The 115,343-nt window shown below is 42.6% G+C and carries 108 protein-coding genes and 1 pseudogene (1 of these 109 only partly in view); 55 read left to right on the top strand and 54 right to left on the bottom strand.

The genetic code is table 11. From position 1 onward, the window contains the following. The 6 genes from J8Z24_RS06355 to ccoN all read right to left on the bottom strand — a co-directional run. Positions 1 to 306 carry the beginning of a heavy metal translocating P-type ATPase gene (locus tag J8Z24_RS06355; RefSeq protein WP_147389263.1) on the bottom strand. 2,070 nt of this gene lie to the left of the window's left edge, so 306 of the gene's 2,376 nt are visible here — the first part of the coding sequence; the start codon lies at positions 304 to 306; the stop codon falls past the left edge of the window. Between the two features lie 6 nt (positions 307 to 312). Further along, entirely contained in the window at positions 313 to 804 is a 492-nt protein-coding gene (locus tag J8Z24_RS06360; protein ID WP_125253865.1) for a FixH family protein, read from the bottom strand. Between the two features lie 119 nt (positions 805 to 923). Beyond that, positions 924 to 1,889, bottom strand: a complete 966-nt coding sequence (ccoP, locus tag J8Z24_RS06365) for a cytochrome-c oxidase, cbb3-type subunit III (protein WP_125253866.1) — start codon at positions 1,887 to 1,889, stop codon at positions 924 to 926. Next, a complete protein-coding gene (locus J8Z24_RS06370) occupies positions 1,886 to 2,071 on the bottom strand; it encodes a cbb3-type cytochrome oxidase subunit 3 (RefSeq protein ID WP_125253867.1) in 186 nt (61 codons plus the stop codon). Before J8Z24_RS06370 ends, ccoP begins: the two co-directional genes overlap by 4 nt. Before the next feature lie 5 nt (positions 2,072 to 2,076). Further along, complete coding sequence (ccoO, locus tag J8Z24_RS06375; protein ID WP_125253868.1) at positions 2,077 to 2,751, bottom strand: cytochrome-c oxidase, cbb3-type subunit II; 675 nt, start codon at positions 2,749 to 2,751, stop codon at positions 2,077 to 2,079. Positions 2,752 to 2,763: 12 nt separating this feature from the next. Then, positions 2,764 to 4,197 (bottom strand): cytochrome-c oxidase, cbb3-type subunit I, encoded by a 1,434-nt coding sequence (ccoN, locus tag J8Z24_RS06380; RefSeq protein WP_099028745.1) that lies wholly within the window; start codon positions 4,195 to 4,197, stop codon positions 2,764 to 2,766. Between the two features lie 350 nt (positions 4,198 to 4,547). Between ccoN and J8Z24_RS06385 the strand changes: the two genes are divergently transcribed. Both J8Z24_RS06385 and J8Z24_RS06390 read left to right on the top strand, forming a co-directional pair. Further along, positions 4,548 to 4,937, top strand: coding sequence for a hypothetical protein (locus J8Z24_RS06385; protein WP_252095479.1), 390 nt, complete (start codon positions 4,548 to 4,550; stop codon positions 4,935 to 4,937). Then, positions 4,934 to 5,410, top strand: a complete 477-nt coding sequence (locus J8Z24_RS06390; RefSeq protein ID WP_125253870.1) for a transcription elongation factor GreAB — start codon at positions 4,934 to 4,936, stop codon at positions 5,408 to 5,410. The genes J8Z24_RS06385 and J8Z24_RS06390 overlap by 4 nt, the downstream gene beginning before the upstream one ends. Before the next feature lie 17 nt (positions 5,411 to 5,427). On the opposite strand, the gene J8Z24_RS06395 is transcribed toward J8Z24_RS06390, so the two are convergent. Continuing rightward, positions 5,428 to 6,420 (bottom strand): GlxA family transcriptional regulator, encoded by a 993-nt coding sequence (locus tag J8Z24_RS06395; protein ID WP_128729914.1) that lies wholly within the window; start codon positions 6,418 to 6,420, stop codon positions 5,428 to 5,430. Between the two features lie 117 nt (positions 6,421 to 6,537). On the opposite strand from J8Z24_RS06395, the gene J8Z24_RS06400 reads away from it, so the two are divergent. Further along, positions 6,538 to 8,439: a beta-ketoacyl synthase gene (locus J8Z24_RS06400; protein WP_128729915.1), complete on the top strand. Its 1,902-nt coding sequence runs from the start codon at positions 6,538 to 6,540 to the stop codon at positions 8,437 to 8,439. A 148-nt stretch (positions 8,440 to 8,587) separates the two neighbouring features. Further along, a complete protein-coding gene (locus tag J8Z24_RS06405) occupies positions 8,588 to 9,916 on the top strand; it encodes a serine hydrolase domain-containing protein (protein WP_252095480.1) in 1,329 nt (442 codons plus the stop codon). Positions 9,917 to 10,204: 288 nt separating this feature from the next. Here the strand turns inward: J8Z24_RS06405 and fghA are convergent, their stop codons facing one another. Together fghA and J8Z24_RS06415 are read right to left on the bottom strand one after the other, a co-directional pair. Continuing rightward, positions 10,205 to 11,056: an S-formylglutathione hydrolase gene (fghA, locus tag J8Z24_RS06410; protein WP_252095481.1), complete on the bottom strand. Its 852-nt coding sequence runs from the start codon at positions 11,054 to 11,056 to the stop codon at positions 10,205 to 10,207. A gap of 55 nt (positions 11,057 to 11,111) precedes the next feature. After that, positions 11,112 to 12,233 carry an S-(hydroxymethyl)glutathione dehydrogenase/class III alcohol dehydrogenase gene (locus tag J8Z24_RS06415; RefSeq protein WP_217704566.1) on the bottom strand — a complete coding sequence of 374 codons (1,122 nt, stop codon included), beginning with the start codon at positions 12,231 to 12,233 and terminating at the stop codon, positions 11,112 to 11,114. Positions 12,234 to 12,330: 97 nt separating this feature from the next. Here J8Z24_RS06415 and J8Z24_RS06420 point away from each other — a divergent pair, with 97 nt between their 5' ends. Beyond that, positions 12,331 to 13,206, top strand: a complete 876-nt coding sequence (locus J8Z24_RS06420) for a LysR substrate-binding domain-containing protein (protein ID WP_125253877.1) — start codon at positions 12,331 to 12,333, stop codon at positions 13,204 to 13,206. Here J8Z24_RS06420 and J8Z24_RS06425 read toward each other — a convergent pair. Both J8Z24_RS06425 and rne read right to left on the bottom strand, forming a co-directional pair. Continuing rightward, complete coding sequence (locus J8Z24_RS06425) at positions 13,193 to 14,851, bottom strand: SulP family inorganic anion transporter (protein ID WP_125253878.1); 1,659 nt, start codon at positions 14,849 to 14,851, stop codon at positions 13,193 to 13,195. The genes J8Z24_RS06420 and J8Z24_RS06425 overlap by 14 nt on opposite strands. A gap of 291 nt (positions 14,852 to 15,142) precedes the next feature. After that, positions 15,143 to 18,514 (bottom strand): ribonuclease E, encoded by a 3,372-nt coding sequence (rne, locus tag J8Z24_RS06430; RefSeq protein WP_252095482.1) that lies wholly within the window; start codon positions 18,512 to 18,514, stop codon positions 15,143 to 15,145. 602 nt (positions 18,515 to 19,116) lie between these two features. Here rne and rluC point away from each other — a divergent pair. Further along, entirely contained in the window at positions 19,117 to 20,067 is a 951-nt protein-coding gene (rluC, locus tag J8Z24_RS06435) for a 23S rRNA pseudouridine(955/2504/2580) synthase RluC (RefSeq protein ID WP_252095483.1), read from the top strand. A 1-nt stretch (position 20,068) separates the two neighbouring features. Then, positions 20,069 to 20,713: an HAD family hydrolase gene (locus tag J8Z24_RS06440; protein ID WP_147389586.1), complete on the top strand. Its 645-nt coding sequence runs from the start codon at positions 20,069 to 20,071 to the stop codon at positions 20,711 to 20,713. On the opposite strand, the gene J8Z24_RS06445 is transcribed toward J8Z24_RS06440, so the two are convergent. Further along, the gene (locus J8Z24_RS06445) at positions 20,702 to 21,301 is read right to left on the bottom strand and encodes a Maf family protein (protein WP_252095484.1); all 600 of its coding nucleotides are present in this window, start codon (positions 21,299 to 21,301) and stop codon (positions 20,702 to 20,704) included. The genes J8Z24_RS06440 and J8Z24_RS06445 overlap by 12 nt on opposite strands. A 119-nt stretch (positions 21,302 to 21,420) precedes the next feature. On the opposite strand from J8Z24_RS06445, the gene yceD reads away from it, so the two are divergent. The 9 genes from yceD (at position 21,421) to mltG (ending at position 28,567) form a co-directional block, all read left to right on the top strand. Beyond that, a complete protein-coding gene (yceD, locus tag J8Z24_RS06450; RefSeq protein WP_125253884.1) occupies positions 21,421 to 21,945 on the top strand; it encodes a 23S rRNA accumulation protein YceD in 525 nt (174 codons plus the stop codon). Between the two features lie 10 nt (positions 21,946 to 21,955). After that, on the top strand, positions 21,956 to 22,126 hold the full coding sequence (gene rpmF / locus J8Z24_RS06455; RefSeq protein ID WP_070985127.1) for a 50S ribosomal protein L32: 171 nt from the start codon (positions 21,956 to 21,958) through the stop codon (positions 22,124 to 22,126). Between the two features lie 11 nt (positions 22,127 to 22,137). After that, positions 22,138 to 23,184, top strand: coding sequence for a phosphate acyltransferase PlsX (plsX, locus tag J8Z24_RS06460; RefSeq protein ID WP_125253010.1), 1,047 nt, complete (start codon positions 22,138 to 22,140; stop codon positions 23,182 to 23,184). Between the two features lie 53 nt (positions 23,185 to 23,237). Beyond that, positions 23,238 to 24,164, top strand: coding sequence for an ACP S-malonyltransferase (gene fabD / locus J8Z24_RS06465; protein WP_128731018.1), 927 nt, complete (start codon positions 23,238 to 23,240; stop codon positions 24,162 to 24,164). A gap of 13 nt (positions 24,165 to 24,177) precedes the next feature. Then, on the top strand, positions 24,178 to 24,924 hold the full coding sequence (fabG, locus tag J8Z24_RS06470) for a 3-oxoacyl-ACP reductase FabG (RefSeq protein ID WP_128731017.1): 747 nt from the start codon (positions 24,178 to 24,180) through the stop codon (positions 24,922 to 24,924). Positions 24,925 to 25,140: 216 nt separating this feature from the next. After that, a complete protein-coding gene (acpP, locus tag J8Z24_RS06475; RefSeq protein ID WP_010374019.1) occupies positions 25,141 to 25,377 on the top strand; it encodes an acyl carrier protein in 237 nt (78 codons plus the stop codon). Between the two features lie 85 nt (positions 25,378 to 25,462). After that, the gene (fabF, locus tag J8Z24_RS06480; protein WP_176031839.1) at positions 25,463 to 26,701 is read left to right on the top strand and encodes a beta-ketoacyl-ACP synthase II; all 1,239 of its coding nucleotides are present in this window, start codon (positions 25,463 to 25,465) and stop codon (positions 26,699 to 26,701) included. A 103-nt stretch (positions 26,702 to 26,804) separates the two neighbouring features. Further along, positions 26,805 to 27,584, top strand: a complete 780-nt coding sequence (pabC, locus tag J8Z24_RS06485) for an aminodeoxychorismate lyase (RefSeq protein ID WP_252095485.1) — start codon at positions 26,805 to 26,807, stop codon at positions 27,582 to 27,584. Further along, on the top strand, positions 27,584 to 28,567 hold the full coding sequence (gene mltG, locus J8Z24_RS06490; RefSeq protein ID WP_176031838.1) for an endolytic transglycosylase MltG: 984 nt from the start codon (positions 27,584 to 27,586) through the stop codon (positions 28,565 to 28,567). The genes pabC and mltG overlap by 1 nt, the downstream gene beginning before the upstream one ends. Before the next feature lie 87 nt (positions 28,568 to 28,654). Here the strand turns inward: mltG and J8Z24_RS06495 are convergent, their stop codons facing one another. The 6 genes from J8Z24_RS06495 to J8Z24_RS06520 all read right to left on the bottom strand — a co-directional run bounded on the left by J8Z24_RS06495 (position 28,655) and on the right by J8Z24_RS06520 (position 34,424). Beyond that, the gene (locus J8Z24_RS06495; protein ID WP_128732157.1) at positions 28,655 to 29,032 is read right to left on the bottom strand and encodes a hypothetical protein; all 378 of its coding nucleotides are present in this window, start codon (positions 29,030 to 29,032) and stop codon (positions 28,655 to 28,657) included. Between the two features lie 330 nt (positions 29,033 to 29,362). Then, complete coding sequence (locus J8Z24_RS06500; RefSeq protein ID WP_125252956.1) at positions 29,363 to 30,301, bottom strand: LysR family transcriptional regulator; 939 nt, start codon at positions 30,299 to 30,301, stop codon at positions 29,363 to 29,365. 17 nt (positions 30,302 to 30,318) lie between these two features. Next, positions 30,319 to 32,043, bottom strand: coding sequence for a bifunctional isocitrate dehydrogenase kinase/phosphatase (gene aceK, locus J8Z24_RS06505; RefSeq protein WP_128732158.1), 1,725 nt, complete (start codon positions 32,041 to 32,043; stop codon positions 30,319 to 30,321). A 117-nt stretch (positions 32,044 to 32,160) separates the two neighbouring features. Continuing rightward, complete coding sequence (locus tag J8Z24_RS06510; RefSeq protein ID WP_128732159.1) at positions 32,161 to 32,634, bottom strand: DUF4124 domain-containing protein; 474 nt, start codon at positions 32,632 to 32,634, stop codon at positions 32,161 to 32,163. A 61-nt stretch (positions 32,635 to 32,695) separates the two neighbouring features. After that, positions 32,696 to 34,207, bottom strand: coding sequence for a DUF3413 domain-containing protein (locus J8Z24_RS06515; RefSeq protein ID WP_176031837.1), 1,512 nt, complete (start codon positions 34,205 to 34,207; stop codon positions 32,696 to 32,698). Between the two features lie 4 nt (positions 34,208 to 34,211). Further along, entirely contained in the window at positions 34,212 to 34,424 is a 213-nt protein-coding gene (locus J8Z24_RS06520; protein WP_125252959.1) for a YejL family protein, read from the bottom strand. A 65-nt stretch (positions 34,425 to 34,489) separates the two neighbouring features. On the opposite strand from J8Z24_RS06520, the gene yejK reads away from it, so the two are divergent. The 3 genes from yejK to J8Z24_RS06535 all read left to right on the top strand — a co-directional run bounded on the left by yejK (position 34,490) and on the right by J8Z24_RS06535 (position 37,152). Next, a complete protein-coding gene (yejK, locus tag J8Z24_RS06525) occupies positions 34,490 to 35,503 on the top strand; it encodes a nucleoid-associated protein YejK (protein WP_128732161.1) in 1,014 nt (337 codons plus the stop codon). Between the two features lie 157 nt (positions 35,504 to 35,660). Further along, on the top strand, positions 35,661 to 36,737 hold the full coding sequence (locus tag J8Z24_RS06530) for a porin (protein WP_125252961.1): 1,077 nt from the start codon (positions 35,661 to 35,663) through the stop codon (positions 36,735 to 36,737). Positions 36,738 to 36,747: 10 nt separating this feature from the next. Further along, positions 36,748 to 37,152: a type 2 periplasmic-binding domain-containing protein gene (locus J8Z24_RS06535; protein WP_252095486.1), complete on the top strand. Its 405-nt coding sequence runs from the start codon at positions 36,748 to 36,750 to the stop codon at positions 37,150 to 37,152. A gap of 62 nt (positions 37,153 to 37,214) precedes the next feature. Here J8Z24_RS06535 and J8Z24_RS06540 read toward each other — a convergent pair whose 3' ends face one another. The 3 genes from J8Z24_RS06540 to J8Z24_RS06550 are packed head-to-tail and all read right to left on the bottom strand — an operon-like array spanning position 37,215 to position 40,477. Next, positions 37,215 to 38,213: an LPP20 family lipoprotein gene (locus J8Z24_RS06540; RefSeq protein ID WP_128732163.1), complete on the bottom strand. Its 999-nt coding sequence runs from the start codon at positions 38,211 to 38,213 to the stop codon at positions 37,215 to 37,217. Beyond that, positions 38,203 to 38,820 carry a penicillin-binding protein activator LpoB gene (locus J8Z24_RS06545; RefSeq protein WP_125252964.1) on the bottom strand — a complete coding sequence of 206 codons (618 nt, stop codon included), beginning with the start codon at positions 38,818 to 38,820 and terminating at the stop codon, positions 38,203 to 38,205. Before J8Z24_RS06545 ends, J8Z24_RS06540 begins: the two co-directional genes overlap by 11 nt. 4 nt (positions 38,821 to 38,824) lie before the next feature. Continuing rightward, on the bottom strand, positions 38,825 to 40,477 hold the full coding sequence (locus J8Z24_RS06550; protein ID WP_252095487.1) for a COG3014 family protein: 1,653 nt from the start codon (positions 40,475 to 40,477) through the stop codon (positions 38,825 to 38,827). A gap of 186 nt (positions 40,478 to 40,663) precedes the next feature. Between J8Z24_RS06550 and J8Z24_RS06555 the strand changes: the two genes are divergently transcribed. Together J8Z24_RS06555 and J8Z24_RS06560 are read left to right on the top strand one after the other, a co-directional pair. Then, positions 40,664 to 41,242, top strand: a complete 579-nt coding sequence (locus J8Z24_RS06555; RefSeq protein ID WP_125252966.1) for an LPP20 family lipoprotein — start codon at positions 40,664 to 40,666, stop codon at positions 41,240 to 41,242. A gap of 41 nt (positions 41,243 to 41,283) precedes the next feature. After that, positions 41,284 to 42,642, top strand: coding sequence for a murein transglycosylase domain-containing protein (locus tag J8Z24_RS06560; protein ID WP_252095488.1), 1,359 nt, complete (start codon positions 41,284 to 41,286; stop codon positions 42,640 to 42,642). On the opposite strand, the gene J8Z24_RS06565 is transcribed toward J8Z24_RS06560, so the two are convergent. After that, positions 42,637 to 43,533, bottom strand: a complete 897-nt coding sequence (locus tag J8Z24_RS06565; protein WP_252095489.1) for a TIGR01777 family oxidoreductase — start codon at positions 43,531 to 43,533, stop codon at positions 42,637 to 42,639. The genes J8Z24_RS06560 and J8Z24_RS06565 overlap by 6 nt on opposite strands. 115 nt (positions 43,534 to 43,648) lie before the next feature. On the opposite strand from J8Z24_RS06565, the gene J8Z24_RS06570 reads away from it, so the two are divergent. Then, the gene (locus tag J8Z24_RS06570; protein ID WP_128729752.1) at positions 43,649 to 44,677 is read left to right on the top strand and encodes an AI-2E family transporter; all 1,029 of its coding nucleotides are present in this window, start codon (positions 43,649 to 43,651) and stop codon (positions 44,675 to 44,677) included. Between the two features lie 91 nt (positions 44,678 to 44,768). Here J8Z24_RS06570 and J8Z24_RS06575 read toward each other — a convergent pair whose 3' ends face one another. The 5 genes from J8Z24_RS06575 to J8Z24_RS06595 all read right to left on the bottom strand — a co-directional run bounded on the left by J8Z24_RS06575 (position 44,769) and on the right by J8Z24_RS06595 (position 47,868). Next, a complete protein-coding gene (locus J8Z24_RS06575; RefSeq protein WP_128729751.1) occupies positions 44,769 to 45,206 on the bottom strand; it encodes a hypothetical protein in 438 nt (145 codons plus the stop codon). Then, complete coding sequence (locus J8Z24_RS06580) at positions 45,190 to 46,533, bottom strand: ATP-binding protein (RefSeq protein ID WP_125252971.1); 1,344 nt, start codon at positions 46,531 to 46,533, stop codon at positions 45,190 to 45,192. The genes J8Z24_RS06575 and J8Z24_RS06580 overlap by 17 nt, the downstream gene beginning before the upstream one ends. Further along, entirely contained in the window at positions 46,527 to 47,201 is a 675-nt protein-coding gene (locus J8Z24_RS06585; protein ID WP_252095490.1) for a response regulator transcription factor, read from the bottom strand. The genes J8Z24_RS06580 and J8Z24_RS06585 overlap by 7 nt, the downstream gene beginning before the upstream one ends. Positions 47,202 to 47,203: 2 nt before the next feature. Continuing rightward, on the bottom strand, positions 47,204 to 47,461 hold the full coding sequence (locus J8Z24_RS06590) for a PepSY domain-containing protein (RefSeq protein WP_125252972.1): 258 nt from the start codon (positions 47,459 to 47,461) through the stop codon (positions 47,204 to 47,206). A gap of 107 nt (positions 47,462 to 47,568) precedes the next feature. Then, on the bottom strand, positions 47,569 to 47,868 hold the full coding sequence (locus J8Z24_RS06595; RefSeq protein WP_125252973.1) for a YciI family protein: 300 nt from the start codon (positions 47,866 to 47,868) through the stop codon (positions 47,569 to 47,571). Positions 47,869 to 48,089: 221 nt separating this feature from the next. On the opposite strand from J8Z24_RS06595, the gene J8Z24_RS06600 reads away from it, so the two are divergent. Continuing rightward, positions 48,090 to 49,514, top strand: a complete 1,425-nt coding sequence (locus J8Z24_RS06600; RefSeq protein ID WP_128729749.1) for a sodium-dependent transporter — start codon at positions 48,090 to 48,092, stop codon at positions 49,512 to 49,514. Between the two features lie 99 nt (positions 49,515 to 49,613). On the opposite strand, the gene J8Z24_RS06605 is transcribed toward J8Z24_RS06600, so the two are convergent. After that, positions 49,614 to 50,255 (bottom strand): CPBP family intramembrane glutamic endopeptidase, encoded by a 642-nt coding sequence (locus J8Z24_RS06605; protein WP_125252975.1) that lies wholly within the window; start codon positions 50,253 to 50,255, stop codon positions 49,614 to 49,616. Positions 50,256 to 50,363: 108 nt separating this feature from the next. Continuing rightward, positions 50,364 to 50,933: an inner membrane-spanning protein YciB gene (locus tag J8Z24_RS06610; protein WP_147389570.1), complete on the bottom strand. Its 570-nt coding sequence runs from the start codon at positions 50,931 to 50,933 to the stop codon at positions 50,364 to 50,366. A 122-nt stretch (positions 50,934 to 51,055) separates the two neighbouring features. Here J8Z24_RS06610 and J8Z24_RS06615 point away from each other — a divergent pair, with 122 nt between their 5' ends. From J8Z24_RS06615 to J8Z24_RS06640, 6 genes are all read left to right on the top strand, one after another. Further along, complete coding sequence (locus J8Z24_RS06615) at positions 51,056 to 51,328, top strand: HU family DNA-binding protein (RefSeq protein WP_252095491.1); 273 nt, start codon at positions 51,056 to 51,058, stop codon at positions 51,326 to 51,328. A 246-nt stretch (positions 51,329 to 51,574) separates the two neighbouring features. Continuing rightward, positions 51,575 to 52,240, top strand: coding sequence for a PLP-dependent aminotransferase family protein (locus J8Z24_RS06620; RefSeq protein WP_252095492.1), 666 nt, complete (start codon positions 51,575 to 51,577; stop codon positions 52,238 to 52,240). 71 nt (positions 52,241 to 52,311) lie between these two features. Then, positions 52,312 to 52,749 (top strand): PLP-dependent aminotransferase family protein, encoded by a 438-nt coding sequence (locus J8Z24_RS06625; RefSeq protein WP_252095493.1) that lies wholly within the window; start codon positions 52,312 to 52,314, stop codon positions 52,747 to 52,749. Positions 52,750 to 52,762: 13 nt separating this feature from the next. Beyond that, positions 52,763 to 53,983 (top strand): aminotransferase class I/II-fold pyridoxal phosphate-dependent enzyme, encoded by a 1,221-nt coding sequence (locus J8Z24_RS06630; RefSeq protein WP_252095494.1) that lies wholly within the window; start codon positions 52,763 to 52,765, stop codon positions 53,981 to 53,983. 20 nt (positions 53,984 to 54,003) lie between these two features. After that, positions 54,004 to 56,049, top strand: coding sequence for a GMC oxidoreductase (locus tag J8Z24_RS06635; RefSeq protein WP_252095495.1), 2,046 nt, complete (start codon positions 54,004 to 54,006; stop codon positions 56,047 to 56,049). 11 nt (positions 56,050 to 56,060) lie between these two features. Beyond that, a complete protein-coding gene (locus tag J8Z24_RS06640) occupies positions 56,061 to 56,402 on the top strand; it encodes a chorismate mutase (RefSeq protein ID WP_125252980.1) in 342 nt (113 codons plus the stop codon). A gap of 264 nt (positions 56,403 to 56,666) precedes the next feature. Here the strand turns inward: J8Z24_RS06640 and trpA are convergent, their stop codons facing one another. The 6 genes from trpA to J8Z24_RS06670 are packed head-to-tail and all read right to left on the bottom strand — an operon-like array spanning position 56,667 to position 63,184. Next, a complete protein-coding gene (gene trpA / locus J8Z24_RS06645) occupies positions 56,667 to 57,473 on the bottom strand; it encodes a tryptophan synthase subunit alpha (RefSeq protein ID WP_252095496.1) in 807 nt (268 codons plus the stop codon). Beyond that, positions 57,470 to 58,654 carry a tryptophan synthase subunit beta gene (gene trpB / locus J8Z24_RS06650; RefSeq protein WP_252095497.1) on the bottom strand — a complete coding sequence of 395 codons (1,185 nt, stop codon included), beginning with the start codon at positions 58,652 to 58,654 and terminating at the stop codon, positions 57,470 to 57,472. The genes trpA and trpB overlap by 4 nt, the downstream gene beginning before the upstream one ends. Positions 58,655 to 58,661: 7 nt before the next feature. Next, positions 58,662 to 60,026 (bottom strand): bifunctional indole-3-glycerol-phosphate synthase TrpC/phosphoribosylanthranilate isomerase TrpF, encoded by a 1,365-nt coding sequence (trpCF, locus tag J8Z24_RS06655; protein WP_252095498.1) that lies wholly within the window; start codon positions 60,024 to 60,026, stop codon positions 58,662 to 58,664. Next, the gene (trpD, locus tag J8Z24_RS06660) at positions 60,019 to 61,023 is read right to left on the bottom strand and encodes an anthranilate phosphoribosyltransferase (protein WP_252095499.1); all 1,005 of its coding nucleotides are present in this window, start codon (positions 61,021 to 61,023) and stop codon (positions 60,019 to 60,021) included. Before trpD ends, trpCF begins: the two co-directional genes overlap by 8 nt. A 9-nt stretch (positions 61,024 to 61,032) precedes the next feature. Continuing rightward, entirely contained in the window at positions 61,033 to 61,614 is a 582-nt protein-coding gene (locus J8Z24_RS06665) for an aminodeoxychorismate/anthranilate synthase component II (protein WP_147391110.1), read from the bottom strand. Continuing rightward, entirely contained in the window at positions 61,607 to 63,184 is a 1,578-nt protein-coding gene (locus tag J8Z24_RS06670; protein WP_252095500.1) for an anthranilate synthase component 1, read from the bottom strand. Before J8Z24_RS06670 ends, J8Z24_RS06665 begins: the two co-directional genes overlap by 8 nt. Positions 63,185 to 63,622: 438 nt before the next feature. Here J8Z24_RS06670 and rnm point away from each other — a divergent pair, with 438 nt between their 5' ends. The 5 genes from rnm to rluB are packed head-to-tail and all read left to right on the top strand — an operon-like array spanning position 63,623 to position 67,396. Beyond that, on the top strand, positions 63,623 to 64,468 hold the full coding sequence (rnm, locus tag J8Z24_RS06675) for an RNase RNM (RefSeq protein ID WP_176031828.1): 846 nt from the start codon (positions 63,623 to 63,625) through the stop codon (positions 64,466 to 64,468). Positions 64,469 to 64,472: 4 nt separating this feature from the next. Then, the gene (locus tag J8Z24_RS06680; RefSeq protein WP_128732796.1) at positions 64,473 to 65,093 is read left to right on the top strand and encodes an L-threonylcarbamoyladenylate synthase; all 621 of its coding nucleotides are present in this window, start codon (positions 64,473 to 64,475) and stop codon (positions 65,091 to 65,093) included. Positions 65,094 to 65,104: 11 nt separating this feature from the next. After that, entirely contained in the window at positions 65,105 to 65,899 is a 795-nt protein-coding gene (locus J8Z24_RS06685) for a segregation and condensation protein A (protein WP_176031826.1), read from the top strand. Positions 65,900 to 65,951: 52 nt separating this feature from the next. Continuing rightward, a complete protein-coding gene (gene scpB / locus J8Z24_RS06690) occupies positions 65,952 to 66,539 on the top strand; it encodes an SMC-Scp complex subunit ScpB (RefSeq protein WP_125252990.1) in 588 nt (195 codons plus the stop codon). Continuing rightward, entirely contained in the window at positions 66,536 to 67,396 is an 861-nt protein-coding gene (rluB, locus tag J8Z24_RS06695) for a 23S rRNA pseudouridine(2605) synthase RluB (protein WP_125252991.1), read from the top strand. Before scpB ends, rluB begins: the two co-directional genes overlap by 4 nt. Positions 67,397 to 67,698: 302 nt before the next feature. Here rluB and J8Z24_RS06700 read toward each other — a convergent pair whose 3' ends face one another. Continuing rightward, positions 67,699 to 68,442: a YciK family oxidoreductase gene (locus J8Z24_RS06700; protein WP_125252992.1), complete on the bottom strand. Its 744-nt coding sequence runs from the start codon at positions 68,440 to 68,442 to the stop codon at positions 67,699 to 67,701. A 196-nt stretch (positions 68,443 to 68,638) separates the two neighbouring features. Here J8Z24_RS06700 and J8Z24_RS06705 point away from each other — a divergent pair, with 196 nt between their 5' ends. Continuing rightward, the gene (locus J8Z24_RS06705; protein WP_252095501.1) at positions 68,639 to 71,059 is read left to right on the top strand and encodes a VolA/Pla-1 family phospholipase; all 2,421 of its coding nucleotides are present in this window, start codon (positions 68,639 to 68,641) and stop codon (positions 71,057 to 71,059) included. 103 nt (positions 71,060 to 71,162) lie between these two features. After that, positions 71,163 to 72,188 carry a protease SohB gene (gene sohB, locus J8Z24_RS06710; protein ID WP_252095502.1) on the top strand — a complete coding sequence of 342 codons (1,026 nt, stop codon included), beginning with the start codon at positions 71,163 to 71,165 and terminating at the stop codon, positions 72,186 to 72,188. A gap of 41 nt (positions 72,189 to 72,229) precedes the next feature. Here the strand turns inward: sohB and J8Z24_RS06715 are convergent, their stop codons facing one another. After that, positions 72,230 to 72,646 carry an ATP-binding protein gene (locus J8Z24_RS06715; RefSeq protein ID WP_176031823.1) on the bottom strand — a complete coding sequence of 139 codons (417 nt, stop codon included), beginning with the start codon at positions 72,644 to 72,646 and terminating at the stop codon, positions 72,230 to 72,232. A gap of 110 nt (positions 72,647 to 72,756) precedes the next feature. On the opposite strand from J8Z24_RS06715, the gene J8Z24_RS06720 reads away from it, so the two are divergent. Then, a complete protein-coding gene (locus J8Z24_RS06720; protein ID WP_176031822.1) occupies positions 72,757 to 74,088 on the top strand; it encodes a zinc metalloprotease in 1,332 nt (443 codons plus the stop codon). Positions 74,089 to 74,129: 41 nt separating this feature from the next. Here J8Z24_RS06720 and J8Z24_RS06725 read toward each other — a convergent pair whose 3' ends face one another. From J8Z24_RS06725 to J8Z24_RS06740, 4 genes are all read right to left on the bottom strand, one after another. Then, positions 74,130 to 75,458, bottom strand: coding sequence for a dicarboxylate/amino acid:cation symporter (locus tag J8Z24_RS06725; RefSeq protein WP_176031821.1), 1,329 nt, complete (start codon positions 75,456 to 75,458; stop codon positions 74,130 to 74,132). 456 nt (positions 75,459 to 75,914) lie between these two features. Next, positions 75,915 to 76,808: an ABC transporter ATP-binding protein gene (locus J8Z24_RS06730; RefSeq protein WP_176031820.1), complete on the bottom strand. Its 894-nt coding sequence runs from the start codon at positions 76,806 to 76,808 to the stop codon at positions 75,915 to 75,917. After that, positions 76,805 to 77,611: an ABC transporter permease subunit gene (locus tag J8Z24_RS06735; RefSeq protein ID WP_125253002.1), complete on the bottom strand. Its 807-nt coding sequence runs from the start codon at positions 77,609 to 77,611 to the stop codon at positions 76,805 to 76,807. Before J8Z24_RS06735 ends, J8Z24_RS06730 begins: the two co-directional genes overlap by 4 nt. 173 nt (positions 77,612 to 77,784) lie before the next feature. Then, positions 77,785 to 79,605 (bottom strand): M2 family metallopeptidase, encoded by a 1,821-nt coding sequence (locus J8Z24_RS06740; RefSeq protein WP_176031818.1) that lies wholly within the window; start codon positions 79,603 to 79,605, stop codon positions 77,785 to 77,787. A gap of 328 nt (positions 79,606 to 79,933) precedes the next feature. Between J8Z24_RS06740 and J8Z24_RS06745 the strand changes: the two genes are divergently transcribed. Beyond that, entirely contained in the window at positions 79,934 to 82,207 is a 2,274-nt protein-coding gene (locus tag J8Z24_RS06745) for an acyl-CoA dehydrogenase (RefSeq protein WP_176031817.1), read from the top strand. A gap of 189 nt (positions 82,208 to 82,396) precedes the next feature. On the opposite strand, the gene J8Z24_RS06750 is transcribed toward J8Z24_RS06745, so the two are convergent. Beyond that, positions 82,397 to 82,849, bottom strand: a complete 453-nt coding sequence (locus J8Z24_RS06750; RefSeq protein WP_147390461.1) for a hypothetical protein — start codon at positions 82,847 to 82,849, stop codon at positions 82,397 to 82,399. A 116-nt stretch (positions 82,850 to 82,965) separates the two neighbouring features. On the opposite strand from J8Z24_RS06750, the gene J8Z24_RS06755 reads away from it, so the two are divergent. Beyond that, complete coding sequence (locus J8Z24_RS06755) at positions 82,966 to 83,952, top strand: WD40 repeat domain-containing protein (RefSeq protein WP_147390462.1); 987 nt, start codon at positions 82,966 to 82,968, stop codon at positions 83,950 to 83,952. Positions 83,953 to 84,102: 150 nt separating this feature from the next. Here the strand turns inward: J8Z24_RS06755 and astB are convergent, their stop codons facing one another. Next, on the bottom strand, positions 84,103 to 85,443 hold the full coding sequence (gene astB, locus J8Z24_RS06760; protein WP_252095503.1) for an N-succinylarginine dihydrolase: 1,341 nt from the start codon (positions 85,441 to 85,443) through the stop codon (positions 84,103 to 84,105). A 198-nt stretch (positions 85,444 to 85,641) separates the two neighbouring features. Here astB and J8Z24_RS06765 point away from each other — a divergent pair. Together J8Z24_RS06765 and J8Z24_RS06770 are read left to right on the top strand one after the other, a co-directional pair. Continuing rightward, positions 85,642 to 87,536: pseudogene (locus J8Z24_RS06765) on the top strand (DUF294 nucleotidyltransferase-like domain-containing protein). 10 nt (positions 87,537 to 87,546) lie between these two features. Then, entirely contained in the window at positions 87,547 to 88,248 is a 702-nt protein-coding gene (locus J8Z24_RS06770) for a 3'-5' exonuclease (RefSeq protein ID WP_128732809.1), read from the top strand. Positions 88,249 to 88,309: 61 nt separating this feature from the next. On the opposite strand, the gene J8Z24_RS06775 is transcribed toward J8Z24_RS06770, so the two are convergent. The 9 genes from J8Z24_RS06775 to J8Z24_RS06815 all read right to left on the bottom strand — a co-directional run bounded on the left by J8Z24_RS06775 (position 88,310) and on the right by J8Z24_RS06815 (position 99,459). Beyond that, entirely contained in the window at positions 88,310 to 89,884 is a 1,575-nt protein-coding gene (locus tag J8Z24_RS06775) for a BCCT family transporter (protein ID WP_128732808.1), read from the bottom strand. Positions 89,885 to 91,199: 1,315 nt separating this feature from the next. Then, entirely contained in the window at positions 91,200 to 91,862 is a 663-nt protein-coding gene (locus J8Z24_RS06780; RefSeq protein ID WP_125254337.1) for a CoA transferase subunit B, read from the bottom strand. A gap of 9 nt (positions 91,863 to 91,871) precedes the next feature. Then, a complete protein-coding gene (locus J8Z24_RS06785) occupies positions 91,872 to 92,570 on the bottom strand; it encodes a CoA transferase subunit A (protein WP_125254336.1) in 699 nt (232 codons plus the stop codon). 27 nt (positions 92,571 to 92,597) lie between these two features. Continuing rightward, positions 92,598 to 93,506 (bottom strand): hydroxymethylglutaryl-CoA lyase, encoded by a 909-nt coding sequence (locus tag J8Z24_RS06790; RefSeq protein ID WP_176031815.1) that lies wholly within the window; start codon positions 93,504 to 93,506, stop codon positions 92,598 to 92,600. Continuing rightward, the gene (locus J8Z24_RS06795) at positions 93,506 to 95,449 is read right to left on the bottom strand and encodes an acetyl/propionyl/methylcrotonyl-CoA carboxylase subunit alpha (RefSeq protein WP_176031814.1); all 1,944 of its coding nucleotides are present in this window, start codon (positions 95,447 to 95,449) and stop codon (positions 93,506 to 93,508) included. The genes J8Z24_RS06790 and J8Z24_RS06795 overlap by 1 nt, the downstream gene beginning before the upstream one ends. A gap of 8 nt (positions 95,450 to 95,457) precedes the next feature. After that, positions 95,458 to 96,240, bottom strand: coding sequence for an enoyl-CoA hydratase-related protein (locus tag J8Z24_RS06800; protein WP_125254333.1), 783 nt, complete (start codon positions 96,238 to 96,240; stop codon positions 95,458 to 95,460). A 9-nt stretch (positions 96,241 to 96,249) separates the two neighbouring features. Next, a complete protein-coding gene (locus J8Z24_RS06805; protein WP_176031813.1) occupies positions 96,250 to 97,857 on the bottom strand; it encodes a carboxyl transferase domain-containing protein in 1,608 nt (535 codons plus the stop codon). A 9-nt stretch (positions 97,858 to 97,866) separates the two neighbouring features. Then, positions 97,867 to 99,042 carry an isovaleryl-CoA dehydrogenase gene (locus J8Z24_RS06810; protein ID WP_125254331.1) on the bottom strand — a complete coding sequence of 392 codons (1,176 nt, stop codon included), beginning with the start codon at positions 99,040 to 99,042 and terminating at the stop codon, positions 97,867 to 97,869. A 24-nt stretch (positions 99,043 to 99,066) separates the two neighbouring features. Continuing rightward, entirely contained in the window at positions 99,067 to 99,459 is a 393-nt protein-coding gene (locus tag J8Z24_RS06815; RefSeq protein WP_099643874.1) for a MerR family transcriptional regulator, read from the bottom strand. A gap of 316 nt (positions 99,460 to 99,775) precedes the next feature. Here J8Z24_RS06815 and J8Z24_RS06820 point away from each other — a divergent pair, with 316 nt between their 5' ends. From J8Z24_RS06820 to J8Z24_RS06870, 11 genes are all read left to right on the top strand, one after another. After that, positions 99,776 to 100,954, top strand: coding sequence for an acetyl-CoA C-acyltransferase (locus J8Z24_RS06820; RefSeq protein WP_128729693.1), 1,179 nt, complete (start codon positions 99,776 to 99,778; stop codon positions 100,952 to 100,954). 97 nt (positions 100,955 to 101,051) lie between these two features. Next, the gene (locus J8Z24_RS06825) at positions 101,052 to 102,542 is read left to right on the top strand and encodes a CoA-acylating methylmalonate-semialdehyde dehydrogenase (protein WP_252095504.1); all 1,491 of its coding nucleotides are present in this window, start codon (positions 101,052 to 101,054) and stop codon (positions 102,540 to 102,542) included. 107 nt (positions 102,543 to 102,649) lie between these two features. Continuing rightward, positions 102,650 to 103,807, top strand: coding sequence for an acyl-CoA dehydrogenase family protein (locus J8Z24_RS06830; protein ID WP_252095505.1), 1,158 nt, complete (start codon positions 102,650 to 102,652; stop codon positions 103,805 to 103,807). Between the two features lie 10 nt (positions 103,808 to 103,817). Continuing rightward, complete coding sequence (locus J8Z24_RS06835; protein ID WP_039497662.1) at positions 103,818 to 104,594, top strand: enoyl-CoA hydratase; 777 nt, start codon at positions 103,818 to 103,820, stop codon at positions 104,592 to 104,594. Beyond that, complete coding sequence (locus tag J8Z24_RS06840; RefSeq protein WP_252095506.1) at positions 104,594 to 105,733, top strand: enoyl-CoA hydratase/isomerase family protein; 1,140 nt, start codon at positions 104,594 to 104,596, stop codon at positions 105,731 to 105,733. The genes J8Z24_RS06835 and J8Z24_RS06840 overlap by 1 nt, the downstream gene beginning before the upstream one ends. Before the next feature lie 12 nt (positions 105,734 to 105,745). Then, positions 105,746 to 106,633 (top strand): 3-hydroxyisobutyrate dehydrogenase, encoded by an 888-nt coding sequence (gene mmsB, locus J8Z24_RS06845; RefSeq protein ID WP_176031809.1) that lies wholly within the window; start codon positions 105,746 to 105,748, stop codon positions 106,631 to 106,633. Positions 106,634 to 106,639: 6 nt separating this feature from the next. Beyond that, a complete protein-coding gene (locus J8Z24_RS06850; RefSeq protein ID WP_176031808.1) occupies positions 106,640 to 107,401 on the top strand; it encodes an SDR family oxidoreductase in 762 nt (253 codons plus the stop codon). A gap of 114 nt (positions 107,402 to 107,515) precedes the next feature. Next, on the top strand, positions 107,516 to 107,920 hold the full coding sequence (gene gloA2, locus J8Z24_RS06855; protein WP_176031807.1) for an SMU1112c/YaeR family gloxylase I-like metalloprotein: 405 nt from the start codon (positions 107,516 to 107,518) through the stop codon (positions 107,918 to 107,920). A gap of 384 nt (positions 107,921 to 108,304) precedes the next feature. Further along, on the top strand, positions 108,305 to 109,723 hold the full coding sequence (locus J8Z24_RS06860; RefSeq protein ID WP_147390012.1) for a hypothetical protein: 1,419 nt from the start codon (positions 108,305 to 108,307) through the stop codon (positions 109,721 to 109,723). 402 nt (positions 109,724 to 110,125) lie between these two features. Beyond that, positions 110,126 to 110,665, top strand: a complete 540-nt coding sequence (locus J8Z24_RS06865; protein WP_125254321.1) for a heme NO-binding domain-containing protein — start codon at positions 110,126 to 110,128, stop codon at positions 110,663 to 110,665. Positions 110,666 to 110,669: 4 nt separating this feature from the next. Beyond that, a complete protein-coding gene (locus tag J8Z24_RS06870; RefSeq protein WP_147390013.1) occupies positions 110,670 to 111,629 on the top strand; it encodes a sensor histidine kinase in 960 nt (319 codons plus the stop codon). Positions 111,630 to 111,723: 94 nt separating this feature from the next. Here the strand turns inward: J8Z24_RS06870 and J8Z24_RS06875 are convergent, their stop codons facing one another. Together J8Z24_RS06875 and J8Z24_RS06880 are read right to left on the bottom strand one after the other, a co-directional pair. After that, on the bottom strand, positions 111,724 to 112,473 hold the full coding sequence (locus J8Z24_RS06875; protein WP_176031806.1) for a carboxymuconolactone decarboxylase family protein: 750 nt from the start codon (positions 112,471 to 112,473) through the stop codon (positions 111,724 to 111,726). An 80-nt stretch (positions 112,474 to 112,553) separates the two neighbouring features. Beyond that, positions 112,554 to 113,327 (bottom strand): SDR family NAD(P)-dependent oxidoreductase, encoded by a 774-nt coding sequence (locus J8Z24_RS06880; protein WP_252095507.1) that lies wholly within the window; start codon positions 113,325 to 113,327, stop codon positions 112,554 to 112,556. Between the two features lie 110 nt (positions 113,328 to 113,437). On the opposite strand from J8Z24_RS06880, the gene J8Z24_RS06885 reads away from it, so the two are divergent. From J8Z24_RS06885 to J8Z24_RS06895, 3 genes are all read left to right on the top strand, one after another. Then, on the top strand, positions 113,438 to 113,998 hold the full coding sequence (locus J8Z24_RS06885; protein WP_147390015.1) for a helix-turn-helix domain-containing protein: 561 nt from the start codon (positions 113,438 to 113,440) through the stop codon (positions 113,996 to 113,998). A 181-nt stretch (positions 113,999 to 114,179) separates the two neighbouring features. After that, positions 114,180 to 114,782: an imm11 family protein gene (locus J8Z24_RS06890; RefSeq protein ID WP_176033928.1), complete on the top strand. Its 603-nt coding sequence runs from the start codon at positions 114,180 to 114,182 to the stop codon at positions 114,780 to 114,782. Beyond that, positions 114,782 to 115,168, top strand: a complete 387-nt coding sequence (locus tag J8Z24_RS06895) for a hypothetical protein (protein WP_147390017.1) — start codon at positions 114,782 to 114,784, stop codon at positions 115,166 to 115,168. The genes J8Z24_RS06890 and J8Z24_RS06895 overlap by 1 nt, the downstream gene beginning before the upstream one ends. Positions 115,169 to 115,343 lie beyond the last annotated feature (175 nt).

Below are 115,343 nucleotides of genomic sequence, written 5' to 3' on the forward strand. Positions count from 1 at the left end.
GCAGCTTATGCCTTCAACACTCAATAACACCTCTTTGGTGTCGCCGCTCGTCTCTACGAAATCTTCTTGTATCTCGTCATTATCGTAGCTGAGCAGCATTTTTAGCTGCTCGGGGATCAGCTCTTCGACTTTTCCCGCACTTTCAGTTCGGTAAGTGTAATAATCGCTCATCCCTTGAGAAATAATAGTTTCTGCAACGGCCTGGCAGCCGATACAACACACAGGTTGAGTATTACCCTCAAAGGTAACTGAGCCTACAAATCCCTTGGGAATAGGCTCTAAACAATGAAAACACGAGTTGGCCATGGCAGTTTACTTATACTGAGGAGTAATTGCGATGATGCCATTGTGTGGAAGTTGGATCTTTTCTTTCATTTTCCAACTATTATCCATAGGCTCTATAAATACAGTAAATGCACCTTCATGGGGTTCATCAAATAAACCGGTGAACGCTCCGCTGGCATTTTTAGTAAGGGTGACGTCGAAATCGTATTTTTCTATGGTGCGGTGATAAAAAGAGAGTTTTAGTGCGTGAACTTTTGAAGCGTCGCCTTTGGTGAATTTAAACGTTACTTTTTGTTCTGCAACTTGCAGATCACCATGTAAGTAGAGTGCTTTGGCTTTATCAAACTTACTGAGTTCGAGATTGATCGCTTTACCTTTTTTGTAGTAATCATCAACGACCATATCGGGGCCATTACCGACGGCAAATGTGATGAGAAAAACACAGGCAACGACAGTGACAAGTGGGAAAAACATTAAAAACCAAGGCCAAAAATTCTTATACCAAGGGGTAGGGTTCATAGTTGCTCACATGGCTATAAAACTTGCGGATATTCTACCGTAAGTTACGGTAAATACCTAAAAAAAAGCCTCCAAATAGGAGGCTTTTTTGATCTCAAATAAAGTTCTAAACGAGCTGTTTACTTGTCTTGTGACAGGCTGTAAACATACGCCGTTAACAGGTGAACTTTATCTTCACCTAAGATGTCTTTCCAAGCTGGCATTACACCGGCACGGCCATGACGAAGTGTATCTTCAACTGCACGTTGAGAACCACCATAAAGCCAAATATTATCGGTTAGGTTTGGTGCTCCGAATGGTAGATTATGGGCAACAGAACCTTTACCATCCATACCGTGACATGCTGCACACATCGCAAATTTAGCTTTACCTGCATCCGCATCTTTTTGGTTAACAGTACGTCCAGACAGACTGAGTACATAAGCCGTCATTTCTTTAATACCTTGATCACCAAGTGCATCTTGCCAACCAGGCATTGCGGCAACACGACCGTGAAGTAATGTCGCTTTAATTGCGTCTGGTGTTCCGCCGTATAACCAATCTTTGTCAGTTAGGTTTGGAAAGCCTGTACCGCCACGAGCGTCAGAACCGTGACATTGTGCACAGTTTTGTGCAAATAGACGTTGACCGATCTCAAGTGCTTCTTCGTTTTCAGCTAATGCTAAAACATCTTGCTTAGCAAATTCTTGGAAGATAGGGCCAAAACGGTCTTCTGCTGCTTTCACTTCTTGGTCAAGCTGAACCCACTCGCCATTGGCTTTAGCTTCAGCGATCGCGTTTTTGGACTCTTCCAAAGTAGTAATACCTTGGTTTGAACTCGTCCAGTTCAAAAAGCCCTTAAAGTTACCAAGACCTGGATAGGCTGCAAGATAATAAACAGACCAAACAAAAGTTGCGAAGAACATGTATGTCCACCACTTAGGTAGTGGGTTGTTTAGTTCCTCAATTCCGTCAAACTCATGACCACAGCTCTCGCCTTCTTTGACGCCTACATAGTTTTTTAGGTTCCAAAGCAGCAAGCCGAAAATCAGAGCTAGACATGCAAGGGTTAGTACGATAACCCAAATACTCCAAAAGCTAGTCATTTTTCAGACTCCTTTTCCTCGTTAGAGATAGTGCTATTGTGTTTTTTCTCATCTTCAAAAATGGCATTAGCTGCGTCGTCGAAACGGCGCTTAGAACGCTTGCTATATGCCCACACAACAATCACTAAAAACAGTACCAAAATTACCAGAGTCAAAATGCCTCTGTATGTGCCGTAATCCATAACAATTACTTCAAATGTGTGCCAAGTTGCTGTAAGTAAGCGATTAGTGCTTGCATTTCTGTTGCACCTTCGCCACCGTTCATCGCGTGGATTTCATCAACTTGCGCTTGTAGTTCAGCATCATCACCGTAGCCTTTGCCATTGTAGCGGTCTGACGACTTGTCAATACCAAAAGCATCACGGAACACTTGTAATTTTTTCAGAGTATAAGTGGTATCTACCTTAGTAGTATCAAGCCAAGGGTAGCCAGGCATATTTGACTCAGGCACTACAGAGCGAGGATCCATTAGGTGCGCATAATGCCAATCGTCTGAATAACGTTGACCAACGCGAGCAAGGTCTGGACCTGTACGCTTGGAGCCCCACTGGAATGGGTGATCCCATACCGACTCACCTGCTACAGAGTAGTGACCATAACGCTCTACTTCATCACGGAATGGACGAACCATTTGTGAGTGACAGTTATAACAACCTTCACGCACGTAGATGTCACGACCTTCCATTTCAAGCGCAGTCAGTGGGCGTAGACCCTCTACCGGCTGAGTGGTATCTTTTTGGAACATTAGGGGAGTGATTTCAACTAATGCACCAAAGCTAATCGCGAATACCGTTAAGATAGCCATTAGGCCAACGTTCTTTTCGACGATTTCGTGTTTGTTTGTTGAGTTATTGTTGCTCATACTCGACACCCCTTAAGCCACTTGCGGGTTTGCATCAGTGGCTAATTGACCACTTTTTGCAGTAACCGTACGGAATACGTTGTAAGCCATTACTAGCATACCAACCACGATGAATACACCGCCTAGGAATCGCATAATATAGAAAGGCTTAGAAGCTTCTAGTGACTGAACAAAGCTGTACATTAATGTACCGTCAGCATTAACTGCACGCCACATTAGACCTTGCATAACACCAGAGATCCACATTGCAACGATGTAAAGTACAACACCTACTGTGTGCAGCCAGAAGTGCGTATTAACTAGCTTGATGCTGTACATATTACCGTGACCAAATAGCGCAGGGATTAAGTGGTAAATTGCACCGATAGAAATCATAGCAACCCAACCAAGTGCACCTGAGTGTACGTGACCAACAGTCCAGTCAGTATAGTGAGAAAGTGCATTTACTGACTTGATAGCCATCATCGGACCTTCGAACGTAGACATACCGTAGAAAGATAGAGATACAACTAGGAAGCGCAGCACTGGGTCAGTACGTAGTTTGTGCCAAGCGCCAGATAGCGTCATGATACCGTTGATCATACCACCCCAAGAAGGAACGAATAAGATAACTGACATCACCATACCTAAAGACTGAGTCCAGTCAGGTAGCGCAGTGTAGTGTAAGTGGTGAGGACCTGCCCAAATATAAAGAGAAACAAGCGCCCAGAAGTGAACAACTGATAAACGGTATGAGTATACCGGACGACCAGCTTGTTTTGGTACGAAGTAGTACATCATACCAAGGAAGCCCGCAGTTAATAAGAAACCTACTGCGTTGTGGCCATACCACCATTGAACCATTGCATCTACAGCACCTGCGTAGATTGAATATGATTTAGTTAAAGATACAGGGATAGCCATGCTGTTTACAATGTGAAGCACTGCAACAGTAATGATGAAGCCAGCATAGAACCAGTTTGCTACATAGATGTGTGACACTTTACGCTTGATAAGAGTACCAAAGAATACTACAGCATAAGTAACCCATACTACTGCAATTGCGATATCAATTGGCCACTCTAGTTCAGCATATTCTTTAGAAGAAGTAATACCTAGAGGAAGCGTGATAGCCGCAGCTACGATAATGGCTTGCCAACCCCAAAAGGTAAATGCGGCAAGTTTGTCAGAGAACAGGCGCGTTTGACACGTGCGCTGAACAACATAGTAAGAGGTTGCAAATAGTGCACTTGTACCAAATGCAAAGATTACTGCGTTCGTGTGTAACGGACGAAGTCTAGAGTAAGTTAACCATGGAATGTCGAAGTTTAACGCAGGCCACGCAAGTTGCGCTGCGATAAATACACCTACACCCATGCCAACAATGCCCCAAATCACTGTCATGATAGCGAATTGGCGTACAACTTTATAATTGTACTCAGTTTGTGATGCTACTGTTTGGCTCATTTTCTGGATTCCGCTGCAATTTATTGCGATTAGAAATGAATTACCTGAATTACAGGCCCTAGTTATATTTCCTCAAGCCCGTCATGTTTTAACTCAAAATATGAGTGAAAACCTAACCAGCCCGAGAAACCTTTATTTTTGCGAGGAAATGATAATTTTTTTGCTTATGAAAAGATACCTAAAACGCCTAAAATTATGACATCAATCAAGTTTTCAAACGCTTTTTGTTCGCTTCTTAAGCAACCTAGCAATTCCCCCGAAACTTGCGTACACTGCGCAGGATTCAGAAGTGACGGTAAACCCCTATGGTTGTAAAGCAATTAACAATAGGATTGCTAGGTATTTTCCTCGTGGCCTGTTCAGACCCAAATATCATTATACATGAAAGTTCAGAAAAAAGTGAAAGTTCAGTAACAAGAAATGTCTGTAAATTTTCATCACCATGTAACTTAACACCTCAGGTCTCTATTTATCTGGGCTCTGGGCAGGTAGAACCTGAAACCGAATTTACCATAGGACTCAAAAGTGCGACTAAAGTAGTGGTGCATTCAGCTTGGTTGGAAGGTGAAAACATGAATATGGGCAGAATTCCAGTCTTCTTCGACGCAGACACACTAGAGGCCACGACAATGGTTGGTATGTGTACGGATAAATCAATGCGTTGGGTGTTACGTTTGGAGTTGAGTGTGGACGGAGAACGGCTTTTTGCATCTCATGTTATTGCGGTTAACTATCGATGATTAAAACGGTTTTTATTGAGTATTTAAAATTTGCACTGGAACAAAAGTTGATAGAAGCGACTGCTGCTGCAAACAGTGCTCGTGCAGATGCGACTCATGAACAAAGCGCTGCTGAAACCCAATATGACTCACTCAGCATTGAGTATGGTTATTTGGCTGAAGGGCAAAGCGAGCGCGTTGATGCAATGTATTTGGCAAAGCAACAGATCCTCAATCAGGTGAGTAATCCAGTTAGTAACACGATTACCTATAATGCGTTAGTTGCAATAGATGATGAACAAGGTGACCGCCATTGGTTTTATTTTGCACCAAGTGAAGGTGGTCTAAAAATTCAATATAAAGAGACCCCTGTACTTGTAATCACGTTTGACGCACCACTTGCAAAGCGCTTGCAAGGGCTTACCATCGATGATGATATTTCGTTTTTATTCAATGGTCAGGAACAAACTTTAACGGTGTCGCAAATTCTCTAGAGATTGCTGACAGCTATTTATGAGAACAGCTTTTTGCGTACTACGTCACGATACGTTGAAGGGGACTTGCCGATCAGCTGGCGAAACACACGACTCAATTGACCTTGAGAGTTGAACCCACAGGTCAGGGCAATATCCTGTATGGATAGATTACTACTGGCCAGTAGCTCTTTACACATTTCAACCCTTACTTGCTGTAAGTAGCCGACCGCTGTTTGGCCCGTAGCTTGTTTAAAACGGCGATTGAAGGTGCGATAACTCATATCAAACTGACTTGCTACAGCAGGTAAAGTGATCTCATCAGCGGCATTGTTCTTGAGCCAAAATTGGATTGCGGCGATCTGTTCGTCAGCATGACGATCAACCGCACCTTCTAAATAGCGCTGCTCTTCATATGGTTTTCGGATCTCGTGAGAAAAGTTTTGCTGTACATGATGTGCTGCATCTGTGCCGTATAACAGTTCTATAAGATGAACTATAACGTCTGCCAGCGCATTGAGACTGGCGATGGTGTAAATCCGCTCGGATTGCGTGATAAAGTAATCTGGTTTTAATTCGACATTAGGATAAAGCTGCGAGAATTGCTTGGCAAAATGCCAATGGGTTGTGGCTGAATGGCCGTTTAACAACCCTGAGCTGGCTAAAAAACACACCCCTGTACCAACACCAATTAAGGTGCTGCCTGCTTCCCACGCATCTGCGAGAGATGCGCTCAATTCTTGATTCTGTTTTACTATAGGTCGTGGATTACGCCAAATACTCGGTACGATAATATAGTCATACAAGGGTAATGCGCTAAAATCGCTTTGTGCTTCTAATGTGATGTATTCATCCGCTTTTATTGCCTCACCATGACTACTACAAAGCACAATGTCTAAAGGGGTATAAGCGTCTTTTAGATGTACTTTCGCAAAGGCTTGTCCTGCTTTTAGCATCTCCAATGGTAAAGTAACACTCGTAATGAGCATATGTCGATAAAGAACAATGGCGATTTTTGTACAAGGCTTCATCTGCTCCGACCTCTTTAAGTTGGCGAAAATTGATTTATATATGGCGTATTTTGATAAGAGCTATGTGAAAATGCAATTAAAATCACAGAATTATCTTAGTTCAGAAGTAGAAATAACATGACAGCATTGCCAATTATTGTAGGAATGGGGGGGATTAACGCCGCTGGGCGCACCTCTTTCCATCAAGGCTTTAAACGGATTGTACTTGACAAATTAGAGGCCAAAGACAGACAAGAAACATACTTAGGTCTTGCAAGCTTGATGAACTTAGTCCGTTTTATTGATGGTCAACTTGTAGATAACGACAACCAAGTAATAAGAGAATCTGAAGTTGAATCGCGTTTTGGTGAGCAGATCTTAGCGGGTACGTTAATTCGTAAGATCGAAAAAAACCACTTTGATGTTGATGCTACTCCTTGGCAGCAGAAACTGACAATGAAAACGAATAACGACAGTAAAATTGTATTTAACTGTCGCAAACGCGATTTACCTAATCCCACACCTGAGAGTTGGCAAATACTCGAACTCGATCCGAAAACAGTCGAAGTCACCATTACGGATCAAGTTGAAGTAAAACATGACAGCTACAGAGATAACCCGATTAAAGCTGCTGGACAATTACCAACAGGGTTTGATCCCGCGTTGATGTATAACAGTCGCTATCAGCCCAGAGGTTTGCAGGCTACGATTTTTGCCGCTACGGATGCTATCCGCTCAACTGGTCTAGAGTGGGAAAATGTGATGAACAGTGTACGCCCTGATCAAATAGGTACATATTCAGCGTCTATTGCAGGGCAAATGCACGATGAAGGGCTAGGGGGACTAGTTCGTAGCCGTTTACGTGGTGATAGGGTAAGCACCAAACAGCTAGCGCTCGGACTCAACACGATGTCCACTGATTTTATCAATGCGTATGTGACAGGAAGCGTTGGCACTACATTTACAACAACAGGCGCATGCGCAACCTTCCTATATAATTTACGCGCCGCGGTTAACGATATACAAGCAGGTCGGACTCGCGTAGCAATCGTTGCAAGTGTTGAATGTGCCATTACTCCTGAAATTATAGAGGGGTTTGGTAATATGGGAGCGCTGGCGAACGAAGAGGGGTTACGTAAACTTGATGGCACTGATGAAGTAAACTATCGCAAAACAAGCCGTCCTTTTGGCGAAAATTGCGGCTTCACTATCGGAGAAGGTGCTCAAGTGGCTATCTTAATGGATGATGCTTTAGCACTGGAATTAGGTGCCCATATTATGGGATCTGTAGCAGATGTGTTTGTTAATGCTGATGGGGTAAAGAAATCGATAACCGCCCCAGGTCCTGGCAACTATATTACTATGGCTAAATCAGTTGCACTTGCTCAACAAATTGCCGGTTCAGAGGCGTTAGCAAAACGTAGCTTTATTCTTGCCCATGGCTCAAGTACACCACAAAATCGTGTTACAGAGTCACTGATATATCATAAATTAGCACAAACGTTTTCGATCAATGGCTGGAAAGTTGCGGCGCCAAAAGCGTATGTTGGTCACACCATTGCGCCAGCTTCTGGCGATCAATTAGCAATGGCACTGGGGGTGTTTGAATACAATATCATGCCAGGGATCACAACCATTAGCGGTGTTGCTGATGATGTATATGACGAGCATCTAGATATTCGTACCGAGCACTATCATTGCGACCCTATGGATATAGCGTTTATAAATTCAAAAGGGTTTGGTGGAAATAACGCCACTGCGACTGTGTTTTCTCCTACACTCACTAAAAAGCTGATAAGTAAGCGTTATAGTCAAGAACAACTTACTGAATATGAACAAAAATTAGGACAAACATCACAGCGGCAGGTTGCGTATCAATACGCCGCAGATCATGGTCAATTTGAGATTATTTATCGCTTTGGCGAGGGGATGATTGATGAATCTGCACTGGTGATAAGCGAACATGAACTGTCTATTCCAGGGTTTACACAAAGCATTCAATTGTGCTCACATAACCCCTATGCAGATTTGACCGAATAAATAAGACAAGAAAGATTAATGTTAAGCAAGCAAGGCGTACAGGATGTACGCCTTTTTTCGTCACAGAAATAAAGTTTGCTGAAGTGAGAAGCTGAGATTAAAGTTATAGCAATTGATGTTAATACAATTCCCCGAAAGGAATATCAGCATGCGAAAAATCAAAGGTAGCACTTTATTCTTGCCGCTACTGAGCACTTTACTTCTTATCTCCAGTAGTTACTCGGCTCACAGCAAACCGGCATTGACAGCAGAGCAGTCTGATCCCAAGACTATGGCGTGGATGCAAGGTTTCCCGCCCAAACCAGATAAGCGGATAACGCAACCCGATAGTAACTTTTTTAGTTTTCCTAAATTGCGGTGGTCTGTGTGCAATATGAGAGCGCTCTTGCCAACAGAAAGCATAAAGCGTCAGATTGCTGGTTATCGGCCACTAGAGTTTGATTTACTAGCAGGTATTGACGATGTGACATTTTTACCATCAGGAAGTGACAAGGAGCTTACTTGGGAACAAAGCCTGAAAGCAAATTATACTGATGGCATCATAATTTTGCATCAAGGCAAAGTTGTCTATGAACGATACTTTGGCTGCTTAGATCAAACCCAAAATCATGCTGTTATGTCTATGACAAAATCGGTAACAGGCCTTATTGCTGAAATGCTCATCGCAAGGGGAAGGTTAGATGAGAACCTAATGGTATCCAGTATTATTCCTGAATTAAAAAATTCAGCTTTTGGCGGCGCAACCGTGCGCCAGGTGATGGATATGACAACTGCACTAGAATATAGTGAAAACTATGCAGATCCAAAAGCGGATATATGGCAGTACGCATTTGCAGCAAACCCGCTGCCAAAACCAAAAGGATATGAGGGGCCGCAAGGTTATTTTGAATACCTGCAAACGATTAAAGCAAGCGGTGAACATGGTGAATCGTTTGGGTACAAAACAGTAAATAGTGATGTACTAGGGTGGATTATTTCTCGTGTAACTGGGAAAAAGTACAACGAGGTGGTATCCGAGCTCTTGTGGCAACCCCTAGGCATGCAGCAAGATGCAGACGTTACTGTTGATGGTCTCGGCACTCCTTTTGCTGGAGGCGGGATAAGTGCTAGCTTACGTGATATGGCAAGACTTGGCCTTACGATGTTAAATCAGGGGAAAGTAGCAGGTATACAAGTTATTGACAAAGCTGCTGTCGGTAGCATTGTTGCAGGTGGGTCTACCCAAGCTTTTGAGAAAGCGAGATTTTCCACTTTGCCAAATGGCAGCTACCGGAGTATGTGGTGGCACTTTCATAACCAATATGGCGCGTATGCTGCGCGTGGCGTACATGGGCAAACAATTTATATTGCACCAAAAGCTGAAATGGTTATTGTGCGCTTCGCATCACACCCAAGTGCAGGTAATAGCGTCATTGACCCGACTTCATTGCCTGCATACGCTGCAGTAGCGGAGTATTTGATGTCTAAAAATCAATGAGTGCTTAATACCAATTTGACTTAATACTTGCTCAATTTGAAGGAGTAAATCTGACGCTAACAGCGTTAAAAATTTCTCATTTAGAACAACTAAATAGCAAAATTTTTGCCTTGCCTACACGGATGTAGGTACCTTGGCGATAGCAGGACACGGCAGCGGAGTTATCGACAAGATTTTCTCGCCTCAAAATTGACCACTTAATTAAGAAAATTGGTATAACAAATCACATTATTAGCTATCTACCAAGCTTTCTTATTATTCAAGAGTTCAGTCACTACAAAACATAGTCTAGTCACGGTTTACAAAGTGACGGTGATGAAAGGCTAGGTGCTCATCAATAAAACTTGAGATGAAAAAATAACTATGATCATAGCCGTCGTGAGTGTTCAGTGTGATAGGGTAACTGGCGTTTTCAGCTGCCTCTTTAAATAACCAAGGTTTTAGCTGCGCTTCTAAAAACTGATCCTCAGTGCCTTGCTCTATCAATATCGGTCTTCTTACTGGCTGGTCGTAATTCGTCATTAATACCGTGGCATCATACTGCTGCCAGTGCTGGGGCTCGTCCCCCAAATAACCTGAAAAGGCTTTTTCCCCCCAAGGGCAGTTACTCGGGTTAACGATAGGGCTGAACGCTGAAATGCTGGTATACATATCTGGATTTCTGAGTCCAATGACAAGGGCGCCATGACCACCCATTGAATGACCACTAATGGCTTTTTGATTGCTGACAGGGAAGTGCGCTTCGATAAGCTCTGGTAGTTCTTGTGTCACATAATCATACATCTGATAGTGCTTATTGTATGGTGCTTGTGTGGCATTGACATAAAAGCCGGCACCGAGGCCAAAATCGTAACTAGCATTTTCATCGTCAGCCACATCTTCTCCACGTGGGCTGGTATCCGGTGCTACTATGGCAATACCTAGTTCGTTGGCTTTTTTAAAAGCACCTGCTTTTTGCATGAAGTTTTCATCGCTGCAGGTTAACCCTGAAAGCCAATATAACACAGGCACTTTTTTCCCTTCATTGACAGTTTCAGGTAAAAAAATAGCGAACGTCATATCGCACTGGGTTGTTTGACTCGAGTGCTTATAGCGTTTGTGCCAGCCGTTTGACACTTTGTTGCTGGAAATCAGTTCCATCGAATTCTCCTTTATGAAGCGAGATAGGGCGCGAATGCGCCCTTGAAAAATATTGTTAGTAGTGGATCACTGACCGAATACTCTTGCCTTCGTGCATTAAATCAAAGGCTTCGTTTATGTCTTCAAGCTTCATAGTGTGAGTGATAAAGTCATTGAGCTTGAACTCACCGTCCATGTAGCGCTCGACAATCTCAGGAAGCTCCGAGCGGCCTTTTACACCACCAAAAGCGCTACCACGCCATACTCTGCCTGTGACTAGTTGGAAAGGACGTGTCGATATTTCTTGTCCTGCACCTGCAACGCCGATGATCACAGACTCACCCCAGCCTTTGTGGCAGCACTCAAGTGCACTTCTCATGACATCGACATTACCGATACATTCAAATGAGAAATCTACTCCGCCATCCGTCATTTCAACGATAACTTCTTGGATTGGCTTATCAAAATTCTTAGGGTTGATAAGATCGGTAGCACCAAGTTTTTTCGCAAGCTCGAATTTGTCTTCATTGATATCAACGCCAATAATACGACTCGCACCAGCCATCGTTGCGCCAATGATAGCGGATAAGCCGATACCACCAAGGCCAAAAATAGCGACGGTATCGCCTTTTTGCACTTTAGCAGTATTCATTACTGCACCCATTCCCGTAGTAACACCACAGCCAAGCAAGCAGATCTCTTCAAGAGGCGCTTCCTTATTTACTTTAGCCAAAGAGATCTCTGGTAATACCGTGTACTCAGAAAAGGTTGACGTGCCCATGTAATGGTAAATGGGTTTACCGTCTTTATAAAAGCGAGTTGTGCCATCTGGCATTAAGCCTTTACCTTGGGTTTCACGGATCTGCTGACAAAGGTTCGTTTTACCAGATTTACAGAACTTACATTCGCCACACTCTGGTGTGTACAATGGGATCACGTGGTCGCCAACGGCAACGCTGGTAACGCCTTCACCAACCGCCTCAACGATACCTGCGCCTTCATGACCTAAGATGGCTGGGAATACGCCTTCTGGATCGTCGCCAGACAAAGTGAAAGCATCGGTATGACATACGCCCGTTGCAGTGATTTTTACTAAGACTTCGCCTTTTTTCGGTGGCATTACATCCACTTCTTCAATGCTAAGAGGTTGGCCCGGGCCCCACGCTATAGCGGCTTTAGATTTAATAAATTCAGACATAGTGTTTTCCTTTCTTTAAAACATGATGAAAAGTATAACGGCTTTATAATTTTTGATAATCTATAAAAATAATAAAGACTTTTACGTGAGTGTAATAATGGATAGGTGGGTTGGTATTGATGAATTTGTTGCCGTAGCAAGTTATGGCTCATTCAGTGCAGCGGCAATACAGCTGAATACGTCAGTCGCGCAGGTGAGTCGTCGCGTAAAAATGCTTGAGCAAAGATTAAACGTACAGCTATTAATGCGTACCACAAGAAAGCTTGCCTTGACCCAAGAAGGAGAGGTTTTTCTATCTCATGCAAAACATTTACAGCATGGATTAGATGATGCGACAGCGGCGATAAGACAGCGTGACAGACAGCCGACGGGAAAGTTAAAGCTCACTGCACCAGTTATGTATGGTGAGTCTTATGTTATGCCAGCAGTAGTTGAATTTATGCGTTTATATCCCAAAGTGGAAGTAGAAATGCACCTTACCAATAACCAAGTCGACTTACTTGATAAGGGATTTGATTTGGCGATTCGACTTGGGAAATTACAGGATTCTTCGCTAAGAGCAAAACGCTTAACGACACGTAGTACCATGGTGTGTGGTGCAAACAGCTATTTGAATCAACGGGGTCAGCCGCACACCTTGGATGAGCTTTTGGATCACAACTGCTTAATTGGTAATAGTAGTGAGTGGCGTTTTGTTGAGCATGGCAGGACTAGGCAGATTAAAGTCGGTGGTTCGCTTCGTTGTAATAGTGGCTGGGGACTGGTGGAAGCTGCAAAGCAGGGGTTGGGTTTAGTGCAACTACCACACTATTACGTTAAACCAGCGCTCGATAAAGGCGAGTTGACAGAAGTCTTGACCAATTTTAAGCCCGAGGAAGAGGGAGTCTGGGCGTTATATCCGCCCAGACAATTTGTAGCAACTAGTTTACGTTTGTTATTAGACCATCTAAGCGAATGCTTTAGTCAGCCGTAGCCATTGTTTCTATCGCTTGGCTCAATGCGATTTCGCGGCTAGCACAAAACGCACTGTCCCCTAAACGCTCATGAATATTCAAACGTTTTAGCTTGTCAGTAGTTTCGGTGTTTGGAGAGTAAATAAAGACTCGGCACTGTGCGTCTAATGCGTCTGTAATCGCATTCTCAATAGCCAAGCCGACGGTGACATCTATCATAGCAACGTCGCTTAAATCTAACACCATTGCATTGTACTCACTTATTTTACGGTGTTGTCTTGCGATTGCTTTTGAAACACTGAAAATCATTGGTCCAGATAGATAAAAGAACAGTAGTTTACCGTTGGCTTGATCCAATAACTCACTTTCTTTTTTCGTCAGAGGTACGTCTTCATCACTATCACTATCGCTTATTGCTTTCACGTGGTTTGCCTGCACGCGACTCAAGCGCTCAATTACCATAACGTTAGAAATAAAAACACCAAGCCCTACAGCAACGATAAGGTCTACAAACACAGTCAGTAGCATTACACCATACATAATTGCCATTTGACTCATACTCAGCTTATGAGCGCGCTGTATAAAGCTCCAATCAAGAATGTTAAAGCCAACATACACAGCAATACCCGCAAGTACAGCCATCGGGATAGGCTCTGTTAACCCGCCTGCGATAAATACCACGGCCATTAAAATGAGCGCTCGAAATATGCCTGCTATTGGAGAGCGAGCCCCAACCTGAATATTAACGACGGTTCCCATTGTTGCGCCTGCACCAGGAAGTGCGCCAAATAAACCGGCAATAATGTTAGCTATACCTTGGCCTCTCAGTTCTTTATCTGAGTCATGTTCTGTTCTTGTCAAACTATCGGCAATCACAGCCGTAAGCAGAGTGTCAATACAGCCTAAGGTGCCAAGCACCAGCGCATCGATAAGCATTTCAACGAATAATTCAGGTGTTAAAACAGGAAATACAAGGCTAGGTAGCCCACTTGGTATTTCACCAATCCGGCGGATACTATCGGTATCAAAGATAATGACAGAGAGCAGTGTTACCGCTACTAGGGCAACCAATTGAGCTGGGACATACTGTCGCCACTTGCTTGGCATTTTGAATAAAATAGCCAGAGTAATGACACCCAAAAATAGCTCAGAGAAATGCAGATCCATCAATAAATTTGGGATATTTGATAAGGTGCCGATTACGCCACCTGCCGGAGCTTGGTGGCCAAGTAACGGGGCGAGCTGGAGGATAATGAGAATAACGCCAATCCCAGACATGAAACCTGAGATCACACTGTATGGCATTAGCGTAACGTATTTACCTAGCTTTAGTGTGCCAAGTAGTACTTGGAAGGCACCGGCCATCATCACCACAGTGAAGCCCATCGCAAGGCCATTTTCTGGGTACTTGCTCATCATCGCGGTCAGTACCGCTGTCATAATGACGGTCATAGGACCGGTAGGCTCAGAAATTAGTGAAGTTGAGCCTCCAAATAATGCGGCAAATAACCCAACAAGAATAGCGCCCCACATGCCGGCTTCTGCACCAGCACCGGAGGCTACCCCAAAGGCAAGTGCCAGAGGTAAAGATATAATAGCGGTGGTAACACCACCGAATAGGTCACCTTTGAAAGATGCGTGTTTAAATCTCTTAAATGTGATCATACTTTTGACTATAACGATCAAAGAATTGACGGCATTCTACTGATAAATGATATGCAGTGCTATGAAGGACTGGTACTACCATTTCCATGTTCAGTAGCATTATACCAATCAGTCTTAATACGAGCTCAATTTGAAGGAGTAAACCTGACACTAACTGCGTTAAAAACTTCTTATTCAGAACAACTAAATAAAAATTTTTGCCTTCTCGCCTCAAAATAGACCACTTAATTAAGATAATTGGTATTAGATACAAAAAAGCCAGTCTACATAGACTGGCTTTTTATTTTTTACTTAATCAACCTGAGCTGGCGAGGCCATTTCGGCACTCGCTTTACCCATCGGTGACTTGGAGCCAACACCTAGGCCACTATTTGCAACTACTTCACGAAGCTCATGTGGCATTGCCGGTGGTATCTGTGCAATGACGTCGTCATTAACACCTTGAGCCTTGGTCATTGGCGCTGCGGCGGTTTGGTTAAAGCGAATACGGCTATAGGTCGTATCACCATTCGCATTATGCGGTGGGGTTTCTTTAACCGTTTCAGATGCTATTTCTGCTTGTGGTGCAACTTCTTCAACCGTTTCAGATGCTGCTTCCACCTGCGGTGCAACTTCCTCAGCGGTTTCAGGCGCAGCAGCTTCAGTTTGCGGTGCAACTTCCTCAGCGGTTTCAGGCGCTGCAGCTTCAGTTTGCGGTGTAACTTCCTGAGCGGTTTCAGGCGCTGCAGCTTCAGTTTGCGGTGCAACTTCTTCAGCGGTTTCAGGCGCTGCTTTTGCTTGCGGTGTCACTTCTTCAGCGGTTTCAGGCGCTGTTTTTGCTTGCGGTGTCACTTCTTCAGCGGTTTCAGGTGCTGCTTCAGTTTGCGGTGCCACTTTTTCAGCGGTTTCAGGTGCTGCTTCTGCTTGTGGTGCCACTTCTTCAGCGGTTTCAGGCGCTGCTTCAGTTTGCGGTGTCACTTCTTCAGCGGTTTCAGGCGCTGCTTCAGTTTGCGGTGTCACTTCTTCAGCGGTTTCAGGCGCTGCTTCAGTTTGCGGTGCAACTTCTTCAGCGGTTTCAGGCGCTGCTTCTGCTTGCGGTACCACTTCTTCAACTGACTTCGCTTTTAGCTCAGCCTCATATTCAGCGGCGGCTTGATCGGCAACTGGGATGAAAGCTGCTGACTGACCTTTTTCTGGTGTATCAGGACGGCGGCGACGTTGGCCTGCTGCTCTCAAATGACGAGGTGAACGTCTAGAACGTGTACGACCTTCTTTGTTCTCATCATCATTTTCTTCAGCAAGTTGCGGTGTTGGCGCCTCTGTGTCATTTACCTTGATAACTTCGTCAGCAGAAACTGTGGTATCAATTTCTGGCTGTGTCTCTTTGGCAGTCTCGTATTTTTCAGGCGTAGCGCTTTCGCTCACGACAGCTTCATGTTTTTCTGTTTTTTGTACCGTAGGCTTGGACTTTTTGTGTCTCTGCTTCGGCTCAGGCTTTTGCTCAGATACTGCTTTTTCAGGCTGTTCCAATGGCTTGACTTCAACTTTTACTTCTTCAGTTGGAGTTGGCTCTGCTACATTGCTCTGCTCTGCGTTTGTATCCTGTACACGCACTTTCTTACGCAGATTACGTCTTTGTCTACGAGGTTTAACTTTCGCTTCTTTGACCTGTGTTTCAGTGTTCGCTGTTTCATTTACCGATTCATCAACGGCTGACTTACTTGAACGGTTGGTCTTGTCTTGATCTTGACGCTTTCTGTTATTAGGGCGACGGCGCTTACGATTATCACCTCGTTGCTCGTTGCTGGTGTTTTCATCTTTCGCTTCAACAGCAGTTTCTTTCTGCGGTTCATTACGACGACGATTATTGTTGCGACGACGGTTATTATTACGACGACGATTATCGCGATTGTTCGTGTCACGAGCTGGCTTTTCTTCACTTGGCTTTGTTTCTTCTTGGCTGTCACCAGCAAAGAGATTTTTAATCCACTGGCCAATCTTTGCGAACAAACCGGCGCTGTCCTGAGTAGGTTTGGCTTCAGGCTTGCGTGCTTGTGGTTTTTCAGCTTGAGTTGGAGCTGGAGCCGGTGCATCAGGCATCACAACACCTTTGAGTACAGGCTCTTCTTTTACGTTTGCCTGTGGTTTTGCAACTTCAATAACCTCAGGCTCGGGCGTAATGATCTGCTCGTAGCTTGCAGCTTCGGTCGTTTCATCTTTACGAAGTCGAACTACTTCATAGTGAGGTGTTTCCATGTGCTGATTTGGAATAATAACAACATGACACTCGTGGCGCTTTTCGATGCGTTGGACAGAGCGGCGCTTTTCATTTAGCAGATACGCACCAACAGCAACAGGCACTTGTGCATTTACCTGTGCTGTGTTGTCTTTGATTGCTTCTTCCTCAATAAGACGCAGGATAGATAGAGCAATCGATTCGTTTGAGCGAATAGTACCTTGACCATCACAGCGAGGGCAAGTGTGTTGGCTCGCTTCACCAAGTGATGGACGTAAACGCTGGCGTGACATTTCTAACAGACCAAAACGAGAAATCTTGCCTATTTGCACGCGAGCGCGATCCGTGCGCACCGCTTCTTTCAAACGATTTTCTACTTCACGCTGATGGCGTGGAGGCGTCATGTCGATGAAATCGATAACAATTAAGCCACCAAGATCTCGCAAGCGTAATTGACGAGCAATTTCATCAGCGGCTTCTAAGTTGGTGTTCAGTGCCGTTTCTTCAATGTCGCCACCTTTCGTCGCTTTTGACGAGTTGATGTCGATAGAAGTTAGTGCTTCGGTAGGGTCTATCACAATTGAGCCACCAGAAGGTAAACGTACCTCTCGCTGGAAAGCTGACTCAATTTGACTCTCAATTTGATAGTGCGTAAATAGAGGCACATCGTTTTGATATAGCTTCACACGATTGATAAAGTCAGGACGAAAACGCTCTATGTGGGCTTTTGCTTCCTCAAAAACGCGAGGCTTGTCAATTAGAATTTCACCGATATCGCGACGTAGATAGTCTCGGATTGCACGGAAGATCACGTTACTTTCTTGGTGAATTAAGAAAGGTGCCTTACCGCTGTCTGCTGCATTCTGAATAGCTTCCCAGTGCACTAAAAGCGCTTTCAAGTCGTATTCTAGTTCTTCAAACGACTTTCCAACCCCTGCGGTACGAACAATTAGTCCCATACCTTTTGGTACGTTCAATCGGCTCAAGGCTTCTTTTAGCTCGATACGTTCATCACCCTCTATACGACGTGAAATACCGCCGGCTCTTGGGTTATTTGGCATTAGCACCAAGTAGCTACCAGCTACGCTGATAAAGGTGGTTAAGGCTGCACCTTTTTGGCCACGCTCTTCTTTATCAACTTGAACGATAACTTCTTGGCCTTCGCGGATCACATCTTTGATATTTGGACGACCATTGAATGTGTAACCGTCAGGGAAGTAAGTTTTCGCAATTTCTTTTAAAGGGAGGAATCCGTGACGCTCAGCGCCATAATCAACAAATGCGGCTTCTAGGGAAGGTTCGATACGGGTAATTTTACCCTTGTAAATGTTCGCTTTTTTCTGTTCGTGACCAGGGCTTTCTATATCTAAATCATACAGACGCTGGCCGTCAACCAGTGCTACGCGCATTTCTTCTTGCTGCGTTGCATTGATCAGCATACGTTTCATATTGTAATTCTCTACTCAATTTATTTACAGCGCCTAATACGTTTTCCAGCGACAGCATGTTACGCCTTGGATACTCCGGTTTAATGATGCAGTCTCACGACTGGGGAAAAGGAGTATATTCACAGTTTCCGCTTTAAATCAGGGTAAAATCACTGATTAACTGTTCGCTTCTTCACATTTATTGGTGTCGCTAAGTGGTCATGCACGGGCTAGTCATACTTGGTTTGACAAGTTTGGTCATCGCCATCTTTTGACTCAATTACTTTGCGACATTCACGAGTTGCGGCCTGCTATGCACGGGTATTATTGCAACGGTGGTCAGCGTATCAGACAAATTTTAATTTCTTGCTTTTTGGTTTTTTTCGTGTCCAGTCATTAAACGAAATATTACGCGCTTCGCATTGACTGTTCGCACGTGTTTATCTTAGATGCTCGATAAAAGCTTTGGAAATATTAGCTCTAATCTGTATGATCTGCCATCCAAGATGTGCATCACGATTGTTTTTGCGATAAAAAGCACCTCGCAAAAATTTGCGGGCTGATTATCCCACTAATAACGTCGAGATAGCAACTAAATTATTACTCAAATCAGTGATTAGGCAATGTCAGAAAAACCCGCATTAAAAGTTAGCTTTGTTACCGTGACCGAAGACCAAGAAGGTCAAAGGATTGATAACTTTTTAGTTACGCATTTGAAAGGGGTGCCAAAGAGCGCCGTATACAAGATCCTTCGCAAAGGGGAAGTGCGTGTTAATAAAAAGCGGGTAAAGCCGGTTTATAAGCTGCGGATGAACGATGAGATCCGCATCCCACCTGTACGTGTTGCAGAAAAAACAGAATTTGTACCTAAGAATCTTGATAAAGTGGCAAACCTTGAAGATGCGATTCTATATGAAGATAAGTATCTGATTGTTATAAATAAGCCAGCCGGTATGGCTGTGCATGGTGGTAGTGGACTGAGTTATGGCTTAATTGAAGCACTTCGAGCATTAAGACCACAAGAACAAAGCTTAGAACTGGTTCATCGCTTGGATAGAGATACATCAGGTTGTTTGTTGATTTCCAAACGTCGCGCGGTACTAAAAGGTCTCCATGAGCAATTAAGAGAAAAAACCATGGAGAAGAATTACTTGGCATTAGTTGCTGGGCAATGGGATGCAAAGCATAAAAACGTGACTGAGCCACTTCGTAAAAACACCCTAAAATCAGGTGAGCGTGTGGTGCGCGTTGATCACGAGCAGGGCAAGGCATCACATACACGATTTAGAGTTATAGAACGGTTTGAATCAGCAAGCTTAGTTCAAGCCTCTCCTGTGACAGGTAGAACGCATCAAATTCGCGTCCATACACAGTGTAAAGGCCATCCAATTGCATGTGATGATAAGTACGGTGATCAAGTGTTTGATCCACAGATGCGCGATATTGGTTTGAGCCGACTATTTTTACATGCCAAAGAGCTTAGGTTTATACACCCTAAAACAGAAACCACGCATCATGTTGAAGCGCCTTTGGATGCTGCACTGGAGTCATGTTTACAAAAACTAAGGAAATAGCATGCGCTATAAGTGTGTAATTTTTGATTGGGATGGTACGGTGATGGACTCAGTACCAAAAATTGTCAATACAATTCATTTGGCGGCAAAATCATGTGGTATTGCGCCCGTGAGCGATGAAATGGCAAAAAGTATTATTGGTTTGTCGCTACCTAAGGCCATGCAGGTACTATTTCCTCAGCATCATGAACAGGTAGATTCATTAGTCCAAGCGTATAAATATAGTTATTCAAATGAAGATGAGACGCCGTCACCTATTTTTGCTGGAGTTGAGTCATTATTAAACCAGCTTCGAGATAGAGGTGTGAAAATCGCGGTGGCCACAGGGAAAAGCAGGACGGGGCTGGATAGGTTGATGGCGCAATATGGCCTAACTGAGTATTTTGTTACAACAAGGACTGCATGCGAGGCTGAATCTAAACCCCATCCTGATATGTTGCTGCAAATTTTAGCAGAGCTCGGGGTCGACGCCCAACAGAGCGTTATGATTGGAGATTCAATCATTGATATGGAACTTGCCAAAAACGCCGGTATTGATGCGATTGGAATGACTCTGGGCGTGGCTTCCAAAGAGCAGTTATCGCAAACATCAGCGTGCCATATTTGTGATAACTACCAAGACCTCTCGCAAATATTACTGGCTTGATTGTTCAGCTAACACATCGACGCCAAACTCCAATAGCATTTTAGTTAATTGAATGAGTGGAAGACCGATAAGCGTATTTGGATCTTCCCCTTCTAGCTTGTCAAACAGGCAGATCCCTAGGCCTTCACTTTTAAAACTTCCTGCACAGTTATAGGGGGCTTCTGCATCACAGTAGTTGTTGATCTGCATTTGAGTCAGTTTTCGAAAATAAACGTGAAATGGCACTACGTTAGTAAGTGTTTTACCGCTTTGAATGTCAAAAACCGTCAAACCGGTCAAAAACGTTACGCGATTATTGCTAAACAAGCTTAGTTGCTTCACCGCGTTTTCCTTGTTATAAGGTTTTCCAAGGATCTCACCGTCAAAGAGTGCAACTTGGTCCGAACCAATGACAATACCTTTTTGATACTTTTTAATAGATGCTTGGGCTTTTAATTCACTCAGTCGAGCAACTAGTTGCTCTGCCGATTCATCTTCGCGCGCGCGCTCGTCTATATCTGGAGAAAATGACATAAAAGGCAGCATTAATTTTTTCAAAATTGACTGCCTAAATGGCGAACTAGAAGCTAGAATAAGAGGCGTTTTCATGGAATTTTTATCTCTGTGATAACATTGCCTACAGGATAAAGTGCAATAACGCGAAAAACAAAGGGAAAGTGTATTTTTACTTTGACTAACACAGTAACTATCTATATGATGCAGCCCCTATGCAAAAGGTGAAAATTCCCATCACTCTTGATCCATGCAGAGCAGCGCAACGTCGAGCATCTTATGACGGTGTTGTAACGCTCGAAGAACTTTCTCGATTGCAGCAAGTTGTGCAAGATCAAAGTAGTGAAATAGCGGTAGATATTCATTTCAACATCGACGAACAAGGTCTGGTGGTTGTGCAAGGCAAAGTCCAAGCGCATCTTACACTTGTGTGTCAGCGTTGTAATGATGAATTAGGGTTGGATTTGGAACAAGACTTTGCGTATTCGCCAGTCGGATTAGGTGCAGAGTCGGATGATCTTCCCGAGCGTTATGATGTATTGGAACTTGACGAAGAGGGTGAAGTTAATCTTAGACAACTAGTCGAAGACGAGCTATTACTCGCTATACCGATAGTACCTATGCATGATGAAGCGCAATGCTCTTATTCTGATGAGCCAAAGAGCTTTGGTGAAATTGAAGCAGAAGATAGCAAACCAAATCCATTTGATATTTTGAAACAACTTAAGAAAGATTCTTAGGAGAAGGCTAATGGCGGTACAAAAAAGCAAGAAGTCACGCGCACGTCGTGGTATGCGTCGTTCACACGATGCGATCAGTGGACCAGCTCTAACTGTAGATCAGGTTTCTGGCGAGACTCATCGTCGTCACCACGTGACTGCTGACGGTTACTACAAAGGCGTTAAAGTAATTTCTAACTAAGAGATTGCTTTATGCTGACCGATCTAACCATTGCGTTAGATATGATGGGGGGCGATTACGGCCCCCGTTCATCTATCCCTGCAGCTATCGCTGCCGTTCTTAAGCACCCGAATTTAAACCTCATTTTATGCGGTAATCAACAGGTTATCGAATCTGCACTCGCTAAAGCTAGTATGCTTGACCACCCCAGGTTGACCATTAGGCACTGTAAAGAAGTCGTCACAAATAGCTGTGAACCTGCTTCGGCACTTCGAAATAAAAAACATTCCTCCATGAGAGTAGCATTAGATTTAGTTAAATCTGGTGAAGCACAAGCTTGTGTCAGTTCTGGTAATACAGGTGCATTGTTTTTTATGGCGCACTATGTTTTGAAAATGCTACCAGGTATAAAGCGTCCAGCACTTATCTCTGCAGTTCCTACTGAAAAAAAACACCCTGTCTACTTATTAGACTTGGGGGCAAATGTGCATTGCGATCCAGAGACCTTGTATCAATTTGGCATTATGGGATCAGTGGTGGCAGGCCAGGCACTCAATATTGCAGAACCAAAAGTATGCTTACTTAATATTGGCTCTGAGGAAATTAAAGGTCACGATGGTATTAAGCAAGCTGCAAAATTAATGAAATCCTCTTCTGTTATTAACTACCAAGGCTATTGTGAAGGTAGTGATATGTTTTCAGGCAAGGCTGATGTGATTGTCTGTGAGGGCTTTGTGGGCAATGTCGCGCTAAAAACATGTGAAGGCATAGCCAAACTTATTATGCACAAGTTTAGTAAAGCGTTAAAAAAGCACTTTTTTTATAAAGCGTTGGCATTTTTACTCCGACCCGTTATAAAAAAATTGTACAAAAGGGTGAACCCCGACCAGTATAACGGTGCAAGTCTGGTAGGATTGCGCGGTATTGTTGTGAAAAGTCACGGAAATGCTACCAATAAGGCATTTTTGGCCGCAATTGAAGAAGCTGCACAAGAAGTTCAGCGTAAGATCCCTGAGAAGATCCAAGCGGTATTTGAACAAGTCGACACAGAAAAGCAACCGTCAGGTTCTCATTCTTAACGCTATGCAGTGACATGAGGACGTGGCGATAATAGAGAAGATAAGAGCACAGTATGTCACAAAAAATCGCATTATTTTTCCCCGGCCAAGGCTCGCAAAGCGTGGGTATGTTGTCCGAGTTACTTACATCTTCTGACACAGTTAAAGCAACCTTCGCTGAGGCCTCAGAAGCACTAGGCTATGATTTAGCTGAGTTAGTATTAAACGGCCCTGAGGAAGAATTAAATCAAACTCACCGTACTCAGCCTGCGTTATTAACTGCAAGCGTTGCTATTTTTAGAGCTTGGCAAGACCAAGGTATTGACGCTGAGTTAACACTAGCTGGCCATAGTTTAGGTGAATATTCTGCGTTAGTGTGTGCAGATGTTTTACCTCTTACTGATGCCGTAAAATTAGTGGAAAAGCGTGGTTTATACATGCAGGAAGCTGTTCCAGCAGGTACTGGTTCTATGGCTGCAATTATTGGTTTGGATGATGACGTGATTGCTCAAGTTTGTGTTGAATCTGCACTGGGTGACGTTGTTTCACCGGTAAACTATAACTCCCCAGGGCAAGTAGTTATTGCGGGTCACGTTGAAGCAGTTAATCGCGCATCTGAAGCATGTAAAGAAGCCGGAGCCAAACGAGCGTTACCGCTTGCAGTCAGCGTACCATCTCATTGTGCATTAATGAAACCGGCTGCTGATAAATTAGCAAAAGACTTAGCGTCGCTAACATTCTCTGAACCTAAATTTGCTGTGATCAACAACGTCGATGTTACAGTCGAAAAAGATGCAGCAGCGATAAAAGAGGCGCTGATCCGCCAGCTTTATAGTCCGGTGAGATGGACTGAGACGGTTCAAAAAGTTGCTAAAGAGGGTATTACTACGGCATTTGAGTTTGGCCCAGGCAAAGTGATCACAGGCTTAGTGAAGCGTATAGATCGTTCAGTATCGTGCGCATCGGTAAATGATTTGGCCTCAATTGAAGCCACAAAATAAGAACGAGAACATTATGAGTAATTTATTTTCTTTAGAAGGTAAGGTAGTACTGGTTACAGGTGCAAGCCGAGGTATTGGTAAAGCAATCGCTAATGCTTTGATTGCCCAAGGCGCAAAAGTTGCAGGTACCGCAACTAGCGAGTCTGGTGCCGAGCGCATCTCTGAATACTTAGGTGATAACGGTAAAGGTTATGCGCTGAACGTGACAGATGCCGACTCAATCGCAGCAACTTTATCAGCAATTAAAGAAGATTTGGGCGATATTGATGTATTAGTAAATAATGCTGGTATCACCCGCGATAACTTGTTGATGCGAATGAAAGATCAAGAGTGGGATGATATTATCGACACTAACTTGTCATCTATTTTCCGCTTATCAAAAGCAGTACTTCGCCCAATGATGAAGAAGAAAAACGGCCGCATCATTAACATCGGGTCAGTTGTGGGTACGATGGGGAATGCAGGTCAAGCCAACTATGCTGCAGCAAAAGCCGGCGTAATTGGTTTTACGAAATCATTAGCGCGTGAGGTTGCATCTCGCGGTATTACAGTAAATACTGTAGCGCCTGGTTTTATCCAAACAGACATGACAGATGAGCTAACTGATGAGCAAAAGGCAGCGACCCTAGCAAATGTTCCAGCGGGTCGTTTAGGGCAGCCTGACGAAATTGCCGCAGCTGTCGTTTATTTAGCATCAGACGCAGCAGCTTATGTCTCTGGAGAAACATTGCACGTCAATGGTGCAATGTACATGGTTTAACGAGCTAAGATCACAAATTAATTGAATTTTTTGTGATCTTGTCGACAACTTACTTGAAATCGTCGTGAAAATAGGCGATAAAAAGATTTAAAGCTTTGTAACAGGTTTGACCAGAAAAAAAAGTACGGGTCAATCCTTGAATCCCAGAATGATGCGTCGTAAACTGCGCCGCAATCTGAAAATTAACGCAGTAGCGTTTAAATAAAGGAAAGAAGAATGAGCGACATCCAAGAACGCGTAAAGAAAATTATTGTAGAACAACTAGGTGTTAAAGAAGAAGAAGTAAAATCTGAAGCGTCTTTTGTTGACGATTTAGGTGCTGACTCTCTAGACACAGTTGAGCTTGTAATGGCGCTAGAAGAAGAGTTTGATACTGAGATCCCTGATGAAGAAGCAGAGAAAATTACTACTGTTCAAGCAGCGATCGACTACGTTACTGCTCACGCTGAGTAACTAGCTTTTCTATTAGGGCAGCACTCGCTGCCCTAACTCTTTCTAGACCCCCCTTTACTATAATAATCCCTTTTTGGAGGACACCGTGGCTAAACGTCGAGTCGTAGTAACTGGCTTAGGTATGTTGACGCCGCTGGGTAATGATGTTGAATCTACCTGGCAGGGCTTATTAGAAGGCCGTAGTGGCATTCGCAATATCACGCATTTTGACACAGAAGGTTTCGGAACTAAGTTTGCAGGTTTAGTGAACGACTTTGATGTCACTGAATATATTTCCCCTAAAGATGCTAAAAAAATGGATGTCTTCATCCAGTATGGCATCGCTGCCGGCGTTCAAGCACTAAAAGATTCAGGGCTTGAAGTGAACGATGAAAATGCAGCCAGAGTTGGTGTGGCAATTGGTTCGGGGATCGGCGGGCTAACGTTGATCGAAGAAAACCACAAGAAACTATTAAATAGTGGCCCACGTAAGCTGTCTCCGTTTTATGTACCTTCAACTATCATCAATATGATTTCTGGTCACTTGTCTATCATGCATGGACTGAGAGGCCCTAATATTTCTATTGTGACAGCATGTACTACAGGTCTTCACAATATTGGCCATGCGGCACGTATGATTGCGTACGGTGATGCTGATGCGATGGTTGCAGGTGGAGCTGAAAAAGCATCGACTCCAATTGGAATGGGTGGTTTTAGTGCAGCACGGGCATTGTCTACACGCAATGACGATCCTCAAGGGGCGTCTCGTCCTTGGGACAAAGATCGTGATGGATTTGTGCTTGCCGATGGAGCTGGCGTAATAGTGCTTGAAGAGTATGAGCACGCTAAAGCACGTGGAGCTAAAATTTATGCTGAGTTAGTTGGCTTTGGCATGAGTGGTGATGCTTATCATATGACGTCGCCACCAGAAGACGGTGCCGGGGCTGCTCAAGCGATGGTCAATGCACTAAATGACGCGGGAGTAAACGCATCACAGGTTGGCTATATTAATGCGCATGGCACATCTACCCCAGCAGGCGATATAGCAGAAACACATGCGGTGAAATCTGTGTTTGGGTCGGCTGCAAAAGATGTCATGGTTAGTTCGTCTAAATCAATGATGGGTCACTTGCTAGGAGCAGCTGGCTCTGTAGAGTCAATTATTTCGATCCTGGCGTTGCAAGACCAGAAGGTAACGCCAACCATTAATTTAGATAATCCAGAGGAAGGATGTGATCTAGATTATGTGCCTCACACAGCGCGTGATGCAAAGTTAGAATATACATTATGTAACTCATTTGGTTTCGGTGGTACAAATGGTTCATTGCTTTTTAAAAAGGTATAGATGAACCTTAGTAACTGAATACAAAAAAGGTTATGATAAAAAAGCTCGGCGTTGCCGAGCTTTTTTATGTTTGCGTATTTGGTTTTGTGAAAGGGTACGAAAATTGGAAAATCAGCAGCTTTTTTTTAATAATGACAGAGGGTTAGCATATGGTGATGGTTTTTTCACCACAGCTTTAGTCTGCAATGGTCGTATTGAGCTGTGGCCACTTCATGTAAAGAGGTTAGTGCAATGTCAGCAGCGTTTAGATTTTCCTGAGCTGAACCTCGAAGCACTTGAGCGCTTGGTTTATGAGCGAATAAAAGGTGAAACAAAGGCCGTATTAAAAATTCTCATTACACGAGGATGTGGTGGCCGAGGCTATCAAGCTCCACAATCACCCACGCCCAGTTTTAGCATCCAAGTGCTACCATTTCCAGAGAGTTACAGTAAATGGCAGCAACATGGTATCGAGACCGTGCTAAGTCGAGTTCAGTTGGGGATTCAACCTTTATTAGCAGGCCTCAAAACGTTAAATCGATTAGAGCAAGTGTTGATTAAACAAGATGCGCAAACGCTGGAATGTGATGATGTCATCGTTACTGACATCAATGGCAGCGTTATCGAATCGTCTGCGGCAAATATTATCGTAATTAAAAACAACCGAGTGTACACGCCAAATCTCGCAAATTCAGGTATTAAAGGTGTATTTCTGACATCTCTTGAAAGCCAAGTTGATATTACTGTGGCTGATATAGACCTTGAGTTCTTGCAATTAGCAGATGGTATATTTATCTGTAACAGCTTGATTGAGCTTGTGCCGATAATAAGGTTTGAGCAGCAGTGTTTTGACATAGAGTATTTGTTGACGCTAAAAAAACAGATCTTAGGGATGAGTTCTTAATGAAAAAGTGGTTGTGTATTCTAATATTTGCGATTTTAATGGGGTCGTGGTGGTTCTTAGAAAAAGTAAATCAAGTCAAATTTGAACGGCTCAACATTTCGGATAAGTTTGTAGAGATAAAGCCGGGACAAACCTTTACCCAGTTATGCCACCAATGGCAGAAAAATGGTGCGTTGTCTCATTGTTTACCTTACCAGCTGTATAGCAAATTAATACCAAAGCTGTTTGCGTTACAGTCAGGAGTGTATGCGCTAAAAGGGTTAACGGTACTTGAGGCTGTGGCTAAAGTGAGTCGCGGTGAACAACATCGTTTTAGCTTTACTATTATTGAAGGCACGCCAATCTGGGAAGTTGAGAAAAAGCTTAGTGATGCGCCTTACTTAAATCAAGACATCGATAATTTGAGCAGCCAACTAATGCTGGACTATGGCTCCGTTGAGGGATGGCTCTACCCCGACACATATTACTATCATGGTTTTGATTCTGCTTTGGGGTTACTAAAACGAGCGCGTGATAAAATGCAAGCTGTACTACAACATGAATGGCAAAATAGAGCGAGTGACTTGCCGTTAAAAACGCCTTACGAAGCGTTGATCTTAGCCTCAATTATTGAAAAAGAAACTGGTTTGCACGAAGAGAGAAAGAAAGTTGCATCGGTATTTATCAATCGATTAAAAAAGGGTATGCGTCTACAGACTGATCCCACCATTATTTACGGTATTGGTGAGGGGTTTGATGGCGATATTAAACGTAAGGATATTCGGCAAAAGACGCCCTACAACACCTACCGTATTGATGGCTTACCACCGACGCCAATCGCTATGCCATCGGAAGCTTCAATACATGCAGCATTACATCCTCAAAAGACGGACTATCTTTATTTTGTGGCTACTGGAAATGGCGGTCACTATTTCTCAAAAACACTAGCAGAGCACAATAAAGCGGTACAAAATTATATTTTAAACAAGCAAAATAGCCGTTAATAAATAATGAGTTAGCACTTTTTGTTGCTAACTCTTCCATGTGATTTGCTAGCAATGTCTAGTTGAACGGTATAATTAAGAGAGTTATTAGGCGCGATTGAGTGTTTGAAGCCATGTAATCGCGTCGTTGTAATTTTCAAAGTTTTTAATAGTAAGCCCATGCTTTTCGGCAAACGCCTCGATGAGCCCACTTTTGGTATCAGTAGGAGAGATAACTCTAGCGAGTGCTATATTATCAACAACTTGATTGAGTTTTTGAAGTACATTCAACACGCTCGGATAATCATAAGTAATATGTAATTGTGATACATCAATTACCAAACAGTTTAGTTTGTTGGATTTTAGTGCCAAACCCAGGTTTTTGTACATATTGATAATATTTACTTCAACACATTCACCATAGGCGGCTGCGTGGATTAGCTTCTCTTTATTATCAATTGTTGCCCGGTAAGAGAATTTTGCCATGCTGTATCACACCTTTTATCTATATAAATAAAAGGATAGTTCAATTCGCTTGTGATACCAGCATGGAATGTATGGGATCATAGTTAAATGACCTTGTCCGACGATATTTTTTAGGTCATACCAATTATTTTAATTAAAAGATCTATTTTGAGTCGAAAAACCTTGTTGATAACATCGCTAAAGCGTCGTACTAATGCCGAGGTGCCTACCGCCATGCAGACAAGGCAAAAGTTTTGCTATTTAGTTGTTCTAAATAAGAGATTTTTAACGCAGTTAGCGTTACATTGATACTCTCTCAAATTGAGCGAGTATCAAAAAGGCTAATTGGTATCATATCAATGATTGTGCTACTTCAGCGATTTTTTGTCGCAACCATATATGGCTGGCATCACGATGTAGTAGTGGACTCCAAATCATATCTAGCTCAAATGGTGGGATAGGAAAGGGCGGCTCCAAGACCGATAAAGTTGGATCATCACGATATATGTTGGCTGCTTTTGAAGGCAAAGTAGCAACTAAGTTTTGTTCTTTAGCAAGATGTATCGCGACGTGATAATTACGAGTAAAGGTTGCAATGTTTCGGTGCTTGCCAAAATGGGCAAGAGCTTCATCAACCCACCCAAGCTTTTGTACGTCAGCAGGATCCATCCCAACACCAACGCCAAACCCAGTTTTACTTACCCAAATATGACGTGACTTAAGATACGCATCCAAAGTAAAGTTAGCAATAATTGGATTATCAGATTTTACAAGGCAGCAAAAGCTATCTTTCCAAATTCGTTTATGATGAAACGACTGTGGGAGGTTTTCAAAGCGATTAATTGCCATATCAACTTTCCCATTTTCAACGTCATGGAAGGTAACGTCACTGGGTGTGAGGATGTCTAGTGTAGTGTCTGGCGCCTCTTCATGAAGCTTATTGAGTAGTTTAGGGGCAAGCGTGCTTGCAGCATAGTCGCTCGCCATAATGCGAAATACGCGATTGCTGCTAGCCGCTTCAAACTCTCTGTTAGGTGCTAGCGTTTCTTCCAACGTCATTAAGATACCACGGATAACAGGCTGTAGCTCTAAAGCGCGCTCAGTTGGAACCATTCCTTCACTGGTGCGAACTAAAATTGGGTCATTAAAAAGGTTTCTGAGGCGTTTTAAACCATTACTCATAGCTGGCTGTGTAATGCTAAGTTGGTTTGCTGCACGCGTCACATTACATTCTCGAAGTAGTGTATCGAGATAAACCAGCAAGTTAAGATCAATTTTACTAATGTTCACTCAGGGATTCCTTTATGTTATTTTTCTTTTTTGGCCATTTGTAGGAAGCGATTTTTTTGTGGGTAAGGGTAAATATGCTTTACGGCTTTTTCACGTATATCACGTTGCGCTTGTTGCCAAAATACGACCTCAGCCAAATCAGGGTGATGGTTCAGAAACATTTCTCTTAGTTTAGGATTTGTCAGAACAAATGTACACAGTTGTTCTGGAAAGACATCCTGAGGGGCGCTAGAAATATCCCCAGAGTCGTACATGGTTTCAATGCCCTGTTTGGGTAATGCTCGAAAATTCATCTCGGTTAAGTACTGTACTTCATCATAATCATAAAAAATTACCCTGTGATGTTTACTGACGCCGAAGTTTTTTAACAGCATATCGCCAGGAAAGATATTAACGGCCAGCATTTCTTTGAGTGCATTACCGTAATCTTTAATGACTTGCTCACAGGTTGAATCATCAGCTTGCTGCACAAACAGGTTGAGTGGTGTAATGCGACGCTCGATATATAGGTGCGTGATTACCAAGTTCTCACCTTCGACCCTGATGCTATTAGAGATTGATGTTAACAGCAATTGGTAGAGCTGTGGTGAAAATCGTGCAACTGGTATAACAACGTCAGAATACTCGATGGTATCAGCCATCCGACCCACTCTATCATGACGTTTTACCAACTGGTAACGCTGCAGTACAGTATCTTTGGTAAAGGGCTTACTTTCAGGAAACTTATCTCTGATCACCTTAAATACGTAAGGGAAGCTGGGGAGTGTGAAAACCATCATCACCATACCAGGTGTACCCGCTGCTACTTCAAATAACTCTTCAGAATTGTCTAGGTGTTGTAAAAACTCTCGGTAAAATTCGGTTTTACCTTGCTTGTGAAAGCCAATTGCGTTGTAAAGTTCAGCCTTTGTTTTATTTGGCATTAGCTGATTTAAGAATTTAACCAGTGCAGAGGGGGCATGTGTTTCTACTAGAAAATAAGCGCGTGCGAAGCCAAAAATAACTCGCATCTGTGAACTGTTTGTTAGTAAAGCATCTATCAATAGTTTGCCATTTTCAGTATGTAAAATGGAGATGATAAACGGCTGTACTCCAGATTTAGAGACTACTCTTCCTACGATATAAGCTCCTTTATTACGATAAAAAGGCGCATTTAGGATGTCAAAGCGCATCAGGTGTGCTTGATGATGGGTATTAGGCGCTTGTTTCAAAAATGCTTTTACGAGTAATCGAATGTCACGATCCAAATCTTCAAATTCACAGTGAAAGTCTATTTGCTCAATCATTTTCTTTATCGTTGGTTTCAATCCATTCACAACAGGAAAATAACTACGATACTCGGCTTCAACGGGAAGGGAGGTTGCATTTGCGAGCTGGGTTTCGACAAAAATAAAATCACTGTTGTAATAGCGACGATGGAATAATCTACAAAAAACAGAGTTATAGAAGGTTTCAGCAAGTTCAGGCTGAGGATGAAAAGTTAAGCGTTCGAGATAGGCTTGTTTTACTTGGTACCACAGTGTTTCGTTGAGCTGAGTTGAGCGATAAAGCTGCATGAGTTTGTGTGCGGTTTCATCGACTTTACTGTCGTATTGACTGATCCTTGCTTTACTAATTCTCTCTATTTCCCCCCAGTTTTGCTTAGCAAACGCAAAAGGCGCCAATTTAGTGATTTTTACGAAAGCTTGATAGTGATTTTGAAAGCCGGACAAAATCTGCTCAGCCAATTGCTGTGCTTGCATATACATCCCTCATAAATACGCATTGTGAGATAGCTTCACTTTACAAGGGAATGTATAAAAAGTCATCTGGTAATACCAGTTTTGGCCAAAGTTAATTTAACGAAGTTACAACATTAGTTAGTCTTCGTAGCTCTTTAATCGCTTTTCTAATTTTGAAATTTCTTTCTCTAGGTTTTTTAATGCCTTGGCATGTGACTTATTAATGGCTTTGATTTTCTTGGTGACTTGCCGGACTCGCTCCTTACGTCTATCTTCACTCATCAATTTTGTTAGTTTTTCTTGCTCCTCTCTAACAGCTGTGTCTCGTTTTCTATTTAAAATTGCTCTTTCGTGGTTTTTTGCTCGAAGAGCATGTTTTGTTCTTTTTATGATTTGTGCGCGTTCAATATTATTAAGCGCTTTATAATGTTGCTCAGAGGGCACAGTGGCTTTGGGATCAGTTGTTGTTATGGTATGTTGTGTAGCGTCAACTGAGCAGGGAAACTGGCTGAAAACAGCGCCTTTGCTAGTTGTACATTTAAAGTATTTTACGGTTTCTGCGCGTCCGAATAAGGGCAGAAATAGTAATATAACCTTGATAAGCGATTTCATACGGCATCCCTGCGGTTTAAAAGATAATTTAACCATAGATGACGACAGCATTACTTCAAGATCATTGCGCTTCTGGTGTCGTGAATTTTTTTAATGTCTTGATACTTTGAATTAAAAAAGGGATATCTAAGTTGCCATTTAATACAAAGCCTTCTTTTGCTGACATTTGTTTAAAGTTACCATCTTGATCCACTAATGTAATTTTATCTTTTTTGAAGGCTACGAGCACACCTTGAGTAAAGTTAACGCCCTCTGCATGACTGCGCGTTTTAACATTAGAGCCAAGCATTCCTTGTTGTGCCAAAGGAGCACAGCCAAATACTGAGCTTATAGCGGTGTAGGTAATATCATGAGGTTGCATAAGCCCACTTACTTTCGCGTACAAGTTAATGTTCGTAAACGCCGAACTAGTTAGGATGGTTGAGCGATGCGTGCTCAAGTCGAGTGCGATAAACGGTTTACTTAAATCAATAGGTGTCTTGCTGTTAGCTTCAACTATGGCGAGCTTAGCTTCAGCTTTTGTTGGGATGAACGTAAATTCACCACTAGACTTTACACTCAATAAGTTGTTATTTAACGACCAAATAGGAACTTGTTGTTGTACTAAAATGGACTCTTTGTAGTAGCTTGGAAGTCCATAAATAAGACTAAATAAGGCGTCGCTAGAGTTTCCGGCTCTAAGCACTGAGTCTAATTCAAAGATGCTATGATTATCGCTTTGCAGCGTATTTGATGCTATTTGCTGATATGACTGAGCGTCATTATACGCATAGATAGTCATTGTTTGTTGAGTGTTGGGTTGACACTCAGCAGCGATGATTGGTGCGCTATATTTGGAATGCGCGCTGCCAACATTTAAAGCGTGAGCTTCTTCATACCTTTCTATATCCAACAGGTCATGCCTTGCAAGTAAGCTTTTTGCTGTTGTCGGGTAAGATAGCGGCAGCACGTTATCTTGCTTCGTTATATCAAAAAACGCGTTGGCATCAGCCCAAATGTGAAGGCTATGGCTCAGCGCAAAGCAAGTTACAATTGTACCGGTTGCGTAGCGTGGGAAGGTATATGATTTTAACTCAGCCAAATGTCGCCAGGCATAATTACCTGCCAGTAACTCAAAGGTAAGTATCAAGGCCAAAATTAAAAATGCAATAATGAGGCTGAATGTTGAAGAGCCAACGAGTGTTTCCCATAAGAGCACAAATATGTCTGGTAATGACGAGGGGTTGATATGATACCCCAGCTGCAAGTATACAAATGCGTCAATGGTTAACACGACAATGCCTAACGTGGCAATAAATGCGGCCATCCCCCTTATATGTCGTGGATAAGGAAAAACTAGGCTCAGCGGGAAAATGGTTAATACAAACGCACAAAAGGTGATAAAGCTGGTGTGGCTTATCCACGTGATCAGCATATAAAACCAGCCGACAAACGTACTTGGTGCTTTGTCAGCGAATAAATAAACTGAGCTTATCAGCAAAACCAAGCCAATATTTGCAAAGGTAAACCAATGTCCCCAGCTTAATAATTGACTTGCTTTCGATGAAAAAGGGCTGTGCGGTGTAAGGTTCATTCCGTTACTTTACTGATTGAGTAAGCGCTTTAGCAAAATTTTCAGCAACAGATTGTCTCTTATTCTCTGGAACATGCTCTTTTATAATGTGCGTGATAGAATTACCTAAACACATCAAGCTAAGATCAACTGGTGCGTTTTGCGAGCTTAATACATTAATTAATTGGTCAACAATTTCTTCTACTTGTTTATTGGAATACTTTGATTGGATAGGCATCAGTTGGTTCAATTTATAAAAGCAATAATTTTTACATTTTAACATTAGAGGCGTGAAAAACAAAGATGAGCGTTGAGGTAAAAAAACTAGTTGTTCACTATGTAGACAAACAGGACGAAGATACCGAGATACATCTCCGTGAAGATGAAATGCAAATCAATGATAAAGTAAATGTTTTCATTGAACAATTACATCATGCTTACAACGGCAAACCGGGCAAAGGTTTTTGTGCTTTTAGTGGCGAAAAAAATAGTGTCGTTGCGTCTGCTATGCAAAGCTACAGAAATAACGAGCTTAATTTTTGGCACTTAACTCAAGAGGCCACCAATGTTCTCAAAGAAGAGCTTAATAAATATGCTTTTCACGAAACAGGATATTTAGTGTTTTGTCATTATCAGTATGTTGCCAGCAATTTTATTATGATTGCACTAATAAATATCAAAGAGCACTACACAATCACCTCTGATCTAGATTTATCAGCAGCAAAGCATTTAGATATTTCGCGTATGCAGTTGGCTGCAAGAGTTGATTTAGATGCTTGGGATACCGCAGCGGAAGAAAATCGTTATATTTCGTTTATAAAGGGTAGGGCAGGTCGTAAGGTCGCAGATTTTTTCCTTGATTTTCTTGGCTGTGAAGAGGGGATCGATCCTAAGCAACAATCCCAAACTATGCTGCACGCTGTAGAAGATTACTTATCAGCGCAACAATACGAAAAGTCCGAAAAGGATGATATTCGCAAAGAAGTCTTTGATTATTGCAACGACTGTGTCACGACGGGTGAGGATGCTGATGTCAACACCTTGTCACAAACTTTGTCTAAGTCGGCAGACGTCAAGTTTGAAGACTTTTATAAAGAACAAGGCTATGAGTTGGAAGAGAGTTTCCCTGTAGATAAAAAGACAGTAACGAGCATGGTCAAGTTTTCAGGGCTTGGTGGTGGAGTGAGTGTAGGTTTTGAGCGTAAACATTTGGGCGAGCGCGTTATCTATGATGCTGCGAGCGATACACTAACGATTAAAGGTGTACCACCAAACTTAAAAGATCAAATTGAGCGCTATTACAACGATGAGTCTTAAGTTTTAGAAAGGGCAGCGAAAGCTGCCTTTTTTGTTCCTGTTTTATCCCTTTTTTTGCAAAAAGAACTATCAATTTGCTGCTTTTGCTAGCATTTTTTTAATTTTAACTATACTTGCATTGTAGTACTTGTATAACAAGCAATTGGGATGAATCACAATGAAGACAAAATTAGCTTTAGGCTGTACCCTTTGCCTTGCCTGCTTTGCAGGTCATGCGGAGGTAAACTTTTCTGGATTTGCAAGTATCAATGCGGGCAAAGTGCTCAGTGGTAGCGGTGTTCCACAATTCGGAATAAACGATCCAATCTTTCTCGCAGATTACCCTATCGTCAGTGTGTATGATGAGGATGTTTCGTTTGAACCTGAGACACTGATGGGGCTGCAATTTAGTACAGATCTCACGGAAGGCTTGAGTGTGACAGGACAAATTGTTGCTCGAGGAGCTGATGACTTTGATGCTAAGTTTGAATGGGCATATTTGTCATACGAGATAAATGACAATTGGACTTTCCAAGCTGGTAAGAAGCGCTTACCACTTTTTTACTACTCAGACTTCTATGATGTTGGCTATGCGTATGTGTGGATGCGTGCACCTGCCGACAACTACACATGGCAAATATTCAACTATAACGGTGTGAATATGCTTTATAATGGCAGTATTGGTGATTGGTCATTGAGTGGCAACATCTACGCTGGTAAAGAAGATGACGATGACAACAAACTGCTTAGTGAGTTTTTCTTTCAAGAGCCCACCAGAGAAATCTGGAAAGATATTTTGGGGGGAGTGATCCAAACCAGTAATGACTGGCTTGAGGTTCGTCTTACGCATATGCGCTATACCAATAAACGCTATCGCGCTGGAGAGCCAGTACTGTGGAATGGCAGTGATGAGCGTGATGGTAAGTTCTACGGGTTAGCGGTTAACGCAGATTGGGGCAATTTTTTCATCCTGTCAGAATTAAATAGACTCGACTTAGACGGTGATCTCGATACTAAGATGCTAACACTAGGTTATCGCTTCGATAGTGTCACTCCTTTTGTATCTTACGCTGATTTTGAAGGAGAAGGAGATGATGCAGAAAGTCACGAGACTACTTCTGTTGGGATCCGCTGGGATTTCCATTCTGCTGCAGCATTTAAAATTCAATATGACGAAGTTGAAGACAACTCCGTTGGGCTTGCAGTCGCTGGTGATAGTAAAGCCATCACCATCGGTATCGATATGGTATTTTAAGGAGAGCGTCATGAAAAAACTATTTTTATTTGCGCTACTTTGTAGTTCATATAGCACCTTGGCTGTTGACGTGATTGTTAACCCAGCGAATAACTCCGCCCTTGATGAGAATGAAATTAAACAAATCTTTATCGGCAAAGCGAAGTCTTTTTCAGATGGCTCTAAAGCACTGCCAATTACCCAAGTTGATGGCTCAAGTGTAACGGATGAATTTAATGAAAAAGTACTGAATAAATCTTCTAGTCAGTTAAAAGCCTATTGGTCGAAGCTTGTATTTACTGGTAAGGGGACACCTCCAAAAGAAGCCGCTGATGATGCTGAAGTGATTAAATTAGTTGCGAGCAACCCTAATTTAATTGGTTTTGTGTCATCGGGAGCGGCCGATGGCAGTGTTAAGGTTGTAAAATCGTTCTAATATACAGTCTTAGATTTCATAATAGGGCTCCTGTTTGGAGCCCTATTGTTTATAGGTATCAGCTAGATTTTACTGTCAATAATTAGCATTGTGAGCTTCTTGCTGAGCATCTTCGCTGATTTTTCTTCAGCATTTGCTTTTGCCATATTCTCAAAACTGGAAGCAGCTTTGATCTGTGTAGAAACATGTGCTTTTTCTTTGCTGTTTTCCAATAATATCAAGCTCGAATTAGCAAAAACATAGTAGGTGTTATTTCTCTTAACATCTTGAAAATCGACACTAAAGTCAATTTGAAAGTCTGCTACTTGACTGTCACCGACCACTGTTAGCCCTTGTTTAGTCAAACTTTCAGCAAGCTGGTTACGGATGTTTTCAAGCCCCCATAATTTGGATGAAATACTGAATGTGAGAGACTGAAGAAAATCGTTCAATATTTTATCTTTGTCTTTTACGGACTGTGGTGTAGCAATAGAGCCGCCTCCGAGTTGACGGTGATAATCGTTAGCTTTTCGGCGTTTGGCAATCAAGCGCTTAATTGCCATTGCGTCTTTTAATTTTTCTGAGTTAGTGAGCCCAGAAATGTTTGCCTTGACAATGTCTTCATCAAGTTGATGAATATCTAACTCCGTATGCATCCTTGACTCAACTTTGTTGAACGAGGCTAGGGCATAAGCAGTATTATTTTGCCGGGAATAAAACTCCTCTTCGATTTTTACGCCTTGTAACTTGATACTCGGTACTTGAGAGTACAGTACTTCATCAACTTGGTAAGAAAAATCCCCATTAGATTGGCTTTGTGTTACTTGTGTTATACCTTCAATCTCGACATTGAGCTGCTTTGCAATCGCAAGTCTCGCAGATTCTTGAGCTGCAAGCTGTGCCTCTGTGCGGTTTGCAATATGGCTTGCTGAGCCAACGCCATAGGTCAAATACTCAGAGGTTGGCTGCTGTGTTGTCCATATCGGTTGTGTTTGTTCTTTTGCAATCGCTTCTTTAGTTGACTGACAAGCAGACAAGCTTAAGGCTATACACAAAGGTAAAACGAAACGTTTAGAAGCCATACCCGCTTCTCTCTTGAAGTTTTTGAATTTTCTTCTGTCCATTCCACACCTCACGGTTTGTCGTCATGTCAATTAGTCGAAGATCGACTTGATAGAAGGTAACGCGGCTACCACCTTGCTCATCAACAAATGAGTTAATAGTGCCAGATAACGCATAGTCAGCACCTTGCTCTTGTCCCATTTCGTTACGAGTTTCTAGGCTAGAGTTTAGCTCTTGGTCTCGGCGCTCTTCTCGGATCTCACCTCGTATGTCACGGTTAGCAACAAAGTCTGCTTGCCCACTTCGTAAAATTGCGCGTTTCAAGTCATTTAAGAAAGTGTCGACAGCGATATGCTGATGTGACTTGTTACGAACGGATTGAATAATGATTGCAGGTCTGCTTCCCTCTTTGGCACGGTGCTCGCGCACCCATGGAAAGCCAAGCATATCACTAACCATCGCTTCAGCGACTAATTGTGAGTCTTTGCCATTCCACTTATCAGAAAGTGCAATTTCTTCATTTGTATCAATTCGGCTGACTTTTGTTGTCGAAGAGCAACCTGTCAACGCCGCAGATGAGACGATGAGCATTGGTACAACGAGTTTTACAGCAAATTTTGGCTTCATATCTTCAGTCCATGTTAGTTAATGAGGATAAATAGTTTGGTGTGGCAGCAGCCGTAATACCGGTAAATGTGCGCACATGACTAATTGTTTGAGTTTTTGAATTAATTTGAATATTTTGGTTGATAACTCTGCCACTGCGCAGTGTTGTTTGCAATGTCAACTCGCGAGTATGTTGGGGTAGCTTAACACGAGCCACTCTGATTTCAGCTGGTAGAGACTGCCATTGTCTAATATCAGCCGAAGCCGTCACTGCATTGGTTACTGATGCTGTTAATTGCGCCAATCCCGCAAGTAGTGTTGGCTGCGGTGATGCAAATTGATTAATCGCTTTGTTTGCTGTGACTGCTTTTAATATCTCTCGGGAGATTGCTGTATAGATTTCCATATTGGCATTACTCAAGGCGTCATACAATGTGAGTAAGTTTACCGAATAAAAGGGGTGTAATTCTGTAATTTTTTGTCCGTTGGCAAAAAGGGTAACTTGTTCAATATTATTTTTGTGGGGTTGTAAATACGTGACGGAAATTCTACTGCCATATTTTAACGCATCAATAATTCCCTCATTTACTGCTTTTTGCCAGAGTGATTCGCCCAAAGGTAGTCTTTTTGTCACCGACCCGAGAATGACGTCTCCAAAGTCTCCGGTGGCATAATTCTGAATGAGGTCAAAGAGGCTAGTATCAGAGAACATCAAATTAAACCAAGCAAATTGAGCTTGGCGCTCTTCACGAGTGCCTAGATAAATAGGAGTGATAACAATCGCTTGTGCACTTTCATCAACACTCAAATACAGATTAAACTCTTTTCTTTGTGGGGAAACTCCCAGGCTTTGTACTAAGGTAAAATAATCAGTCGGTTGCTCTGCGACGACTCTAGTTAAGTCTTTTTGAGCTTGCTTTTGTGCGTGTCCTCCTAATTGATATTGTTTACTAAAGCCGTTTTTGTATGCTTTTGCAGCTCGTTCGTATTGTATCCTTGCGCTGTCTAATTCCCCTTGTTGTTCGTATAATATCCCACTTAAATACTGGGCAAACGCATCATCTTTATACTCTAGATCTTCCTTTAAAAAAGGCTGACCAAAAATAGCTTTCAGTATTTTTTCCACATTACCAAGGCTCGTCTGGTTGCCACCATAACCTCCAGTGCTCCTTTTTAACTGCTCCAAATATAGATCTAGTTGTCGCATCTCTGTTAATGCTGAGTCATATAACGCCGTGCTGTTTGCTGCGGATTTGCTTGCCAAAGCGGCATAATTTAGAGCCATGATCGTGTGGATCATAGGACGGTGATATACTTTACCGGTATATTTTTTGTAGCTGGCTCCAGTAAATGCGGAAAATAACTCATCACTGATGCTGACAGTGTATGCAGCTTCAATGATACTTTTAGCATTTTCTAAAAACTGATTACTTTGCATATAATCTTGTTGTAGATGCGATAACATACCTGACTCTAGATAATAAAGTAACTCGTCTCGTGAAGAGCCTTTATAGGCGTTATCTATGTGCTTTTGGGCTGTGATAAAATCACCTTGTTCAGCATATTCAATTGCCAACTTATTCGCACTTGGCGTGAGGTTACAGCCAGCAAGTATTAAAAAGCTGACTAAGAAGAGTAACTTGAAGAATAATTGAAAAAACGTGTTTTGGAATCGCATTCCTTGCATACTTCTACTTATAATGGCAGTGTTGTCTGAGTTCAATCATATAACAATAAATTAAATAGTAAAAAACTGAATTGAAAGTGCTAAATTGTTAAAAATCGTTTTTACAATTTATTACTGTTAAGCAGTTATTTTTTTGATACGTTTTACTCTGTAATCAGGGCAATTAAGGAACCCAATATGAAAGCAAAACAACTACTTTTATCAGTGGCCGTGATAGGGATCTTATCGGCTTGTAGTTCAAGTAAAGATGACGCAGCTTCCAGTCCACGAGTTAATATTCCAGAATGGGTTCTTAATCCGACCATTGAAGATGGTATTGCCGCAGCTGACTGTGTGAAATACTCTGGAAATATTTCAATTGATCAAAAAATGGCGGTTGCTAACGCGCGTCTGGCGCTGGCGCAGCAAATTGAAACCCGAGTAGAGGGATTAGACAAAACTTTTTCAAACCGCACAGACGCAAATGAAGACGTTACCGTCGGAGCAACTTTTAGCTCGGTTTCGAAGCAATTAACAAAGCAAACCTTAAATGGCTCTCGAATTGTAAAGGCAGATGTTATTGATATTTCCGGTAAAGATTACTTTTGTGCGCTTACTACACTATCACCTGAACTGACTAAAGCGCTTTTTAAAGATTTAATTAAAGAAAGCAAACGTAGTGTTGACCCGCAAGATGAAAAGTTTTTATATCAAGAGTTTAAAGCTTACAAAGCTGAGAAAGACCTTGAGAAGGAAATTGCTAGATTGACAAATTAAAGCGTGATTATCACGCTTTAATTTTTTTAAGGAGGGTTGTTGTGCGTAAATCATTGTGTTCGTTTTTAGTTGTCGCTTTGAGTGCGATCCCAAGTGCAGTAGCAAGTCAAGCTCAGTTATTTGAAGAGCTCTCAGAGAAAATGGCGCGTTGGCAAACGTCTACCCCCTCAGATCAAGAGCTGAGTGAGTTTGAACAATATAAGCGCCAACAGTTAACGGCATTTTCTGACTATGTTACCGAACATTTTGAGGAGTTCGACTCATTCCGCGATCAGGTGATCCAGCAATGGGGTGATATTACCGTTTCAGACCAAGCAACCTTTGTTTCTTACAGTGACGACTTATCATCAAGAATGGTGGTGGATTTTGCTGCCAATAAATTGGTCGTTAGTGTAAAACACGCTGCGGATAAGAAGGTCACTGAGGAACAGTTACGCACGCTATATAAAGAGTTTATTGCAAACGATCGTGCTGTCATTGATGTGTTTAATACCCAAAATGCACCTGATTTTACAAAAACCAAAACACAACAGCGCCAAATTGATAATGCTTCCAGAGCGCAAGCTTTAATTGCAGCTAAGAATCAAATAGATAGCCAATTTGAGCAACAACAACGTTATATTGAGCGACAAACAGATCAAGCTATTTTAGATGGTGAAAATGATAAAGTCGCCGAGAAGCAACGTCGAGAACAACAGGAAAAATTAGAGCAACTCAAGCAAAAACGCCTAAAAAAACTAGTAAAAGCGGCAACTAAAACAGGCACAACTGAACAAAAACAGACGACTGTTGTTTCTGAGGTTGTGCTCCAATTGCCAAAGAAAGTTGATGCCAGAAGCAGGGCTCAGCGTTACTTGACTCAAGTGAATTCACAGGCACAGCGCTTTGATATTGCACCGAGTATCATTTTGGCTGTAATGCACACTGAAAGTCACTTTAACCCCATGGCAAAATCACATATTCCAGCATTTGGGCTGATGCAGATAGTGCCTACCAGTGCGGGAGTGGATGTTAACCGTATGCTTTACAATCGTGATGAGCCGATGTCTGCACCATATTTGTATGTTACCGACAACAATATTGAAGCAGGTGCTGCTTATTTGAACATTTTGGACAAACGCTATCTTAGCAAAATACAAGATCCTTTAAGTCGAAAGTACTGTATGATTGCAGCTTACAACACCGGCGCAGGTAATGTGGCTAGAGTATTTAATGCTGATGGCTCGCGCTCTATTACTAAAGCGTCCAAAATCATCAACTCACTGTCACCCGAAAATGTACTTAGTGCTTTGGACAAGGGCTTACCTTATGATGAAACAAAGCACTATCTAGACAAAGTGTTAGCCAGAGAAAAGTTATATTTACCCGAAATAGCGATGGTGACAGCGGGGAATTTATAAGTTGAGAGAGCGTAACGCTTCGTCGATACTGTCGTGGCGAAAACGGTAACCCGTGTCTAATAGTTTTTGTGGTACAACACGCTGTCCAAAAAGCAATAAGTCAGACATCTCGCCGTAAACCAGTTTAAGTACGATAGGGGGAACTGTAAAAATACATGGACGGGACAAGGCTTTTGCAAGTTCCTGTGATAACAGCTTATTTGATACTGGATTGGGTGCTGTGGCATTCACAATGCCCTCAATTTCATCGTGTTTGAGAATAAATAAAATAGCTTGTACCATATCGTCGATGTGGATCCACGACATTACCTGTTCTCCCTTGCCAATTGGACCGCCTAGCCCTAGTCTAAATGGCGGTAGCATTTTGACTAGTGCACCACCTGTTTTTGACAGTACAATACCAGTTCTTAAAATACATACTCGAGTTTGCTCAGACTTCGCTGCGAGCGCCGCATCTTCCCAGTCGCGGCATAGCTGATGAGAGAATTCGTCGTAATGTGCTGTAAAGTCTTCTTTTATTGTTACATCACTAGGTTGGCGCCCATAAACTCCGACAGCACTGCCTGAAATAAGCAATGCCGGAGGGGTGGTTGCTGCACCTATTGCTGAGCTGATTGCGCGTGTGATGTTGATTCTGCTATCACGAATCTCTTGCTTCCTTTGTCTAGTCCAACGACCGTCAGCAATTGGTTCTCCTGCTAAGTTGATGACAGCATCAATATCATTAAAATCTACTTCATCTAGGCTGGTGATAAAGTGAGTACCAGGCGGTAACACTGGAGCGGCTTTCACTGGCGAGCGGGTTAGCGCAATGAGACTATGCTTATGGATTAAAAATTGACATAGCTTGCTACCAATTAACCCTGTAGCACCAGTTATTAATATTTTCATTATATGGTCTCTTTTTTGTTATCTTACAAACCTACGTTTTAGCAAGGAGTTAGATCACTCATTTTCATTATAGGTGGTTTGTTTTAGAATAGGAAAAAAGCAAAAGGAGTGAGTGGTGTCTTCACTTACAGGAATCAATAAAACACTGATAGTTTTAGCATCTCTTTTCATTGTATTAGCAGGTGTTAAACTAGCTTCTGAAATCGTTGTGCCCTTTATATTGGCTGCTTTTATCGCAATCATCTGCAATCCAATGTTGAAATTTTTGGCGCGTTTTAAATTGCCCAAAGGTATTGCCATTCTTGTGATTATAGCTTTAGTTATGTTGATTGGTGCCAGTATTGGTGGCTTGGTAGGGCAATCAGTTAATGACTTTTCTGAGCAGCTCCCAGCTTATAAAGAAACACTCCAAGATAAGTTCGTTTGGCTAGTCACTACCGCTGCCAACTACAATATTTTGCTAGATAAGCAACAGCTAATTAGTATGTTAGATCCAAACCAGTTAATTGATGTTGCGACCAATATGCTTACTGGTTTTGGTGGTGTCATGGCAAATAGCTTCTTAATTCTGCTCATCGTGGTTTTCATGCTTTTTGAAGCGCCATCAATCGGACACAAAGTACATCTTGCGTTAGATGATCCCGAAATGAAAATGCAACAAATTGACCGCTTCTTAGACTCAATCAACAGTTATTTGGCAATTAAGACTGCGGTATCGTTGGCTACAGGCGTAATTGCCGCGACGTTTCTTTGGGCACTTGATGTTGATTATTTTGTACTGTGGGGAGTAGTTGCATTTTTGTTGAATTATATCCCTAATATTGGGTCAATTATTGCTGCACTGCCACCAGTTCTGCTAGCGTTAGTCACACAAGGGCCGCTGGTAAGCGGTATAGTCGCTATCGGCTATATCTGTATCAACACGCTGATGGGAAATATGATTGAGCCTAGGTTTATGGGTAGAGGTCTTGGCCTATCGACGCTGGTGGTATTTTTATCTTTGATCTTTTGGGGGTGGCTGCTTGGTACGGTTGGTATGTTACTTTCAGTACCTTTAACTATGGTTGTAAAAATTGCCTTGGAAACCAGCGAGGAAGGAAAATGGTTGGCAATCCTGTTAAGCGCAGAACAACCAGAAGAGTGATACCAACATCTATTGGATCTGGATAGCTTTTATTTAGAGAATGAGATAAAAGCTATCCAAATTATCAACTAGTATGACCTCATTACTAATATTAATTAGCGTTGACATTATCTTTTAGTATTTTGCTACTTTGAAGCTCTGAAATATGCGCTTTTAGTAGTGTTATTTTACATTGCTTGTATGCCGTTGCCGAACGCGTTGCATTGGGCATATCAAGCAGATAACGCCAGCGACAACTGTCTTCCATGTATTCCTCATGATTGCGTAAAGCGCGTTCCATGATAGGCAAAATTTGCGTGTTTCCCGTATCGGCTTGATACTTTTTTGTATCTAGCAACAGCTTGGTGATCCACGTTTGGCGATGGCGCTCTAGTAAATTGATATTGCTATCCAAACACATTAGAAACTTTTTTGCCTTCTCAGGGTGACTAGACTCGTGTTTGGAGCAATCTTTCAAGGTGATGTCTTCATTTGCAATTACTGATAGTGTAAAGCCAGCTATCAATATACCGCTAGTTATTTTTGTCATTGTTAAACTCTATTATGAACTTTGCGCCGCCATGCTTCGACGTGCCTATTTGCATCAGTCCTTGATAAGATTTAACTAAATCTGAAACGATAGCCATGCCTACGCCATGACCCGCCTCATAGGTATCTAATCTTGTACCTCGTGTCAGTAATTCTGAGCGGCGATGCTCGGGGATCCCTGGGCCATCGTCTTCAATTTCGATTAACAGTAGGCGCTTTTTTGGCGCACTAATATTTATATCGACCAAGTTGTCACATGCTTTACACGCATTATCAATAATATTCCCCAAGATCTCCATAAGGTCAGTTTTATCACCAAGAAAAGCTGCGTTTTCGTCGCATTGTGATGAAAATGAAATATGTTTGTCATGGTATACTTTTGACATCGCATTAAGTATTGAGTCTAGTACAGGTTTTACAGATGTCTGCTTTTTCCATGTGTCTGATGCACCAGTTGCTGCACGCTTTAGTTGATGTTCGATCATCACATTTATTCTGTCGAGCTGCTCTTGAGCATCTGCATCCGTAGCTAATGGGCTTGACTTTATGACTGCCAATGGCGTTTTTAATGCGTGGGCTAGATCACTTAACGAGGCTCTATACCGTTCCTTTTGTCGCTTTTGGGACTCAAGTAATAAATTCAGATCTGATTTGATGGTGAGTAACTCAACTGGATAAGAGCCGGTTATTTTGTCTCTTTCACCGGCCTCAATTTCTTTAATTTCTTTGTCTAGCCTTTGTAAGGGGCGGGCATTCCAAACGAATCCAAATGCCATCAACCCCGCAATCACAATGCCCATAACCAACATCCAGTTTACTAGGGTGTTTCTAAACCCTGACATGAGCGCCATGAGTGCATCATTCTTTTTTAGTAAAACAAATCTTGCCTGTTGAGAGTGGTCAGCGTTACCTAAAATGACAGTTAAACTTAATTGCCAAAATAAAACACCACCATATTCCACTCGCTTAAATTCAGGGGCACCAGCTTGGTTATCTGAAAAGTTAGGTGATATTGACAAGTTAACCGCCGACTCAGAATACCAAACCAGAGATTGTCCCTGATAAACTAGAGCGTAAGTATCTGAGTTGAGGCGACTTAATTCTGGTGCAAGTATACTACGCGGCATTTCAAGTCCATCTGAAACAAACTCAACTTCAGATATCAGCGAGTATAAGTGCGCTTCCAGCGTTTTTTCTGTGGCGTCTACCAAAGACGCGTAATAGGCTCTGCCAACAGAGAAAAACAATGCTGGTAGGGCTATAATTAGCACAAAGACAAGGATAAAACCTTGCCTTATTTTAAGTGAAATCTGTGAACTGTTTACCACTGGTTTTTAAACCTATATCCACGTCCTCTTAAGGTTTCTACAGGATTAAGGGTGCCATCTGGGTCAAGTTTTTTGCGCAGTCGCAATACGAATACTTCGATAACATTAGAGTCCAAATCAAAGTCTTGATCATAAATATGCTCCGTGAGTTCAGACTTTGAGATAACCTTTTGCGGATTAACCATTAGGTATTCCAACACTTTATATTCATAGGCGGTCAGCGATAGTTCATTGTCATTTACCCAAACTTGCTGAGAGCGTGTATGAATTTTGATAGGACCAATACAAATTTCTGGATTTGCTTGACCTGCGCTACGCCTGATAAGTGCATTACAACGCGCAATCAATTCCTCTACATGAAACGGTTTAGTCAGGTAATCATCAGCACCTGCATCTAAGCCTTCAACTTTGTCTTGCCAGCGATCTCGGGCTGTTAAAATTAAAATTGGTATTTTAACTCCGTTAGCTCTGGCTCTTCGAATGATTTCAATACCATCAAGTTTAGGTAGGCCGAGATCAATGACGGTCATGTCTAGTGGGTATTCTTCGAGGTGAAACAAGCCAGATTCGCCGTCGTGACATAAATCAACGCTGTATTTTTCTTTTTCTAATGCATTTCGCAGGTTTTCTGCTAGCTGAATATCGTCTTCAATTACTAAAATACGCATTCTTAGTCCTTATTTACTTCACCTGTCTTCTTGTTTACTTTTATATCAACAATTCGACCATCGGGTTGGAGGATTCTCACGACAAAGAACTGGCTTTCTTGCGAAATCTTAAGTGTTCGCCCCGCATATTTATCCAGCGCTAAAGACACAGCCTCTTTTTTCGTAATTGTTTTTTTATTCTTGTCATTGTGGTCATTTGCGTCTGCTACACTCGAACAGAACGCCAAAATTAACGCTAATAGAGTGAGTTGCAATCGCATATTAAGCTCCACAGTTTCATAGATACTAAGTTTATAAACTTCATAAATCTCAAACAAATTTAGTGCTTTTGTAATTAACCTTTGCTGAATTTAATGAACATGAGCAATTATGGCAGAACACGTTTGTAGGGCTTGACAATACTTTGAGTGTAAACACCCGCTTCAATATAAGGATCTTCGCTTGCCCAAAGCTTCGCATCTTCTAAGTTATCAAATTGTGCGATGACTAAAGAGCCGGTAAAACCAGCTTCACCAGGGTCTTCCGAATCTATAGCTGGTAAAGGACCTGCGGCGAATAATCGTCCTTGTTGTTGTAATATCTCAAGGCGTGCAAGGTGAGCTGGACGTGCTGCAAGGCGGTTTTGTAATGAGCCTTCAGCATCAGTTGAATAAATCATGTAGAGCATAAGTATTAGTTCCCGATAAGTTTCTAGGTTATTATTGTTATTTTCGCGTATTTTGTCGGCTTTTGAGCGACGATTATCAATCTTATGATAAAACGTGGGTTGTGCAAAAGTAAATGTACAGAAAGTTTTTCATTCATTGGTCATTTAAACTTGAAAAGCACTCAACTAGACTGGTAGAGTCCTTCGGATATTTATAGAAAATAATAATAAGGTTGATTGCAATGAGTGCAAACCGAGAGCATTTTAGCTCGCGACTGGGCTTTATCCTTGCTGCAGCAGGTTCTGCTGTTGGTATTGGTAACTTAGTCGGCTTTCCAGTCTCCGCGGCTAAAAATGGTGGCGGTGCGTTTTTACTAATCTATGCACTGTTTGTGGTGTTTATTTGCTTGCCTGTGATGATGGCAGAAATGGCAATGGGTAGAAAAGCACAAAAAGATCCTTTTGGTGCTTACAAACTTTTGTCAAACCATGACAAAAAATGGTCAGTAGCAGGTTTTCTTGCCGTGCTCACGCCGTTTATGATCGCCGTATTCTATATGGTAATCACGGTTTGGATTTTCGGCTTTTTAGCACAGACGGCGATGGGTAATCTTGATGTGTTGGCATCACCTGATTATTTTGGCACATTTATCAACGACACCAATGTGTTTATCTATATGTTGGTTGTGGGCGTGATAGTTAATCTTATTCTGGTTGGCGGGGTAAAGGAAGGGATAGAAAAAGCGGCAAAACTGCTTATGCCAGCATTATTTGTTATGTTACTTGGGTTAGTGGCTTATGTACTAACGCTCGACAATGCAATGGCCGGTGTTCGTTATTATATCGTTCCTAACTTTGAAAAAATGAATGCCAGCGTATTAAATGGCGCGCTGTCACAAGCATTTTTCTCATTGTCTCTAGGGATGGGCATTCTGATCACTTATGCCTCTTACATTTCTAAGAAAGATGACATAGTCGGCAGCTCTAAGATGGTTGCGGTAACAGATTCATTGGTAGCCTTCATCGCTGGATTAATGGTGTTGCCTGCAATTTTTAGTTTTAACCCGAACACAGATCCAAGTAAATTATCAGACTCTTCGGTATCAATGATTTTTGATTATCTACCTAAGCTGCTGTTAGCCCTGCAGTCGGATATTGGGTATGTTGGCGCATCGATTGTTGCTGGTATATTTTTCCTATTGGTATTTTTTGCCGCTATCACTTCCTTAGTCTCTATTGTAGAAGTACCAACAGCAACGTTGATGGAAGAAAAGAATATTTCTCGCAAAAAAGCGTTAATTGTATTGGCATTGACTACAGGTTTACTGACTGTTTTATCTACAATGTCTTTTGGTATGGTAGATTGGCTAACGCAATTTATAAGCTACGGCGATGCCCAAAAGAGCTTCTTCGATTTAGTATATGACGTATTTTACGATACGATTTTGCCACTAAATGGCTTGATGGTGTGTTTATTTGTTACTTACCGATGGAAGCAATCTGGGTTGAGTGAGGAATTGGCACAAGGCTCAGAAGGGTATGTTGGCAGTTTTACGGAGAAATATATTAACTTCTCTTTGAAGACATTTATTCCCGTGATATTACTGGCAATTTTTATCAATACCGTAGCAACTAAGTACTTCGCAGTGAGTATCTTCGGTTTTTAATTTACGCTAGAAGCACTAGTGTGTTAACTAGTGCTTCTAATGCACAACGTGAGAATAAAATCTTCCCATCCGAAGCTCCGTCTGTCATTTAAGCGCCTACTAAAACTTCACTCCAGAATCCAAGTATTGACCAATCCCAATAGTAAACATCCAAAGCCCCCATAAACTATGCTCTAATACGCATACGGCTAGTGAACGGCTGTGCGCGTATGTATAAGCAAAAAGCAATCCTCCAACGAATGATAAAAAAATTGCGATTACGTTGTCGTATACACAGTGCGCTAAAGCAAATACGAGCGCACTTAGTATCACTCTGTTGTTCTTATTGGGTAAAATTCTTTTATAGCGATGAAAAAAATAGCTCCGAAAAATAAGCTCTTGAGGCAATACCGAAAGAATAGGGTAGGCAATCAATAACATCAGCCAGTCTGCGGGTGAGTTCAATGGTAAAACAAACCAGTTGCCCTGACTGACTAGGCCATACAGCATAGCTGAAAACATTGCACCAGCGAAGAAAGTTGTGAAGAGCCGCCTTTTTACGGTAGAGAATTGGCCTAAACTAGTAAGTCTAAAGCGTTTAAAGTGGGGATCTGTGAGTAGCAAATGGGTGCAAACTGCCATTAAAATTATGAGTGCAGGAAACAGCCAATTGCTTAAGTGGGCACGGAATTGATATGCAATAATCGGTAGGATAAAAAAGATAAATATAAGTTCACACCAACGATATTGGCTAGCATTCACAGCGGTTTCCCCAAAAGTATGCTGCAGCACAGTGCAGTGCAGTGCAGCTATAGCTATCTGTTTGATGATAACTATAGCAGCTAGAAAGAAACCGAGTGTTGCGGGAGACTAGTCTTCTGGTAAATACTTTTGGATTTTAAACATCGTGAAAAGCAAAGCGACAAAGGTTAACCCAATAAGTCCGAAAACTTTAAAGTTTACCCAAAAGTCGAGCGAAAAATTATAAGCCACGTAAATATTTAGTGCAGCAATAAAGAAAAATAACACCGACCAAAATAGGTTTAGTTGATCGCAGTCCTTTTCTGGTAGGGTAATTTTGTTTTGGTTTTGTTCTTTTTCTGCAACAGAACTCAATACGCCTTCAAGCGCCGTTTTTACTAAGTTTTTGTTAAACAGGTACTTAGAAACTATCAACGCGCTCCCCAAAATAGCGTACACAATGGTGGCCTTCCACTTTATAAATTGTTCGTCGTGGAATAAAATCGTCATCCCGCCCAAAATGATGGCTATCGCTAGGAAAATCCAGTGACGTTTAGCAACTTCACCTTTGGTAAAATATTGATGCGTAACCTGAATAAGAGAGGCTACGATTAACACCCCAGTTGCCCAAAAAATGTCAACAAATTTATAGACAGTGAAAAAGAGAATAAGCGGTAGATATTCAATTAAAAATGACATTCGCGATCCTAACTAAATTGATTGCTTAGGTTTTACCAAGTTACGACTAGAACATCAATATTGACTTTCATCGACGAAACTCATAGCCTGCACCGCTTATTGAATAGTTCAGAGGTATTTGCATGAATAAAAGCGACTTAGTTACAAAAATGGCGAAGTTAAGTGGATTAACAAAGAAAGATTCACAAGCAGCGTTGAGCGTCATTTTGCAAGTGACTAAAAAGCGTTTGTCAGAAGGGGATCAGATGCAAATAAGTGGCCTTGGTACCTTCTCATTGAGCTATCATCCAGCTAAGCAAGGGCGAAACCCACAAACAGGGGAAACAATTACCATCGAAGGTCAGAATAAAATCCTTTTCAAGCCGGCAAAAATATTAAAAAGCCAAATCCAGTAGCATATTTTTCATTACGGTGTCGGAGTGAGTACTTTTGTTAAAAATGCAATAGTTTAAGCTCCCTTTCGTACTATCATATTGTCAATTAATCAGTTTCTTTTTCCCTTCCTATCACCCAGTATGGCTTTGTTGTGCTTTCTTCATGAGCGTAGCGAGCAACGTAATGTAGTGTAATACCATGTAATTAACTTTTAAACACTTTGTTAGCTAGTATTTATGTGTTCTAAATTTTAAATGGGAATGAGGATGAATACTATTATCGAACTGGCTAATGCACACCAGCAGTGTCGTCGCCAAGCTATTAATTTAATTGTGAGTGAAAATAGGCTCTCTGATCCAGTATCTGAGCTGTTATCAAATGATCTGGCATCAAGGTATGCCGCTCCTTTCTACGCAGGTACGGATATCTCGCAGGAGATAACCCGTCTTACTATTGAGAAAACTAAGTCGGTTTTTTCTGCCAAATTCGCAAATATTTCCCCAACTTCAGGTAGTAATAGTTTAATGGCGGTTATTTTTGCATTGACGGAGCCTGGTGATAAGGTGGCTCGGGTTCCCCCTTTTTTTCCAGGTGGCGGATATCCTTTCCAATATGAAGTTTTTCATCGTCACTCTTTGCCGCTTGTATTTGATGATGCTCAGTGGCAGTTGGATAGAGCTGCATGTATTGAGCTATTACTCAAAGAGCAACCTAAGCTAGTTGTGCTTGGGGCATCGATCTTCATGGTGCCAATGCCTGTGCGAGAAATAAGTGAAATTGTTCATAGTTATGGTGGTGTTGTTGCTTACGATGGCTCACATAGTTTAGGACTTATTGCTGGTGGGCAATATCAAAATCCGCTAGACGAAGGTGCAGACATCTTATTTGGCTCAACGCATAAAACTTTTCCAGGTCCTCAGGGGGGATCATAGTCACTAACTCTGAGTCGTTACATTTTAAGATTGAATTAGTATCAAACTTCACGCCTTTAAATGGGCCGACAATGGTTTGTAATCCACACTTGGCTCGTATTGCTGCTTTGGGACTTACTCTAGATGAAGTACCGTGGCAACAATATGCTAAACAAGTCGTGGAAAATGCCAGATGCTTTGCCCGTGTATTCTCTAGTAATGGCATTGTACTTAGGGGAGAGCGCAACTCAGACTTCTCGCACTCAACGTATTGTCATCAGGTACTTCCTCTTTTGGATAAAGATCAGGGATTGCAGTATAGAGATAAACTGAAGGCTCATGGGATCTTTTGTGATGGATTTATGCGGGTCGGTACTGCAGAAATCACTCGACTTGGCTTTACAGAGCAAGACAGTACAGAAGTGGCGCAGCTTATGTGTGACATAGTCCAAAGCGACCAGCCAGTCATTCCAGAAGCTAAACAAAAGGTGAATGCTTTAGTAGAAAGCCACCGTGAGATTGTGATGTAAGGGAGGCAAAGGCATGCATTTTGCTGAACGTTTATACCCACAATCTAGACTTAGCGCTCTTCTTAGCGGCAGCTCCCCAAATAAGCCGGAACTAGACTTAAGTATTGGTGAGCCTAATGTAGCGCTTGACGAAAAAGTATTGTCTACAATCCCTGCGGGATATAGTGATTTAGCGTTGTATCCCAGAGCATCGCTGCAATATGAGTTGCAAACTACTATTTCCCGTTGGCTGCAATCTAGATATGGCAGTAGTCGTGATTTTAGTATTTCGCCTGAGCAAATTGCTATTTTGGCTGGCAGTAGGGAAGGGATCTTCATGCTACCAATCGCGCTTTTTAACCGGCAGCTGCAACAAGGAGAGCAGGTAACAATTGCGATGCCAGACCCAGGCTATCCGATTTACTTAGCCAGCGCTGAAAATATAGGGGCAAGAGTAAAAAGCATTACGCACAAGCAACTTCATCAACTGACAGCAGACGCATCGGACACTTTCACCGACTGGTCGCAAATAGACTTGATGTTTGTCTGCTCTCCAAACAATCCAACGGGTGAGGTGCTTTCACTTAAACAGTGGATAAGGTTGATTGAGCTTGCAAAGGAACACCAATTTATCCTTGTTGCTGATGAGTGCTACAGCGAGATTTATATTGAACCTTATGCCCCGACAGGAATACTTGAAGCTTGTGTTGCGATGGGAAATATCCACTTTGACAATTGCCTCGCTGTCCACAGCTTGTCAAAGCGCTCCGGATTACCGGGGTTAAGATCGGGTTTTATGGCAGGAGATCAAACGTTAATAAAGAAACTTCAGGCATATAGAAATTATCATGGTGTTTCTTTGTCTTCTATTCAACTAAGCGCTTCACAGGCTGCATGGTCTGATGAGGAGCACGTATGCAAAAATCGCCAAACTTATTCCAAAAAATTCACGGCGTTAACACAGTACCTTGAAGCACTACCCAGTTATCAAGTACCGCAAGGCGGGTTTTATCTTTGGCTTGATACAGGCTGTCCTTCAGAGCAGATCTGTGGGCACTTATACCAGCATTTTGGTATCAAAGCCTTACCGGGGCATTATCTTGCTATCAGTGCTGATGCAGTAAATGATTATCAAAATTACATCCGTATTGCCCTTGTGTGCTCACAGGAAGATATTGAATTTGTTGGTAATGCAATAAAAGAAAGCATTCTGTCTTGTAGTCGTTCAAATGCTGCTGGCGACCATGTCGCTTAACTATTGAAAAGGAAAATACAATGAGCAATTTAAACTCAATCGGTAAACCGACAACGTTCGACACTATCATTATAGGTTCAGGCTTTGGAGGTAGTGTTGCTGCACTGAGGCTTTGTCAGAAATATCCCAAAGGCACGCCTGATAATAAACCGGTTTTATTACTTGAACGCGGTAAAGACTGGTGGGGAAACTTAACTCGCGATGACCAACCTAAGACGGCGAAAACCCCAACTCCACCATTTTGTAATTATCGTCAGCCTGATGAGCGCTCGGCTTGGATGGCAACAGAAGAGCCATTTGGTACACCTGTTGGCGATCCAAGTTTAAATGACAAGCCACTCAATTTTAATGATGGTGTGTTTGCCAAGCGCCCAGTTGCAAAATACCCGGGGTTGGTGGAAACGATTGAGGCACAAAACATGACAGTATGGGTGGGTGCTGGACTTGGTGGAACATCTCAAGTGTATAACACTATTTTTCAGAAGCCATCTTGTGAAGCGTTCAACCTAGCGTTCAGAGATCCGGATTGCCCAGAGAGTAACTTATTAAATTTTGACCAGATAGCATGCTACTACGATACTGTTGAGGAAATAATGTCACCAACAACTATGGTGAGTGAGTGTAATGGCACGAATACTACATTGCCGTTTTTAAATATTGACAGCTGTGACATTCCAAATCAGATAGATCAAACCACTATGGTTGATTTGGCGGAGCATCGTAATCAAGACCAGATCTCTATCGCAGCTGCTCCTGATTACCTCTCTACACGTGTGTTCCTGAGTCAAGCAAATAATTTGCAGTCAAAAGAGACTGTGCTATGCGACTACGGTATTTCATCGATAGACCCTAAGTTTAGTACGCTAGCGCTGGACTGGTCTGTAGTAGCAAACGAAATTTCTTGCAAAGTACTACCATCGGCGACCATTGGTGAAATGTGGTACGGCATGAATAGCTATTCAGAAGTAGAGCAGGGCAAAGAAAAAATCTTGTACGGTATAAAAAATAGCTTAGATAGAAACTACTTAGCTCAAGCCAAAGCCACAAATATGTTAGATATTGAATGCTTAAGCGAAGTGACAAGTATCAACCAACAGGTTGATCCAGTCACTGACGAGGTTTCTTATCGCATTATTGTTAACAAAATTGATGAAAATAAAGTTGATGCACCGCAGCAGATAATATACGAAGCTAAAAATGTGATTTTATCAGCAGGCTCTATGCACAGTGCAAGGTTGTTACTAGAATCAGCAAATTCACCAAGCTGTACAGATATTACTAAACCGGGTCTTCCATCATTGAGCCCCTATGTTGGTAAATTATGGGGACAAAATGGCGACTTATTTGCAACACAGCTTTGCAATGAGCCAGTACGACCTGCAAATGGCGGCCCAGGCTCTGCTGAGTGTGACTTTCAATATGGTGACGACCCCAAAACATATCTGCAAGAGAATAACGCGTCTCCATTTACCAAAATGGTGGTTTACCCCGTTTGGTATGAAGAGAGTGTTTCGATTCAAAATACATTAATGATGGGGGTATGCCAAAATACGGCTCCGGGTCAATTTGTACAACAAGCTGATGGTAGCTACCAACTCTCTTATCCGCAAACCATTGAAGCAAATGGCAAGTTTGAAGGTGGAATGGGAGATTCAATCAATACGGCTATTAATACCCTAAACGCTTGGAAAGAAGCAAATACAGCTGGCGTTGATCCAACAAAACTAGCACAGTTCAAAGGGTATCAAGGACCGCTGCACTGTAGCACTAACACTAAACGTACATTAACAGGTAATTCAGCTGCCGAGAATGAACATTTTGATGTGGCTTATGGTATGACACCACACCCGCTAGGTGGCTGTGTACTTGGTAAAGCATGTGATAGTTACGGAAGAGTTAAAAACGCGAATGGTGATGTGGTTAAAGGACTATATGTCATTGATGGTTCACTGATCCCCGGCAGTACAGGCGCTTGTACACCTGCTTGGACTATAGCGGCGGTTGCTGAATATTGTATGGCAGAAATATCTTCAGAGCTAACGACTAGCCGAGGTTGCAGCAAATAAAGGAGAAAGACATGGCTTTATCTTACGAAAGTGATACTAAACTTCCAATTAAGCACAGCTACGACGGTGATTATTCCAATGCGCTTGCAGAGCTTCGCAGTGGTATTAATCAAATAGATGAGCAATTAATTAATTTGATTGCTGATAGGTTTATAAAGATTTCTGAGGTCGGTGATTTGAAGGCCATTTTTCACCTGCCCGTAGAGGATCTTCAACGCGAACATTTGGTTCTGGAGCGGGCTTTAGCACATGCCAAGAAAAACGGTTTGTCTGAGTTTTTAACGCGAGATTTGATGAATGTGTTGATGAAGCATTCAAAAGCCGCTCAAGCAAAGAGGATCAGAGGACTGTGAGCGTGTCGATAGAGTGTTAACGGATCTCATGTAAGTAAAGGGAGTGATGCAAATAGCAGGCTCCCTTTTTTATTTTGATGCAATTAGCCTCAATTGAGCGTTTATACCAATTTGACTTAATACTTGCGCAATTTGAAGGAGTAAATCTGACGCTAACAGCGTTAAAAATTTCTTATTTAGAACAACTAAATAGCAAAATTTTTGCCTGGTTATCGACAAGATTTTCTCGCCTCAAAATAGACCACTTAATTAAGAAAATTGGTATTACTTCTGGGTTGCAGCCTTCATTCGTTCAACAAAGGTTTTCAACTCAAAACACATTGTTTTGTGATCATCTAAATGTTTTTCGATGATTTTAACTACTGCAGAGCCACTGATAGCGCCCGCAGCACCAGAACTAATGGCATGCTTAACATGCTCAGGCTCAGAAATGCCAAACCCTAACAGCGGCGGTGCAGCATGATATTCAATCAATTTGGTGATCATATCTGTCGCTGGCATTTGCGCCGTCGTTTCTGTGCCAGTTACACCTGCACGTGAGAGTAAATAGGTATAACCACGCCCTCGGGTAGCACATTCTCGTAGGGTATCATCACAGGCATTGGGTGTGGCGATAAAAATTGGTGCAATGTCATTCTCCATGGCATTGATTCTGAATGGTTTAGCCTCATGCAGTGGCACATCTGCAACCAAAATAGAGTCAACGCCAGCCGCTTTTGCATCCTGATAAAACTGCGCAATACCTCGAGCAAAAATCAAGTTTGAGTACAGTAACAGGCCAATAGGAATATCACTGTTATATCGGCGGATCTCAGCGATGATCTCAAGGCAATCTTGCGTATTCACATTTTGCTCTAGTGCTCGGATGTTGGCAGCTTGGATAACTGGGCCATCAGCAATAGGATCTGAGAAGGGAATACCGAGCTCTAATGCGTCAGCACCCCCGTCAATCAAGCTCTTAATAATATGGATACTAAGCGTTTTGTTTGGGTCGCCAATCGTTACAAAAGGGACGAATGCTCCTTGGTTTTTTTCGCTTAAATGCGCGAACATCTCGTCATAACGTCTCATAGTTCACCTCGCTCAGAAAGTACTTGGTGGACGTGAGCTAAGTCTTTGTCTCCTCGGCCACTTAAATTGACAACAATGATAGTTTCTTCTGTTTGCGCCTCGGCATACTTCAATGCGTATGCCAGTGCATGGCTCGATTCTAGTGCAGGAATTATCCCTTCATGTTTTGCTAACGCTTGAAAAGCCTCTAGGGCTTCTGTATCACTAATACCGACGTATTGTGCTCTGCCTGTTTCATGTAAAAATGCGTGTTGAGGACCGACCGCTGGATAATCTAAACCGGCAGAAACAGAATAAGACTCTTCAATTTGACCATCTTGATTCTGCATAATATAGGTGTAAGCACCATGCAAAATGCCCTTGGTGCCTTTGCATAATGCTGCGCCGTGCTCGTCAGTATCAAGTCCTTTTCCAGCCGGTTCAACACCAATTAATTTAACGTCTTTTTCCTCAATAAAGTCTGTGAACATACCGATAGCATTAGAGCCACCACCTACACAGGCAATAACAGCATTTGGTAAACGCCCCTCGGCTTTGAGTATTTGCTGCTTGGCTTCTTCGCCAATCATTTTTTGAAACTCGCGCACAATAGTTGGGAATGGGTGTGGGCCTGCCGCTGTACCAAGCAAATAGTGTGCTGTTTGATAGTTTGCAGACCAGTCGCGCATTGCTTCATTCACAGCATCTTTTAGTGTGCCAGAGCCAGCGGTTACCGGGATAACTTCAGCTCCCATCAAACGCATTCTAAATACATTTGGTTGTTGGCGCTCTACGTCTTTGGCACCCATATACACTCTACACTTTAGACCAAGCAAGGAGCAGGCTAGTGCGGTTGCTACACCATGTTGCCCAGCGCCGGTTTCTGCGATGACTTCTTTTTTACCCATACGTTTGGTCAGCAGTGCCTGACCTAAAACTTGGTTGGTTTTGTGTGCACCACCATGGAGTAGATCTTCACGTTTCAAATAAAGTTTTACGTTAGGGTTTGTAACTAAGTTACGAGTTTTAGTTAGCGGCGTTGGACGACCAGCAAACTCATTTAACAGTTGATAAAATTCTGTCTGAAATGCTGGGTCTTTTTGTGATTTATAAAATTCCTGTTCTAATTGTTTTAGAGCAGGTACGAGTAACTCGGGCACAAACATGCCTCCGAAGTCACCAAAATAAGCTGAATTACTCATGTCCACCTCAATATTTTCGAATTTGTGAAAACGCATTTGCGATTTTTTGAGCGCATTTTTTACCAGGCGATTGCTCAACACCTGAATTTAGGTCAAGGCCGTCAGCGCCAATCGACACGGCACTAAGAATATTGTCTGGGCTTAAGCCTCCTGCCAACATGTAATTGTTTGTGCTGTGCCTTAATAACTGCCAATCGAAAACTTGCCCGGTACCACCAAATGCCGTCGCCGTTTTGGTGTCGTACAAGTGTTTATCTACACCAGAAAAAGGAGTTGGCAGTGTTGTTTCCACTCCTTGTGCTTTCCAAATTTGGCACGTTAATGGTAGTTGTTTACGTAACGTGTCGATATATCGCTCATCTTCATTCCCGTGTAATTGTACTGCACTGAGCTTTAAAATTTGCGCATACTCAGCCACTTGCTCAAGTGGTGCGTTAACAAACACACCCACATACTTGAGTGGCGCACTATCAGCGACAGCCTTCGCACAGTCTATATCAACATAACGAGGAGACTTTGGATAAAAGATAAGGCCACCGTACACCGCGCCAGCTTCATAAGCAGCCTTTGCATCTTGGCTTCGAGTAAGACCACAGACTTTGTTTTCACCTAAAATTAAACGTCTGCAAGCAAGCTCTAAATCTTGCTTTGCCATCAAAGAGCTGCCAACCAAAAAGCCATCACAAATTGGCGATAAGCGTTTGACATCTCGGTGTGTGTAGATACCAGACTCTGAAATCACAACTTTGTCTTCTGGAATAAGCGCTCGTAGCTTTTCTGTTGTTGCTAAATCCGTTGATAGGTCTCGTAGGTTTCGGTTGTTAATACCGATCAGTTCAGCGTTTAGTGCCAGAGCCCGTGTTACTTCTTCTTCGTTGCTTACTTCTGTTAAAATCGACATGTTTAGTGACTTTGCCACTTTGACTAGCGCCATATATTCTTCGTCATTTAATACCGATAGCATCAGTAAAATAGCGTCGCCACCATGCAAACGGGCTAAATAAACTTGGTATTCATCTATAAAGAAATCCTTACAGATCAATGGCTGGTCGACTAGCTTTCGTACTTTCGCCAAGTATTCATAGCTGCCCTGAAAATATTTTTCATCGGTTAGCACACTAATACATGTTGCGTACTTACCATAAATGCCGGCGATTTCATCTAAATCAAAATGGGTTCGAATAAGCCCTTTTGAAGGCGATGCCTTTTTACACTCCAAAATAAATTGTGTGCCGGTCTGTGCCAGTGCTGCCATAAAGTCACGTGTGGTCGGGGTGACGTTATCAATAAAGTCGCTTAGGGGCTGCTGTATCTTACGCGCTTTTAGTTCTTCGACTTTATCAGCAACAATTTTTTCTAATACATTAGCCATTACTCACCTCTACTATGTTAGCCAGAGTTGTCATGGCTTTTTTGCTTGCTAATACTTCGCGGACTAGCTGGCTTGCGGTTTTAAAATCTGCTGCCTTGTCAGTTAAAACCAATAGAGCAGCTACGTTGGCGATAATTGCAGCATTGTGCGCGGCTTCGCCTTCACCATTTAAAATCGCAAGGCTCGCTTTCGCGTTATATTCTGGCGTATCTCCTGCGATGGATTCAAGTGAATAGTTTTCTAGTCCAAAATCACTTGGGGTTATGGTGTATTGTTTCACTTCACCCAGTTTCACTTCAGCGACTAATGTCTCACCGTGTAACGCAATTTCATCGGTGCCGCTGCCATGAACGACCATCGCGCGCTTTGTGCCTAAACGGTTGAGTGTTTCGGCCATTGGCAACACTAGAGCGGGGTCATACACGCCCAGCAATTGCACTTCAGGCTTTGCTGGGTTTGCTAATGGCCCAAGGATATTAAATATGGTGCGGGTTTTTAGCTGGGTGCGAACCGGCATCGCGTGTTTTACACCAGCGTGATAATGCGGTGCAAACAAAAAGGTAAAGCCAGTCTCTGCTAAGCACTTTTCTGCAAGAGCGGGAGTCATATCAATGTTAATCCCAAGAGCTTTGAGTAAATCAGCGGAGCCAGATTTACTGCTCACACTGCGATTACCATGTTTGACCATATTGATACCACACGCTGCAGCAACAATCGCAGCTGTGGTACTCACATTGATGGTGTTTGTGCCATCCCCGCCAGTACCACAGCTATCTGCGGCGAGTAAGCCCCGCTTATCAAAAGGCGTAGCATGATCGCGCATTGCTTGAGCAGCACCTGCAATTTCTGATGCAGTTTCGGTTTTGAGTTTTAGGGCAACCAAGGCAGCGGTAAGCTCGATGTCACTAAGCTGCCCCGTCATAATATCGTCAAATAAGGATTTGGCGTCATCAAAAGACAAATCTTGTTGCTGTAAAAGCGGTTGTAACTTTTCCATAGTATTCTCCTAAGCGCTGAGGTATGCAATGCTTTGCTGTAATAGTTGAGCGCCATTAGGCGTGAGTATTGATTCTGGGTGGAACTGAAAACCTATCACTCGATCTTCACTATGGTAGATAGCCATGGGAATAGATTTATATCTTGCAATGACGTTGAGTTCCTGCGGCACTTTAGTTGCCATTAAAGAGTGGTAGCGAGCAACAGGAAACTGTGAGCCCAACCCTGCAAATACTGGGTGCTCATCAGCTTCTATTATAGAAGACTTACCGTGTACTGTTTCGCCTGCACGGCCTATCTCACCACCATAGCTTTGTGTGAGCGCCTGCTGACCTAAACAGATCCCAAGCATCGGAAATCTACCTTTGCAAAGAGCAATTAAAGCCAGTAAACAGCCCGCTTCTGAAGGGGAGCCAGGTCCCGGAGACAAGACTAAAATCACCGGCTCTACTTCAGCGCACATTTTATTGTAAATTGTTTCAGCTGGGATGTTGTTACGATAGACGACTAAGTCAAGCCCAAGGAGGCTAAGTTCATCAACCAAGTTATAGCTAAATGAATCAAAATTGTCTAAGAAGTATACTTTAGTCATTATTTGTATCCTCATACGTAGACTGTACAGCTTTTATCACGGCCATCGCTTTTGCCTTGGTTTCATTTGCTTCACTTTGTGGATCTGAGTCAAATACAACTCCTGCACCTGCTTGCACGTAGGCGATATCATTTTTTACAAATGCAGAGCGAATGACGATACAGCTGTCCATAGCACCGTTCCCCATCAAGTAACCTACTGCGCCACCATAGCTGCCACGGCGCTGTTGTTCGGTATGGCGAACGAGCTCTGCGGCTTTCACTTTTGGTGCACCGACTAAAGTACCCATGTTCATACATGCTTGATAGGCGTGAAGTGCATCTAAATCAGGTTTTAATTGGCCAACGACTCTGGATACTAGGTGCATCACTTGGGAATAGCGATCGACCTTTAATAATTCTTTGGCGTGCCGCGTACCTGGCACACTGATCCTAGCTACATCATTTCGCGCAAGGTCGACTAACATTAAATGCTCTGCACGTTCTTTTTGATCGTTTCGTAGTTCAAGCTCGATGCGGCTATCCAAGTCTGGGTTGATGTTACCATCAGCAAACTTACCACGGGGTCTTGTGCCTGCAATAGGATAGACTTCAACTTGATTACTCTGCTCACAATATTTGAGCGCTGATTCAGGAGATGCGCCAAACAAAACAAAGCGCTCGTCCTTCATATAGAACATGTACGGACTGGGGTTTTGTAATTTGAGCTGTTTATAGGCGGCGAGTGAGTTATGGCAAGGAAGTGAAAAAGAGCGAGAGGGAACGACTTGAAATATATCACCGTTGATAATATTGGTTTTCAATTTTTCAACGTGGTTGCAGTAGTCGTCATCACTAATATTTACTTGAACTTCGGGGCAGCCAGCAATAGGGCTAAATTGAAACTCGGTAATTTGGTCACACTGGCTATTGAGTGTTTCTAGTTGTTTGCCGACCTCAAAACAGTTGGCATGTACGTCAGGGCCATTGAACACATTGCCGATCAGCTCAGTGGTTTGCGTTTGATGGTCAATAACCACTAGGGTTTCAGCTAAATAAAACACGTAATCAGGACAGTCATTATCACCATTTGGCACATCTGGGAGTTGTTCGAAGTTAGCGACCATATCATAGGCAAATACTCCACCTAAAAAGACAGAGAAAGGCGTGTCTGAATTCTGCTTTATTTCATTGATACAGGTTTTAAGTGCACTAAAGGCATTATCAGCCTTGAGTTTAGTGTGCTCATCAATATCACTTTCAAGTCCATTGTATGAAAGAGTTAATGTATCTTCGCTGAGATGAACATCACAATTTTTTACCTTTTGTGCAAGGTACGGCAGTAGCTGAGCCCCATTATTGGATAATGCTTTGGCGATGACCTGAGCACCGTTACATTCAAATCGGATAGCGCTATCTACAAGTACAATGCTTTTCACATTATCTTTCGACTCAATCTCTGCGGATTCAAGTAGTAGTGAGTTTTCTTTGTTTAAACCAGCGTATAGTGACAAAGGGCTAGCGGTATAGTCGCGCCTTTGTCTTATGCTGGTGACCTCACCTGGTGTGGTCGTTATGTGACTAAAAATCAAACCTCATTCCTCTTAATTTCTAGATATTCTGTTTAGAAAATAAAAAACCCCCGAAAGCTGAGCTCTGCGGGGGTTATTGTTCAGGCACAACAATACCGTCCCGCTAGGGCATCCACCACCACCAAATTGTGTTTACTGTGATATTGCTGTTCATTAAAAAGCCTTAAAAAAATATAAAAAAACCCGCGACATTGCGCGGGTTAATAAATCGTAGATATAACGAAACACACCCGCTTAGTTCGAGTGCCACCACCAAATGTTTTTTTGAAATTGTTTGTTCATTTGTGAATATTTCGTTGTTTAATCTAAATTAGCTACAGTAAACCCCATTCTTGATACAAGTGTCAAGGGCAAATATCAAAAAATAACCTAAGGTCGTATCAGTTCAGATGTGGTATAATCAAAACGTTGATAATTCAGAGAGATAGTTAGTACATTTTGATTAAATATGACTTACACAGCCATACTACTTTTTCCGATGGTCGCTTAGCGGTTAATGAGCTGTTGGAGCGAGCGACGGAAAAGGGCGTTGATATTTTGGCCATTACTGACCATGACACCATAGATGCTATCCAGCCTGCGCAGGAATATATTCGTGAACACAATCTGGCACTTGAACTAATCAACGGGGTGGAAATTTCCACTAAGTGGGAAAGCTTTGAGATCCATATTGTTGGGTTAGGTTTCAGTCCTGAACACTTAGCATTGACGACACTACTGAGTGAGCAACAAAAAAAGCGTGAGGCCAGAGCTATTGAGATTGGCGCGCGGTTAGCCAAAAAAGGCTATGAAAATGTGTATGAAGATGCGCAATCACTTGCCCAAACTGCTCAGATCACAAGAGCGCACTTTGCTCAAGTGTTGGTACAAAGGGGCGTTGCTAAAAACATCCAAGGGGTTTTTAATAAGTTCTTGGCGCGTGGCAAAACTGGTTATGTACCAAGCCAATGGTGTGATATGAGGACGGCAATTGAGGCTATTCATGAAGCCGGTGGGGTTAGCGTGTTGGCACATCCTGCTCGTTATAAAATGTCAAATAAGTGGTTAAGAAAGTTAATTGCAGAATTTAAACAGGCTGGTGGAGCCGCAATGGAGGTTGCACAGCCACAACAAGCACCAACCGAACGTCAATTTTTAGGGCGGTTAAGCCAAGAGTTCGGATTATTGGCAAGCCAAGGGTCTGACTTTCATTTCCCGATGCCTTGGGTTGATCTTGGTCGTAACCTATATCTTCCAAAGGACTGTCAAGGAGTTTGGCGCCATTGGGGAGGCAAAGAGGAATAATAGTATGAGCCAATTTTTTCATATTCATCCAGATAACCCACAAACTCGTTTGATCCGTCAAGCGGTTGATATTATTGAGCAAGGCGGCGTTGTGGTGTTCCCGACTGACTCTGGATATGCCATCGGCTGTAGCCTTGGAAATAAACAGGCCAAAGAACGCATTGAGCGGATCCGTGGTATTGAAAAGCATCATAACTTTACTCTGTTATGTCGCGATCTATCTGAGCTTTCGACCTACGCTCGAGTAGACAACCAAATGTTTAGAATGATTAAAAACAATACACCAGGACCATACACCTTTATTTTTAAAGGTACTAAAGAGGTGCCGCGTCGTTTACTTAATGAAAAAAAGAAGACCATAGGGATCCGTGTTACGGACAATCCGATCACCTGTGCGTTGCTGGCTGAGCTAGGCGAACCTTTGATGTCATGTTCCTTGATTTTGCCAGGTGAGCAGTTCACAGAGTCGGATCCTGATGATATCCGCATGCGTATCGAAAAGCAGGTAGACTTGATTATTCATGGTGGCTATTTAATTGAGCAAGCAACCACGGTTATTGACATGTCTGAAGACACAATCGAAATCCTGCGCCGTGGCTGCGGCGATACATCGCCATTTGAATAACGTAAGCTGAGATGGTACAGCTATCACAACAGAAATTACCGCTGGCCTTTTTACGTGGTGAAGCGGTAATTGAAAAACCAGAAGATTTATATATTCCACCTGAAGCTTTGGAGGTTATCTTAGAAACCTTTGAAGGGCCGCTAGATCTGCTCCTCTACCTCATCAAAAGACATAAGCTTGATATTTTAGAACTACCTATTTTTAGTATTACCCAACAGTATGTCCGGTATGTTGAGATGATGAAAGACATGCAGCTTGAACTTGCCGGTGAGTACTTAGTGATGGCAGCGTTACTCGCGCAAATAAAATCAAGAATGCTATTGCCAAAACACGAAGAGTTAGAGGAGGAAGAAGATCCCAGAGCTGAGCTAGTTAGGCGCTTACAAGAATACGAACAATTTAAACAAGCTGCTGAAAACTTGGATGAAATTCCCCGTGTTGAACGTGACATTTTTGTCGCTCATGCGTTGATAGATAACAGCGCTGAGACTGAATCTGAGTTTCCTGATATCGAGCTTAGAGAATTACTTTTAGCACTCAGTGAAGTAATGGCCAGAGCGAAGACCTTTGAGCATCACCAGATACAAGCTGAGGCACTATCAACTCGAGAACGTATGAGTTTTATTTTACAGCTACTACGAGAGCAAAATAAACCTGTTGAGTTTGTGCGATTTTTTACCTTGGACGAGGGACGCAGCGGCGTAGTAGTGACTTTTATTGCAATGTTGGAGCTCATCAAAGAGCAGCTGGTTGACTATATTCAGGCACACAGTGCGACTTCAATTTACCTGCATCTAAAAGGCTAGGGGATGCCCCCTACCTCTGTTATAATCTGCTTTTTGTCTTCAAGCATAGAGTATGAAAAGACGCGTTAGCGATGAACAATTGGTTGAATTGGTTGAAGCTGCCATTTTTGTTTCAGATAAGCCATTGTCTAAAAAGCGGCTAAAAGAAACTGTGCTGGAAGATATCGGCGTATCATCACTGCGTATCGATAAAGCACTAGAAACATTGATAAGTCATTATCAAACTCGGGGTGTCCGGCTGGTTGAAGTCGGTACTGGTTATCGCTTTCAGGCTTGTCCGAGCTTGAGTCCTTGGTTAAGTAAACTTTGGCAGGAAAAAGCACCGAAATACTCACGTGCTACACTTGAAACCTTAGCTTTGATTGCTTACCGACAACCGATCACTCGCGGAGAGATAGAGCAAGTTCGCGGTGTAACTGTGAGCTCTACTATTATCAAAAGCTTGATTGATCGCGAGTGGATAAAAATAGTTGGCCATAAAGAAGTACCCGGTAAGCCCGCGCTATATGCGACGACGAAACAATTTTTAGACTATTTTTCATTGTCAGCTTTAGGAGAATTACCTCGATTGCCTGAACAACATAATGAAAAAATAGAACAGTTATTAAACGATCCTTCTGTGAGAGAACCATCTGAATGAGTGAAAAACTACAAAAAGTATTGGCAAGAGCTGGCGTTGGCTCAAGACGCGAAATGGAAAAGTATATTGAGTCTAACCGCGTAAGTGTAGATGGAAAAGTTGCCAAGCTAGGAGACCGAGTAGAAGAAACATCGGTGATCCGTGTAGATGGACATGTTGTTAAAATTGAACAACAAGAAGAGCGCATTTGTCGCGTACTTATGTACCATAAGCCTGAAGGAGAGCTGTGTACTCGGCGCGATCCGCAGGGGCGTCGTACAGTATTTGATAGATTGCCAAAATTAGATGGCGACCGTTGGATTGCTATCGGTCGATTAGATATAAATACTTCAGGCCTTTTGCTATTTACCAACGACGGTGAATTGGCTAACCGCTTAATGCATCCCAAATATGAAGTGGAGCGTGAATATTCTGCTCGTGTTTTTGGTGAAGTAACCAATCAAACGCTGCGAACACTGACCACTGGCGTTGAGCTGGATGATGGACCTGCTAAGTTTTTGAAGATTAAACCGCTTGGTGGTGAAGGACTGAACAAGTGGTTTAACGTTACCCTTACTGAAGGTCGTAACCGTGAAGTGAGACGATTATGGCAATCTCAAGAGGTTGAAGTCTCTCGACTGATCCGTATTCGTTACGGAAAGCTTGAGTTAAACAAACGTCTACCGCAGGGGGGCTGGGAGGAGCTGAAATTAGAAGATGTAAATTATCTTCGCAAGTCAGTAAGCCTACGCCCTGAGACCCAAACAAAATTGTCGGTAATGCCTGAAAAGCGCAAAGATAAGCGGGCAAAAATTAATAAAATCAGAAAAGCAGTGAAAAAGCATAATCAACGGGTAAAAACTCCCAGAAGAAAATAGCTTTATACTGATACGACGCCAGCACAAATTGCTGGCGTTTTTATTTACGCTTTTTGAGGGTAAAGTAATGGAAGGAGAACTCAAAGGCAGTTGTCTGTGCACGCAATAAAAAGGCTGCTATTGGGAGTAGCAGCCTTGTAGTCGTTAACCTTTATTTAATACCAATTTGAAGGAGTAAATCTGACGCTAACAGCGTTAAAAATTTCTTATTTAGAACAACTAAATAGCAAAATTTTAGCCTTGTTATCGGCAAGATTTTCTCACCTCAAATAGACCACTTAATTAAGAAAATTGGTATAAGTTTAATATGTTTGTGCGTCTAGTGATTGCCCATTGACATCTATAGAATCATCAGACATTAAATATAAATAAGTAGGCATCAAGTCTTCAGGTGTCTTTAGTTTATCTTTATCTTCACCTGGGAATGCTGATGCACGCATGCTGGTATTCGTCGCACCAGGATTAATACAATTAATACGTATATTGGTTTTGCCAACTTCTTCAGCCCAAGTTTGCATCATACCTTCTGTTGCAAATTTAGAGATGGCATAGGCTCCCCAAAACTCACGACCTTTGCGCCCTACACCAGAAGAGGTGAATACAATAGAGGCATGTGGCGCTTTGCGCATGACAGGGAACAAAGATTTGGTGATAACCGCTTGAGCTGTTACGTTTACTTTCATAATGTTTTCGAAAGTTGAAACGCAAAAATGCTCCATCGGTCCTAAAGACCCAAGAATTGACGCGTTATTGAGCAATCCATCCAATTTACCAAACTGCTGCTCAATGGTCGCTGCTAAGTCGCGAAAATGCTGCTTGGTTGCACCGCGCAAATCCATAGGTACAATAGCAGGCTGTGGATAACCTGCGTTAACAATTTCATCATAGACAGCTTCTAGCTTACTGGTGGTTTTGCCTAATAATATGACGGTTGCACCATATTTTGCATAGTTAATCGCTGCAACTCGGCCGATGCCATCGCCAGCACCAGTTACTAATATCGTTTTGTTTGCAAGTGCGTTTTCAGGAGCTTGATAAGTCTGCATTCTGGACCCCAAATAAGATGTTTATGTCATTTTATCATAATGCGCTAGCAAGTAAGCGAATTTATTGTAAATATGGCTGGCGAAATAACAAAGTTTGAGTTAAGTTTAACTGGTCTAATGTCTTATTAAAAATGCAATTACATAGAATTAACGAGAATTATCACAATAATAATAAGATTATGTCGGAGCCTATAAAATGAAAAAAATGCTACTCTCACTCGCAGTATCAGCAGCAGTTGCTGGCTGTGGAGGCGGTGAAACGTTAGAAGACGTTAAAAATGATACCGCGCCCGTTTCTCCAACCATCTCAGTAAAATTTGACCCGTCTGGTGGTGTTATCTCAGTCCCTAACGATATATTGTTGTCAGGTACCCAAGATGGCACATTAAACTTACCAGGTGAAATGCTTGGAAAAGTTGATGGTGACGGCAACCCTGTGGTGACTCGTGCGCACTATGCAGATCCTGGTATTGTACTTGGAGCGCAAGACGGCTGGTCAACGCAAATGCCGTTTGCCATTGACATGACAACGCCAAATGGCCTTAAAGTTGATGCACAAAGCGTGCAGACCCCAGGTTCAATCCGTATTTTTGAAGTGAAAATGGGTGGCCCATTAGCCCAAGATCCAAAGTGCTCGGCACTACCTTCAGGAATTGCATGCGAAGTGGTGGCTGAGCTTGAGTTTGGTCCACAGGGTGATTTTGTAACGGTGGCAAATAGTGCTGGTAACGGTGTTGTTATCGTTCCTGTCAAACCATTCAAGCCGCAAACTACGTACATCACAGTTTTGACGACGGGATTAAAAGATTCATCAGGTCAGAGCGTTGATGCCTCTTCAACATACTCGTTGCTACGCCAAGGCTCACCTTTAGTCACCGACACTCAGAAGTCACTACAAGCGGTGATCCAGAGTTATGAAAAAGCGGTAACTGATGCGGGTGTGACTAGTACAGAAATTATTTACACCGCAGCGATGACCACACAATCTGTTGGTGCTGGTTTAGCTGCAACCAAAGCTTTACTTGCACAATCGCTCGCGAAGAATGCGCCACCGGTTGTCGCGGTTCCGGCTCAGGCACCCATGACGGTCGCTGATGCACTAGAAGGTAAAGTGCCAGCAGCAGTATTACCGGCTTTTGAACAAATCAAATTAATGCGTGGTGTTATTCAATTACCACAATACTTAGCGAAACCTCAGACAGGCGATATAGAAGCATTAGCAGATACCTACTGGCAGGCGTTGTGTGACAGCCCCGTTACTTTAGGTGGATATGTTGCACAAGGTGGTCAGTTACCACCTGAAGCGCAGGGGGACGACCAAATTTGTGCAAGTTTCCCAGTACCTGAAGGGGTTCCTCAGTTTAGAAGTATCGGTGTAGATAAACAACGATTTATCACTAGATACAACCCAATACCAAAGCAGCAATGGCTGGCGAATGTGCCGGTTCAAATTACATCACCTTCCGGCGAGGCCCCTAATGGTGGATGGCCTGTTGTTATTTTGCAGCACGGTATAACCAGTAAAAAAGAAGATATGCTTGGCTTGACGCTATCACTAACGCAAGCTGGCTTTGCGACGGTCGCAATCGACCACCCAATGCATGGCGAACGTGGTATTGATATTGACGGTGATGGTAACGATGAATTCAATGCCTCGACCGGTAGCGTACTTTCTTACATGAATCTGACATCGTTATTGGTAGCAAGAGATAACTTGAAGCAATCGGCTGCCGATTTGATGGGCTTACGTGTTGGTCTTAACTTTATTAACGTAGCATCGGGCGGTCAAGTTAACTTCAATACTCAGCAAGTCAGTTATTTAGGTCACTCTCTTGGTTCTATTGTAGGCCCAAGTTTCCTTACACAAACTAACGCGCCACTTGATGTAAATGTTGATCACCTATTTAAAGTGGATACGGCAGTACTTGCTAGTGGTGGTTCAGGTATTGCAAACTTCTTGATTGAATCAAAATCATTTGGCCCATTTGTGCAAGGTTCGGTATTGAGCTCTGCTGGTAATTTGGCGTCACAAGCATTCAATGGCTATTTACAGGAAGGGGCTGCTGCTGATTGCGGCGCATTTGCTGCGGTACCAAGTGAGTTTATGTCATGTGCGTACGCGACCTTTAGAGGTGGCCTAGAAGCTGCAGAGGATACGGCAACGCTTGCATTGATTGACGCAACCGTAACGCAATTTGGTTTTGCTGCGCAGACTGTGCTAGATAGTGCAGATCCACTAAACTACGCGTCATCAGTTAAGGCGTTACAGACTCCAGTTTATATGAGTGTCGTAACAGGTGGTGTGAATGGTAATGCTGCGGACTTGGTTATCCCTCCGACAACAGAACGTAGCTTCTTATCTGGTAGTTTACCACTTGCAAGCTTCATGGGGTTAAGCTCAGTTAATGAAACGCAAGTCACTCCGGGTAGTTACGTGGTTAAGTTTTCTCAAGGGCACCATAGCTCGATTTTGACCACTGGTTTTGCTGAAAAAGCAGGTGGAACTGCGGCTGGCCATGCTGCCGCATCGGTTGAAATGCAAACTCAAGTTGCCAGCTTCTTGAAGTCTAAAGGCGCAGTACTTCAGATATCTAACCCAGACGTTGTTGCAAACTAAAGCGTTTTTCGAGACTATAACAGGCCGCAGATAGCGGCCTTTTTTGTGTCCATTTGACCGCGAACGCAATGGATAACTTTTTCAGCTAAACGAGGAGAGTAATTTGGCATTTTTGTTTGAATATGGGTTATTTTTGGCCAAAGCAGTGACTATTATATTTGCTATCGCAGTGGTTATTATGTTGGTTGTAGGTGCCAGCCATAGACCGAAAACAAAGAAAGGTGAAATTGAAGTCACTGATTTGAGTGAGAGCTTGGCAAAATCTAAAGAACAGTTTTTAGAACAAACCTTAGACAAAAAAGCACTCAAGGCACGCAATAAAGCGCAGTCGAGAGAACAAAAAAACCAAGATAAGCTTAAAGAAACAGTCAAAAATGTATTTTATATCGAATTCAACGGCAGTATGGACGCACATGAGGTATCAGGCTTACGGGAGGAGATAAATGCTATTCTCACAATCGCTGATAAAGCCACAGATCAAGTTATTGTCTCTGTTGAAAGTGGCGGTGGTGTGGTTCATGGTTATGGTTTAGGTGCATCGCAGCTAACTCGTATTAAACAAGCAGGGATCCCACTGACGGTATGTGTTGATAAAGTGGCCGCTAGCGGCGGATATATGATGGCTTGTGTTGCAGATAAGATTATCGCAGCCCCGTTCGCGATTATTGGCTCTATTGGCGTAATAGCCCAGATCCCCAACTTCAATCGTTTGTTGAAAAAGAATAACGTAGATTTTGAGATGGTCACTGCCGGTGAATATAAGCGCACATTAACCTTGTTTGGTGAGAACACCGATAAGGGACGCGAAAAGTTTAAAGAAGAAATCGAGCAGACGCATGGTTTATTTAAACACTTTGTCGCTGAAAATCGCGCTGATCTCGAGATCGAGAAAGTAGCAACGGGTGAACATTGGTTTGGTACACAGGCGCTCGCACTTAAACTCGTTGATGAAATCTCTACCAGTGATGATTTACTTATGTCATTAAACGAAAATCATCAGCTTTATAAAGTGAGTTATAGAGTGAAAAGGGGCGTTGTGGAGAAGTTTGGTCTGCAACTGGGCAATGCTTTGGAGCGTGTAGCCATCAAAACACTGTCTAAACTAAACCTCTCTAAGTATTCTGCATAGTACTCATTAATAATTGATAGGCGATAACTTATTATCACCTATCAATGCTTGCAAAGATAGACACTGGCACAGCAGCCTCCTTTAACAAACTCAATGTGGCACTGCCAATTAAGCTGCTGGCATAGTTGTTCCACTAACTTCAAGCCAAGAGCATATCCTAGAGTGTCAATCTGCGGTGTTAGATTGTCCATGGATTCGGTGTTTTTTATCGCGATCAGATCCTGGTGTTGGTGTATTTCGATAGTGCCACAAAATGTATGCTGCATCGCATTTCCAATGAGGTTACCAATCACGGTTTTAGCGGCGGCACTGGGAAGCCAAACCTGATAGCGGGATAAATCAAACGACATTTGAATATCACGCTCTGCAATTAAATAACTTAATGCTTTGACTTGTGATTGAATAAGCCAGTATAAAAAGTGGGGACGCGTAAGAAACGGGCTATAGAATAGCGACATCTATTGTTTTGGGCATTAACACGTAGTGACAAATAACAAATTTGCGCTAGATTATACTACTAACTTTGGTTAGTGTAGCTGTTGGCATTTTTAATTTAAGGAAAATTTTGATGCTTTACATAAGAACTTATCTAATAGGAATATTGTCCCTATTTTTGTGGGGATGTGGCGGGTCTAGTGACTCACAACCCTCCGAAACCCCAGCTACAACACCACCAGAAATAAAAAGCTATATAATTTCGACTTCTTTTAATGAGGGGGGATTTATTACACCTAAATCATTCGAACTAGCCGAAAACTCAGACAAAACGTTTGTGATCAGTGTCGATCAAGGCCATGAACTAGAGAGTGTTTCTGGCTGCAACGGGACGCTAAATGAAGATAATTTTACAGTCAGTAATCCTGCAGCAAATTGCACGATCAAAGTCAGGTTCAAAGCCTATCAATATTCAGTTAATGTTGCGACCTCAGTTGGAGGCTGGGTAGACAAGCCCAATTACCAATTGCCTTATGGTGAAACTGCGAAGGTTAATATTAATCCCAATAGTGACCATTTTATAAATTCGGTAACAGGCTGTGGTGGTAGGTTAAATGAACAACAGTACACAACAGGTGCTATCAATGCTGATTGTACTGTAGATGTCAATTTCAATAGCCATTTCCCGATCCCTGCTGAAGGTATTGAACGCATACGTCTACCTGTTGTCGTTCATGTGATAGAAAATGAATATGTGCAGATAAGCGATGAACAAATATATTCTCAAATCGAAGCGACAAATCGACATTTCAGAGCTCTAAATAGAGATGACCTTGAAACAATTGAGGATACACTTGTGCCGTATATTGCGGATACTGGTATACAACTTTATTTGGCAACTCACGATCCTGACGGTAACCCTCATTCAGGTATAAACAGAAAAACAGCGGCGTTGAGTATCATTACGCTCGATAATGCTTATGCAAAAGCTGAAAAAGGCGGCATCGATGCTTGGCCAAACGATCAATACATTAATGTATGGGTCGGGTATGCACGAGATTTACAAGGAAAGCTGGGATTACTCGGAAGAGCGAATATTCCAGGGCTTGTTGAAGATAGGTTGGTAGGAGTTGTTGTAGCGGACTCTGTGTTTGGTGTAATACCTCCACGAGAGCCCAGATTTGATGAGGGAAAAACGTTCACCCATGAACTAGGTCATCTATTTGGTTTGATCGGTCACACACATGGCGTACCTACCGATGAAAATACCCACCGTCATTTGACTTGTGATGGTCAACCGACAACACAATGTAAAAATAGCGACTTGGTAATGAATTTTATGAATGCTGAGTCAGATGATAAAGATCAAAAAATGTTTTCCATCAGCCAGTATAAAGTGATGCAAACATGGCTGAAAACAGGTCCCTTACAGGCACTTTATCTTAACAATCAGAACAATAACTAGAACAGCTCCGGGTGCTGACAAGATTAGTCTGCGGTGTATCGTTACGCTGTAGACTTTTCGCCGTCATCAATAGCATTTTTAGGTGTTGTATCGAGCTTTATCAGGCGCTCCATAACTACGCAGGCCGTCAGATCTCCTGTGACATTGAGCACAGTTCTACACATATCTAAGATCCTATCTACTCCCAAGATAAGGGCAATACCAGCTGCAGGGATCCCAAAGCTGGTTAATACTGAAGCCAAAATTACAATACCGACCCCAGGGGTACTCGGGGAGCCAATGGATGCACCTACAGTGGTGAGTATCAGTAACAAAATTTGACTGTCGGAGAGTGTTATACCAAAAACTTGAGTCAAAAATAGTGCTGCGATCACTTGATAGAGCGCAGTACCGTCCATGTTGATCGTCGCGCCTAAAGGGATGATAAACTGAACAATCGGTTTTTTAACAGATAACGGCTGCTCAGCTGTACGCATTGAAAGCGGCATTACTGCGGCTGAACTGGACGTTGAAAAGGCTAATAATTGCGCACCTTTAATTGCTGATAAAAAGCGCCAAGGGCTAATCTTTCCTGCGCTACTGGCTAAAAACAGGTAGACAAACATAAGTAATAGCAAACCCAGCAGCACAGTCGCAACATAAGCAGAAACACCCAACAGGGCATCGATGCCAATCCGAATAGTAATATCACAAAGTAACCCAAAAACCGCAAACGGAGCTAGCAGCATAGCCCAATTAACAATCTGTAGGGACAGCGTTTGTGCTGTTGTGGTGAGCTCCAGAAGCAGGGACTTTTGCTTTTGAGTGAGTGTGGTGATAGCAATACCGATAAAAATGGCATACATCACAATAGCAAACATATCTTTATCGAGAGTGGATTGAGTAATATTTGATGGAATAATTGCCACCATGCGCTCAGGAATGCTTTTTAACTCAACTGTAGCTGTAACGGTCGTGGTATGCTGGCTATTGAGGTTATCAAGTAGCTGACTATCCACATATTTCCCCGGCTCAATGTAGGAAGCAACCACCAAACCAATGATGACAGCAATAAAGGTGGTCATGACGAAGTAGGGGAAGATCCTAAGTCCAACCTGCTTCAAAAACGCGGTGTCCTTGTTACCCGCAATGCCAAGAATGATGGATGAAAGTACCAGTGGGATCACAACCATCTGGATCAAGGCTAAAAATAGGTTGCCAGGTAGTGCAACCCATTGTGCTATTTGTAGTGATAGCTCAGCACTAACCAGCCCTACTCCTTTAGGGGAAAGTAAAATACCCACGGTAATACCCAGTATCAAAGCCACAACAATTTGCAGCCATAGCATTTTCTTTTGTAAAAAATAACTAATGGAGTAGGTCGTTTTCATTCCTTTTCCTTGAAACTGAGATAGTTGTACAGACAATGGTTATTTATAAATAGCATATCAGGATAGGTGTGAAGATATGTTGATTGGTATCAAGTATAGAATGAGCGTAAAAAGCTGGTTGTGGTGAGGCGCGGCTAAACCAAATAAAGGGAGTCATCGCGGGTGAATATGTCACTAATTAGCCTTAATACTTGTTCAATTTGAAGGTGTAAGTCTGATGCTAACTGCGTTAAAAATTTCTTATTTAGAACAATTAAATAGCAACATTTTTACCTGCCTACAGGACGTAAGTACCTAGGCGTTTACGGGACGCGGTAGCGGTGTTATCGACAAGGTTTTCTCGCCTCGAAATAGATCACTTAATTAAGATAATTGGTATTTTTTAGAAGCGGCCTCGTACATATGGCAAAAGCCTGTACTAGACAGGCTTTTCACGACTAAAAGCGGCGTCGAAAACTAACCGAATAGTTCGTCTTCCAATGTTTTACCATTGACTAAGGATTTGTAATGCCAGCCTTGTGCTCTGCATAACTGTAAAACATCAATATCAACTTGTTGACCGCTACGGTATTCAATAAGTATTGCACCACTTGCATTAAGCGATACATTCTCAACGCCCTGTAATGTCTTTAATTGTTCAACATGGCCATAGGTCCCTGTTTCTTTTAGCTTGACGGTCAAGGTGGCAAGTTCAGCTTGAGCAATACGATCAACCGCAGTTAGCTTCCCTTGTTGCAGGTGAAGTACCTGATCGCACAAGTCATCTAGCTCGACTAAGTCATGAGAGCTTAAAATAAAGGTAGTGTCAGATTGCAGTGTTCTAACTAAATTTCTGATCTCACGCGCATTTACCGGATCAAGGCCAGCGGTTGCTTCATCTAGTAGCACCACTTCTGGGCGAGAAAGTAGCGTTTGTGCGATGCAAATGCGTTTGCGCATGCCGTGTGATAATTCATGAGGTTTTGAATGAAAGCAGTCTTTAAGGTCGACCAGCTCAAGCACTCGGTGGGTTTCGTTTTCAGCCGTTTTTTTGTCCAACCCTTGGAGTTGTCCGTATAGGCACAATTGATTGCTAACTGAAAACCTAGGGTCAAGTTGAGCATCTTGAGGAAGGGCGGCAAGACGGCCAAATAACCCATCACTACCTGGTTTATGACCAAAAATACTAACACTTCCAGAATCCGCATTGAGATACCCGCAAAGTGTACTAAATAGCGTGGTTTTACCCGCACCATTGGGGCCTACTAGTGCGATTGGTGATCCTGCGTTGAGCGTAAACGAGACATTATCTAGCGCACGTTTTCTGCCGTATGTTTTAACGAGATCTTTCACTTCAATTATCATGGTCATAATGCGCGCCTTCTTAATAGTTCACAGCTAATTGCAATGAGTACCACACTATGGATAAGGGGGGTTGCAAAGCGAGTCAGGTTAATATTTTGGGCTATTGTTTCAGCGCCTTGGTATCCCGGGAAAAGGTAAAACAGGTATTCTGCGTATGCGCTGTACTCTAAGGCAAAAGCCACAATAGTTGCGAGTGTGATGTAGGCCAAAATAGCATAGATCATGCTCATTTTACTTGAGTTTGCAAAATGATTTGATACGGACATTAAGGCGATAAATGGCGCAGTGATCAGGGTGAGCTCCAATACAATGAGTGTGGCACGATGTAAACCACTTAACCATAAAGTAGGATCTCGAAGTACCATCAGAAGCCATGCACCGACGGCAGATATGGTGATTAACAAGAGTGTATTAAATAATTGTCCGAAAAAACGTCCGATAACAATTTCAGCACGGGTAGTACGCAGTGTTAAAAATCTAAGCGTACCCCGAGTTCTATCTTCTACGGTTTGATCAGCGCTAGCAAAAATAACAAACATAGGAAATAAAAAGATGGACCAAACTAGGTAGAGTGCGAGCTCCATTTCAGGCCATAGAGCAATTTTCTGCATGCCGACGACACCTGAAAAGCTCTGGATCATATTTTTGAAGTTGGGATCGCTTACAATGGATACCGCCTCAGCAATGGCATACCTCAGTATGGCATACCACACCAGCACAAAGGCGGCGATGGCTATCCAGCCACGCTTCGTTGCAAACAAGCGCTGCAACTCAAAGATGGCAATAAGGCCAATTCTTTTTATATTCATAATGATCCTTACAAGTGACAACACAAGTCCTCACTACCGAGCGGCAGGCTGACTTTGCCTTGAGCGTATATGATTGAAGTTAAAAAAGGAAGTTATAGAACTGTAACAAAATTAAACCAATAAAAAACGGGCACGATTGAGTGTGCCCGTTTCTAGCTTTTAATGATTAACAATTACCAGCCGCAATTACGGCCTTTATTTTGCTCATCTAGGTAGCTTTGTAATGGCGCAAAGTAGTCTAGTACTGCTGTGGCATCCATTTCATCCTTACCTGTTAGCGTTTTAAGTGCTTGCTGCCAAGGCTTGCTACTACCCATTTCGAGCATTGCATTTAAGCGCTCACCGGCAGCCTTTGAGTTGTATACTGAACAGCGATGGATCGCTTCTTCGCTACCTGCAATCTCACACAGAGATTTGTGGAATTGGAACTGCAGAATATGCGCTAAGAAGTAACGGGTGTAAGGCACATTACCAGGAACGTGATATTTTGCACCTGGATCAAAGTCAGCTTCACTACGTGAAACGGGAGCAGTAACCCCTTGATATTTCTCTCTTAAATCCCACCAAGCTTGGTTATATTCAGCAGGTGAAATCTCACCTGAGAAAACCTGCCAACGCCACTGGTCAACAAGTAGGCCAAATGGAATAAAGGCAACTTTATCCAGTGCCATCTTCATCAGTAGACCAATATCTTTTGATTCATCTGGCACCTTGTCTAATAAGCCGATTTGTTTTAAGTAACCCGGTGTTACCGATAGGGCAATAGTGTCACCAATTGCTTCATGGAAACCATCATTGGCACTTTCTTGGTAATATACAGGCTGCTGGTTATATGCGCGCTGATAGAAGTTGTGACCTAGCTCGTGGTGGATCACCGAGAACTCTTCTCCAGTACGCTGAATACACATCTTGATACGTAAATCGTCTTTAGCATCTAAGTTCCAAGCTGAGGCGTGACATTGTACGTCACGATCTTTTGGCTTAGTAAACAAAGAGCGTTCGTAGAAAGTTTCTGGTAACGGTGCAAAGCCCATAGAGGTGAAGAACTTCTCCGCACCTTTTACCATTTTGATTTCGTCATAATTATGCTGAGCAAGAAGGGCTGTCACGTCATAACCCGGATCTGCATTTTCTGGTGCCACTAAATCGTAAATATTACCCCAGCTTTGTGCCCACATATTACCCAGTAGGTGTGCAGGAATTGGTTTATCTTGAGGTACTTTGTCTTCGCCATATTTTTCACCTAGTTTGGCACGAACGTGACAATGAAGTGAGTCATAAAGAGGCTTTACTTGACCCCAAATGCGGTCTAGCTCTTTTGCAAAATCATCCGCTGGCATGTCGTATTTACTGCGCCACATGGCACCTGTGTCTGCATAGCCAAGCTCGTTTGCGCCCTCATTCGTGAGCACGACTTGCTTTTCATAGAGTGGACGCATTGGCTTTGAAACCTCACGCCAACCTTGCCATATATCAAGCAGCTCTTCGTAATTACGACTGTTAGCCATGGTTGCGGTCATGTCGCCTAAACTTAAGCAAGTGCTATCAGCTTTACAGTACTTCCCTTTACCGTACATGCCGTCTAATTCAGCGGTTAGCTTGGCAAGGGCCGCTGTTTTATCTGCGTCTTTAGGAGCAGGTAATGTTAGGTTTAGTTTTAATTTATCTAATTTACGACGGGTATCTTCACTCAAGTTCATACCGTCGAACTGCGCAGCTTGGTTGGCAAGAGTCACCAACGCTGCGGTGTATTCTTCATTGACATCTGCTGAAAGAGAAGCGGTATCATGAGTGATAAAGTTGGCATAGATCCATGCTGCGCGGCTAGAGCGATTATTCAGATCTACAAGTTGCGCTGACGCTTTATCTAAAAATGCAATCGCATCAGCTTCTGTGAAAGTTTTATTAGTAGTATCAGTAGATTTACAAGCAGAGAGTGCAAAAGTACTGGCAACGATAAGCGCGCCAACACTGAGTTTAAATCTTGGTTTCATAGTGATTCACTTGTTGTTTTGATTAATACATAGACCGCTGTTTGAGTGACGTTCTATGGGGTCTTTTGTTCTGCACCAGTTGAATTAACCTGCTCGCTATACTGAGGGTTAAAGCAATTGGTGTAAAACGGTGAAAATTCATTTTTCACTGTGGGCAGGATAATAGCAGGCCGTTTTTAAAACGACAATTTTACGATAAATAAATGGCGCGTATTTATGTGTGCGAGAGCAGCGAATAGGGATAAAAGTTGAGTTAGGCTAATAATTAACCATACTTATATATTCTACAGTATTAGTTCCGTGTTACAGGCTATCAAAGGGAGTGTATATGACGTTTATTTTACTGGTTATATTAGCCATTGTGGTGATTTTTTGCGTTCGTGATATTCGGGTAAAACTGATAAGCAAGCCACTATTTGATTACTTCAAGTCAGCGTTACCCGAATTATCTCAGACAGAACGAGAAGCAATGGAAGCGGGAAGTATTTGGTGGGACGGGGCGCTGTTTTCTGGAAAGCCTAATTGGCATAAGTGGCTCAGCAATGATAAACCTAAACTCAGCGATGATGAGCAAGCTTTTATAGATAATGAATTAAACACACTACTCAACATGCTAGATGAAGAAGCAATTGCTCAAGCCAATGACTTGCCGAACGAAGTCTGGCAATACCTAAAAGAAAAAGGTTTCTTCGCTTTTATTATCCCAAAATCGTATGGCGGACTTGAGTTTAGCGCCCAAGCTAATTCGACGATTGTTGCGAAGATAGCGAGTCGTAGCTTATCAACGGCAGTCACAGTTATGGTTCCTAACAGTTTGGGACCGGCTGAGCTGCTACTTCACTATGGAACAACTTCGCAGCAAGACTATTGGTTGCCGAAACTCGCTTCGGGAGAGGTACTCCCTTGTTTTGCCCTTACTTCACCTGAAGCTGGCTCCGATGCTGGTAGTATTCAAGATTATGCAGTGGTGTGTGAGCGAGAGTTTGAGGGCGCAAAGCAGCTAGGTCTTGCTGTAAGCTGGCAAAAGCGCTACATCACGCTTGCACCTGTTGCAGATGTATTGGGGCTGGCATTTAAAGTATACGACCCTGAACAAAGATTGTCTGAACAAGTTGAACTTGGGATAACCTGCGCGCTTATACCAACAGTACATCCGGGAGTAAAAATTGGAGATCGACATAGCCCGCTGGGGCAAGGTTTTATGAATGGTACCACCAGTGGTGAGGATGTATTCATTCCACTGTCATGGGTGATAGGCGAAGAGGCCGGAATTGGTAAAGGTTGGCGTATGCTTGTTTCTTGTTTGAGTGCCGGGCGGGGGATCTCATTACCTGCGTTAAGTGCAGGCACCGCGCACCTAAGTACGCGAACCAGCTCGGCCTATGCTAATGTCCGTCGTCAATTTGGTGTGCCAATAGCTGCATTTGAGGGGGTTCAGAGTGCTTTAGCAAGGGTTTATGGATATACATATCTTATCGAGGCGGTGAGACAAACAACAGCGTTGGCCATTGATTTAAAACAAAGCCCGTCTGTGGTTACTGCGATTGCGAAGTATCATTTGACCGAACATGCAAGAGTGGCATTAAACGATGCGATGGATATTCATGGTGGTAAAGCTATTCAAATGGGAAAGATGAACTATCTTGCTCGTAATTACATGGGAATGCCTATCTCTATTACCGTGGAAGGGGCAAATATTTTAACTCGTAGCCTGATGATATTTGGTCAAGGAGCAACGCGGTGTCATCCTTTCATATTAAAGGAAATGGAAATTGTGCAGCAAGAAGATAAAATTATTGCGCTCAAAGAGTTTGATGAGATCTTGTGTAAGCATTTACAACATACCTCGATTAATGGCGTAAAAGCGTTTTTCAATGGTTTTACTTTTGCGAGTTTTGAGCGTTCACCTGTAAGTGGAGATGTTGCACCTTACTATCGCCGTCTGACGTGGCTAAGCCAAGCACTGTCAGTATATAGTGATATTGCAATGCTAAAGCTGGCTGGCACACTCAAGCGTCGAGAAATGATTTCAGCTAAATTGGGCGATGTGTTGAGCTATCTGTATATGGCTTCTTGTGTATTGAAAAAGTATGAAGATGATGGCCGCCAACAAGGAGATTTACCTTTGGTTAAATTTGCAGTAGAGCACTGCCTATACGAAGCGAGCAATGCGATTTACGCATTTTGTGACAATTTTACCATTACACCTGTGAGCTTCTTATTCAAGCGCATTGCATTTCCCATTGGTAATTGGATTAAAGCACCGAGTGATACATTGGCAATTCAAGTTTGCGAACATGTATCAAAAAGCAATACCACTCGTGAGCGGATCTCACATTTATGTCCAGTGGTCAAACATTCAGCGGTAGACACGGTTGAACATGCCTTTATGCTAGAAAAAGCACATGCCCCTTTAATGGCAAAATATCGTAAGTGGTGTAAGCAAAATGCTGTTGATTTGAGGGGTAAATCCCTCGATGAGAAACTGAGCATGGCAACAACTGCTAACGTGGTAGACAACAAAGCGTCAGAAACTATTTTTTGTATTGAAACTTTGGTTGCACAGGCGGTGGCCGTAGATGCGAAGGAGGCATCCTCTTGATATTTAAGCAAACTGGGTCCGCTTTAAGCAATGAGTTGTCTGTAAAGACCTGCTGTGAAGGTGTTAATGGTGATAAGGGAGTAGGAATTAGATAACATAGCTAAATATACGGAAATCGATTAACGCTCTTAGATGCTTACTCATATCGCAAGTCCCCGACTAGGTTAGTCGGGGACTTTGTCATTCTGTCTATCGTGCGAATGGGTCTGCCAACACTTTATCTACATACCACTTACCCTTTTTACGAACCATACTGACGCTACGCATATCATCCACTTGTTCACCATGTAGTTGGCCAGTAAAAATGAGATTTATTTTTGCTGTATTACCATATTGTTCGCGAAGGCTTTGATTGGTCATGTCGACTTCGATTGTTACTTCATCGTACTGCATATTCACGAGGTTTCTAGCAAACTGAGAGGCTGTGCCATAAGAGCGCATGATCCTAGCGTGGCGAGGAGTTGAAATTTCCATCGCAGCATTTAAGTTTTTTTGATTATATAACGCGTCAAAATACATAGTTGCAGCATAGCCTGGGGTGTCTTTATCACCGCGAACGGCATCTTCATCAGAGCCGCATCCAGAAAGAAATAAAATTGCTAAAATTAAAACAACGACTTGCTTTAGGAGTGGCTTTGTCATGCTAAAATACACCATATGCAATATAAAATTATTCACAATAGTTTAAGTTTGTCTGCAATTGGTCGATATGTAAAGGCAGTAGTTGAAATAAATGCGTTGTACATAAAGGGTTTAAGATGTTTCGGTTGATGTGTGTGGTGTGTTTTGCTTGCTTTTTAATAGGTTGTGGCAGTCAACCTGAGATAAGTAAAGGGGTAACCAGTCAGTTGACACAAAACGGTGTGATAATTGGGCACTTTTCAAAAGATGGTGAGTGGACAGTCACACTTGACGGTAACGCTGACATTCAGATACACGACAATGCCGATCAATCTATTGTTTTTAAAGTGCCAAAAGACAAAGTTAAAACCCCAGTCAAGGCGCTACTTTTGTCCGATGATAAGAGTATGCTTATCATTGCTGGTGAAAACTTGATATCAATTTGGTCTGTTCCCAAACAAAAGCTTGTCACGAATGTACCGTTTGCTGGGGTTAGTCCACTTGCCTCAATCTCGTCATTGGCGTTATCTCACGATAATAAAAGGCTACTTGTTGCGATGGACGATGGTTCGGTAAATATGGCTGATTTATTCACCAAAATAAACAATCGTTTTATGCCGCACTCTAGACCTATCGAACATTTAGCATTTCATGAAAATGCAGAGTATTTTGTCACCGGTGCGCAAGATGGTTTAGTCGCGATGTGGCAGTTCGCTTCGCCAGAACCTGTGTATCAACATCAGTTCAATCACAGAGTTACTAGCCTGACAGTGAGTCCTGATGGTAAGCACCTTTTTGTTTCCGATGGCTTAAATGCGCAACATGTACTGGACTTTGAGTCAGGTAAGCTGATCAGCGAATTAAAATATATGGCGCGATTTAAAATGTTTAGAAAAGCCAAATTTATTTCTAATTCAGGCCTACTGGCTACTTCATCGTCTAAATCTCACTTGTCAATTTGGCGCTACGATAGTGGTGAAGAGCTTGGTACTTGGTCAATACGTACCGCTAATGAAGGCGCTACAGTTGTGGATATGTATGTACCGAACTCAAACACGCTGGTGACATTAAATAGTGATGGTATGTTGGAGACCTGGGCTGTTAACTTACTAGCTGAAAAGTAACAGCGCGCTGGACTGATTTATGGGTTAACAAAGTTTCGTGAGTGAGTTTCAGCTGTAACGTAAGCGTGTATTGCTATTGCCCTCAAGTAAACGAGTGTGGTGTTAGCTCAGGTCTAAAACCAATTAACTTGAGCTAAGTGTGTGCGGTTATTAGGCTTGTTGAAACTCGTAAACACTGCCCAAATTAAGCAGTTGTGTCAGTTCGTCAAGCGCTGTGTAAGACTCGTGCAACAAACTGGGATCTGCTAAGTCTTGCTCTGTTACGCGATCACGATAGTGCTTGTTGACCCAAGCGCTGAGCTGAGCAAATTTGTCATCACTCATCATGATTTCAGGGTTAACAGCACGCAATTCTGTATCGTTAAGCGCCACTCGTAATCGTAAACATGCAGGTCCACCACCGTTTTGCATACTCTGACGCAAATCAAAAAAGCGTACTTGCGAGATAGGGTTATTCGCACCAAGCATATACTCTATGTAGGCCGCAACATTGGTATTTTTTGCACATTCTTCAGGTGCAACTAACATCATTTCACCTGATGGTAAGGTGATCAACTGTGAGTTAAATAAGTAACTTTTTACCGCATCTTCCACACTTACGGCGTGACTTGGCACTTCAACAATGTGCAACGGCTTTTCACCAATGTATGCTTGTCTGATTTTGGTCAAACTATTGGTTTGATCGATAAAGGCTTGATCATGACAAAATAGTACATTCTCATTACCTACAGCAATCACATCATTGTGGAACACGCCTTGGTCAATAACATTTGGGTTTTGCTGGATAAAAATTGCTTGTTTTTCATTTAATTGATGTAGCCTTGCAACAGCTTGACTCGCTTCAAGGGTTTGTCGTGCAGGGTATTTGCTGGGGCCTTTAATACTACTGTTAAAACCACTTGAGCCATAGACAAATAACTGAACACCTTGGCTTGCATGATCATCAGCTAAACGAGTATGGTTCGCGGCACCTTCGTCGCCAAAAAAGGGCTGTTCAGGTAAATGCTGATGGTGTGAAAAGTGTTGTTCATCAGCGAACATAGCGCGTAGTAAATTGGTTGTGGTGGTTGGTTCTATGGAGCGATGAAACTTACAGTTTAAATTAGCGCTGGTAAAATGAACTTTACCATCATTTGAGTCAATAGACGGTGACACAGTCGCAGCGTTTGCAGTCCACATTGCCGAAGCAGAATAGCAAGCACGTAGTAAAATTGGGTCGTGCTTATATGCTTTTTCTAATACTTGGGCATCAGTGCCTGAAAAGCCAACTCGGCGCAGTGGTGACAAACTTGGGCGCGCATGAGGGGCGAATATCCCTTGTTTTAAGCCGATGTCGTGCATCGCTTTCATTTTTTCAAGGCCTTGTAACGCCGCCTCTTTTGGATTTGAAATGCTGGTAGCGTTAGAAAGAGAGGCCACGTTACCGTAAGATAAACCGGCGTAGTTATGAGTTGGTCCTACTAAGCCATCGAAATTGACTTCATAAGTCATGAGTGCGATTCCTGTTGCAAATGGTTATAGACCTCTAGTATGAGGCGGTTTCGTCAGTTTTTAAAGTGATATGAATCAAAACAACAGCATAGCTAACAGCACTTTGTCATTTAACCTCTTGCTAGGCAGACTTTAATTGCAAATTCAGACCTCGTTGCCCACAATAGAGAGAGTTTTTGTTTTACCTCAGGGCAAACCATGGAAGTTGAACATCAGGAAATTGCCAACTTTTTAATCGCTTATCCGCCATTCTCGGATTTACCGCAGGAGGCACTACACCGCCTTGCAAGCCAAGTTGAAGTTGGCTATTACCGTGAGGGGAGTCGCATTCTGGAGTATGGTGAGCAAATCACTTACCTGTATGTGATCCGCTCTGGTGCTGTGGAATTATTCCGCCGCTCGGGTGAATTATACAATCGTATATCAGCAGGGGGGATCTTTGGTCAACGCGGTTTATTGATGAATCGTAAGGTTCGCTTTGGGGCGCAAAGCCTCGAAGATACATTAGTGTATTGCATTCCTGTGGGTGTATTTGATGAATACTGCGATGTCTATGAGGCATTTGCTGATTATTTTGAAGCTGATGACAATGCTAGGCTCAAAATAACAGTATCTGAGCAAGCAGATAGTAACGACTTAACCACTGCTAAAGTACGTAAACTATTGCTACGTGATGTGGTATACGTCGAACGTAATGCAACAGTGCAACAAGCCGCACAAGTGATGGCAACAGAGCAGGTTTCATCTTTACTAATTTATGATCCTGAAAAGCCTGTGGTAGAAGACCCCGATGAGGACGATGGTCAAGTTGTCGGGTTGATCAGCGATAGAGACTTGCGGGTAAACGTTGTTGCTAAAGGGCTTGACTATCAAACGCCGGTTTCTGAGATTATGTCTACCGATTTGGTGATTGTAGATTCTAATGCGTACGTATTTGAAGCCATGATGTTGATGCTCAAAGACAATGTTCATCATCTGCCTGTAGTTCATAAACGCAAACCAATTGGAGTTGTGGCGCTTTCTGATATTTTGCGTTATGAGTCACAAAGTAGTTTGCTATTTGTAAGAGGCTTGATGGATCAGCAAAGCGTTGAGGATCTTGCCAGTTATGCTAAACAGCTCCCTGCAATATTCACTCGCATGGTCAATGAAGATGCTAATTCACATATGATTGGCTCTGCTATGTCTATTATTGGTAAAACATTTAAACATAAATTGCTCGAGTTAGCAGAGGCAAAATTAGGACCCCCCCGATCCCTTACTGTTTTATTGCTCTGGGCTCAATGGCTCGGGACGAGCAGCTAATTGTAACGGATCAGGATAACGCGTTGATCTTAGATGACGATTATAAACCTACAGAGCATGGAGTGTACTTTGAGCAACTCGCAAAATTTGTGTGTGACGGCCTTGCAAACTGCGGATATAAGTACTGTGATGGTGGCATTATGGCGACCAATCCTGCTTGGCGGTTAACATTTAGTCAATGGCAATCACAGTTTGAAAGTTGGATTGATAAGCCTAGTCCAGAAGCCTTACTCAATAGCTCAATTTTCTTTGACTTGGAAGGGGTATGGGGGGAAGTAAAGTGGGCGGAGAAGTTAACCGCATTTGTTAGTAAAAAGGCAAAAAGTACACCTAAATTTTTAGCGGCAATGGCGCATAATGCGCTAAGAAGAACACCACCACTTGGCTTTTTTAATGGCTTTGTTTTGGAGCAAGATGGTGAGCACAGACGGTCGATGAATATTAAACGACGTGGCACAGCACCACTTTCGGATTTGGTTCGTGTACATGCGCTTGGTGTTGGCTCTAAAAAACAAAACTCCTTTGAACGACTCGAAGATATTGACGAAGCAAATATACTTCCTAAAGGTAAAGTATTAGATCTACAAGCTGCACTTGAATACATCGCTATCATGCGTATTCGCCATCAAGCCTGGCAAATTGAGCAGGGTGAAAAGCCAGATAACAGTTTACCACCTGAAACACTCTCTGATTTTGAGCAGCGCAATTTGAAAGAAGCATTTGGTGTGTTAGACAAAGCGCAAAGCTTTTTAAAGTTTCGCTACCAAAATAAATCCATGATGAAATAGCGGTGTAAAGATGCAGGGTGAGATTATGTCATGGCCAAATCGCTTCGAGCATTTGGCAAAAGTGGCGAGAGATCCAAGACTTAAGTCATTTTATCAACAAGGTGTGGTTGACCCTTATCAGCAATTGGGTCAGTGCGAATTTGTTGCGCTTGATTTTGAAACCACGGGGCTTAATCCAAATATCGATGACATAGTGAGTGTTGGCGTGGTGCCATTTGATTTGCGGCGGATCCGCGTAGCGCAAGCAAAGCACTGGTTAGTTAAACCAACGAGTCCACTTGCTAAAGAGTCTGTGGTACTTCATCGGATAACCCATTCTCAAGTTGAAAGCGCGCCAGATCTGGAGGATATTCTTGAGGAGGTGTTTGCGTCGCTTCATGGTAGAGTCATCGTGGTGCATTATCAGTTTGTCGAGAAGTCATTTTTTAACTCTGCGCTTATGGCAAGAGTAGATGAAGGAATTGAGTTTCCGGTCATTGATACAATGGAAATTGAGAAGTCAGCAATAAATAATACTAGAAACTGGCTTGATAAGCTTAAACGTAAACCCATTCCTTCAGTACGCTTAGCTGATTGCAGAAAGCGCTATGGGCTTCCATATTACCAGCCCCACCATGCTTTGTCCGATGCCTTGGCAACGGCAGAGTTACTTCAAGCCCAGGCTCAGTATTGTTTAGATCCATCAGATATGGTGAAGCGCTGGTGGAGCTAAATCCAAATAACAAAAAGGCGGAGCATACATCAAGCTCCGCCTGTAATGGCATTAACGACTGTTAGCTTTTAGGCTCAGTCCTTAGCCCAAGGATCAAACTTACACACATCAGCAGTAGTACAAAGGTAAACGGTAAACCTGTAGAAATGGCACCCGCTTGCAGTGCTTCAATCGCCTCTTTACCACCGATCCACAGTAGCGCAGCCGCAATCGCACCCTCAATACTCGCCCAGAATATACGTTGTGGTACTGGCGCATCGATTTTACCGCCAGCGGTAATACTATCGATAACTAAAGAGCCTGAGTCTGACGAAGTAATAAAGAAAACCAGTACAAGTAAAATCGCAGTGAACGAGAGTAAATCACTCATAGGTAAGTTTTCAAACATCTGGAACATAGCTAAAGGCACTTCAGTTAAGCCATTTGTGCCAAGCGCACCAATGCCATTTTTTACCTGATCGATAGCAAGGCCACCATAAATTGACATCCAGATCACGGTTACCAATGTCGGGATTAATAATACTGCGGTGATAAACTCGCGTATGGTTCGTCCCTCTGACACACGAGCGATGAACATACCAACAAACGGTGACCAAGATATCCACCATGCCCAATAGAATACTGTCCAGCCTTGGAACCATGCCTCATCGTCACGCCCATGAGGGTTACTTAGCGGAATGATATTTTCAATATAAGCCATTAAAGTTGTCGGAATATTACCCAAGGCAATTGCAAAACCTGCGATACCAACGAATAGTAATAATGCAAAGGCTATTAGCATATTAATGTTACTGAGTAATTTTACTCCGCCATCAATACCGCGGACAACGGAAATAATCGCCAAGACAGTTACGCCCGCGATCACGGCAATTTCAAGGCTAAGTCCTGCCTCTATACCAAATACATGCTGGATCCCAGCACCAGCTTGTTGTGCACCCAAACCAAGTGACGTCGCAAGACCAAACAAGGTAGCAAGTACAGCAAGAATATCAATGATATGCCCAGGCCAACCCCATGCTCTATCTCCTAAGATAGGATAAAAGATAGAGCGGATCGACAGCGGTAGTCCCTTGTTGTAGGCAAAAAATGCTAGGGAAAGTGCAACCACTGCGTAAATTGCCCAAGGGTGTAAGCCCCAATGATACATGGTCGCGCCCATGGCAAGTTCGGCAGCTTCAGGGGTATTAGCTGCAACATTCAATGGCGTTTCATACCAGCCAGTATAATATGCTACAGGTTCAGCGACGCCCCAAAACATTAGGCCTATCCCCATACCTGCGGCAAATAACATAGCAAGCCAAGATGCTCGGCTATAACTAGGCTTGGCATTTTCACCGCCTAAGCGTATCTTTCCGTAGGGGGAAAGCACAAGTACTAGACAGAATAAGACAAAGAAGTTCCCCGACCACATAAATAGCACATCAAAATTACCTATGATGTCCCACTTGATGCCATCAAGCGTGGTTTTCGCTGTATTTGCATCGACCAATAATACAGCAATTAAAAAAGCTAATATTAATCCTGCACTTACGCCAAACACGGGGTTATGTACATCAAACCCCCACTTTTGCACGTTGTCTTGCCCAACGGTGTAGTCCGTATTATCGATGCTGTATTTATCGTGGTTATTGCCCATGATACCCTCTTGTTGTTCTCATCGTGATAAGACATCAAGCTGACATAGTAGTTATACCAGTTTGTCTTACTACTTGCTCAATTTGAAGGAGTAAATCTGACGCTAACCGCGTTAGAAATTTTGTACCTACATGGATGTAGGTATCTTGGCGATAGCAGGGCGCTGTAGCGGTGTTATCGACAAGACTTTCTCGTCTCAAAATAGCAAGTTTATTAAGATAATTGGTATAAGTTAAAAATTACACACTATACAATAACAATTCGACATAAACTAAATAGGCAGTGAAACAAAGAAAACTGTGACCTTTAACACCAGTCAATAGCTATTTGCAATGGCTTCGTTAACCACGAAACCTACTATCACTCGCTGTTACGTCATACCCTTTAAGTTACAAAAAATTTTGCCCAGTCTAGATTATTTGGCGTCCTCACTCGATCAATACATTTCAATTGCATCAAAAGAATGGCTCCACGCACCTGTGATGGGTTTATGTTAGTTACAGTGACAGTATATTGCCTCAATACTTGTAATTAAGATAAACCAACCGAACTGCTATGCTAATGAGATTAAAACATCAATCTACTTACCAACTCGCCTTATACAAGAGCATGTAATTAAGCAAATTGGAATTACGTCAACTTGATAATCAGTCGATGCTAATACCAATTAGACTTAATATTTGCTCAATTTTGAGGAGTAAATCTGACGCTAACTGCGTTAAAAATTTCTTATTTAGAATAACTAAATAGCAAAAATTTTGCCTAGTTATCGACAAAATTTTCTCGCCTTAAAATAGACCACTTAATTAAGATAATTGGTATGAAAAGCAACAACTCTTTACGTCTTGGTCGTACCGGAAAGCAAATGCGCAATACCAGTAAAACCTACGCTTACTAGTTTAGGGGGTGAGATTGAAAAGTAAATGGTTACTGAATTTTTTATTTAAAAATCATCGTATTCATCAACTAGACATACAGAGTGAGGTAATACCAATTTGACTTAATACTTGCTCAATTTGAAGGAGTAAATCTGACGCTAACAGCGTTAAAAGTTTCTTATTTAGAACAACTAAATAGCAAAATTTTTGCCTTGCCTACAGGACGTAGGTACCTCGGCGTGAGCAGGACGCGGAAGCGGTGTTATCGACAAGATTTTCTCACCTCAAAATAGACCACTTAATTAAGAAAATTGGTATAAAGTGAAGTTTTTTTAATGAGAACAAGAAAAAAACCCCTCTTGCGAGGGGTTTTGGGTAACTCAGCGCCTTTGGCACTGGGAATGAGGTCGGTACATTTTTGGGTAATGTGGCGGCTTATTAAGCCTCAAACTGCATCTCAGGAATATCGCCATCAACGATAAGTTTACCCGCAGTTTTGCTGATTATTTCATCAACACTAACACCCGGTGCGCGTTCTAGCAAATGGAATGCGCCATCTTTTACTTCTAACACAGCCAAATCAGTGACAATTTTCTTTACACAGTTCACGCCAGTAAGCGGGAGTGTGCATGATTCAAGTAGCTTAGAGTCGCCGTGTTTACTAGCATGGGTCATGGTCACTATGATGTTGCGTGCACCAGCAACTAAATCCATTGCACCACCCATGCCTTTGATTAATTTTTTCGGGATCATCCAAGACGCGATATTGCCTTGCTGATCAACTTCAAATGCACCTAGTACCGTTAAGTCTACATGACCACCACGGATCATGGCAAAGCTTTCTGCACTATTAAAAATTGCTGCACCCGTCGCAGCTGTCACGGTTTCTTTACCAGCGTTTATCATATCAGCGTCAACTTGGTCTTCGGTTGGGTAGGGACCCATGCCTAGCAAGCCATTTTCTGATTGCAGCATTACTTCAATGCCGCTAGGTACATAGTTAGCAACTAAGGTTGGAATGCCTATGCCTAAGTTTACGTAGTAACCATCTTCTAGCTCTTGCGCCACGCGCATCGCAATTTGTTCACGATTTAAACCCATGATTGCCTCCTATTTGCGCGTTGTGACACGTTCAATACGTTTTTCAAAGTCACCTTTGATCACGCGATTGACATAAATGCCCGGGGTGTGGATTTGGCTCGGCTCAAGCTCGCCGGGCTCCACAATCTCTTCTACTTCCGCTACCGTGATTTTCCCAGCTGTTGCCGCCATCGGGTTAAAGTTCATTGCGGTATGGCGAAATACTAAGTTGCCATAGCGGTCAGCTTTCCACGCTTTAACAATAGCGAACTCACCGGTGATCGACTCTTCTAAAATATACGGCCGGCCATCAAATTCCTTTACTTCTTTACCTTGTGCGACAGGTGTGCCATAACCTGTTGCTGTGTAAAAAGCTGGGATCCCAGCACCACCAGCACGCATTTTCTCTGCAAGCGTCCCTTGTGGTGTCAACTCAACGTCGATAATGCCGTCAAGAAGTTGCTGTTCAAACAGCGCATTTTCACCGACATAAGATGCAATGATTTTCTTAATCTGACGATCTTTAAGCAAAATACCTAGGCCAAAATCATCGACACCACAATTGTTCGAAACTACAGTCAATTCTTTTGTTTGCATGCGCTTAATTTCTGCAATTAAGCCTTCTGGAATACCACACAAGCCAAAGCCACCTGCGATGATGGTATCACCATCTTTCAGACCTGCCATCGCTTCGCTGTAGCTTGATACGACTTTATCGAAACCGGCCATAAGCCCACTCCTAATGATGTTATTGTTTTAAGATTGACAAGTTTGTTTGAGTGCCAACGACACTTTACTGCTTGGTGTCTTGCCTAGTGCATCACAAATTGTCCATCCTGCTTTTGCTAGTCTTTCTAAATCAATTCCACACTCAATGCCAAGCCCTTGCAGCAAGTAAACTACATCCTCAGTGGCAACATTTCCTGACGCACCTTTGGCGTAAGGGCAACCACCGAGCCCTGCAACGGCGCTATCAACAGTCGCGATCCCCATTTGTAGAGCAGTGTGAATATTCGTTAAAGCTTGCCCGTAAGTATCATGGAAATGCACTGCAAGCTTGTCAGCTGGGATATGTTGTAGTAACAAGGTGAGTAACTGTTGAACTTTTTTAGGCGTACCAACACCGATAGTGTCACCTAGGCTAATTTCATAACAACCAAGTGACAACAATTGTTTACATACCGCTAAAACTTGCTCTGGTTGTACAGCTCCTTGATATGGGCAGCCAACAACACAGCTTACATAACCTCTTACTTTTATGTTGTTTTTTTGTGCAAGGTCAACAACGGGGCGAAAGCGCTCAATACTTTGTTCAATCGTGCAGTTGATGTTTTTTTGGGTGAACGCTTCACTGGCTGCTGTAAAAATAGCAAATTCGTCAACCTGATTCTCAAGTGCAAGCTCGGCGCCTTTGAGGTTTGGCGTCAGCGCACTTATTTCAACTTCATCACTACGCGTAAAGCCTTGAATAACCGCAGCTGAGTCAGCCATTTGTGGCACCCATTTGGGTGACACAAATGCACCAGCTTCAATGTGCTTGAGGCCAGCGTTTTTGAGTGCATTAACCAGCGCTATTTTAGCTTCAGTGGCAACACTGACCTCATTTTGTAAGCCATCCCGTGCACCCACTTCTACAATTTTTACGCGAGCCGGATAGTCAGCCATTAGTCTTGCTCCTCAACAATCGCCAGCATATCGCCATGACTGACCAACTCGCCTTCTGCAAAGCAGTATGAAGTCAGCTTGCCATCGAAAGGTGCATTGAGGGTATATTCCATCTTCATGGCTTCTATAATCACTACAGCATCACCTTTGCTGACTTGGGTGCCGACGGACAATAAATGCTTAACGACAGTGCCGTTTAATGGGGCAGCCAAAGGCGCAGCTTCGTGCTCATGATCGCTAATATAATGCTTTGACTTAAGCTCAACGGTATGTTGATGAGGGCCATACATAATGGTAATGGCGGTTTCGGTAACAACCGCACTTGCGCGTAATCGGGCACCATCAATGACTACCGTTAACTGGTGTCCTTCTAATTTACATTCAACATGATGGATTTGCTCGTTAAACGAAATCTTCCAACCATCTTGAGATTGATAGGCACAGGCAGCATGATCCACAAATGGCAAATCAACTTTCGCGGTTTGATTAAGTCTAAAGCCTAAGTTTCCCCACACCGTCTTTTTACATGGTTGTTGGTGGCTAAGATAGGCTGCACCTGCTAGTAGCACCATTTTATCCAACGGCGTATTCGATTGAGTTAGTACCTCAGTTTGCGTATCAATAAAGTGGGTATCTGGTGCACCGGTTGTAAAAGTAGGGTGTCCAGCTAGGTGGTGCAAAAAGGCGATATTGGATTTTAAACCACACAGATGGACTTGCTCTAAACTCGATTTTAGTTTGAGTAATGCTTGCTCGCGGTTTTTGCCGTGAGCAATCAGCTTTGCGATCATAGGATCGTAAAACGGGCTGATCTCATCGCCTTGCTGCACGCCTGTGTCAATTCTTACGCCATCTTTGGCTTCAGGAAAGCTAAGGTGAGCTAGTACACCTGAAAACGGCATGAAGTTCTCTTCAGGATCTTCTGCGTAAATACGTGCTTCAAAGCTATGACCAGATAACGAAACCTGCTGTTGAGTCAGCGGTAGCGGTTCACCCGCCGCGACCATTAATTGCAATTCGACTAAGTCAAGACCAGTTACCATTTCTGTTACTGGGTGCTCTACTTGTAGCCGAGTATTCATCTCCATAAAGAAAAATTCATCACCACAGAGTAAGAATTCCACAGTACCAGCGCCGCGGTAATTAATCGCCTGCGCACAGCGTACTGCTGCTTCACCCATGGCTTTGCGCATCGCATCACTCAAACCTGGTGCGGGCGCTTCTTCAATCACTTTTTGGTGGCGACGCTGTAGTGAACAGTCCCTGTCACCGAGATAAACACAGTTACCGTGGCTATCAGCGAAAACTTGTACTTCAACATGACGAGGTTTATCTACAAAGCGTTCAAGCAGTACTAAGTCATTGCCAAAACTTGCCGCCGCTTCACGTTTAGCCCCATGTAGAGCGGATAGAAACTCGCTACTCTCACGTACCACGCGCATGCCTTTACCGCCGCCGCCGTATGCGGCTTTGATAAGTACCGGAAAACCGATTTTTTCCGCTTCGGCTTGTAAGAAATCATCTTCTTGTTTGTCACCATAATACCCAGGAACTAGAGGCACATTGGCGTCATTCATGATTTCCTTGGCACGGGTCTTTGAACCCATCGCTTCGATTGAACTTGCCAGCGGACCAATAAACGCAATATCCGCCGCCTCACACGCTTTGGCAAATACTTCATTTTCAGATAAGAACCCGTAGCCTGGATGAATACAATCCACATCAGCAGCCTTTGCCACTTCAAGGATTTTTTCTGCCACCAAATAAGACTCTTTACTTGGTGCCGGACCAATGTGGTAAGCTTCATCAGCGGCCTTAACGTGCATCGCATTGGCGTCAGCATCAGAGTAAACCGCTACAGTGGTTAGTCCCATTTTCTTCGCGGTACGCATCACGCGACAGGCAATTTCACCCCGGTTTGCGACTAGAATTTTAGTTAGCATATTGACTCCTATTCGTGCGCGGCGTTTTGCCAGCGTGGCGCACGTTTATCGAAAAAGGCACTAAGACCTTCTTGCCCTTCTTCACTGACTCTAATCTCAGCAATACGCTTTGCTGTATGGGTGATCAACGCTTCGTTGATTTCGTTGCCTGCAACTTCGTTGATAAGTGCTTTGGCATTTTTAACCGCAGCAGGGCCATTATTTAGCAGCAGCTGTGTGAAGTCAGACTCACTTTTAACTAAATCGTCACTGAGCTCATGGATTAATCCCATTTCAAGAGCTTTTTCAGCGTTGAATACCTCAGCAGTTAAAAAGTAGCGTCTTGCTTGGCGCTCACCAATGGCTTTTATAACATAAGGACTAATCACAGCCGGAATAAGGCCAAGCTTGACTTCACTTAAACAGAATTTGGAGTTGTGCTGTGCAATGGCGATGTCACAACAGGCGATTAATCCTAGTGCACCGCCAAAAGCTGCCCCTTGCACTAGGCATAATGTCGGGTGGGGACAAGTAGCTAAAACCTGCATTAATTTGGCAAGTTCTAGTGAGTCTGCGACGTTTTCGTCGTAGTTATTGTCTGCCATGGATTTCATCCACGCCAGATCAGCGCCAGCTGAAAAGTGTTTGCCTTCGGTTTTAAATATCAAAGCGCGCACATCCAGGCCGCTGGCATAGTCGATATTTTTGATAAGTTCGGCAATCACCTCTGCATTAAAGGCATTGTGTTTTTCTGGGCGACTTAGCTCTAAGATCGCCACTTTGTTTTTTGTTATCGTTAAAGTGACAGGCATCGGTGCTCCTTACATTCTGAATACGCCAAATTTAGACTCTTTTTGCGGCGCATTACTTGCAGCCTCTAATGCAAGACCAAGTACAGTGCGTGTATCCGCAGGGTCTATAACGCCATCGTCCCAAAGCCGAGCACTCGCGTAGTAGGGGTGGCCTTGTTTTTCGTATTGCTCAATGATCGGTTTTTTAAACTCGCTCACTTCGGCATCACTCATGCTAAGCCCTTTGCGCGCTAAACCATCTTGTTTTACCTGTGTTAATACACCTGCAGCTTGTTCGCCACCCATCACAGAGATCCGTGCATTTGGCCACATCCACATCATAGTTGGTTCGTATGCTCTACCACACATACCATAGTTACCAGCACCGTATGAGCCGCCAATTAATACCGTAAATTTAGGCACATCAGCACAGGAAACCGCTGTAACCATTTTGGCGCCATGTTTGGCAATACCTTCAGCTTCGTATTTTTGGCCGACCATAAATCCAGTAATGTTCTGTAAAAATAGTAGTGGAATATTGCGCTGTGCACAGAGCTGAATAAAGTGTGCGCCTTTTTGTGCAGATTCAGAAAAGAGAATACCGTTGTTTGCTACGATCCCCACAGGGTGACCATAAATCTCGGCAAAACCAGTCACTAGCGTTTCACCAAAGTAGCGCTTAAATTCATCAAACTGCGAGTCATCGACGATACGGGCAATGACTTCACGGACATCGAACGGTTTTTTCAGATCTGTGCCGACAATGCCATATACTTCACTGATATCATAACGTGGAGGCTTGGCATCTTGGAGTAGTGGCCTCGTTGGGCGCTGATGATTAAGGCGCGATATACATTGTCTTGCGATAGACAGTGCATGTTCATCATTTTCTGCATAGTGATCGGCCACGCCTGACACTTTACAATGCACATCTGCGCCGCCCAAATCCTCTGCGCTAACTTCTTCGCCTGTGGCCGCTTTTACCAGCGGCGGGCCTGCTAAGAAAATCGTGCCTTGTTCTTTAACGATAATACTTTCATCAGCCATTGCTGGCACATAGGCGCCGCCTGCGGTACATAATCCCATAACCACAGCAATTTGCGGGATCCCTTTAGCAGACATACGAGCCTGATTATAAAATATCCGACCAAAATGCAGCTTGTCTGGAAATACTTCATCTTGCTCTGGCAAGTTCGCGCCACCTGAGTCTACTAAATAGATACACGGAAGGTGGCAGCGCTCAGCGATTTCTTGTGCTCGTAGGTGTTTCTTGACCGTCAGTGGAAAGTAAGTCCCACCTTTGACTGTCGCATCATTTGCCACAATCATACACTCAACACCTTTCACGCGTCCGATCCCTGCAACGACACCAGCACAGGGAATATCTTGTTCATAAACACCAAAAGCGGCGAACTGGCCGATTTCTAAAAATGGTGAACCTTCGTCGAGTAAAGTTTCAATGCGGTCGCGGACAAATAACTTACCACGACTTTGATGACGAGCGATGAGTGCTTCACCGCCACCTTGGCTTAGTGTCGCCACTTTATCTTTAAGATCAGCAACCAGCGATGTCATGGCATCGCTGTTTGCTTTGAATTGCGGATCATGAGGATTAACCGCAGAATTTAGTACCGTCATACAGCGCTCCTAGCGGCTTTCGTTGAACAGCTCACGTCCGATAAGCATACGGCGGATCTCAGACGTACCAGCGCCAATTTCATAGAGCTTGGCATCGCGAAGTAGGCGGCCTGTAGGGTATTCGTTGATGTAGCCGTTTCCACCTAGTAATTGAATGGCATCAAGTGCAAGTTTGGTTGCAAGTTCTGCGGCATATAAAATTGCCCCTGCGGCATCTTTACGCGTGGTTTCGCCACGGTCACAGGCTTTTGCTACAGTATAGACGTATGAGCGTGCTGCATTCATTTGCGTATACATATCAGCAACTTTACCTTGCACTAGCTGAAATTCACCGATTGACTGGTTAAATTGTTTACGCTCATGAATATATGGGACTACTACGTCCATACAAGCCTGCATGATACCCAGCGGGCCGCCGGCCAATACCACACGTTCATAGTCAAGGCCGCTCATCAGCACCTTTACGCCTTCGTTGTATTCACCAAGGATGTTTTCAGCGGGTACTTCGCAGTTTTCAAACACCAGCTCACAAGTGTTTGAGCCACGCATGCCAAGTTTGTCTAACTTTTGTGCTGTTGAAAAACCGGAGAAGGTTTTTTCTACGATAAAGGCTGTGATCCCACGAGGTCCTGCATTGACGTCTGTCTTTGCATAAATAACAAAAACGTCTGCATCTGGGCCATTAGTGATCCACATTTTATTTCCGTTCAGGATGAACTTGTCACCTTGCTTTTCAGCACGCAGCTTCATTGAAACGACATCAGAACCTGCATTTGGCTCACTCATTGCCAAGGCACCGATGTGCTCACCACTAATAAGCTTAGGTAAGTACTTTTCCTTCTGCGCTTGGTTACCGTTGCGGTTAATTTGGTTTACACAGAGGTTTGAATGTGCGCCGTAACTTAAGCCGATTGAGGCACTTGCACGACTGATCTCTTCCATTGCAATTACATGCTCAAGGTATCCCATATTTGAGCCGCCAAATTCTTCAGGGACGGTGATCCCAAGTAGACCCATTTCACCAAACTTTGGCCACATCTCGTTCGGAAACGCGTTTTCCTGATCTGTTTTTTCAGCCAGTGGGGCAATTTCGCTGGTAGCAAAACTATTGACATGATCTCGGATCATGTCTGCTGTTTCACCTAGTCCAAAGTTCAATTCTTTATATAAAGATACTGTGCTCATCGGTATTCATCCTGTTGTGAGAGTTTATTTTTCGAGCTCGTGTAATGTATCGCGACAACGACGTTCAGCCGTTACCAATTCCATTAAGACAACTTTGATGTCGTCCATTTGTTGGCTTAAATCGGCTTTTTTCTCTTCAATGAGTTGCAACATGGTTTTAAGCTGCTTTTCACTCGACTTGTCGGCATCATAAAGCTCAAATAAGCGGCCAGTTTCAGCAAGTGTAAAGCCAAGGCGTTTTCCGCGAAGGATAAGTTTTAAACGGACTTTGTCGCGTTTGGAGTAAATACGCGTTTGTCCTTGACGCTTAGGAGAAAGTAGTCCTTGATCTTCGTAAAAACGAATACTGCGAGTAGTAATATCAAATTCTTTAGCTAACTCGCTGATTGAATAGGTTGGTTCATTTATTTCTTGCATTTCTATTTACACTTACAACGTCACTGATTAGACCAATATAAGTGAAGTTTACGTAAAGGTAAAGTAAGAATGATAGATCCTGCTTTAGTCTTATAAAAGCAGCAATTAGGCTTGTATGAAATGTCATCAAACCTTAACTGGAGCTAGCCAGAATAGGCGTTGGCAATAAATATGTGCAATTAATCTTTACAGTTGCAGCAATCTCATTTGCCTTGATTTTAGATTTACGTTGGCGTAAACGTAAATATTATGTATGCTCGAATACAGAGTTAAATATTAATGAGCCAAAGCATGGCTTGTCTACAGGAGTTTTGCAATGAGTAACGAAGCTGTTGTCATCGTCGCTGCTAAGCGTACACCAATGGGTGGATTTATGGGAAGCCTATCTGGCGCTGCTGCCACAGAATTAGGCGCCACTGCTATTAAAGCAGTGATGAATGAAACAGGTCTCAATGACGCCAGTATAGATGAAGTGATCATGGGGTGCGTGTTACCCGCAGGTCTTGGTCAAGCGCCAGCACGTCAAGCGATGCTACACGCAGGTCTTGCCCGTTCAACAGGAGCGACGACAATCAACAAAGTGTGCGGTTCAGGCCTGAAGGCGGCGATGTTCGCGCATGATCTCATCCGCTCAGGTAGCATTAATTCTGCCATCGCAGGTGGCATGGAAAGCATGACTAATGCACCTTACTTTATTCCAAAAGCCCGTGGTGGCATGCGTATGGGTCATGGCGAAATCAAAGACCATATGATGGCTGATGGCTTAGAAGATGCTTATGACAACAAGGCGATGGGCTGCTTTGCGCAAGATACAGCAGACCAATATGGCATTACTCGTGAGCACATGGACGAATTTGCCTTGGGCTCATTGAGTAAAGCAAATGCGGCAATCGAAAATGGCAGTTTTGCCAATGAAATTGCTCCTCATGTGATTAGCACGCGCAAAGGGGATGTTGAGGTAAATACTGACGAGCAACCAGGTAATGCCCGCCCAGATAAAATTCCATCACTTCGTCCAGCATTTAAAAAAGATGGCACGATCACCGCGGCTAACTCATCATCTATCTCAGACGGTGCCGCAGCGCTTGTTCTAATGAGTGAAACAGAAGCGAAAAAGCACGGTTTGACACCACTTTGTAAGATTGTTGCTCATGCGACTCATTCACAAGCGCCAGCTGAATTTACCGTTGCGCCAGTCGGTGCGATGAATAAGCTGCTTGAAAAAGCAGGTTGGTCGACTGCCGACGTTGATCTTTGGGAAATCAATGAAGCGTTTGCCATGGTGACTATGTTGGCTATCAACGAAATGCACTTAGATAGCAATAAAGTCAACGTCAATGGTGGTGCTTGTGCGCTTGGTCATCCAATCGGCGCGAGCGGTGCACGTATCTTAGTTACACTTATCCATGCACTGAAAAACCGTGGCTTATCAAAAGGCGTGGCGTCACTATGTATCGGTGGTGGTGAAGCTGTCGCACTCGCAGTAGAAGTGTAAGTCTCAGCAATTTATTTCGTTCCAAGGGGCGCTGCGTCTTTCATAATTCTAATCATTCACGCAGCGCATTAACTCGTTTTATGGGGAGGAGTGCTTCATGCACCAAGTACCTTTATACATCAACGGTGAATTTTCACAGTCTCAGTCTGACAAATGGTTAGACGTTGTTAACCCTGCTAATCAAGAAGTATTAGCAAAAGTGCCTTGTGCGACTAACGAGGAAGTACAAGCTGCAATTCATTCAGCTCAAGAAGCGTTTAAAACGTGGCGTAATGTGCCGGTAACCGAGCGTGCGCGAATTATGATGCGTTATGCGGCGCTACTTAAGGAGCATCAAGAAGAAATCGCAACCATAATCTGTCATGAATTAGGCAAGACGTTTGAAGATGCAAAAGGGGATGTGTGGCGCGGTATCGAAGTGGTCGAGCAAGCATGTAATGCCCCTTCAATGATGATGGGCGAGACGGTAGAAAACGTTGCCCGAAATATCGACACCTATTCATATACCCAACCACTAGGCGTTTGTGCTGGTATTACGCCATTTAACTTCCCAGCGATGATCCCGCTGTGGATGTTCCCAATGGCAATTGTATGTGGTAACACGTTTGTACTTAAACCATCAGAGCAAGACCCACTAACGCCAATGCGCTTGGTTGAATTGTTTGAAGAAGCCGGTGCGCCAAAAGGCGTACTTCAGGTTGTGCACGGAAGTAAAGATCAGGTTGATCAAATTCTTGAAGCGCCGGAAATTCGTGCGGTTTCGTTTGTGGGGTCTTGTGGTGTCGGTCAGTACATTTACAGCAAAGGTACGCAGAATCTTAAACGTGTTCAAGCGTGTGTGGGTGCGAAAAACCATATGGTTATCATGCCAGATGCGAAAAAAGAGCAAGTGATCAATAACCTTGTTGGTTCTTCGGTTGGCGCGGGTGGTCAGCGCTGTATGGGGATCTCAGTCGCGGTATTTGTAGGGCAATCACAGCAGTGGGTCGATGAACTAAAAGACGCCATGGCGAAGGTTCGTCCTGGCGTGTGGGATGATCCAGAAGCTGCTTATGGTCCGCAAACGACACCGCAGGCTAAAGCGCGTATTCTATCGCTGATTGACAGTGGTAAGCAGCAAGGTGCAACGTGTTTGCTAGATGGCTCTGAGTTTACCGTTGAGGGTTATGAAAATGGTAACTGGGTAGGTCCAACCCTGTTTTCAAACGTCACAACTGACATGGATATCTACAATGAAGAAATCTTTGGCCCAGTCCTTTGTTGTGTATTTGTCGATAGTTTAGATGAAGCAATTACCCTTATTAATAACAACCCGTACGGTAACGGCACCTCATTATTCACCGCAAGCGGCGGCGCAGCACGCAAGTTCCAGCGTGAAATTGAAGTGGGTCAAGTAGGGATTAATATTCCTATTCCAGTGCCATTGCCGTTCTTCTCATTTACCGGTTGGAAGAACTCATTCTACGGCGACCAACATACCTATGGTAAGCAAGGCGTGCGTTTCTATACCGAAACCAAAACGATTACCTCACGCTGGTTTGACGATGAGGCAGTCAGTGGTCCAAATATGAGTATCAACCTTAGATAACTTATATTGCGCAGCGTGCTCTGCAGGGGGAGCACGCTTATTTTTACCAAAACGATAAGAATTACCGACACACATTCAGGGTGTCAGAACAGCAAGAGAGGTCTAGCGTGGACTTTAACCTAAACGAAGATCAACAAGCATTTGCCGACATGGCGCACCAATTTGCAATGAGCGAGCTTGCTCCACATGCTGCAAAATGGGATCAAGAGCACATTTTTCCAAAAGACGTAATTCAAAAAGCAGGTGAGCTTGGTTTTTGCGGTCTATATACGCCAGAAGAGGCAGGTGGTCTGGGTTTATCTCGCCTTGACTCAAGTATTATTTTCGAACAGCTTTCAATGGGTTGTACAGCGACAACCGCCATGTTGACTATTCATAACATGGCAACGTGGATGATAGCGAGCTTTGCAACGGAAGAAACCAAAGCAAAGTATATGGAGCAGTTAGTAACGGGTGAATTATTGGCCTCGTACTGTCTAACAGAGCCTGGATCTGGCTCAGATGCTGCATCACTCAAAACAAAAGCGATAAAAGAAGGTGATGAGTACGTTTTGTCTGGCTCTAAAATGTTTATCTCAGGGGCCGGTGAAACGGACGCATTAGTGGTAATGGCAAGAACAGGTGAAGCAGGCCCTAAAGGTATCTCAGCCTTTGTTGTTCCTGCCGATGCTGAAGGCGTTATTTATGGCAAAGCAGAAGAAAAAATGGGTTGGAATGCACAGCCTACGCGCCTTATCACGCTTGAAAATGTCCGGATCCCTGCTGCAAACCTGTTAGGCCAAGAAGGCGAAGGCTTTAAATTTGCGATGCAAGGCCTTGATGGTGGTCGCATTAATATTGCAACTTGTTCGATTGGCACAGCCCAACAGGCGCTCAATACCGCCAAGCAGTATATGCAGGAGCGTTCTCAGTTTGGTAAACCGTTAGCGGCGTTCCAAGCACTACAATTTAAAATTGCAGATATGAATACAGAACTTGTGGCTGCGCGCCAAATGGTTCGATTGGCGGCATTTAAACTGGATAGCAATGACCCAGAAAAGACCACTTATTGCGCTATGGCAAAGCGATTTGCCACTGATGTAGGCACTAAGGTGTGTGACGATGCACTGCAAATTCACGGTGGTTATGGGTACATCAAAGAGTATCCACTGGAGCGCCACCTACGTGACGTACGTGTTCATCAGATCCTTGAAGGTACAAACGAAATCATGCGTGTAATTATTGCACGTCGGATCTTAGCTGAAGGCGCGGCAAGCGTCCTATAAGGAGAGCATCATGACTGCACAATTAAAACTCGAAAAACAAGGCCATACTGCTGTTGTTACTATGTCAAATCCACCTGCGAATACGTGGACGAAAGACACACTAACTGCACTTAAAAATCTAGTAATCGAATTGAACGCGGATAAAGAAATCTATTCTTTAGTGATCACTGGCGAAGGCGAAAAGTTCTTTTCAGCCGGTGCGGATCTCAATGTATTTGCCGACGGTGACAAAGGAGTTGCTGCGGACATGTCTCGAGTATTTGGCGAAGCGTTTGAAACACTCAGCGACTTTAGAGGCGTATCCATTGCTGCCATCAATGGGTTTGCAATGGGTGGCGGTTTAGAAGTCGCACTAGCGTGCGATATCCGCATTGCCGAAGCTCAAGCACAAATGGCACTCCCTGAGGCAAAAGTCGGATTGTTGCCTTGTGCTGGCGGCACACAAAACTTGTCATGGCTTGTAGGCGAAGGCTGGGCAAAGCGTATGATTTTATGCGGCGAACGCTTAAAAGCCGACAAAGCACAGCAAATTGGCTTAGTTGAAGAAGTGGTCGAGCAGGGTAAAGCGCTGGAAGCTGCGCTCGAACTGGCGAAGAAAGTAGAAGATCAAAGCCCTGTTGCAGTGACGGCTTGTAAAGCTCTTATTCAAAAAGGCCGCACAGGCACAATCAACAGTGCATTGCCTCTTGAACGTGAACTCTTTGTAACCTTATTCGATACCCAAGATCAAAAAGAAGGCGTAAACGCATTTTTAGAGAAACGCAAAGCGAATTGGGTAAATGGCTAATGATTGAATTCGAGTTAATAAATCACGAAGAGGCACCGGTTTTATTCGAACAAGCAACATGCCATAACGGGATGAAGATAGCGCTGGCGACATTAAATGCACCAAAAGCGTTAAATGCCTTAAACCTCGATATGATCCGTTTGCTTGCACCACAACTGGATATTTGGGCAAACGACCCACAAATTGCAATGGTGGTATTAAAAGGAGCTGGAGAAAAAGCGTTTTGTGCTGGCGGCGATGTAGTGAGTTTATATCGTGAAATGTCATCAGATACGAGTAACGCATTAATCGAAACTTTTTTCGGTGAAGAGTATCGGTTGGATTATCAAATCCATAACTATGATAAGCCAATCCTACTTTGGGGTAATGGCATCATCATGGGCGGCGGACTAGGCTTAACGGCTGGCGCAAGTCATAAAGTGATGACAGAGACTTCACGTATTGCTATGCCAGAAATCACCATTGGCTTATACCCTGATGTTGGCGGTAGCTATTTCCTCAATAAGATGCCAAAAGGTGTTGGATTGTTTTTGGGACTCACAGCTGCAAACATTAACGCTTCGGATGCCAAGTTGGTTGGACTTGCCGATCACTTTATGGACTCAGAAAAACTCGGCTTACTTTTACAAAACTTAGGTGAAGTCAACTGGGGAAAAACCAACGTGCTAAACCACGAAAAGCTGACTCAGTTGTTGTTATCTCTAGATGAGGCTTCCCATGCACCACCAAAAAGCGAAATTAAACCACTGATTAAAGCGTTCGAAGCGCTTGATGAGAAAGGTGATTTATCAGAGCAGGTTGATTTTATTTTAGGACTGGATAGTACTGACAACAAGTGGTTGAGCAAAGCTCAAATGGCGTTAAAACATGGCTCACCATTGAGTGCCGCACTGGTAAAAGCACAGCTTGCTAGAAGTGAAGGTAAAACACTTAAAGACTGTTTTAAGCAAGAATTAGGAATGTCGGTGACTGCTGGCGAGTTTGGTGAGTTTCAAGAAGGTGTTCGTGCGCTGCTTATCGATAAAGATGGCAAACCAAATTGGCGATTTAAATCGGTTGCAGAGGTTCCTAATGACGTAATAGAACGTTTTTTCGCACCTCGATGGGATGAAAACGATCATCCTTTGCGTGACTTATAAGGAGTGACATAAATGGCACAAGTAGGATTTATCGGCTTAGGTAACATGGGTGCTCCAATGGCCCTTAATTTATTAAAGGCTGGCCACCAAGTATGTATTTTTGATTTGAACCCTGAGGCTGTAGCGGCACTTGAGGCAAGTGGTGCAACAAAGGCGGCGGTTGTTAGCGATGTGTGCCGTGAAGCAGATTATGTGATAAGCATGCTACCTGCAGGCAAACACGTGCGTACGGTATATACAGCTGAAGATGGACTCATTAACTATTTGTCTAAAAACACACAGGTGATTGACTGCTCTACCATTGATGCTGCATCCGCTCAGTTTGTTGGGAAAACATTAGCAGAATCGGGTATTTCATTTGTCGATGCGCCTGTGTCTGGCGGTGTGGCAGGTGCAGCGGCCGGTACCTTAACTTTTATTGTCGGCGGTAATAAAGCAGACTTTGAACGTGCGCATGTGGTACTGACCAATATGGGTAAGAACATTTTCCATGCAGGCGACATTGGCGCAGGACAAGTCGCTAAGATATGTAACAATATGCTGTTATCAATACTGATGGCGGGCACAAGTGAAGCGCTGCAAATGGGTGTAGATCATGGTTTAGATCCTAAAGTATTGAGCGAAATTATGCTAAACAGCTCTGGTCGTAACTGGACGCTAGAGCTATACAACCCATGTCCTGATGTACTAGAAAATGTGCCTTCTTCGAACGGTTATAAGCCGGGCTTTATGGTTGATTTAATGGCTAAAGATCTTGGCCTTGCGATGCAATCTGCGCAGCAAACAAATTCAGCGACGCCGATGGGGGCACTTGCAAAGAATTTGTATAACCTGATGCAAAATCAGGGTAAAGGCAATGAAGACTTTAGCGCGATTTTTAAGCTTTATTCAGAGAAATAGAACATTATGGATATTAACAGTAAAACAGTTGTGATCACCGGTGGTGCGCAAGGCTTAGGGCTTGCAATGGCGACTGAAATGGCAAAGCAAGGTGCAAATCTTGCGCTAATTGATATGCAAGAAGATGTACTTACAGAAGCGAAAAGCGAACTGACGCAATTTGGTACAAAAGTCAAAACTTATGTTGCCAATGTGAGTCAAGAATCGGACGTGGAAAATGTGTTTGACGCCATTGTCAGTGACTTTGGTGAGATTTCAGTATTAATAAACAATGCGGGTATCTTGCGTGATGGTTTGTTACTCAAAGCGAAAGATGGTCAAATTATTGATAAAATGTCGCTATCGCAATTTCAGTCCGTTATTGATGTTAATCTAACCGGTGTTTTCTTGTGCGGCCGTGAAGCTGCTGTCAAAATGGTAGAAGCTGGTAATGGTGGTGTGATCATAAATATGTCGAGCGTTGCACGCGCTGGTAATATGGGGCAAACCAACTATTCAGCGGCAAAGTCAGGTGTCGTTGCGATGACAACGAGCTGGGCGAAAGAATTAGGTCGCTTTGGTATTCGAGTAGGGGCAATCGCCCCAGGTGTTATCCGAACAAAGATGACTGATGCAATGAAGCCTGAAGCAAAAGAACGTTTGGTAAAAATGAAACCAGTCGGACGTCTTGGTGAAGCGCAAGAAATTGCCCATACCGCAAAATATATTATTGAAAATGATTTCTTTACAGGGCGTGTCGTCGAAATTGATGGCGGTATTCGTTTGTAACGAAAAGGCTTGGTTTTACAGCGTGTATTCCAAGTTCCTATTTGAGTGTGTGAAGCGGTAATGTAAATTACCGCTTTTTTATTTTAAAGATATTGGATGCTCGAGGAGAAATGTTTGAAATTGTCTGGAATACATCATGCCGCCATTATTTGTTCCAACTACCAAAGATCTAAAGTGTTTTACACCGAAGTACTTGGTCTTCGTATACTTAATGAAAATTACCGCAAAGATAGAGAATCATATAAATTAGATTTGGCGTTACCTGACGGCAGCCAAATTGAGTTGTTCTCGTTTCCAAATCCACCAAGACGGATATCACATCCAGAAGCGCAAGGATTGAGACACTTAGCGTTTAGGGTGAATGATATAGATGCTTGTATTGCGCATCTTTCACAGAATCAAGTCGCTGTTGAGCCCATTCGAATAGATGAATATACACAAAAACGTTTTACCTTTTTCAGCGATCCAGACGGTTTACCACTGGAGCTTTACGAACAAGGTTGCGACCACTACCTCTGAAAAGATACACAATTATGTATAAAGTCTTAATGACAGATATTAGTAGGATCTTAAATAAAGGAACAAATTGGGTAAAGTTTATTCTGTCTTTGTCGATAAAAGGTAATGGCGCTTGCGCCAACCGATTTTGTAATAACTTCATTACGCAAACGCATTAATTTGAAATGAAAAAATAGTTTTAGTAGCAATGGTTTTTTGCTCTTCAAGCGCTAGCCTAACCAGAGTTATATTGCCGATAGTTACGGTGTTTTAAATAAGACGTTTTTAACGGGGTTAGCGTGTGATTTACTTGCGCAAATGGAGCAAGTATTGAGATAAAACCGTATTGTTTTCAAAGTTGAGCAGAAAATTAATGCAGTTGCTACCATAACAAGGATCCAAGTTATGAACATTAAGCCACAACTCCATACAAGTAATGTGAAAGTGAGCGCGTCGAATTCATCAGACAAAATGACTGAGGCACTGACAGCATTCGCAAATGATAAAAAAAATGACGATAACTCTGAGTTATTGAAAAGTAATAGCAATTTAACTATAGACTTTTCTTACACTCAGCCTCCAGTTACTTATGATCCTCGAATGATCCGTGGTATTGAGCTTAGGACAATCGGATTACAGCATTATGGTATTCATCGAGAGCACATTGGAACAGATGAAAATGGGCGCGTTTATAAAGATACCTACGGTGACTTTGAAGGGCGAGAAAAAATTGATGAATTCTTGTCAATATTCGATCGTTTAAGTGAAGAAAGACAATTTGAATTTGCGCACTTCAAACCAACACAAGCGCTTCTTGATGTTGCCAATAGACTGAGTGATGAGGAGCTAGGACAACTAACGGATTTTATTGTCCAGTCTCTATCGGTAAATAGCTTTGAACAACGTAGAAATGACTATTCAACAGAGTTAATAAACAAACTTAACGGTATGAGTGATGAGGTGTTACAAGACACCATTCAGACGATGTCTAAATTAATGGAGCAAGCCGATAATAAAGTGTTTGAGGATCCCGTTTTTCCACCTTATTTACTTGATGAAGATGGCCGAGTAGACACGGACTTACAATATACCGAAAGTGGCATTTTTGAACATGTAAATACATATGGGGATATGAACAATCAGCTTTTAAATGATTTTGCTCAATTTGTTATTAGTAATAAGTTTTCTGACGGAGAAATTTTAGACCTCAATGCTAAGTTCGTTAGTGCTGATTTTGACACGAGTCGAGGTCTATTGGATATGGCGACTTTAGTGAAGCCAAATGATCGTACAAGTTTTATGGAAATGTTGAGCGAAATAGATACTGAGGAGCCCGGTAATTTATTTGCAAGACTCAGTAAGCTCAATTATGAAAATGAGAATACAGAGTATTTTAAAACAAATAATCAAGAGTATATAAAGTTTGAGGGTAAACCCGCCGATGACAACGAAAAAAGCCGTTTATATAAACAGTTAATTAAAGCCTATGAAAACCAAGGATTAGGCTGGATGAATGACGTGATGGAAGAGTCACAGGGAATGCCTGTCAGGGCTGAATTAGACATGTGGTTATCTGTATTAGAAGATGTTGAAGAAAATCCAGAAGCATTTAAGCGCTCTGATTCAGTGGAGACCTGGATGGAAAACAACCTAGCAGGAATTGTTAGTAACTATTATCAGGGTATTAAGGAAAAGCTGTTCAGGCATAATGATGAACAGGATCTTCCACTTATCATGTCGGGACTTGAGAGAATTACACTAGACAGTCAAAGTGATGAAGAAGCTGAACTTGGCGATGCGGCGAATACATCAGTGAACGAGTAGAAATATACTGTATTTCTTTATTCATGTTCTACACTTACATAAAGCACAAAGTGCACTACCTTTTGAAAGTCACGCTTTTAATGTGGCACTGAGTGCTTTGCTAAAGAGTGAGTAGAATTAAACCAATGAGTCAATCAAGTTGATGAACAGAATGTGCCAAAGTCAGTAAAATTGGCAGAATAAAGCATTAATCTTACAGTGCTTTTCACTGGAATTTACCTTGTTGATAGTACTGCGCTGTGTCTGACTAAAGACGGGTATATATCTCTTTCTAGTGCAGCAAAAGGCATGCTGTTTGTTGGTTGTATATGTCAACAGTAATACACTTGGTATCAACACTACTCTCTTAACCTGACAAATATTGAATTAAAAAACGGTATAACCTTGTGATAGGAGAGCGTGATGCGCGGTGTTGTGTTCAGAGGTCTAGAAGAGTTAGCCATCGAAACCATCGGTATGCAGGAGTGGGATGAATTACTTGAAACCTACGCGCCACAGGGGAGAGTATATGTGTCGCCCACGGCATATCCAGACGAGGAATTATTTGCATTAGCTCAAGGAGTCGCAAGTAAACTTGATAAACCATTAACCGAAGTATTAGCGATATTTGGACAGTCTTTGTTTGGATTTTTGGCTAAAAAGCATGTGGGGATTTCGTCTAAGTTTAGTTCATTTGAAGAGCTGGTGGTGTCGATTGACAGCGTCATTCACATGGAAGTTAAAAAGCTATATGACGAACCTAACTTGCCTTCCATCACCACAACTATTGAGAACGATAAAACCATCATACTCAAGTACAAGTCAAACCGAAAGCTATGCTTTTGCGCGGAAGGCCTCCTCCATGGTGCAGCGCAACATTATAATAGAGTACTCAGAATAGAGCATCCCCAATGTATGCACGAAGGCGCCGATCACTGTGTACTGATTTTGCATTTGGATTAAGTTGATGTCTGATCCTAATGACTACAAAAAAGCGTACCTTCGCGAAAAGCAAGCGAGAGATGAAGTAGAGTCTTTACTTGAAGAAAAAACCAGAGCCTTATATCTTGCCAATCAAACACTAGAGCGCCAATTGGAGCAGCTAAAGAACCAGCAAGCTGTGCTTATTAATAATGAACGTATGGCGACCTTGGGTTCTTTGTCTGCTGGTGTTGCTCATGAATTAAATAACCCTCTAGCCTACGTTAGAGGTAACCTTGAGTCTCTAAATCACTACTTACCTGCATTACAAGAACTACTTAATTTAGCGAGTATGGCAGGACATACTGACAACGATCAGATGCTAAGTACGCAACTAAAAGAGGCGTATGTTACTCAACGGCTCAATGATATTTCGGAAGATCTACCAGATCTCATCAACGATACGCTACACGGTTGTGAACGTATAAAAATCATAGTTAGTGATTTGATGAATTTTTCGCGTTCAAATAATGATAGCTTCTCAAGCATTGCACTAAAACCTATAGTAGAAGACACGTTACGCTTACTGAGTGGACAGCTTAAAAGTTACGATTTAGTCATTGCTATTGAAGATGTTGCGCCAATCCTTGGTAAGGATGGTGCTATAAAGCAAGCCATCATTAATTTACTTGCAAACGCCAAGTATGCGGTTGATAGGGATCATAAGCCCCATAAAACAATAGAAGTTCTGCTTGCACCGGGCAATGACAAAGAAGTCATTTTGAGTATCAGTGACAATGGTATTGGCATTGACCCAGATATTATAAATCGACTATTTGACCCATTCTTTACTACCAAGCCTGTGGGTGAAGGAACGGGGATGGGGCTTGCTGTCACACATGCAATTATAAAGGAACATCGTGGAAGTATTACGGTGCAAAGTGAAGAGGGGATAGGGAGCCGCTTTACTATTACTTTTCCTACTGAACATATCGAAGCTGAGTAGTTTGGAATTACAAATCGTCAATTACTCGTGGCTTTTGCGTTTTTATTATCGAAGCGCCACAATACAGCAGCGCTTGTTGTAGAGTTAGTACAAGTTAGTCCGTATAAGGGTTTTCTGACTTTGCTGCAAACACTTCTTTTGCCGCCAGAGCAGCATTGTAAGCAGCTGGCATGCCAGCTAAAAATTGCATATATATTACCATATCCATTATTTCCGCTTTAGTTAAGCCTACTTGTATACTTGTACCTAAGTGATATTGAAGTTGAGGTCTTGCTGTACCCAGTGCGGCGAGTGCACTAATTGTCGCTAATTGCCGCTCTTTAATTGTAAGCCCTGGTATACCAAAAGCATCACCAAATAGTTGGTAAGTCGTATCTGTTAACCCTACTGACATAGGTTTAAATGCTGTAATAATTGTTTGATACCCATTATTATCCAGCTTAGTATACTCTTCTACTCCTTTCTTATATCGCGCTTTACTTGTATCGGGTGGTAATGTGAGTGATAAATGTTTATCAATTGAAGAAGCAAGTGCATCAATGGATTTTTCTGCCCGGGGAAAGCCATAGTATGAAGTAAGCTGAGTTAAAATTAGCACCACATCTTGCTGCCCTATAAATTTTTTTTCTAATGATGTAGCGACAACTTGTTGAAGGGCTTCTGTTAATTCAAGAGCCGACAGCGCAGATATTTTTACAATAGCCTGCTGGCGTTGTGTAAGGGTTAATACCTTTTTAATGTCCCTCTCCGCCCTAAATTTGGTTATTGAAAAGTTGCCCTCAGTGGCATGTGACGAGGAAATTGAGGTTATCAATAAGGAAATGGCTAGTATCTTTTTAAACATAAATATTTCTCTACTTTGGTTTTCTAATATCGTTTTTAAGCCTGTTTTTTATTGGGTAATACAGCTATTAAACAACGCAGCTAACTGCCCCGTTGGCCACCTATGGTGTAGCCACTATCAACATGGATTGCTTGGCCGTTAACAAAACTTGCACGTTCGCTAAGCAACCAACAGGCGAGCTCGGCAACTTCAGTAGGCTCACCTAAACGTTTTGCTGGATGCTGTTGTGAAAACATATCTAGAATAAGTTTGTCATGGTTAAATGCTTCTCTTGTCATCTCGGTATTGATGCCACCAGGATTCACACTATTTATACGTATGCCGCTGTTGGCAACCTCAATAGCAGCTGCGCGAACAAATGCGTCAATGCCAGCTTTGGATGCTGAATATACGCTCGAACCACACAAGGCACCGGAAGCTAACCATGAGGACGTGTTTACAATCGAGCCTTTGATGTCATTGGTCTGAAAGTATCTCATCTGCCATTGACTGCTGAACCAGACCGATTTTAGATTCACATTTATCGTCTCATCCCAATCTTGCTCAGACTGATTCAACATTGGGGAAAAATTGCCTATGGTACCTGCATTATTAAATGCGCCATCAAGACCAGCTAAACGGTTAACTGCTTGCTCCATCATTTCTGTAACACCTTTAGTTCTAGATATATCGGCCTCAATCGCTACTGCGATGCCACCTGCGCTTTTTATTTCTGCAACTAACGCATCTAACTTATTTTTTCTACGTGCCGCTAGTGCGACAGATGCGCCTTCTAAAGAAAATAACTTAGCTGCTGCCATACCTATTCCTGAACTTGCGCCCGTCACTAAAATCTTTTTACCTTTTAATAGCATCGTCCATACCTTGTATATGTTTTATTCAGCTCCACTCTATCATTTACAGTAAATGCGTGTAATATGTTGGATTAAATATCCAATATAACGGAAATTCGAGAGTTAATATTATGAGTGATGGTTTAAGTTTCGATTACATAGGCAAGTTGATCCGTAGCTATCGTTCTGCTGAATGCACAAGCTTACAAGCATTGGCGGATAGATCTGGTGTTAGTCGCTCAATGATAGCTCAAATTGAGTCAGGTCAAACCGTACCAACAATTGCGGTACTGGCAAAACTGGCAGAAGCCATGAACTATGAGCTAGCAACATTAGTTCAACCGCCCGGACGAGCTTTGAATATCAGTACCTCTAGAGCAACAAAAGATAATATTATCAGTAAAGTTGACAGCCCATTTACCTGCCATATATTGAAAAAGCAAAGTGGTTTATTTACTACTGAAATTTATCAATTTTATTTTAATGAGGCTGGCAAAACATCCTTTTCAGCTAATGTGAGAGGTTCCATCAAACACCTATGGTTGCAGCAAGGCAAATTAGATATTTATGTAGCAGGCAATAAAATAAGTGCACAACAAAATTGTTTAACTACTTTTAATGCAAATATCCCGCATAGATTAGAATCTAGATCGGAGCCACTTGCTAAGGGACTTTTCTTTGTTGTTTATTAACTAAGTTTGCGTTTTGGCTAGTGCAGGCAATAGATTTACTTGCCTTTTAACCAAGAGAGGTGCGTTTGTAATCTGGATTTGGGACTTATTCGCCTCTCTGGGGAGGAAATATTAATAATATTATTTAGAATTATAATATAATACGAGAAAAGTAGAATTCAATGTGAAAATATAGGCAATTATGGGTGTAGATAAGATAGCAGAGTACTATTTGATATTTGAAAATTTAATGAGCAATAACAGTTCAATTACAACAAATGATAGAGCTGATTACTATTGCCACCTAGGATATCCTCATGTGAGCGTCAAAAAAATTATAAAATTAAAGGAAGAGTACACATTAAAATCGATCAAAGATTTCCATTTTATAGGGGAAGTTATTTGCAAGGAAGATATCTCGATGATTCTTTCAAAATATAACCCATATCGGTGTCGATTTTTTCCTATATCAATTAGTGACAAAAGCTCTGAGACTCTATCTAAATTTAGCTTAATTTCGTTTGAAAATAAAATTCCATGTGCAGATATGGGGAAAAGTGATATTTTTGTTTTCCCTAAAAGGAAGAATCATATAAAGATATTATCCTTATACCTTGATTTAGAGAAGTTAAAAAAGATCCCGAAACATAAAAAACACATTTTTATGGTTGAAGAAGCTGAAGGTACTATAATCGTATCTAAAGAAATCGGTGAAGAGTTATTGACCTACTTATCAACGAATAATGATTCAAGTCTTTTAGTCAAGCCAATTTATGAAGATGGAAAAGTTCCGGAGTTATTTTAATGGAAGGTTTTTTTGAATTAAGTGTAAAGTCACTAAGCACTTTCCCACTAAAAGAAAACATAAAAGGGGAGTTAGCTCCCCCTGATTTGGTCTTTGACTTTTACCTATTTCCAAAAGTTTTTATAAATAATAGAATTTTAGAGAAACTATCGCCTTTTTTAAAAAGTAATATTGAAATTCAAGAAGGTGCTGTAGAATTAAAATTTTCAGAGTTAGAGTTGAGCTATTGTTATCTTTACGTTGTAGGTTGTGATAATGATTCACACACCAATGAAAGTACACATATATTTAGGAGTGAGGATAATAGCTCTTTGTTTTTGAGCAACGAATTAATTAAGGAAATGAGAAAAAAATCAACTAATGGTGTTTTATATCGCTGGAATTAAATCCTTAGTAATAAATGAGGCTTTATCAAAAAAGCTCATCCGTCACCCTTCAGTTAAAAAGTGAGGGTGATAACTTTCTAGACCGAGAACAGAGAATTAGTGCCTGTGGGTGAAGCCCTTAAAAAATCGACGACGAGTACAATACATCTAAACAACAGTAAGAGATTGTGTCCAC

The sequence above is a fragment of the Pseudoalteromonas sp. SCSIO 43201 genome (assembly GCF_023716725.1).
In the GTDB taxonomy this organism is placed as follows: domain Bacteria; phylum Pseudomonadota; class Gammaproteobacteria; order Enterobacterales; family Alteromonadaceae; genus Pseudoalteromonas; species Pseudoalteromonas peptidolytica.

Excerpts from the sequence above, each read along its gene's own strand:
- J8Z24_RS06360 (WP_125253865.1), bottom strand. The coding sequence starts at position 804 with ATGAACCCTACCCCTTGGTATAAGAATTTTTGGCCTTGGTTTTTAATG.
- ccoP (WP_125253866.1), bottom strand. The coding sequence starts at position 1,889 with ATGACTAGCTTTTGGAGTATTTGGGTTATCGTACTAACCCTTGCATGT.
- J8Z24_RS06370 (WP_125253867.1), bottom strand. The coding sequence starts at position 2,071 with ATGGATTACGGCACATACAGAGGCATTTTGACTCTGGTAATTTTGGTA.
- ccoO (WP_125253868.1), bottom strand. The coding sequence starts at position 2,751 with ATGAGCAACAATAACTCAACAAACAAACACGAAATCGTCGAAAAGAAC.
- ccoN (WP_099028745.1), bottom strand. The coding sequence starts at position 4,197 with ATGAGCCAAACAGTAGCATCACAAACTGAGTACAATTATAAAGTTGTA.
- J8Z24_RS06390 (WP_125253870.1), top strand. The coding sequence starts at position 4,934 with ATGATTAAAACGGTTTTTATTGAGTATTTAAAATTTGCACTGGAACAA.
- J8Z24_RS06395 (WP_128729914.1), bottom strand. The coding sequence starts at position 6,420 with ATGAAGCCTTGTACAAAAATCGCCATTGTTCTTTATCGACATATGCTC.
- J8Z24_RS06400 (WP_128729915.1), top strand. The coding sequence starts at position 6,538 with ATGACAGCATTGCCAATTATTGTAGGAATGGGGGGGATTAACGCCGCT.
- J8Z24_RS06405 (WP_252095480.1), top strand. The coding sequence starts at position 8,588 with ATGCGAAAAATCAAAGGTAGCACTTTATTCTTGCCGCTACTGAGCACT.
- fghA (WP_252095481.1), bottom strand. The coding sequence starts at position 11,056 with ATGGAACTGATTTCCAGCAACAAAGTGTCAAACGGCTGGCACAAACGC.
- J8Z24_RS06415 (WP_217704566.1), bottom strand. The coding sequence starts at position 12,233 with ATGTCTGAATTTATTAAATCTAAAGCCGCTATAGCGTGGGGCCCGGGC.
- J8Z24_RS06420 (WP_125253877.1), top strand. The coding sequence starts at position 12,331 with ATGGATAGGTGGGTTGGTATTGATGAATTTGTTGCCGTAGCAAGTTAT.
- J8Z24_RS06425 (WP_125253878.1), bottom strand. The coding sequence starts at position 14,851 with ATGATCACATTTAAGAGATTTAAACACGCATCTTTCAAAGGTGACCTA.
- rne (WP_252095482.1), bottom strand. The coding sequence starts at position 18,514 with ATGAAACGTATGCTGATCAATGCAACGCAGCAAGAAGAAATGCGCGTA.
- rluC (WP_252095483.1), top strand. The coding sequence starts at position 19,117 with ATGTCAGAAAAACCCGCATTAAAAGTTAGCTTTGTTACCGTGACCGAA.
- J8Z24_RS06440 (WP_147389586.1), top strand. The coding sequence starts at position 20,069 with ATGCGCTATAAGTGTGTAATTTTTGATTGGGATGGTACGGTGATGGAC.
- J8Z24_RS06445 (WP_252095484.1), bottom strand. The coding sequence starts at position 21,301 with ATGAAAACGCCTCTTATTCTAGCTTCTAGTTCGCCATTTAGGCAGTCA.
- yceD (WP_125253884.1), top strand. The coding sequence starts at position 21,421 with ATGCAAAAGGTGAAAATTCCCATCACTCTTGATCCATGCAGAGCAGCG.
- rpmF (WP_070985127.1), top strand. The coding sequence starts at position 21,956 with ATGGCGGTACAAAAAAGCAAGAAGTCACGCGCACGTCGTGGTATGCGT.
- plsX (WP_125253010.1), top strand. The coding sequence starts at position 22,138 with ATGCTGACCGATCTAACCATTGCGTTAGATATGATGGGGGGCGATTAC.
- fabD (WP_128731018.1), top strand. The coding sequence starts at position 23,238 with ATGTCACAAAAAATCGCATTATTTTTCCCCGGCCAAGGCTCGCAAAGC.
- fabG (WP_128731017.1), top strand. The coding sequence starts at position 24,178 with ATGAGTAATTTATTTTCTTTAGAAGGTAAGGTAGTACTGGTTACAGGT.
- acpP (WP_010374019.1), top strand. The coding sequence starts at position 25,141 with ATGAGCGACATCCAAGAACGCGTAAAGAAAATTATTGTAGAACAACTA.
- mltG (WP_176031838.1), top strand. The coding sequence starts at position 27,584 with ATGAAAAAGTGGTTGTGTATTCTAATATTTGCGATTTTAATGGGGTCG.
- J8Z24_RS06495 (WP_128732157.1), bottom strand. The coding sequence starts at position 29,032 with ATGGCAAAATTCTCTTACCGGGCAACAATTGATAATAAAGAGAAGCTA.
- aceK (WP_128732158.1), bottom strand. The coding sequence starts at position 32,043 with ATGCAAGCACAGCAATTGGCTGAGCAGATTTTGTCCGGCTTTCAAAAT.
- J8Z24_RS06510 (WP_128732159.1), bottom strand. The coding sequence starts at position 32,634 with ATGAAATCGCTTATCAAGGTTATATTACTATTTCTGCCCTTATTCGGA.
- J8Z24_RS06515 (WP_176031837.1), bottom strand. The coding sequence starts at position 34,207 with ATGAACCTTACACCGCACAGCCCTTTTTCATCGAAAGCAAGTCAATTA.
- J8Z24_RS06520 (WP_125252959.1), bottom strand. The coding sequence starts at position 34,424 with ATGCCTATCCAATCAAAGTATTCCAATAAACAAGTAGAAGAAATTGTT.
- yejK (WP_128732161.1), top strand. The coding sequence starts at position 34,490 with ATGAGCGTTGAGGTAAAAAAACTAGTTGTTCACTATGTAGACAAACAG.
- J8Z24_RS06530 (WP_125252961.1), top strand. The coding sequence starts at position 35,661 with ATGAAGACAAAATTAGCTTTAGGCTGTACCCTTTGCCTTGCCTGCTTT.
- J8Z24_RS06535 (WP_252095486.1), top strand. The coding sequence starts at position 36,748 with ATGAAAAAACTATTTTTATTTGCGCTACTTTGTAGTTCATATAGCACC.
- J8Z24_RS06540 (WP_128732163.1), bottom strand. The coding sequence starts at position 38,213 with ATGGCTTCTAAACGTTTCGTTTTACCTTTGTGTATAGCCTTAAGCTTG.
- J8Z24_RS06545 (WP_125252964.1), bottom strand. The coding sequence starts at position 38,820 with ATGAAGCCAAAATTTGCTGTAAAACTCGTTGTACCAATGCTCATCGTC.
- J8Z24_RS06550 (WP_252095487.1), bottom strand. The coding sequence starts at position 40,477 with ATGCGATTCCAAAACACGTTTTTTCAATTATTCTTCAAGTTACTCTTC.
- J8Z24_RS06555 (WP_125252966.1), top strand. The coding sequence starts at position 40,664 with ATGAAAGCAAAACAACTACTTTTATCAGTGGCCGTGATAGGGATCTTA.
- J8Z24_RS06565 (WP_252095489.1), bottom strand. The coding sequence starts at position 43,533 with ATGAAAATATTAATAACTGGTGCTACAGGGTTAATTGGTAGCAAGCTA.
- J8Z24_RS06575 (WP_128729751.1), bottom strand. The coding sequence starts at position 45,206 with ATGACAAAAATAACTAGCGGTATATTGATAGCTGGCTTTACACTATCA.
- J8Z24_RS06585 (WP_252095490.1), bottom strand. The coding sequence starts at position 47,201 with ATGCGTATTTTAGTAATTGAAGACGATATTCAGCTAGCAGAAAACCTG.
- J8Z24_RS06590 (WP_125252972.1), bottom strand. The coding sequence starts at position 47,461 with ATGCGATTGCAACTCACTCTATTAGCGTTAATTTTGGCGTTCTGTTCG.
- J8Z24_RS06595 (WP_125252973.1), bottom strand. The coding sequence starts at position 47,868 with ATGCTCTACATGATTTATTCAACTGATGCTGAAGGCTCATTACAAAAC.
- J8Z24_RS06600 (WP_128729749.1), top strand. The coding sequence starts at position 48,090 with ATGAGTGCAAACCGAGAGCATTTTAGCTCGCGACTGGGCTTTATCCTT.
- J8Z24_RS06610 (WP_147389570.1), bottom strand. The coding sequence starts at position 50,933 with ATGTCATTTTTAATTGAATATCTACCGCTTATTCTCTTTTTCACTGTC.
- J8Z24_RS06615 (WP_252095491.1), top strand. The coding sequence starts at position 51,056 with ATGAATAAAAGCGACTTAGTTACAAAAATGGCGAAGTTAAGTGGATTA.
- J8Z24_RS06620 (WP_252095492.1), top strand. The coding sequence starts at position 51,575 with ATGAATACTATTATCGAACTGGCTAATGCACACCAGCAGTGTCGTCGC.
- J8Z24_RS06625 (WP_252095493.1), top strand. The coding sequence starts at position 52,312 with ATGGTTTGTAATCCACACTTGGCTCGTATTGCTGCTTTGGGACTTACT.
- J8Z24_RS06630 (WP_252095494.1), top strand. The coding sequence starts at position 52,763 with ATGCATTTTGCTGAACGTTTATACCCACAATCTAGACTTAGCGCTCTT.
- J8Z24_RS06635 (WP_252095495.1), top strand. The coding sequence starts at position 54,004 with ATGAGCAATTTAAACTCAATCGGTAAACCGACAACGTTCGACACTATC.
- J8Z24_RS06640 (WP_125252980.1), top strand. The coding sequence starts at position 56,061 with ATGGCTTTATCTTACGAAAGTGATACTAAACTTCCAATTAAGCACAGC.
- trpA (WP_252095496.1), bottom strand. The coding sequence starts at position 57,473 with ATGAGACGTTATGACGAGATGTTCGCGCATTTAAGCGAAAAAAACCAA.
- trpB (WP_252095497.1), bottom strand. The coding sequence starts at position 58,654 with ATGAGTAATTCAGCTTATTTTGGTGACTTCGGAGGCATGTTTGTGCCC.
- trpCF (WP_252095498.1), bottom strand. The coding sequence starts at position 60,026 with ATGGCTAATGTATTAGAAAAAATTGTTGCTGATAAAGTCGAAGAACTA.
- trpD (WP_252095499.1), bottom strand. The coding sequence starts at position 61,023 with ATGGAAAAGTTACAACCGCTTTTACAGCAACAAGATTTGTCTTTTGAT.
- J8Z24_RS06665 (WP_147391110.1), bottom strand. The coding sequence starts at position 61,614 with ATGACTAAAGTATACTTCTTAGACAATTTTGATTCATTTAGCTATAAC.
- J8Z24_RS06680 (WP_128732796.1), top strand. The coding sequence starts at position 64,473 with ATGAGCCAATTTTTTCATATTCATCCAGATAACCCACAAACTCGTTTG.
- J8Z24_RS06685 (WP_176031826.1), top strand. The coding sequence starts at position 65,105 with ATGGTACAGCTATCACAACAGAAATTACCGCTGGCCTTTTTACGTGGT.
- scpB (WP_125252990.1), top strand. The coding sequence starts at position 65,952 with ATGAAAAGACGCGTTAGCGATGAACAATTGGTTGAATTGGTTGAAGCT.
- rluB (WP_125252991.1), top strand. The coding sequence starts at position 66,536 with ATGAGTGAAAAACTACAAAAAGTATTGGCAAGAGCTGGCGTTGGCTCA.
- J8Z24_RS06700 (WP_125252992.1), bottom strand. The coding sequence starts at position 68,442 with ATGCAGACTTATCAAGCTCCTGAAAACGCACTTGCAAACAAAACGATA.
- J8Z24_RS06705 (WP_252095501.1), top strand. The coding sequence starts at position 68,639 with ATGAAAAAAATGCTACTCTCACTCGCAGTATCAGCAGCAGTTGCTGGC.
- J8Z24_RS06715 (WP_176031823.1), bottom strand. The coding sequence starts at position 72,646 with ATGTCGCTATTCTATAGCCCGTTTCTTACGCGTCCCCACTTTTTATAC.
- J8Z24_RS06720 (WP_176031822.1), top strand. The coding sequence starts at position 72,757 with ATGCTTTACATAAGAACTTATCTAATAGGAATATTGTCCCTATTTTTG.
- J8Z24_RS06725 (WP_176031821.1), bottom strand. The coding sequence starts at position 75,458 with ATGAAAACGACCTACTCCATTAGTTATTTTTTACAAAAGAAAATGCTA.
- J8Z24_RS06730 (WP_176031820.1), bottom strand. The coding sequence starts at position 76,808 with ATGACCATGATAATTGAAGTGAAAGATCTCGTTAAAACATACGGCAGA.
- J8Z24_RS06735 (WP_125253002.1), bottom strand. The coding sequence starts at position 77,611 with ATGAATATAAAAAGAATTGGCCTTATTGCCATCTTTGAGTTGCAGCGC.
- J8Z24_RS06740 (WP_176031818.1), bottom strand. The coding sequence starts at position 79,605 with ATGAAACCAAGATTTAAACTCAGTGTTGGCGCGCTTATCGTTGCCAGT.
- J8Z24_RS06745 (WP_176031817.1), top strand. The coding sequence starts at position 79,934 with ATGACGTTTATTTTACTGGTTATATTAGCCATTGTGGTGATTTTTTGC.
- J8Z24_RS06750 (WP_147390461.1), bottom strand. The coding sequence starts at position 82,849 with ATGACAAAGCCACTCCTAAAGCAAGTCGTTGTTTTAATTTTAGCAATT.
- J8Z24_RS06755 (WP_147390462.1), top strand. The coding sequence starts at position 82,966 with ATGTTTCGGTTGATGTGTGTGGTGTGTTTTGCTTGCTTTTTAATAGGT.
- astB (WP_252095503.1), bottom strand. The coding sequence starts at position 85,443 with ATGACTTATGAAGTCAATTTCGATGGCTTAGTAGGACCAACTCATAAC.
- J8Z24_RS06770 (WP_128732809.1), top strand. The coding sequence starts at position 87,547 with ATGCAGGGTGAGATTATGTCATGGCCAAATCGCTTCGAGCATTTGGCA.
- J8Z24_RS06775 (WP_128732808.1), bottom strand. The coding sequence starts at position 89,884 with ATGGGCAATAACCACGATAAATACAGCATCGATAATACGGACTACACC.
- J8Z24_RS06780 (WP_125254337.1), bottom strand. The coding sequence starts at position 91,862 with ATGGGTTTAAATCGTGAACAAATTGCGATGCGCGTGGCGCAAGAGCTA.
- J8Z24_RS06785 (WP_125254336.1), bottom strand. The coding sequence starts at position 92,570 with ATGGCCGGTTTCGATAAAGTCGTATCAAGCTACAGCGAAGCGATGGCA.
- J8Z24_RS06790 (WP_176031815.1), bottom strand. The coding sequence starts at position 93,506 with ATGGCTGACTATCCGGCTCGCGTAAAAATTGTAGAAGTGGGTGCACGG.
- J8Z24_RS06795 (WP_176031814.1), bottom strand. The coding sequence starts at position 95,449 with ATGCTAACTAAAATTCTAGTCGCAAACCGGGGTGAAATTGCCTGTCGC.
- J8Z24_RS06800 (WP_125254333.1), bottom strand. The coding sequence starts at position 96,240 with ATGCCTGTCACTTTAACGATAACAAAAAACAAAGTGGCGATCTTAGAG.
- J8Z24_RS06805 (WP_176031813.1), bottom strand. The coding sequence starts at position 97,857 with ATGACGGTACTAAATTCTGCGGTTAATCCTCATGATCCGCAATTCAAA.
- J8Z24_RS06810 (WP_125254331.1), bottom strand. The coding sequence starts at position 99,042 with ATGAGCACAGTATCTTTATATAAAGAATTGAACTTTGGACTAGGTGAA.
- J8Z24_RS06815 (WP_099643874.1), bottom strand. The coding sequence starts at position 99,459 with ATGCAAGAAATAAATGAACCAACCTATTCAATCAGCGAGTTAGCTAAA.
- J8Z24_RS06820 (WP_128729693.1), top strand. The coding sequence starts at position 99,776 with ATGAGTAACGAAGCTGTTGTCATCGTCGCTGCTAAGCGTACACCAATG.
- J8Z24_RS06825 (WP_252095504.1), top strand. The coding sequence starts at position 101,052 with ATGCACCAAGTACCTTTATACATCAACGGTGAATTTTCACAGTCTCAG.
- J8Z24_RS06835 (WP_039497662.1), top strand. The coding sequence starts at position 103,818 with ATGACTGCACAATTAAAACTCGAAAAACAAGGCCATACTGCTGTTGTT.
- J8Z24_RS06840 (WP_252095506.1), top strand. The coding sequence starts at position 104,594 with ATGATTGAATTCGAGTTAATAAATCACGAAGAGGCACCGGTTTTATTC.
- mmsB (WP_176031809.1), top strand. The coding sequence starts at position 105,746 with ATGGCACAAGTAGGATTTATCGGCTTAGGTAACATGGGTGCTCCAATG.
- J8Z24_RS06850 (WP_176031808.1), top strand. The coding sequence starts at position 106,640 with ATGGATATTAACAGTAAAACAGTTGTGATCACCGGTGGTGCGCAAGGC.
- J8Z24_RS06860 (WP_147390012.1), top strand. The coding sequence starts at position 108,305 with ATGAACATTAAGCCACAACTCCATACAAGTAATGTGAAAGTGAGCGCG.
- J8Z24_RS06865 (WP_125254321.1), top strand. The coding sequence starts at position 110,126 with ATGCGCGGTGTTGTGTTCAGAGGTCTAGAAGAGTTAGCCATCGAAACC.
- J8Z24_RS06870 (WP_147390013.1), top strand. The coding sequence starts at position 110,670 with ATGTCTGATCCTAATGACTACAAAAAAGCGTACCTTCGCGAAAAGCAA.
- J8Z24_RS06875 (WP_176031806.1), bottom strand. The coding sequence starts at position 112,473 with ATGTTTAAAAAGATACTAGCCATTTCCTTATTGATAACCTCAATTTCC.
- J8Z24_RS06880 (WP_252095507.1), bottom strand. The coding sequence starts at position 113,327 with ATGCTATTAAAAGGTAAAAAGATTTTAGTGACGGGCGCAAGTTCAGGA.
- J8Z24_RS06885 (WP_147390015.1), top strand. The coding sequence starts at position 113,438 with ATGAGTGATGGTTTAAGTTTCGATTACATAGGCAAGTTGATCCGTAGC.
- J8Z24_RS06890 (WP_176033928.1), top strand. The coding sequence starts at position 114,180 with ATGGGTGTAGATAAGATAGCAGAGTACTATTTGATATTTGAAAATTTA.
- J8Z24_RS06895 (WP_147390017.1), top strand. The coding sequence starts at position 114,782 with ATGGAAGGTTTTTTTGAATTAAGTGTAAAGTCACTAAGCACTTTCCCA.